At 60.6% G+C, this 115,343-nt stretch carries 94 protein-coding genes, 10 tRNA genes and 3 pseudogenes (1 of these 107 running past the window's edge); 32 read left to right on the forward strand and 75 right to left on the reverse strand.

Features of this window, described 5'->3' with window-relative positions:
• The 4 genes from xrt to VIZ63_RS15395 all read right to left on the reverse strand — a co-directional run.
• Window positions 1-1,322: exosortase (gene xrt / locus VIZ63_RS15380; RefSeq protein ID WP_331610558.1), on the reverse strand; the 1,322-nt coding region annotated here is incomplete at its 3' end.
• Window positions 1,323-1,348: 26 nt separating this feature from the next.
• Complete coding sequence (gene prsR / locus VIZ63_RS15385; RefSeq protein ID WP_331610559.1) at window positions 1,349-2,740, reverse strand: PEP-CTERM-box response regulator transcription factor; 1,392 nt, start codon at window positions 2,738-2,740, stop codon at window positions 1,349-1,351.
• A complete protein-coding gene (gene prsK / locus VIZ63_RS15390; RefSeq protein WP_331610560.1) occupies window positions 2,737-4,839 on the reverse strand; it encodes an XrtA/PEP-CTERM system histidine kinase PrsK in 2,103 nt (700 codons plus the stop codon). The genes prsR and prsK overlap by 4 nt, the downstream gene beginning before the upstream one ends.
• A gap of 63 nt (window positions 4,840-4,902) precedes the next feature.
• The gene (locus tag VIZ63_RS15395; RefSeq protein ID WP_331610561.1) at window positions 4,903-6,303 is read right to left on the reverse strand and encodes a TIGR03013 family XrtA/PEP-CTERM system glycosyltransferase; all 1,401 of its coding nucleotides are present in this window, start codon (window positions 6,301-6,303) and stop codon (window positions 4,903-4,905) included.
• Between the two features lie 294 nt (window positions 6,304-6,597).
• Between VIZ63_RS15395 and VIZ63_RS25660 the strand changes: the two genes are divergently transcribed.
• Entirely contained in the window at window positions 6,598-6,780 is a 183-nt protein-coding gene (locus VIZ63_RS25660) for a (2Fe-2S)-binding protein (RefSeq protein ID WP_414703802.1), read from the forward strand.
• 135 nt (window positions 6,781-6,915) lie between these two features.
• Window positions 6,916-7,389 (forward strand): bacterioferritin, encoded by a 474-nt coding sequence (bfr, locus tag VIZ63_RS15400; protein ID WP_331610562.1) that lies wholly within the window; start codon window positions 6,916-6,918, stop codon window positions 7,387-7,389.
• Between the two features lie 24 nt (window positions 7,390-7,413).
• Here bfr and VIZ63_RS15405 read toward each other — a convergent pair whose 3' ends face one another.
• The 10 genes from VIZ63_RS15405 to VIZ63_RS15450 form a co-directional block, all read right to left on the reverse strand.
• Window positions 7,414-8,055 (reverse strand): putative Ig domain-containing protein, encoded by a 642-nt coding sequence (locus VIZ63_RS15405; RefSeq protein ID WP_331610563.1) that lies wholly within the window; start codon window positions 8,053-8,055, stop codon window positions 7,414-7,416.
• Between the two features lie 296 nt (window positions 8,056-8,351).
• Window positions 8,352-8,427: transfer RNA gene (locus tag VIZ63_RS15410), tRNA-Glu, on the reverse strand.
• A 20-nt stretch (window positions 8,428-8,447) separates the two neighbouring features.
• Window positions 8,448-8,523 (reverse strand) — tRNA-Ala (locus VIZ63_RS15415).
• A gap of 98 nt (window positions 8,524-8,621) precedes the next feature.
• Entirely contained in the window at window positions 8,622-10,022 is a 1,401-nt protein-coding gene (gene gltX, locus VIZ63_RS15420; protein WP_331610564.1) for a glutamate--tRNA ligase, read from the reverse strand.
• Window positions 10,023-10,139: 117 nt separating this feature from the next.
• A tRNA-Val gene (locus VIZ63_RS15425) sits at window positions 10,140-10,214 on the reverse strand.
• Between the two features lie 81 nt (window positions 10,215-10,295).
• Window positions 10,296-10,751, reverse strand: coding sequence for a response regulator (locus VIZ63_RS15430; RefSeq protein ID WP_331610565.1), 456 nt, complete (start codon window positions 10,749-10,751; stop codon window positions 10,296-10,298).
• 317 nt (window positions 10,752-11,068) lie between these two features.
• A complete protein-coding gene (locus VIZ63_RS15435) occupies window positions 11,069-12,430 on the reverse strand; it encodes a phosphomannomutase CpsG (RefSeq protein WP_331610566.1) in 1,362 nt (453 codons plus the stop codon).
• Window positions 12,431-12,822: 392 nt separating this feature from the next.
• The gene (locus tag VIZ63_RS15440; protein ID WP_331610567.1) at window positions 12,823-14,256 is read right to left on the reverse strand and encodes a mannose-1-phosphate guanylyltransferase/mannose-6-phosphate isomerase; all 1,434 of its coding nucleotides are present in this window, start codon (window positions 14,254-14,256) and stop codon (window positions 12,823-12,825) included.
• A complete protein-coding gene (locus VIZ63_RS15445) occupies window positions 14,250-15,584 on the reverse strand; it encodes a UDP-glucose/GDP-mannose dehydrogenase family protein (RefSeq protein ID WP_331610568.1) in 1,335 nt (444 codons plus the stop codon). Before VIZ63_RS15445 ends, VIZ63_RS15440 begins: the two co-directional genes overlap by 7 nt.
• 860 nt (window positions 15,585-16,444) lie before the next feature.
• Window positions 16,445-17,608: an MraY family glycosyltransferase gene (locus tag VIZ63_RS15450; protein WP_331610569.1), complete on the reverse strand. Its 1,164-nt coding sequence runs from the start codon at window positions 17,606-17,608 to the stop codon at window positions 16,445-16,447.
• Window positions 17,609-18,215: 607 nt separating this feature from the next.
• Here VIZ63_RS15450 and VIZ63_RS15455 point away from each other — a divergent pair.
• The 14 genes and pseudogenes from VIZ63_RS15455 (at window position 18,216) to VIZ63_RS15520 (ending at window position 32,281) form a co-directional block, all read left to right on the forward strand.
• The gene (locus VIZ63_RS15455; RefSeq protein WP_331610570.1) at window positions 18,216-18,437 is read left to right on the forward strand and encodes a winged helix-turn-helix transcriptional regulator; all 222 of its coding nucleotides are present in this window, start codon (window positions 18,216-18,218) and stop codon (window positions 18,435-18,437) included.
• Between the two features lie 656 nt (window positions 18,438-19,093).
• Window positions 19,094-20,038 carry a GDP-mannose 4,6-dehydratase gene (locus VIZ63_RS15460; protein WP_414703803.1) on the forward strand — a complete coding sequence of 315 codons (945 nt, stop codon included), beginning with the start codon at window positions 19,094-19,096 and terminating at the stop codon, window positions 20,036-20,038.
• Window positions 20,039-20,097: 59 nt separating this feature from the next.
• Window positions 20,098-21,402 (forward strand): flippase, encoded by a 1,305-nt coding sequence (locus VIZ63_RS15465; protein ID WP_331610572.1) that lies wholly within the window; start codon window positions 20,098-20,100, stop codon window positions 21,400-21,402.
• A gap of 83 nt (window positions 21,403-21,485) precedes the next feature.
• On the forward strand, window positions 21,486-22,424 hold the full coding sequence (locus tag VIZ63_RS15470; RefSeq protein WP_331610573.1) for a UDP-glucuronic acid decarboxylase family protein: 939 nt from the start codon (window positions 21,486-21,488) through the stop codon (window positions 22,422-22,424).
• Entirely contained in the window at window positions 22,421-23,365 is a 945-nt protein-coding gene (locus VIZ63_RS15475) for a hypothetical protein (RefSeq protein WP_331610574.1), read from the forward strand. Before VIZ63_RS15470 ends, VIZ63_RS15475 begins: the two co-directional genes overlap by 4 nt.
• Before the next feature lie 43 nt (window positions 23,366-23,408).
• On the forward strand, window positions 23,409-24,116 hold the full coding sequence (locus tag VIZ63_RS15480) for an SDR family oxidoreductase (RefSeq protein ID WP_331610575.1): 708 nt from the start codon (window positions 23,409-23,411) through the stop codon (window positions 24,114-24,116).
• A gap of 57 nt (window positions 24,117-24,173) precedes the next feature.
• On the forward strand, window positions 24,174-25,286 hold the full coding sequence (locus VIZ63_RS15485) for an FAD-dependent oxidoreductase (protein WP_331610576.1): 1,113 nt from the start codon (window positions 24,174-24,176) through the stop codon (window positions 25,284-25,286).
• Between the two features lie 137 nt (window positions 25,287-25,423).
• Window positions 25,424-25,600: pseudogene (locus VIZ63_RS25430) on the forward strand (GDP-mannose 4,6-dehydratase); the annotation flags it as partial.
• Between the two features lie 209 nt (window positions 25,601-25,809).
• The gene (locus VIZ63_RS15495) at window positions 25,810-26,613 is read left to right on the forward strand and encodes a class I SAM-dependent methyltransferase (RefSeq protein ID WP_331610579.1); all 804 of its coding nucleotides are present in this window, start codon (window positions 25,810-25,812) and stop codon (window positions 26,611-26,613) included.
• On the forward strand, window positions 26,610-27,722 hold the full coding sequence (locus tag VIZ63_RS15500; protein WP_331610580.1) for a glycosyltransferase family 1 protein: 1,113 nt from the start codon (window positions 26,610-26,612) through the stop codon (window positions 27,720-27,722). The genes VIZ63_RS15495 and VIZ63_RS15500 overlap by 4 nt, the downstream gene beginning before the upstream one ends.
• 116 nt (window positions 27,723-27,838) lie before the next feature.
• Window positions 27,839-29,152 carry a hypothetical protein gene (locus VIZ63_RS15505; protein WP_331610581.1) on the forward strand — a complete coding sequence of 438 codons (1,314 nt, stop codon included), beginning with the start codon at window positions 27,839-27,841 and terminating at the stop codon, window positions 29,150-29,152.
• Between the two features lie 672 nt (window positions 29,153-29,824).
• Complete coding sequence (locus VIZ63_RS15510) at window positions 29,825-30,961, forward strand: glycoside hydrolase family 99-like domain-containing protein (protein WP_331610582.1); 1,137 nt, start codon at window positions 29,825-29,827, stop codon at window positions 30,959-30,961.
• Complete coding sequence (locus VIZ63_RS15515; RefSeq protein WP_331610583.1) at window positions 30,958-31,524, forward strand: class I SAM-dependent methyltransferase; 567 nt, start codon at window positions 30,958-30,960, stop codon at window positions 31,522-31,524. The genes VIZ63_RS15510 and VIZ63_RS15515 overlap by 4 nt, the downstream gene beginning before the upstream one ends.
• Before the next feature lies 1 nt (window position 31,525).
• Complete coding sequence (locus VIZ63_RS15520; RefSeq protein WP_331610584.1) at window positions 31,526-32,281, forward strand: glycosyltransferase family 2 protein; 756 nt, start codon at window positions 31,526-31,528, stop codon at window positions 32,279-32,281.
• A gap of 112 nt (window positions 32,282-32,393) precedes the next feature.
• Here VIZ63_RS15520 and VIZ63_RS25670 read toward each other — a convergent pair whose 3' ends face one another.
• From VIZ63_RS25670 to VIZ63_RS25435, 6 genes are all read right to left on the reverse strand, one after another.
• Entirely contained in the window at window positions 32,394-32,501 is a 108-nt protein-coding gene (locus VIZ63_RS25670; RefSeq protein WP_414703804.1) for a hypothetical protein, read from the reverse strand.
• A gap of 255 nt (window positions 32,502-32,756) precedes the next feature.
• Entirely contained in the window at window positions 32,757-33,668 is a 912-nt protein-coding gene (locus VIZ63_RS15525; protein ID WP_331610585.1) for a Wzz/FepE/Etk N-terminal domain-containing protein, read from the reverse strand.
• Between the two features lie 58 nt (window positions 33,669-33,726).
• Window positions 33,727-34,188, reverse strand: a complete 462-nt coding sequence (locus tag VIZ63_RS15530; RefSeq protein ID WP_331610586.1) for a hypothetical protein — start codon at window positions 34,186-34,188, stop codon at window positions 33,727-33,729.
• A gap of 559 nt (window positions 34,189-34,747) precedes the next feature.
• The gene (gene fcl / locus VIZ63_RS15535) at window positions 34,748-35,692 is read right to left on the reverse strand and encodes a GDP-L-fucose synthase (RefSeq protein ID WP_331610587.1); all 945 of its coding nucleotides are present in this window, start codon (window positions 35,690-35,692) and stop codon (window positions 34,748-34,750) included.
• A complete protein-coding gene (gmd, locus tag VIZ63_RS15540; protein ID WP_331610588.1) occupies window positions 35,685-36,794 on the reverse strand; it encodes a GDP-mannose 4,6-dehydratase in 1,110 nt (369 codons plus the stop codon). The genes fcl and gmd overlap by 8 nt, the downstream gene beginning before the upstream one ends.
• Before the next feature lie 96 nt (window positions 36,795-36,890).
• Window positions 36,891-37,130 carry a hypothetical protein gene (locus VIZ63_RS25435; RefSeq protein ID WP_349261205.1) on the reverse strand — a complete coding sequence of 80 codons (240 nt, stop codon included), beginning with the start codon at window positions 37,128-37,130 and terminating at the stop codon, window positions 36,891-36,893.
• Window positions 37,131-37,372: 242 nt separating this feature from the next.
• On the opposite strand from VIZ63_RS25435, the pseudogene VIZ63_RS15545 reads away from it, so the two are divergent.
• Window positions 37,373-38,586, forward strand: a pseudogene (locus tag VIZ63_RS15545) (IS110 family transposase).
• A gap of 423 nt (window positions 38,587-39,009) precedes the next feature.
• On the opposite strand, the gene rfbB reads toward VIZ63_RS15545, so the two are convergent.
• From rfbB to VIZ63_RS15590, 9 genes and pseudogenes are all read right to left on the reverse strand, one after another.
• Window positions 39,010-40,113, reverse strand: a complete 1,104-nt coding sequence (gene rfbB / locus VIZ63_RS15550) for a dTDP-glucose 4,6-dehydratase (RefSeq protein WP_349261203.1) — start codon at window positions 40,111-40,113, stop codon at window positions 39,010-39,012.
• Window positions 40,106-40,978: a dTDP-4-dehydrorhamnose reductase gene (rfbD, locus tag VIZ63_RS15555; protein ID WP_331610589.1), complete on the reverse strand. Its 873-nt coding sequence runs from the start codon at window positions 40,976-40,978 to the stop codon at window positions 40,106-40,108. The genes rfbB and rfbD overlap by 8 nt, the downstream gene beginning before the upstream one ends.
• A complete protein-coding gene (gene rfbC, locus VIZ63_RS15560) occupies window positions 40,975-41,523 on the reverse strand; it encodes a dTDP-4-dehydrorhamnose 3,5-epimerase (protein ID WP_331610590.1) in 549 nt (182 codons plus the stop codon). Before rfbC ends, rfbD begins: the two co-directional genes overlap by 4 nt.
• A gap of 20 nt (window positions 41,524-41,543) precedes the next feature.
• Window positions 41,544-42,434 (reverse strand): glucose-1-phosphate thymidylyltransferase RfbA, encoded by an 891-nt coding sequence (gene rfbA, locus VIZ63_RS15565; protein ID WP_331610591.1) that lies wholly within the window; start codon window positions 42,432-42,434, stop codon window positions 41,544-41,546.
• A 32-nt stretch (window positions 42,435-42,466) separates the two neighbouring features.
• The gene (locus VIZ63_RS15570) at window positions 42,467-45,376 is read right to left on the reverse strand and encodes an SLBB domain-containing protein (RefSeq protein ID WP_331610592.1); all 2,910 of its coding nucleotides are present in this window, start codon (window positions 45,374-45,376) and stop codon (window positions 42,467-42,469) included.
• 231 nt (window positions 45,377-45,607) lie between these two features.
• Window positions 45,608-47,245, reverse strand: coding sequence for a glucose-6-phosphate isomerase (pgi, locus tag VIZ63_RS15575; protein ID WP_331610593.1), 1,638 nt, complete (start codon window positions 47,243-47,245; stop codon window positions 45,608-45,610).
• A 148-nt stretch (window positions 47,246-47,393) separates the two neighbouring features.
• Entirely contained in the window at window positions 47,394-50,573 is a 3,180-nt protein-coding gene (locus VIZ63_RS15580) for a CotH kinase family protein (RefSeq protein ID WP_331610594.1), read from the reverse strand.
• A gap of 248 nt (window positions 50,574-50,821) precedes the next feature.
• Window positions 50,822-51,154: pseudogene (locus tag VIZ63_RS25440) on the reverse strand (DapH/DapD/GlmU-related protein); the annotation flags it as partial.
• A gap of 136 nt (window positions 51,155-51,290) precedes the next feature.
• The gene (locus tag VIZ63_RS15590; protein WP_331610596.1) at window positions 51,291-52,301 is read right to left on the reverse strand and encodes an NAD-dependent epimerase; all 1,011 of its coding nucleotides are present in this window, start codon (window positions 52,299-52,301) and stop codon (window positions 51,291-51,293) included.
• A gap of 127 nt (window positions 52,302-52,428) precedes the next feature.
• Between VIZ63_RS15590 and VIZ63_RS15595 the strand changes: the two genes are divergently transcribed.
• Window positions 52,429-52,872 carry a four helix bundle protein gene (locus VIZ63_RS15595; protein WP_331610597.1) on the forward strand — a complete coding sequence of 148 codons (444 nt, stop codon included), beginning with the start codon at window positions 52,429-52,431 and terminating at the stop codon, window positions 52,870-52,872.
• A 7-nt stretch (window positions 52,873-52,879) separates the two neighbouring features.
• Here the strand turns inward: VIZ63_RS15595 and tviB are convergent, their stop codons facing one another.
• The 5 genes from tviB to VIZ63_RS15620 form a co-directional block, all read right to left on the reverse strand.
• Complete coding sequence (gene tviB / locus VIZ63_RS15600; protein WP_331610598.1) at window positions 52,880-54,163, reverse strand: Vi polysaccharide biosynthesis UDP-N-acetylglucosamine C-6 dehydrogenase TviB; 1,284 nt, start codon at window positions 54,161-54,163, stop codon at window positions 52,880-52,882.
• Between the two features lie 212 nt (window positions 54,164-54,375).
• Window positions 54,376-55,887, reverse strand: a complete 1,512-nt coding sequence (gene nhaB / locus VIZ63_RS15605) for a sodium/proton antiporter NhaB (RefSeq protein ID WP_331610599.1) — start codon at window positions 55,885-55,887, stop codon at window positions 54,376-54,378.
• A gap of 19 nt (window positions 55,888-55,906) precedes the next feature.
• Window positions 55,907-56,650: a DNA polymerase III subunit epsilon gene (dnaQ, locus tag VIZ63_RS15610; RefSeq protein WP_331610600.1), complete on the reverse strand. Its 744-nt coding sequence runs from the start codon at window positions 56,648-56,650 to the stop codon at window positions 55,907-55,909.
• Between the two features lie 3 nt (window positions 56,651-56,653).
• Complete coding sequence (locus VIZ63_RS15615) at window positions 56,654-57,778, reverse strand: DegT/DnrJ/EryC1/StrS family aminotransferase (RefSeq protein ID WP_331610601.1); 1,125 nt, start codon at window positions 57,776-57,778, stop codon at window positions 56,654-56,656.
• 157 nt (window positions 57,779-57,935) lie between these two features.
• A complete protein-coding gene (locus VIZ63_RS15620) occupies window positions 57,936-58,712 on the reverse strand; it encodes a class I SAM-dependent methyltransferase (RefSeq protein ID WP_331610602.1) in 777 nt (258 codons plus the stop codon).
• Between the two features lie 148 nt (window positions 58,713-58,860).
• Between VIZ63_RS15620 and gloB the strand changes: the two genes are divergently transcribed.
• From gloB to VIZ63_RS15635, 3 genes are all read left to right on the forward strand, one after another.
• Window positions 58,861-59,637 carry a hydroxyacylglutathione hydrolase gene (gene gloB, locus VIZ63_RS15625; protein WP_331610603.1) on the forward strand — a complete coding sequence of 259 codons (777 nt, stop codon included), beginning with the start codon at window positions 58,861-58,863 and terminating at the stop codon, window positions 59,635-59,637.
• A 115-nt stretch (window positions 59,638-59,752) separates the two neighbouring features.
• The gene (locus VIZ63_RS15630) at window positions 59,753-61,420 is read left to right on the forward strand and encodes a LysM peptidoglycan-binding domain-containing protein (RefSeq protein ID WP_331610604.1); all 1,668 of its coding nucleotides are present in this window, start codon (window positions 59,753-59,755) and stop codon (window positions 61,418-61,420) included.
• A gap of 104 nt (window positions 61,421-61,524) precedes the next feature.
• The gene (locus VIZ63_RS15635) at window positions 61,525-62,313 is read left to right on the forward strand and encodes an enoyl-ACP reductase (protein WP_331610605.1); all 789 of its coding nucleotides are present in this window, start codon (window positions 61,525-61,527) and stop codon (window positions 62,311-62,313) included.
• 49 nt (window positions 62,314-62,362) lie between these two features.
• On the opposite strand, the gene VIZ63_RS15640 is transcribed toward VIZ63_RS15635, so the two are convergent.
• From VIZ63_RS15640 to gltX (VIZ63_RS15710), 15 genes are all read right to left on the reverse strand, one after another.
• On the reverse strand, window positions 62,363-64,255 hold the full coding sequence (locus VIZ63_RS15640; RefSeq protein ID WP_331610606.1) for a SurA N-terminal domain-containing protein: 1,893 nt from the start codon (window positions 64,253-64,255) through the stop codon (window positions 62,363-62,365).
• Between the two features lie 162 nt (window positions 64,256-64,417).
• Window positions 64,418-64,494 (reverse strand) — tRNA-Asp (locus VIZ63_RS15645).
• Between the two features lie 38 nt (window positions 64,495-64,532).
• Window positions 64,533-64,608 (reverse strand) — tRNA-Val (locus tag VIZ63_RS15650).
• A 102-nt stretch (window positions 64,609-64,710) separates the two neighbouring features.
• Entirely contained in the window at window positions 64,711-64,983 is a 273-nt protein-coding gene (locus tag VIZ63_RS15655; protein WP_331610607.1) for an HU family DNA-binding protein, read from the reverse strand.
• Between the two features lie 163 nt (window positions 64,984-65,146).
• Window positions 65,147-67,588 carry an endopeptidase La gene (gene lon / locus VIZ63_RS15660; protein WP_331610608.1) on the reverse strand — a complete coding sequence of 814 codons (2,442 nt, stop codon included), beginning with the start codon at window positions 67,586-67,588 and terminating at the stop codon, window positions 65,147-65,149.
• 247 nt (window positions 67,589-67,835) lie between these two features.
• Window positions 67,836-69,152, reverse strand: coding sequence for an ATP-dependent Clp protease ATP-binding subunit ClpX (clpX, locus tag VIZ63_RS15665; RefSeq protein ID WP_331610609.1), 1,317 nt, complete (start codon window positions 69,150-69,152; stop codon window positions 67,836-67,838).
• Between the two features lie 162 nt (window positions 69,153-69,314).
• On the reverse strand, window positions 69,315-69,923 hold the full coding sequence (gene clpP / locus VIZ63_RS15670; RefSeq protein ID WP_331610610.1) for an ATP-dependent Clp endopeptidase proteolytic subunit ClpP: 609 nt from the start codon (window positions 69,921-69,923) through the stop codon (window positions 69,315-69,317).
• Window positions 69,924-70,029: 106 nt separating this feature from the next.
• On the reverse strand, window positions 70,030-71,325 hold the full coding sequence (gene tig / locus VIZ63_RS15675; RefSeq protein WP_331610611.1) for a trigger factor: 1,296 nt from the start codon (window positions 71,323-71,325) through the stop codon (window positions 70,030-70,032).
• Between the two features lie 46 nt (window positions 71,326-71,371).
• Window positions 71,372-71,456, reverse strand: a tRNA-Leu gene (locus VIZ63_RS15680).
• A 135-nt stretch (window positions 71,457-71,591) separates the two neighbouring features.
• Window positions 71,592-71,667: transfer RNA gene (locus tag VIZ63_RS15685), tRNA-Lys, on the reverse strand.
• Window positions 71,668-71,780: 113 nt separating this feature from the next.
• Window positions 71,781-71,856, reverse strand: a tRNA-His gene (locus tag VIZ63_RS15690).
• Window positions 71,857-72,049: 193 nt separating this feature from the next.
• Window positions 72,050-72,126: transfer RNA gene (locus tag VIZ63_RS15695), tRNA-Arg, on the reverse strand.
• Between the two features lie 50 nt (window positions 72,127-72,176).
• A tRNA-Pro gene (locus VIZ63_RS15700) sits at window positions 72,177-72,253 on the reverse strand.
• A gap of 98 nt (window positions 72,254-72,351) precedes the next feature.
• Window positions 72,352-73,752 carry a cysteine--tRNA ligase gene (gene cysS, locus VIZ63_RS15705; RefSeq protein WP_331610612.1) on the reverse strand — a complete coding sequence of 467 codons (1,401 nt, stop codon included), beginning with the start codon at window positions 73,750-73,752 and terminating at the stop codon, window positions 72,352-72,354.
• Between the two features lie 8 nt (window positions 73,753-73,760).
• A complete protein-coding gene (gene gltX / locus VIZ63_RS15710) occupies window positions 73,761-75,179 on the reverse strand; it encodes a glutamate--tRNA ligase (RefSeq protein ID WP_331610613.1) in 1,419 nt (472 codons plus the stop codon).
• 130 nt (window positions 75,180-75,309) lie between these two features.
• Between gltX (VIZ63_RS15710) and VIZ63_RS15715 the strand changes: the two genes are divergently transcribed.
• Both VIZ63_RS15715 and lpxH read left to right on the forward strand, forming a co-directional pair.
• Complete coding sequence (locus tag VIZ63_RS15715) at window positions 75,310-75,870, forward strand: peptidylprolyl isomerase (RefSeq protein WP_331610614.1); 561 nt, start codon at window positions 75,310-75,312, stop codon at window positions 75,868-75,870.
• Window positions 75,871-75,908: 38 nt separating this feature from the next.
• On the forward strand, window positions 75,909-76,643 hold the full coding sequence (lpxH, locus tag VIZ63_RS15720; RefSeq protein ID WP_331610616.1) for a UDP-2,3-diacylglucosamine diphosphatase: 735 nt from the start codon (window positions 75,909-75,911) through the stop codon (window positions 76,641-76,643).
• A gap of 15 nt (window positions 76,644-76,658) precedes the next feature.
• Here the strand turns inward: lpxH and VIZ63_RS15725 are convergent, their stop codons facing one another.
• The 13 genes from VIZ63_RS15725 to prmB form a co-directional block, all read right to left on the reverse strand.
• Window positions 76,659-77,276 (reverse strand): tRNA-(ms[2]io[6]A)-hydroxylase, encoded by a 618-nt coding sequence (locus VIZ63_RS15725; RefSeq protein ID WP_331610617.1) that lies wholly within the window; start codon window positions 77,274-77,276, stop codon window positions 76,659-76,661.
• Window positions 77,273-78,580 carry a serine/threonine-protein kinase gene (locus VIZ63_RS15730; protein WP_331610618.1) on the reverse strand — a complete coding sequence of 436 codons (1,308 nt, stop codon included), beginning with the start codon at window positions 78,578-78,580 and terminating at the stop codon, window positions 77,273-77,275. The genes VIZ63_RS15725 and VIZ63_RS15730 overlap by 4 nt, the downstream gene beginning before the upstream one ends.
• Window positions 78,581-78,606: 26 nt before the next feature.
• Window positions 78,607-80,118 (reverse strand): amidophosphoribosyltransferase, encoded by a 1,512-nt coding sequence (purF, locus tag VIZ63_RS15735; RefSeq protein WP_331610619.1) that lies wholly within the window; start codon window positions 80,116-80,118, stop codon window positions 78,607-78,609.
• 4 nt (window positions 80,119-80,122) lie between these two features.
• Entirely contained in the window at window positions 80,123-80,659 is a 537-nt protein-coding gene (locus VIZ63_RS15740; protein WP_331610620.1) for a CvpA family protein, read from the reverse strand.
• Between the two features lie 202 nt (window positions 80,660-80,861).
• Window positions 80,862-81,554 (reverse strand): SPOR domain-containing protein, encoded by a 693-nt coding sequence (locus VIZ63_RS15745; RefSeq protein ID WP_331610621.1) that lies wholly within the window; start codon window positions 81,552-81,554, stop codon window positions 80,862-80,864.
• Window positions 81,539-82,885 (reverse strand): bifunctional tetrahydrofolate synthase/dihydrofolate synthase, encoded by a 1,347-nt coding sequence (gene folC, locus VIZ63_RS15750; protein WP_331610622.1) that lies wholly within the window; start codon window positions 82,883-82,885, stop codon window positions 81,539-81,541. The genes VIZ63_RS15745 and folC overlap by 16 nt, the downstream gene beginning before the upstream one ends.
• Window positions 82,886-82,952: 67 nt before the next feature.
• Window positions 82,953-83,819 carry an acetyl-CoA carboxylase, carboxyltransferase subunit beta gene (gene accD / locus VIZ63_RS15755; protein WP_331610623.1) on the reverse strand — a complete coding sequence of 289 codons (867 nt, stop codon included), beginning with the start codon at window positions 83,817-83,819 and terminating at the stop codon, window positions 82,953-82,955.
• 123 nt (window positions 83,820-83,942) lie between these two features.
• Window positions 83,943-84,752, reverse strand: a complete 810-nt coding sequence (gene truA, locus VIZ63_RS15760; RefSeq protein WP_331610624.1) for a tRNA pseudouridine(38-40) synthase TruA — start codon at window positions 84,750-84,752, stop codon at window positions 83,943-83,945.
• A 105-nt stretch (window positions 84,753-84,857) separates the two neighbouring features.
• The gene (locus tag VIZ63_RS15765; RefSeq protein WP_331610625.1) at window positions 84,858-87,800 is read right to left on the reverse strand and encodes a FimV/HubP family polar landmark protein; all 2,943 of its coding nucleotides are present in this window, start codon (window positions 87,798-87,800) and stop codon (window positions 84,858-84,860) included.
• A 124-nt stretch (window positions 87,801-87,924) separates the two neighbouring features.
• Entirely contained in the window at window positions 87,925-88,947 is a 1,023-nt protein-coding gene (locus VIZ63_RS15770) for an aspartate-semialdehyde dehydrogenase (protein WP_331610626.1), read from the reverse strand.
• On the reverse strand, window positions 88,944-90,128 hold the full coding sequence (locus VIZ63_RS15775) for an MFS transporter (RefSeq protein ID WP_331610627.1): 1,185 nt from the start codon (window positions 90,126-90,128) through the stop codon (window positions 88,944-88,946). Before VIZ63_RS15775 ends, VIZ63_RS15770 begins: the two co-directional genes overlap by 4 nt.
• Window positions 90,125-91,222 (reverse strand): chorismate synthase, encoded by a 1,098-nt coding sequence (aroC, locus tag VIZ63_RS15780; protein WP_331610628.1) that lies wholly within the window; start codon window positions 91,220-91,222, stop codon window positions 90,125-90,127. The genes VIZ63_RS15775 and aroC overlap by 4 nt, the downstream gene beginning before the upstream one ends.
• Before the next feature lie 40 nt (window positions 91,223-91,262).
• Entirely contained in the window at window positions 91,263-92,165 is a 903-nt protein-coding gene (gene prmB / locus VIZ63_RS15785; RefSeq protein WP_331610629.1) for a 50S ribosomal protein L3 N(5)-glutamine methyltransferase, read from the reverse strand.
• 90 nt (window positions 92,166-92,255) lie between these two features.
• Here prmB and VIZ63_RS15790 point away from each other — a divergent pair, with 90 nt between their 5' ends.
• Genes VIZ63_RS15790 through VIZ63_RS15805 form a run of 4 tightly spaced genes read left to right on the forward strand, consistent with a single transcriptional unit; the run spans window position 92,256 to window position 95,236 of the window.
• Window positions 92,256-92,888 carry an SCO family protein gene (locus tag VIZ63_RS15790; protein WP_331610630.1) on the forward strand — a complete coding sequence of 211 codons (633 nt, stop codon included), beginning with the start codon at window positions 92,256-92,258 and terminating at the stop codon, window positions 92,886-92,888.
• 4 nt (window positions 92,889-92,892) lie between these two features.
• Window positions 92,893-93,792 carry an archaetidylserine decarboxylase gene (asd, locus tag VIZ63_RS15795; protein ID WP_331610631.1) on the forward strand — a complete coding sequence of 300 codons (900 nt, stop codon included), beginning with the start codon at window positions 92,893-92,895 and terminating at the stop codon, window positions 93,790-93,792.
• Window positions 93,789-94,742, forward strand: coding sequence for an EF-P lysine aminoacylase EpmA (gene epmA, locus VIZ63_RS15800; protein WP_331610632.1), 954 nt, complete (start codon window positions 93,789-93,791; stop codon window positions 94,740-94,742). The genes asd and epmA overlap by 4 nt, the downstream gene beginning before the upstream one ends.
• 2 nt (window positions 94,743-94,744) lie before the next feature.
• Window positions 94,745-95,236, forward strand: a complete 492-nt coding sequence (locus VIZ63_RS15805; protein WP_331610633.1) for a GAF domain-containing protein — start codon at window positions 94,745-94,747, stop codon at window positions 95,234-95,236.
• Window positions 95,237-95,271: 35 nt separating this feature from the next.
• On the opposite strand, the gene efp is transcribed toward VIZ63_RS15805, so the two are convergent.
• Window positions 95,272-95,844, reverse strand: a complete 573-nt coding sequence (gene efp, locus VIZ63_RS15810; RefSeq protein ID WP_331610634.1) for an elongation factor P — start codon at window positions 95,842-95,844, stop codon at window positions 95,272-95,274.
• A 171-nt stretch (window positions 95,845-96,015) separates the two neighbouring features.
• Between efp and epmB the strand changes: the two genes are divergently transcribed.
• Complete coding sequence (gene epmB / locus VIZ63_RS15815; protein WP_331610636.1) at window positions 96,016-97,050, forward strand: EF-P beta-lysylation protein EpmB; 1,035 nt, start codon at window positions 96,016-96,018, stop codon at window positions 97,048-97,050.
• Between the two features lie 77 nt (window positions 97,051-97,127).
• Window positions 97,128-99,179 carry an EAL domain-containing protein gene (locus VIZ63_RS15820; RefSeq protein WP_331610637.1) on the forward strand — a complete coding sequence of 684 codons (2,052 nt, stop codon included), beginning with the start codon at window positions 97,128-97,130 and terminating at the stop codon, window positions 99,177-99,179.
• A gap of 115 nt (window positions 99,180-99,294) precedes the next feature.
• On the opposite strand, the gene parC is transcribed toward VIZ63_RS15820, so the two are convergent.
• The 5 genes from parC to VIZ63_RS15845 form a co-directional block, all read right to left on the reverse strand.
• Window positions 99,295-101,547 (reverse strand): DNA topoisomerase IV subunit A, encoded by a 2,253-nt coding sequence (gene parC / locus VIZ63_RS15825; protein WP_331610638.1) that lies wholly within the window; start codon window positions 101,545-101,547, stop codon window positions 99,295-99,297.
• A gap of 121 nt (window positions 101,548-101,668) precedes the next feature.
• Window positions 101,669-103,555 (reverse strand): DNA topoisomerase IV subunit B, encoded by a 1,887-nt coding sequence (gene parE / locus VIZ63_RS15830; RefSeq protein WP_331610639.1) that lies wholly within the window; start codon window positions 103,553-103,555, stop codon window positions 101,669-101,671.
• 91 nt (window positions 103,556-103,646) lie between these two features.
• Complete coding sequence (locus tag VIZ63_RS15835; protein WP_331610640.1) at window positions 103,647-104,231, reverse strand: DUF3501 family protein; 585 nt, start codon at window positions 104,229-104,231, stop codon at window positions 103,647-103,649.
• Window positions 104,232-104,386: 155 nt separating this feature from the next.
• Window positions 104,387-105,736, reverse strand: a complete 1,350-nt coding sequence (locus VIZ63_RS15840) for a (Fe-S)-binding protein (protein ID WP_331610641.1) — start codon at window positions 105,734-105,736, stop codon at window positions 104,387-104,389.
• Between the two features lie 110 nt (window positions 105,737-105,846).
• Window positions 105,847-106,263 carry a rubrerythrin family protein gene (locus tag VIZ63_RS15845; RefSeq protein ID WP_331610642.1) on the reverse strand — a complete coding sequence of 139 codons (417 nt, stop codon included), beginning with the start codon at window positions 106,261-106,263 and terminating at the stop codon, window positions 105,847-105,849.
• 209 nt (window positions 106,264-106,472) lie between these two features.
• On the opposite strand from VIZ63_RS15845, the gene VIZ63_RS15850 reads away from it, so the two are divergent.
• Genes VIZ63_RS15850 through dxs form a run of 3 tightly spaced genes read left to right on the forward strand, consistent with a single transcriptional unit; the run spans window position 106,473 to window position 109,578 of the window.
• A complete protein-coding gene (locus VIZ63_RS15850; RefSeq protein ID WP_331610643.1) occupies window positions 106,473-106,751 on the forward strand; it encodes an exodeoxyribonuclease VII small subunit in 279 nt (92 codons plus the stop codon).
• Between the two features lie 10 nt (window positions 106,752-106,761).
• Window positions 106,762-107,670: a farnesyl diphosphate synthase gene (locus VIZ63_RS15855; protein WP_331610644.1), complete on the forward strand. Its 909-nt coding sequence runs from the start codon at window positions 106,762-106,764 to the stop codon at window positions 107,668-107,670.
• A 24-nt stretch (window positions 107,671-107,694) separates the two neighbouring features.
• Complete coding sequence (gene dxs / locus VIZ63_RS15860) at window positions 107,695-109,578, forward strand: 1-deoxy-D-xylulose-5-phosphate synthase (RefSeq protein ID WP_331610645.1); 1,884 nt, start codon at window positions 107,695-107,697, stop codon at window positions 109,576-109,578.
• Window positions 109,579-109,664: 86 nt separating this feature from the next.
• Here dxs and VIZ63_RS15865 read toward each other — a convergent pair whose 3' ends face one another.
• The 7 genes from VIZ63_RS15865 to ribD all read right to left on the reverse strand — a co-directional run.
• A complete protein-coding gene (locus tag VIZ63_RS15865; RefSeq protein ID WP_331610646.1) occupies window positions 109,665-110,948 on the reverse strand; it encodes a serine/threonine-protein kinase in 1,284 nt (427 codons plus the stop codon).
• Window positions 110,908-111,465 (reverse strand): phosphatidylglycerophosphatase A, encoded by a 558-nt coding sequence (locus VIZ63_RS15870; protein WP_331610647.1) that lies wholly within the window; start codon window positions 111,463-111,465, stop codon window positions 110,908-110,910. The genes VIZ63_RS15865 and VIZ63_RS15870 overlap by 41 nt, the downstream gene beginning before the upstream one ends.
• A complete protein-coding gene (gene thiL / locus VIZ63_RS15875; RefSeq protein ID WP_331610648.1) occupies window positions 111,462-112,418 on the reverse strand; it encodes a thiamine-phosphate kinase in 957 nt (318 codons plus the stop codon). Before thiL ends, VIZ63_RS15870 begins: the two co-directional genes overlap by 4 nt.
• A 117-nt stretch (window positions 112,419-112,535) precedes the next feature.
• Complete coding sequence (gene nusB, locus VIZ63_RS15880) at window positions 112,536-112,988, reverse strand: transcription antitermination factor NusB (protein WP_331610649.1); 453 nt, start codon at window positions 112,986-112,988, stop codon at window positions 112,536-112,538.
• 65 nt (window positions 112,989-113,053) lie between these two features.
• Complete coding sequence (gene ribE, locus VIZ63_RS15885; protein ID WP_331610650.1) at window positions 113,054-113,527, reverse strand: 6,7-dimethyl-8-ribityllumazine synthase; 474 nt, start codon at window positions 113,525-113,527, stop codon at window positions 113,054-113,056.
• 138 nt (window positions 113,528-113,665) lie between these two features.
• Entirely contained in the window at window positions 113,666-114,778 is a 1,113-nt protein-coding gene (gene ribBA, locus VIZ63_RS15890; RefSeq protein ID WP_331610651.1) for a bifunctional 3,4-dihydroxy-2-butanone-4-phosphate synthase/GTP cyclohydrolase II, read from the reverse strand.
• 9 nt (window positions 114,779-114,787) lie between these two features.
• Window positions 114,788-115,343 carry the final stretch of a bifunctional diaminohydroxyphosphoribosylaminopyrimidine deaminase/5-amino-6-(5-phosphoribosylamino)uracil reductase RibD gene (gene ribD, locus VIZ63_RS15895; RefSeq protein ID WP_331610652.1) on the reverse strand. It continues 566 nt past the right edge of the window, so the window shows 556 of its 1,122 coding nt (coding positions 567-1,122); its start codon lies off the right edge, out of view; it ends in the stop codon at window positions 114,788-114,790.

Raw genomic sequence — 115,343 nt, forward strand, 5'->3', positions numbered from 1 at the left:
CCACTGCTCACTCGCGCCGCGCCAATCCGATAGTAGTAGAGAACGATTGAGTGCCCATCCGCCCCACCGACATCGAATACCGTCACCGGTCCGCGAGCAGTCCCGATCACGCGAGGGTTGTCGATCCAGGCGCCGTCCCCCGCAATAGAGTTATCGAAGCCAATGAGCTCCTTGCCCTGATGCTGCTGGAGATACTGCCCGACGAAAACCGTAACGCTCCGTCCCTCGAATCGATACTCGCCCATGTCCGAACGATCCGCTCCGGGATAGACAGGGCGCCATGCATCCTGAGTAATGAAAGGTCCGTCCCATCGCCCCGCCCCAGCCGGTAGAACGGATGGCGACGCGACAGCATCACGAATCGGCGCCAAGACATCGATGGCCGGTCCGACGCCAGCCGCGATGATCGCGATGAGCACTCCGCTCAGCCATGACAAAGGCTGCATCGCGCCGCCTGCTGCGGGTTCTGACATTTCCGTTGGCCGCGCCGGCATCCGGCCAGCCAACCAGAAGAACACCGACATGGTGATCACAAAGAGGAACCAGCCAAAGTAATAATGATCCACCGTGATCAGGTAGTGCTGCATGTCCGTCAGGTGTCCGGCGACGATGATGACGTACACCCGGATCCAGTTGCTCGCCATTGCCAGCAGCGCAGCGAGTGCGATTTGCTGCATTCGCACTCGCAGGGAATCACGATGGATCTCGCCATAGATGGCGGCAATGGCCAGCGCCACGATGAAGAAATGCAGGCCGCTGCATCCGCCGGCGATCTCGAACGCGCCGGCCGGAATGTGCACGATGTTGCCCGTGACATAGGCCGGAATCGCGGAGATCTGCAGCAGGTTCCTCACAGCGAACACCGTAATGGACTGGAGGATCTCGTTGCCCACGCTCCAGACCGGCACCGCGAAGTACAGATAGGCGAACGCGAAGCTGAGCTTCCGACCATTGGCCAGACCAAATGCAGCGCACGCCGCAACGATGGCCACTGCGGGCAGCAGTGCCTGGTGAGCCACCTCGATGCCGGCGCGATAAAACAGCAACCAGCACAAGCTCAGGAGGACCAACGCCACCGCGATGAGCCAGTCGGGGGTCCCAGGCCCTTCGATTGATAGACCTGCGCGAACGAGCAGCCAGCCGCACATGGCTGCTATCAGGTAGCCGTGCGTGTAGGTCAGATTGTCGGTGTCGCGCCACGCGTCGAGCAGCGTAAGGACGGTGGGCCAGAAAAGCGCAGTGAGCGCCGCACTCAGGATGACTATTGCCGGAAGACTCGAAAGCCAGGCTTGCCTGGTCTCAACTCCGTGAGTCGTGCGCATCCCTGGATGTACCCCAGGCTCCGCCATTACTGGGGTGCCCGAATTCCATATTTTTCCATCAGATCGTACAGCGTCGGACGGCTGACCCCGATCAGTTCGGCCGTCCTGGAAATATTGCCGTCGGTGATCGACAGCGCCTGGCGAATGGCCTGCCGCTCGGCGCGCGTGCGCACTTCCTTGAGATTGAACAGCAGCGTGCCGTCGACCGATTCACGCAATGCGAGATCCATCGCCGTGATCAGCGAGCCTTCTGCCATGATCAATGCGGTCTTGACCTTGTTCTCCAGCTCGCGAACGTTGCCCGGCCATTCATACGCTTCAAGCGCGGCAATCGCGTCCTCGGTGAAGCCGCGCTTGGGCCGGCCGTGAACGCCGCCGAATTTCCGCAGCAGCGAGTGCGCGAGAACCGTGGCGCCGCCCGGACGATCGCGCAGTGGCGGCACGTTGACCGTAACCTCGCCGATGCGAAAGTACAGATCCTGGCGGAACTGCTGGATGCTGATCAGACCATGCAGATCCTTGTTGGTGGCGCAGACGACGCGAACATTGACGGGGATCTCCTGGCGTCCGCCGACACGCTCGATGACACGGCCCTGCAGAAAGCGCAGCAGCTTGGACTGCAGCGACAGAGGCATATCGCCGATTTCATCCAGGAACAGTGTACCGCCGTCGGCCATCTCGACCTTGCCGATCGTCTGTTTCACGGCACCAGTGAATGCGCCCTTCTCGTGTCCGAAAAGCTCGCTCTCGAGCAGTTGCTCCGGAATGGCAGCGCAGTTGATAGCCACAAACCTGCCATCGCGACGCGTGCTCTGGGCGTGCACGGCTCGTGCGAGCAATTCCTTGCCGGTGCCGCTTTCACCGAGGATCAACACCGACACGTCGGCCGGCGCAATTTTCTCCACCATGCGGCAAACCTTGAGCATCGCCTCATCGGTCGCAATCAGCCCTTCGAACGGAGAGTTGTACTGCGCCTCGCGCAACTGCCTGTTCTGCAATTCGAGTGCATGCATGTTGAAGGCCCGGCTGACGATCAGCCGCAGCACATCCGTGTCGACCGGCTTCTGGTAGAAATCGTAGGCACCGAGCGAGACCGCATGTACGGCATTGTCCCGGTCATGGTTGCCTGTCACGACGATGATCTTCGTCTGCGGCGCCACGCTGAGGATTTCCTTCAGTGTCGTCATGCCCTCGCTGACGCCTTCCGGATCCGGAGGCAACCCCAGGTCCTGCAGCACGACGGGCGGTTCGAACCGACGCAGCAACGCCATCGCTTCGTTGCGGGTGCCCGCCATGAGGACTTCATAGTCGTCAAAGCACCACTTGAGCTGACGCTGCAGTCCGGCGTCGTCTTCGACGATGAGTAACTTGGGCTTGGTATCGTTCACTAAAGACTGCTCCGATTCAGCATGGCTCATTGCATGAGGCCGATGCTCTGTGAGGTATCCATGGGGGTCGCTGCAGAGCTGCCCGGCGCATTGGCCTCAATGGGCAGCGTAATGGAAAAGCGCGTTCCCAACCCGGGACTGCTTTGCACTTCCACCCTGCCTCCCAGCATCTGCACGTATTCTCGCGTCTGATAGGCGCCTATACCCATCCCCTTCGACCCCTTGGTACTGTCGAAGGGCCGGAACAAACGCTCGCGGATGAATTCCGGGTCCATGCCCTTGCCCGTATCGGAAACCACGAGAGTGGTTTCCTCGTGCCCGGAATCGATTTTCACGGAGACCGTCCCGGCGGGCGCCGCATCCTGGGCGTTACGAATCACATGCTCCAGCACCGCCGACAGTCTCTGCGGGTCCGCCTTCACGAAAACAGCGAGATCACTGACCTGCAGATCCGGCACCGGGGTCCTCAGACTGCAGCGATCGACGGCATTGCGGACCATATCGTCGAACCGGACTGACTGCAGCGGTGCGCTGGTCGCCGACTGACGCAATTGCTCGATCAGCCGCGTCATCCGCTCGACGGTGTTGTCGATCGTTTCGATCGCGTCGTCTACGAACTCGGGATTGTGCTTGTGCCTCTGCGCGTTCGCCACGATCAACTGCAGCTGGGCCACCGAGTTCTTCAGATCATGCATCATGAATGCAGTGAGCCGATTGTAGGCTTCGAACTGGCGGCTCTCCGCCAGGCGCCGGTCGGCATCGTTTTGCGCCAGCTGCGTCGCCACGTGCCTCCCCACGGTCTTGAGCAGATCGCGATCCTCGTACGTCAGTTCGAACGGCGGCGGGGGCTCATACAGAACGAAGATTCCGCACAGCCGATCGAGTTCCAGCAACGGCGAAACGATGCGCAGATTTGCATTGGTGGTCAACCACGATGGCAGTTCGATGTTCTCGTAGACATCGGGCATCCGCTGATATTCGCGCAGATCGATGATCCACTGCCGCTTGCGCACGAACCGGACGAGATCCGAGTCTTCGCGCAACGACGTCAGTCCGCTCACATCTTCGAGCTTCATTGGCCATGCGCTCACCGGCACGAATTGACGTTCGCGCTCGTCGAGCAAGAACAGCACCCCGGCTGGACTATCGAAAATCTGGGCCACCGCGCGAATGGCAGTGCGACGGACGTCCTCCTCGCTAGTCGTCGACAGTGTGCGGATGAAGCGCAGCCATTCAAGTCGATAGTCGTACTTGTTGCTGTAGAAATGCTTGTTGATGAAGACGATGGCCTGTCGGCGCAGCGTCCCGGAGGCGAGCAGGAATGTGAGCACCACAGCCGCACCCGCAAAGAACAGTATCTGACCGACGCTTCCCCAGGTCCCTCCAAGATCGCGAATGACGTAGCCGGCCAATGCCATGGCGATCAGGTAGATGCCGACGGCCACGAACGTGGACGAGTAGAACACGACCTGTCGGGAGATGAAGATTTCGAGCGACCACTGCGGATTTCTACGCACGGCCAGAGCGAGCAACGGCACTGCAAGCGCCGTCACCACTCCACGGACGGTCCACGCGTCGACCGAGAGCCCGCGCAGCAGTTCGGCCTGCGAAAACAGAAAGAGATCGTAGGCAAACATGCTACCGATACCCAGCACGGCGTAGCGCAGCGCATTGCGACCGGCATGAGACGCATTGCGATAGATCTGCTCGAGCAGCATCAGTGCGCACAATGTCAGCGCGAGGCCCGCGCGCGACAGCAACATCGACGCATCCGCCACCGCCGCAAACTGCGGCAGCCATGGCGCGGCGATACCCAGCAGCAGCAAACCGACCCATAGAACGTTCGCGCCGGTCAACAACAGCCGCGGGGCGGTGGCGCGCGCCAACTCGGTCAGCACCATTATCCAGCCGGCAGTGCGCAGAACTTCGGCGACGTAAATGACCAACGTCGGAATGGTGCCGAGCCGGGATTCTGCTGCCAGCAGGAAAGCCCAGACGGAGGTCATCGCAGTGGCGACGATAAGCCTCGCACCGACCTTGCGCCCGCGCCAGCTGATCGCCAGCAATAGCGTGAGGAACAGGAAACTCAGCCCTGCGATACCGTAGCTCGCTACTGCCAGATTGCTCATCGAATAAGACCCGAAGTCCAGATCAGTGGCCGGAGGCTGCCGGCGCCATCCGTTCAGCTCACGCTAACGGGCGCCCTTGCCCCACACGATGACTTCCACTGTCTGCAGGATGATCGCCAGGTAGAACAGCAACGAGTGATTCTTGACGTAGAACAGGTCGTACTGCAGTTTTTCCAGGGCGTCCTGCTCGGAGGATCCGTACGGATAACAGAGCTGGGCCCACCCCGTGATTCCCGGCTTGATGGTATGCCGCTCCCGATAGTACGGAATGCGCTCGTTCAACTGTGCCACGAACTCCGGGCGTTCGGGGCGCGGTCCGACGAAGCTCATGTGACCTCGCAGAACATTGAGGATCTGCGGCAGCTCATCGATTCGGGTGAGACGGATGAAAGAGCCCACCTTCGTGACACGATTGTCGTTCTTCTGCGCCCATTGAGCGCCATGGCGTTCCGCGTCTTCGCGCATGCTGCGGAATTTGAGCAGCTTGAACGGCTTGCCGTACTGACCCACGCGCACCTGCCGATAGAAGACGCTGGCATGGGGGCCCTCCGTGACCTTGATGGCGATCATGGTGAGCACCATGATCGGCAGCGTCACGATCAGCAGGAGCAGGCTGGCTATCAGATCGAATGCGCGCTCCAGCGATCCGTGGACGCGACCCTGCTTGAATCCCTCGGAGAAGATCATCCAGCTGGGATTCAACACGTCCAGGCGCACCTTGCCGGTTTCCCGCTCAAGGAAGGTGATCAGTTCGATGATCTCGAGACCATCCAGGCGGCATTCCAGCAACTCCTCCATGGGAAACTGTCGTCGGCGATCGTCCATCGCAACCACGATTTCATCCACCGCCAGGCGATTGCAGATCGCGAGCAGGGAATCCGGGGATTTGATTCGCTCGGCCTCGGGCACGCCGTCCGGGTCGTCCCCGTCAGCGGCCACGTACCCCACTGGCACGAACCCACGGCGATCGGAGCGGCGGCGCAAACGGGAAATGCTCTGAGCACGCTTACCGGATCCGTAGATCAACACACGCCGCTTGAAGACATCCTCGTCCGCCACCCGATCAAAGATGATCCGCGCAATCGCCGCACCAACGAATCCAAAGGCTGCTGAGAACATCACCGCGGCGCGTCCCACCTCCAGACTCGGAATCAGGTAGAACACGACAGCGATCAGCAGAACCCCTCCCAGCACGCTCGCCCCCACCCTCGCCAGCAAGCCAATCAAACGTGACCGCTGGCGGGCGTTGTACAGCCCCATCGCCGTCATCGACAGAAACATGACCCCCGCGAAGAGCACTCCCTGCGGCAAGACGTCGGTGGTCAACAGAGCGTCCGAGCGCAGTGCAGGATCCAGCCCCAGAAAAACGGCCAGGCACAATCCCAGGAGGAACAGAGATGCCTCGACCACGGCAAGAAGCGCTAGCGGAAGCTGCCAATAGTGCTGAAATATTCTTATCGCCACTTCTTCCGATGCCTTTGATCAACTGGATGCCGGGTTTCCGGGAGGGATGTGGACGGCGAGGAGCCGATCCGCAGATTCAGATATTTCACTGAAACGAGGCTGGGTATCGACCCCCTAGGCCGACCCTCTGCAAGCGAGCGAAGTCTAATCACTTAACCATCACAGTCGCGTGAAAGGATTCACACCCACTACTGTCAAATCGCTGCATCCGGCGGGCGGCAAACCCTCAATTGACAATCATTCGCATTTCCATTTAGATTTGTGCATCGTAAATTTTCCGATGCGGACCGAACCATGTACGTCTGTCTCTGCAATGGGATCAGTGACCGCCAGATCCGCGAAGTTGTCGACCGCGGCGCCGGATCGCTGCCGGAAGTGCAGTGCTACCTCCCGGTCGCTAACTGTTGCGGCCGCTGTGAGGACACGGCTCAGGAAATTATTACCGGCCAGGTCGCGACGACCAATCGATCAGCCTGAGTGATTTGTATTAGCTCTTCGGTTCCTATCCTCAGGTAAATCCTCGACTTTTTTCCCTATCTTGCATTGCCTACCGGCACGCTCTCCGACAAGATCCGGCTGTTCAGTTCTCTCGTCGTACATCGGAGCGTCGTAATGCAGGGTAATCCCGCCATCGTCAGGCATCTCAATGTGGTCCTCAAGAATGAGCTGACCGCAATCAACCAGTACTTCCTGCATTCCCGCATGTTCGACAACTGGGGGCTGAAGCGACTGGGCCAGCACTCGCATGCGGAATCCATCGACGAGATGAAGCACGCCGACAAACTGATCGAGCGCATCCTGTTCTTGGATGGCCTGCCGAATCTGCAGGATCTGGGAAAGCTGCTCATCGGCGAAAACGTACAAGAAGCCCTGGAATGCGATCTGAAGCTGGAAATGCAGGCGCATCCTGACCTGAAGGCTGCGATCGCGGATTGCGAGAAAACAGGCGACTACGTTTCCCGCGAGATCTTCGAGCGGATTCTGGAATCAGAAGAAGAACACATCGACTGGCTTGAAACCCAGCTCAGCCTCATCAAGCGACTTGGACTGGAGAACTATTCCCAGCTGCAGGTCGAGAAGTCCTGATACTCCACCCGCACGATCGCCTTCTCAGGCGATCGTCTTTGTCGCAATGCTGGACAGCATGCTTTCCAGGCCCGCGCTGTTCACAGCGACCACCGCAAAAAACCAGGCCCCTGAGCCGAGGTTCTCCAGGACATAACTACTCAGCGACGGGTTGGTGATCGACACAGCTTGGGTCAGGTCGTCTGCCGATCGCCCATAAAGGATTTTGAAACCCGCCAGATCGATCAAACTCGATCCGTCGGTGTTCAGGGTCGGGGTGACCCAAGACAGTGTTGCGCTGCCCGTAGCCACTGCAGACACGTTGATCGCGAAAGACGCTAGCGACGCCGTGGCCTGGCCATCCGACACGGATATCGTGATTCCCTGATAGGCCCCAACGTCCCCCGCTGTGGGCGACCCGGTAATCCGCCCGGTGCTGGGACTCAGCGATAGCCAACCAGGCAGGTTTGCCGCGCTGAATGTCAGCGTATCGCCATTGGCATCATTTGCGATCGCCTGGAACGTATAAGCCTCACCCACCGTCACCGCAGTGCCTGGCCGCCCCTGAATCGTCGGGGATGCATTCGCGCCCGTAACCGGCGGAGGATTCGCCTGAGGGGAAGTACCGCCGTCACCGCCGCCGCCCCCGCAGCCTGCAATCGAGAGCGCAGTCAGAAGGGTCAGCATCACGCCGCGCCGTATTCGCATAGTGCTCCAAGCTCGGTATCGGGGATCAGCCACGAATATGCAGCTGCCTGATAGTTCGCTATCAAGAGTTATGCCAAGGGACCGGGCAAAGAGTTTTTACTGGAATATCAAATGGATGCGCAGACGCATACAGCGCCCGCCAGGGTACGTTCGTCGCAAACGAGCGACACTGCATGCGCCGCAAACACGGCAAGTCAGCGCAACGGCTTGAATAAGTAAGACTTACGTCCTGTCGGACAGCAGCGACACCGGGGTTGTCGCTCGCTGGAAGGAAGTGGCGTCCCCAAAGGGATTCGAACCCTTGTTACCGCCGTGAAAGGGCGATGTCCTAGGCCTCTAGACGATGGGGACGCACGCAAACCGATGGGACTTGGTGGAGCTAGCCGGGATCGAACCGGCGACCTCTTGCATGCCATGCAAGCGCTCTCCCAGCTGAGCTATAGCCCCACGCGGGAGGCGCGCAATGTATTGAAGGGTCCTGAGCCTGTCAAGAAAACTTCAATGCAATTTCGATACATCAGTCGATAACCGCTAACGCAAACGCGTCACGCCGCGAGCGCGAACTTTCTGGCCGCATCGATGCGCTCCAACGTGACCTGTCGACCAAGCACCTCCAGTGTCACGTCGATCGGCGGCGACACCGTTGTGCCAGATACAGCGACACGAATCGGCTGAGCGACTTTCCCCAGCCCGACGTTCAAAGTCGTCGCAACGTCGTTGACCGCCTCATGGATGGCAGATGCCTGCCAATCCGGAAGGGCAGCGAGACGCGCATGGACGGCGTCGAGCACCGGCACACTTTCCGGAGTCAGATTCTTCTTCGCCGCCTTTTCATCGTAGCCGTCGATGTTTGCGAAAAAGAACCGGCTGTTCTGCGCCATTTCTTTCAATGTCTTCGCCCGCTCCTGCTGCGCCTTCGCAACTGCAGCGACCTTGGCATCGTCGTCCACGGCGATACCGAGCATCGCGAGCTGGAACCTGAGGTGCGGCACGAGCGCTTCCGGCGTCGCACGCATGATGTGCTGCTGATTGAGCCACATCAGCTTGTCAGGATTGAATGCCGAAGCGGATTTGTTCACGTCGCCAATGTCGAACAAGGACTGCATTTCGGCCAGCGTGAAGACCTCCTGGTCACCATGTGACCAGCCGAGTCTCACCAGGTAGTTGAGCAAGGCCTCCGGCAGGAACCCTTCCTCCCGGTACTGCAGCACGCTCACGGCACCATGACGCTTCGAGAGCTTCGCGCCGTCCGCGCCGAGAATCATGGGCACATGCGCGTAAACGGGCAACGTCGCGCCCAGCGCCTTGAGCATGTTGATCTGCCGGGGCGTGTTGTTGAGGTGATCGTCACCGCGAATCACGTGCGTCACCTGCATATCCATGTCATCCACGACGACGCAGAAGTTGTAGGTCGGCGTGCCGTCAGAACGCGCGATGATCAGGTCATCCAGTTCGGTGTTCTGGAATTCCACATTGCCGTGGATGACGTCCTCCACCACGACGGATCCGTCGAGTGGATTCGCGAAACGAATGACCGGGTCGACGCCGGCACGAGGCTCGGTGCGGTTGCGACAGGTACCGTCGTAGCGCGGCTTCTGCTTCGCAGCTTCCTGCTTGCTGCGCATCTCCGACAGTTCTTCCTTGGTGCAGTAGCACCGATACGCGTGCCCGCTCTGGATGAACTTCGCCAGTACTTCGCCGTACCGGCCCATGCGACGGGTCTGATAGAACGGCCCCTCATCGGCCGAAAGACCCAACCATTCCATGCCGTCGAGAATGACCTGCGTGGCCTCCTCGGTGGAACGCTCGCGATCCGTATCCTCGATGCGCAACACGAAGGTTCCGGCATGCCGCCGGGCATACAACCAGGAAAACAGCGCCGTGCGCACGCCGCCGATGTGGAGCATGCCGGTGGGACTGGGAGCGAAGCGGGTACGAACGGACATAGGGTCCTTGGGCTGCGGATGCAGAGCGGGGCGTCTTAAGAGTTGTTGTCGCTGGTGCGACCATCTATTCAACCTTCCTCACCGCGAATTGCACGCGCAACTCGTGGCGGGAAAGATTGGTGGGCGGTACAGGGATTGAACCTGTGACCCCTGCCGTGTGAAAGCAGTGCTCTACCGCTGAGCTAACCGCCCGAACCGTTGGACCGGCCCCGAAAACGGGTGCGTAGTGTAGGGACCGCCACCGGGACGGTCAACGCACACGTTGACGAACTTTTACCCCGACGAAACCGTCCGCAATGGCGGCGGCCGATTGAGCATCAGCCAGTACAGCCCCAGATTGCTGACGGCTTCCACGAAAGCACCGAACTCAACCGGTTTGCGGACATAGCTGTTCGCGCCCAGGTTGTAGCTGGCGAGGACGTCCGCATCCTGGCTGGACGAGGTGAGGACCACGATGGGAAGCATCTTCGTGCGCTCGTCGGCACGCAGGCGCCGCAACACACCCAAGCCATCGAGCTTCGGCAGCTTCAGATCCAGAAGGATGACGGTGGGAAGCCGGGAAATATCGCGCCCCGCGTACTGCCCCTGCCCCGCCAGAAATTCGATCGCCTCGACTCCATCGCGAACAACGATGATCTCGTGCGCAAGATTGTTCTTTCTCAGACTGAGAAGCGTCAGCTCCTCGTCGTCCGGATTGTCTTCGACCAGCAAGATGTACCGATCCGTCATCGCTGCTCCTCAGCAACGCCAATTGCCCCACCTTCCCCTTATTGTTCAGCGCCTGCCTTGGGGAAGCCTTTTCGAGAACCGCCCCGACAATGCTCAGGACGATCAACACACGCGATGTCATCAGATCCTACGCGATGTGAAGCAGAAAAAATGCAGCCTTACTGCTCATAATAAAGCGCGCCCGCCAGGCAGCGTGGAGCAGTTGCATGGACAACCTGGCCCCATGCGAGGGGCTTCACCTGTAGCTGAAATAGGGATTCGCAGATTTCGAGGGCATGACGCATGCCTTCCCGCGGGAAAACCCCTAATACTTACGCTTAGTGTGCGTCTTCACCCCCAATCAATTCGAGGAGCTCCGCTGTCTTCTCGCGCATGAGCGCAGCATCTCCGCGACTCTCCACGTTGAGACGAATCAACGGTTCGGTATTCGAAGAGCGCAGATTGAAACGCCAGCGATCGAACTCGATCGACAACCCGTCAGTAAAATCGATCGACAGGCTTCCCGGCTGATACCGCTCTTGTGCACGAGCGATGGTTGCTTTGGCATCGGCCACCTTGCGATTGATTTCGCCACTCGCGGGAAATTGAGCAATACGCTCCCCAACCAGCGCCGACATCGGCTTGCCGGTCTCACACAAGAGCTGGGCGACCAGCAGCCATGGGATCTGGCCACTGTCGCAATAACCAAACGCCCGAAAGTAATGGTGAGCACTCATTTCGCCGCCATACGCGGCGTCAGCCTCCCGCATCACGTCCTTCATGAAGGCATGCCCGGACTTCGACATGACCGACTTGCCCCCAAGCGACTCGACCATGTCCAACGTCGCCCAGGTGAGACGCGGGTCATGAACGATGCGGGCACCTGGCTCGCGGCGCAGGAACACCGACGCGAGCAGGCCGACGATGTAGTACCCCTCGATGAACGCTCCTGATTCATCGAACAGGAAGCAGCGATCGTAGTCGCCATCCCACGCAACGCCGAGGTCGGCCTTATGCTGGCGAATCGCGCGGGTCGTCGACGCGCGGTTGTCCTCGAGCATCGGATTCGGCACACCATTGGGGAAGGTGCCATCTGGCTCGTGATGAATCTTGATGAATTCGAACGGCAGATGGGGTTCGAGCAAATCCACGATGGCACCGGCGCCGCCGTTGCCCGCGTTGACGACGATCTTCAACTTTCTGAGCCTGGACCGATCGAGGTACGAGAGCAGATGATCGATATACTTCTGTCGCGTATCGATTTCGAAGCGCTGCCCCTGGCGCGACGGAGCGGAATATGAATCCGCTTCAGCAATCCGCTGAATCTCCTTGAGACCCGTGTCGCCACTGATGGGGCGCGACTGCTCGCGTACGAATTTCATGCCGTTGTAATCGGGAGGGTTGTGACTGGCGGTCACCATCACCCCACCGTCCATGCTCTCGGCGAAGGTCGCGAAGTACACGCCCTCGGTCCCGCACAATCCGATGTCGTACACGTCAACACCGGAATCCAGCAAGCCGCGCGTGAGCGCCTCGCACAACTCATTGCTCGACAATCGGATGTCGCGCCCGACGACTATGCGCTTTGGCTTCAGAAACTCCGCGTAGGCGCGCCCGATGCGGTAGGCAACGTCAGCGTTGAACTCGTTAGGAATACGTGCGCGGTAGTCGTAGGCTTTGAAACCGGTGATCGGCTGCATGGCGAAATATCGATTCGTGTTGGAGAAAAACGCGGAAGCTGCTCATTTCCATCGCTGGCGTTCTCAGTCTTCCGGACTTGCGAGACTGTGAGGCCAGCAGCAGGTCGATCATGCGACGGCCACTTCCGCGAAGATCGGATGATCAAGCGACAGCTTACCGTAACCAAAATCAGCTGCCAGCATGAGATCCGGATGCAGCCTGGCAACAGACCCCCGTGCAACTCGCAGGATAACGAATGAGTTCCGACGGCGTGCCTCGCCCGCCGCCTTGGGCGATATTCGCCGACGCGAAGATCGCTGCAGTCTCGATCTGATCGGCAAGAAATCCGCTACCGTCTTCAGGAAAGCGGGCGGCAATGCTGTGAGCCGCCCTCGCAAGAAAACGGCTATACCTACTGCCCCTCGCGTCCGTACTTATCCTCGAACCTCACGATGTCATCTTCGCCCAGGTAGGTTCCTGATTGCACCTCGATGATGTGCAGCGGGATCTTGCCGGGATTGGCGATACGGTGCTTTGCGCCCAATGGGATGTAGGTCGACTGATTCTCTTCCAGCAGGAACGTCTCATCATCGCGCGTGATACGCGCGGTGCCGGCAACGACGATCCAATGCTCGGCACGGTGATGATGCATTTGCAATGACATCTCCGCACCCGGCTTGACGATCAGACGCTTCACCTGAAAGCGCTCGCCGGCATCGATGCTGTCGTAGCTGCCCCAGGGACGAAACACTTCACGATGCATCAGCGTCTCGTAGCGCCCTTGCTTCTTGAGCTGAGCCACGAGTTGCTTCACGTCCTGAACGCGATCCTTGTGCGCGACCAGCACCGCATCCTTGGTTTCCACGACCACGTGATCCTTCAATCCAACGGCAGCCACGAGGCGACTGGTGGATTGCAGGTAGCAACCCGTGGTGTCCTCGACCAAGACATCGCCCAGGCATACGTTCCGATTCGCATCGGCGGGAACCGCCTCATGCAACGCTGACCACGATCCAACGTCGCTCCATCCTGCGTCGAGCGGCACGACGACTCCATGCTGCGTCTTTTCCATCACCGCGTAGTCGATCGAGTCGCTACGACAGGCACCGAACTCTTTGGCGGGAAGTCGCGTGAAATCCAGATCACGCTTCGCTGCAGTGAATGCCTGCGCGCAAGCCTGATAGATATCCGGCGCGAGCGCACGAAGCTCATCGAGGATGACCGTCGCCCGAAACAGGAACATACCGCTATTCCAGTAATACTCTTTCGACTCCACATAGCGCGTGGCCGTCGCGATATCCGGCTTCTCCACGAACTCGGCAATGGGATAGGTCGGCCCCTCACCTGCCGCACGCTTGATGTAGCCATAGCCTGTTTCCGGTTTGTCAGGCACGACGCCAAAGGTCACGAGCTTGCCCTGCTCGGCCGCCTGGCGACCGATCTCGATAGCGGCACGAAATGCCGCGACATCTTTGATGACATGATCGGCCGGCAGCACCAGCAATAACGCCTCGTCATTCGCGCGTGTGTTGCCCGAATCACCCGTCACTGCGGCCATCGCTGCGATGGCCAGGGCCGGCGCGGTATTGCGACCGACGGGCTCGAGAAGAATCGATTGAGGATTCGCACCGATCTCACGCAGCTGCTCAGCCACCAGAAACCGATGACTCTCGTTACACACGACGATGGGTTCGCCAACGCTTTCCGCCGCGCTGACACGCGCCAGCGTTTCCTGGAGCATCGTTCCCTTGGCCACCAGGGGCAGCAGCTGCTTGGGATAGAGCTCTCGCGACAACGGCCACAATCGCGTGCCGGACCCACCAGAAAGGATGACTGGAATCAGCACAGGCTGTCACCGCGCCCGATTGCGTAATAGCTGAGCCCGAAGCGCTTCACGAACGCGGGATCGTAAAGATTGCGCCCGTCGAAGATCACCGGCTGCGTCAGCGCAGATTTGATCGCCTCGAAATCAGGACTGCGGAACTCCTGCCACTCGGTGATGATCGCCAAGGCGTCTGCGCCCTGCAGCGCCTCCGGCGCACTGTTCACGATCGCGAAATCCGGACGTTCGCCGTAGATGCGCTGCGTTTCATGAGCTGCGACTGGATCGTAGGCACGCACTTTCGCGCCCGCCTCCCACAGACGCTCCATGAGCACCCGGCTGGGAGCCTCGCGCATATCGTCCGTGTTGGGCTTGAATGCCAGACCCCACAACGCAATGGTGCGGCCTTTGAGCTTGCCGTCGAAATAACGCTGAATCTTCTCGAACAGCACTTCCTTCTGCCGCTTGTTTACTCCTTCCACCGCATTCAGAAGCTCTGCATTGAACGAATGATCGCGCGCGCTGCGCGACAACGCCTGGACGTCCTTCGGGAAACAGGAACCGCCGTAGCCGGCGCCCGGATAGATGAAGTGATAGCCAATGCGCGGGTCCGAGCCGATGCCGAGACGGACCTTCTCGATGTCCGCACCCATACGCTCGGCGAGGCTCGCCAGCTCGTTCATGAAGCTGATCTTGGTGGCCAGCATCGCGTTGGCCGCGTACTTGGTCAACTCAGACGAACGTACGTCCATGACGATCATGCGATCGCGGCTACGGGTGAACGGATCGTAGAGCGCCTTCAGCAGCTCGCCCGTCCGGGGGTTGTCCGTCCCAACGACGACTCGATCCGGCTTCATGAAGTCGTTGATCGCTGCACCTTCCTTGAGGAATTCCGGATTCGAGACGACATCGAATTCGAAACTGACGCCGCGCGCCTTCAGGGTGGCATCGATCTTCGCCTTGACCTTGTCGGCCGTTCCCACCGGGACCGTCGACTTCGTCACCACCACCCGGTACTCGTTGATGTGTGTCCCGATCGACTCGGCGACCGCCAGGACATATTTGAGGTCCGCGGAGCCGTCCTCGTCCGGGGGCGTGCCCACCGCAATGAACTGAAAAAGACCGTGCTTGACGCCTTCTGCGGCGTCCGTGGTGAAGGTGATGCGACCCGCCGCGATGTTCTTTTTCAGAAGCTCGGTGAGGCCAGGCTCGAAGATCGGGGATTCCCCGCGCTTCAACATCTCCACCTTGCGTTCATCCACGTCCACGCAAAGGACATTGTTGCCAGCTTCGGCAAAGCAGGCGCCCGTCACCAAACCGACATAACCCGAGCCAAAGATTGTTAAACGCATCAATAACTCACGGAAGTATATGGAAAAATTATGGCGCAGCAGCTTAGCCGAAGGCCCCTGGAACTACCAACGGATTTCCGCCGCACTGCATCGCAACCCGACCCGAGCCCCTCCAACGCGTCATGGACCTAAGAGATCCAAGAAACAGGCCACATCAAGCGACTCACGACCGCAGGAATAATTTCACCCAAATGTGATTTCCTGCGAGGGAATTCCCCGACGGATGTCGCTTTATTTATTGGGAACCACTGAACGACCTACGGAAGGGTCCGACAGCTCCCCCAGGGAGGTTCGGCAGGCCGTGCACGGATGCACACAGTTGGGCGGGCATTCAACAGGGAACGAATGTCGGCCCAATCAAGCTCAGGACTAATAAAGAGCTGGCCTGCCGACCTACATCGCGATGAGGCGAAACAGCGGATTGGAATCCGCCAGCGTTCCGCGTTGATTCGCCTGGGGGAGTAAAGAATTCCGATTAATTCGGTGTTCGACCTTTGGGCCCGGCTTCAGCCGGACGTCCCCAGCTACCGTCGCAGCCGCCCCAGCGGCCAACTTCGCGGGAATCTGTTGCCCTTGCTCTGAGCGTCTCTGCCGACCCGACCCATGCCGTCCGCTCATGAAAGATGGCCGGAGAAGGCAATCCTCCCACGCCTCCTCCGGCCGAATCCCGAGCGACTCTCATCTCCCGGAATCAGTCCCTGAAACACCAGTCCCGGGACACCACAGGCCATCCCTGCCCTGTGTGTCGATACTCTGACTTTCCTGCAGCTCGTGGAGACGCTGAATATTTGTGCGATTTGCACAGAATTGCGTGGCGCGCCAATGCGCGTTACCCGTATGTTGAAACTGAGCGCGTCGACCTAACGCTGCTTCCAGATCGTCCTGTACTTACCGGAGACAGCCGCCTGATCCTCTCGAGGCTCCTGTCGGCGTCGAATCACAAGGCCACTGCCAAATACGACGTGATATGTAATTCCAAGCGTCATCCAGCCCAGGAAAAGCCATCCGTCGGCGATGGCATTCAAATGTCCCGCCACGCCAATTGCCGCGAAAAGCGTGGCGGTCAGCAATACGATCTGAGCTACTCGCCGCGACGAATAGCCGAAACGACGCAGAATATGATGCAAGTGCTCGGAGTCGGCGTGAAATGGCGATTTTCCTTGAGAAACGCGCCGAACCATGCTGCTGAAAAGGTCATAGATCGGCAACGCAAAGATCCAGAGGATCACGACAGGACTGATTGCTCGAACCGGCTCCTGAGACACTTCGATACTCACCCACGCTAGCGAGAAGCCGAGCATGGTGCTGCCTGCATCACCCATGAACGCTCGAACGTTTTTCGTCCGCTTCGAAGGCCAGTTGAAAACGAGGAAGCCGAGAATGCAGCCCACAAGAGCCGCGATGATCGGGAGGTACTGCCCCGCGCCGCTCATCACGCAGGCAAAGCCAAGAAATATCGAAGCGATGAACGCCTGAATTCCGGCGACGCCATCGCTGCCATCAAACATGTTGAACGCATTGATCGCTGTCAGCACGATCAGAACCGTGAAGATGACCGAGCCCCACCCAAGTTCAAGCGCCTCACCGAAGAACGGAGCGCCTAGGTCTCTCGCCGATACCCCAGCACCTCCAACCATCAAGAGGCAAGCACATACTTGTGCAAGAAATCGCACGGATGGCGGCAAATCATAGCGGTCATCCAATGCGCCGATTAAGACCAGCACCAGAACGGACGTGACAAAAAAAGGAAAACCCTGAACAGACTGATAGCCGTACAGGGTTCCGACGACAAGTCCGACAGTCATGGCGAGACCGCCGATAACAGGTATCTCCCCAATATGGGTTTTCCGGCCACCAGGCTTGTCGATAAGACCCAACCCGCGGGCAACTGGACGTAGCGCGAACATGAAAAGAATAGTGACGAGAAGTGGTAGACCTATCTGGATTGTTATCCCTGACATGATTCCTTCCAGGTTATACAGTCTTAAAAAGTGGCCAGATTTCTCAGTATTGAGACGGCGCACTGGAACGGGCCATAACCGATAACTATTGGCTAGTGGCAATCATAGCCGCCTTCTGCCGTCCGAACTTTGCTTCTTTTGTAACGCCATGTCGCGGAGAGTAGACACAGCGCCCGGCGCAGGCCAGCGCTCCACGGTCAAGTCGCTCGGCTCCCGATATTTGCCGCTGTGCGCGGCTCTCTCCCACGATTCATTGCCCAGATACCAGTCGACCGTAGGGTGAACCTACCGATGTCAGCGATCCGTAGACTTCTTCCCTAACTCTCCCGTTGCGGACCAACGGCTCGAACAATGCGCCAGTCGTGACTACCTTGGGGGCGGATGGCTCCCTCGCCGCGGAGCTTGCTTGAGCCACTGTCGCGGCGGCTTCAGCGTTTACAGGATAAGCGCGGTCCCACTCCGCTCGATTGACCGCTGTGTACTCAGTCGCGTCGATCAGCACCGAATAGGCGGAACTCCTGAACCGATCCAACCGATAGGGAACGAATCCCAGTCATCCGGGCTGCCACGCAGATGGCTTCGGGCGAACAAGGAAGACCAGCGGGGCACATCAGCGTCGTCCTAATCGCGAACAACGTCTACCCATGTTAAAGTCGTATCCGTTCAACCGATGAACAGACGCAGTGCCGGACAGCCGCCCAGACATGAGATCGACTATCGGCTTCTGAGTCAGATTGCTGACCAGAACAGCAACCAGCGTGACCTCGCTCAGCGCATGGGTGTCAGCGTCGGCAAGATCAATTACTGCTTGCGCGCCGTCATCGATCGAGGCTGGGTCAAGGTGGATAATTTTCGGCGAGCAACAACGAATGGGCTTATGCCTATTTGCTGACGCCAAGTGGGGTGAGCGTCCAGGTTTGCCTCGCCCGCGCCTTCCTGGAGCGGAAGGAACTAGAGTTTGAACAGTTGCAGCGTGAAATTCGGACGCTGCGCCAGGCAATTGGTCCGAGCGATAGCAAGAAATGAATAGCAACACCCAGATACAGCGATCGCGGCATGGTCGGCGGTGCCTTGGTGCGGAAGCTGCGAATCATTGATTCCAACAAAGTCCTTACACGCTGTCGCGATGAACGGGACCCGCTGGACCAGCGCGCCGCCGGCGATTCCCGCCTGTGAGCGGCACCCAAGTCAACAACCTCTACCGAGTCGACCTCCTCGTATGAGAACCTCGTCATCGAGGCTAACGGGCCGCTTGTTGGCGACGTCAATTCGATCAACTACCAGCCCTCAGCGCTGGACACATTCCGGGACACCTATGCGCTCGTCATCATCACCAAGTGGTAAGGAGCTTCACCAGCCTGACCTCGCCCAGATCAGGTCTCCACTGCGCAGCTCTCTCACCTTCGACGCGCGCCTGGAGCCGATGACCGGGCGTGCCGCCGATTCCGAATACACAGGCATTGGCCGCGCGTGAATGCTTGTACATTCGTCCCGTCATCCCGGCGCCGCGCGCTTATCTGCGGCGTGAGCGGGCAGGACGGCGCCTACTTGGCGCGGCTGCTGCATAACATGGGATACGAGGTCTTCGGCAGTTCGCGCGACGCCTTCGCTGCCCGCCGCGACGGGTTGGCAGCCGTCGGTGTCACCGCGCATGTTCAGCTTCTCTCGATGGCCCCGAACGACTTCCGCAGCGTGCTGCAGACCGTTAACAGGGTCGAGCCCGACGAGATCTACAACTTAGCCGGCCAGAGTTCAGTTGGACTCTCATTCGACCAGCCGGTCGAGACCATTGAAAGCATCTCTCTCGGCACGTTGAACCTTTTGGAGGCGATCCGATTTGTCGAACGGCCTATTCGCTTCTACAACGCTGGTTCCAGTGAGTGTTTCGGCGACACGGGAGCGACGCCCGCATCAGAAATCACACCCTTTCGTCCGCGCAGTCCGTACGCAGTTGCGAAGGCCTGCGCGCACAATCTGGTGGCCAACTACCGCGACGCCTACGCCATGCACGCCAGCACGGGCATCCTTTTCAATCACGAGTCGCCGCTGCGGCCCGAGCGCTTCGTGACGCAGAAGATCGTACGTGCTGCAGCGCGCATCGCCGCCGGTTCCGACGAAGTCCTCAAGCTAGGCAATCTGGACATTCATCGCGACTGGGGCTGGGCGCCGGAGTATGTCGAGGCGATGTGGCTGATGCTGCAACAGGACCAGCCGCGCGACTTCGTCATCGCCACTGGCCGCACGATCGCGTTGAAGGATTTCGTGGCCACAGCGTTCAGCCACTATGGCTTGAACTGGCAGACGCACGTACAGCACGACCCCTCGCTGGTTCGCCCGACTGACATCCGCTCCGGTGCCGCCGATCCAGGTGCGGCGCTGCGGCACCTGGGATGGCAGGCCTATGTGTCGGCAGAGGAGGTCGTCGCGAGAATGTGTGATGCCGTCAGTGACATTGTCTCTGCCGGCGGCGCCTCCGAGCACCAGTCGCAGTGACGCCCGTCGATCCCCCTGCGTCGCCCACGAACGCTATTTAAACTGTGGAACGCGGATCTTTGAAGGGTGCTCAGGCAACCCTGCGCGAATGGTTCGCTGGAAGCGAAAGCCGCAGACGCGTACTGGTCAATTCGGGCTGGCTGATCTTCGACCGCGGGATCCGGGCGGTCGCCGGGCTGTTGGTCGGCGCCTGGATGGCGCGGTACTTGGGCCCGTCGCAGTTCGGTCTGCTGAGCTATGCGCTGGCCTTCACTGCGCTGTTCCAGGCTATCGCGAACCTAGGTGCCGATGCCATCGTCGTGCGGGACATTGCACGTGACCACGACGCTGCAGCGGAGATTCTTGGCACCGTGCTGGCTTTGCGCCTGACAGCAGGCGGGATCTGCTGGATGCTCTGCGTCAGTGCGGTGGCTGTACTCACCGGCGACAGGCAAACCGTCGTGTTGACAGCTATCATCGCGGCATCGCTTGTCTTCCAGTCTGCCGATACGGTCGACCTCTGGTTCCAGAGCCAGATGCTGAGCCGCCTCACGGTGGTCGCCAAGCTCGGCGCCCTATGCCTGTCCACAGCACTCAAGGTGGTGCTGATCCTGGTCGAAGCCCCCTTGGCTGCATTCGCGGCTGTCGTCGCACTGGATGTAGCGGCTTGCGCCTTGGCAATGTCCTATGTGTATCGCCTCCACCCGACGGCCGGACCGTGGAAGCGGGTGCGGCAACGCGCGCTACCGCTCCTCAAGGAATCCTGGCCGCTGCTGGTGAGCGGCTTGTCGATCATGATCTACATGCGTATCGATCAGATTGTGATCAAGCAGATCCTGGGCGATACGGCACTTGGCATCTACGCGGCAGCGCTGCCGCTGTCACAGATTTGGCAGGTGTTGCCTATGACGCTGATAACGAGCTTGGCGCCATTTATCACGCGCCGGAAGGCCGCAGATGAAGCGTCTTACCAGAGACTGCTTGTATTGGTTTTCAGAGGCTTCTTCTACTTGGGAGTGGGGGTCACACTTCTGACGTGGCTGATCTCCGAGCCGCTGGTCCGGCTGCTGTTCGGCACGGCATTCTCGGAGGCAGTCCAAGTGGCGAACATTCACGTCGCGTCCAATATCTTCTGCTTTCTGGGCCTCGCGCGCAGCCTGTGGCTGATCAATGAGCGACGGTTTGCGGTGTTGCTCTGTGGCACCTTGCTGGCCGGCGCAACGGGCATCCTCTTGAACTGGCTTCTCCTGCCGCGCATCGGCGTCGTGGGCGCGGCCTGGACCGCAATCGCAGTGCAGTTCGTCGCTTGCTTTCTCATTAATTTGGTTCTCGAACCCAAGAGCTTTCGGATGCAGCTGGAAGCCATCTTCTTCTGGAAGTCCTAAGCATGCGCGCAAGTACAACACCGGATATCCTGCGAATTGGTCGCGGGCGCTTTTAGCTAAACTACGCGAAACGGACATACCTGATGAACCGAATCCTCGTTACCGGCGGTGCCGGCTTCCTCGGTTCGCACCTGTGCGAACGCCTACTTGCGCGCGGCGACGACGTGCTGTGTGTGGACAACTTCTTCACCGGCGACAAGCGCAACGTCACGCATTTGCTACAGCACCCGCACTTCGAGTTAATGCGCCATGACGTGACCTTCCCCCTCTACGTGGAGGTCGAGCGCATCTTCAACCTTGCCTGTCCCGCCTCACCCATCCACTACCAGCATGACCCGGTGCAGACCACCAAGACCAGCGTGCACGGCGCCATCAACATGCTGGGCCTGGCCAAGCGTGTGAAGGCCCGCATCCTGCAAGCGTCCACCAGCGAGGTCTACGGCGACCCCGAGGTGCACCCCCAGCCCGAGAGCTACTGGGGCCGCGTCAATCCGATCGGCATGCGCAGCTGCTACGACGAAGGCAAGCGCTGCGCCGAAACGCTGTTCTTCGACTACCACCGCCAGCATCGGCTGGAAATCAAGGTGGTGCGTATATTCAACACCTACGGTCCGCGCATGCACCCGAACGACGGGCGCGTAGTCAGCAACTTCATCGTGCAGGCACTGCGTGGCCACGACATAACCATCTACGGCGACGGCAGCCAAACACGCAGCTTCTGCTACGTCGACGATCTGATTGAAGCAATGCTCCGCATGATGGACACGCCTGCGGACTTCCCTGGCCCGATAAACATCGGCAACCCGGGCGAATTCACAATGCTGGAATTGGCCGAGAAGGTGCTCCATTTGACGAACAGTCGTTCGAAACTCGTTTTTCAGCCGCTTCCTGCCGACGATCCGAAGCAACGCCAACCGGACATCAGTCTGGCGAAGGAGCGTATCGACTGGGAACCGAAGGTCGCATTGGGCGACGGGTTGACGGAAACGATTACCTACTTCCGCAAACTCCTCGCGGAATGAGCACGCGCAGCCCCGTTCTGTTCATCGTATTCAACAGACCGGACACAACTCGGCGAGTGTTCGAGGCCATCCGCGCAGCACGACCTCCCCGGCTATACGTGGCTGCCGACGGGCCACGCCCGCACAAGGCAGGAGAGGTTGAACGCTGCGAAGAGGTGCGCCGTATCGCCACGGCAGTGGACTGGCCGTGCGAGTTGAAGACGCTGATGAGCGATGAGAATCTCGGCTGTAAAGTTGGCGAATCGTCCGGCATGAACTGGTTTTTCGAGAACGAGCTCGAAGGTATCGTTCTCGAAGACGACTGCCTCCCGGATCCCTCTTTCTTCACTTACTGCGACGATTTGCTGGAGCGCTACCGAGATGACCCACTGGTGATGCACATCAGCGGCGACAACTTCATCTCGGACACGTGGAAGCCAGAAGAAAGTTACTATTTCTCGCAGTACGTCCACGGCTGGGGTTGGGCAAGCTGGCGCAGGGCTTGGCAGCACTACGACGTTGACATGCGCAGTTGGCGCTCAGGCAACAAGCGTGAGTTTTTGGAACGCGCCCTGCCGGGCCAGCCCGATGCCCGCCTATTTTGGGGCGACATCTTCGACCGCACAGTCAACGGGCAGATCGACACTTGGGACTATCAGTGGGTCTATGCGTGCTGGAAACAGGGCGGCCTGTCTTGCATGCCAAAGATCAACCTGATCTCCAACATCGGGTTTGGCGAAGGCGCAACGCATACTTCAAACCCTGACGGTAAACATGCACGCCTTGGGGTAGGTTCGCTCGACACGCCGCTGAAGCATCCCACCGTCATCGAGGCCTCGGTGTACGCAGACCGCTGGTCTAGCGAGAATGTTTTCGACATCCCGAACGAGATCTGCATTGTCAAACGCTGGAACAGAAGACTTAGAGGCAGGCTGGGGAAACTGCTGCGAGGCACGGGGTGAGGTGCCTGGACGATGGCGCTTGCTACGGAAAGGAGGATGGACAGTGAACAGCCCTAAGCAGATTCTTGTCATTGGAGCCACAACCTCAATCGGGCAGGCCGTCGTTCAACGCTTCGCGGACAGCGGCGCGCGACTACTGGTCACCGGACGCAGCAGTAAGGTGCCCACGCCGCCGGGAGCCGACATCACCGCCCAGACATTGGACCTGCTCGACGCAGCATCGCTGGACACTTTCGAAGCGCAGGTTCTGCCGCGATTCGGCAAGCTTGACGTGGCGGTGTTTTTGGCCGGCATCCTGCCCGGCAAGGCGTTGGTCGACTACGACGACCCCTTAATGAATGAGGTGATGTCGGTCAACTTCCTCGGCCAAGCTGCGCTGCTGCGCAGGTTGCTGCCGCACTTCAACTCCGGCGCGCACGTCATCTTTGTGTCCTCCATTTCGGGCGAACGGGGCAGTTTCGATCCCATCTATGCCGCATCCAAGGCTGCGCAGATCGCATTCGTCAAGTCGCTGGCGACCTGGCTGGCGCCGGCGCTGCGCGTCAATGCGATCGCGCCAGCGTTGATCGCGGACAGCAGCATGTTCAATGCGATGGCGCCCGAGCGCCGTCAGCATCACCTCAATCAGACACCCACCAAGCGCCTGACGACCAAGGAAGAGATCTCCGGCGTGATCCTCAGTTTGTGCGAGCCGGCCTGGGCGAACGTCAACGGTCAGGTGATCCGCATCAACGGTGGCACCTATGTCTGAAGGTAGGCAACCAAACGCCATATATCTTCGCCGGGGCGCCGGCACCCAGTGAGCTCCATGCCCAAAACACCTTCCATCGCCGTTGTCGGTTGCGGCATCTTCGGGGCCATGACTGCCATGCGGCTGTCCGAGCGGTGCGCAACCACAACCGTGTTCGAACGACAGGACGCCCCGCTGCGCGGCGCATCGTTCAACAACCAGAACCGACTGCATCTGGGCTTTCACTATCCGCGCGACGACGAGACAGCTCGCCAGTGCATCCGCGGCTTCCAGCGCTTTCGAGACGCGTTTCCCGAATGCGTGCTTGACGGTTTCACCAACGCGTACTTCATTGCCCGCGAGGGTTCATTCGTCACGCCGGAACAGTACCTCGCCTTCTGCCGCCGCATGGGCTTGCGCCACGAGCAAGTGGACCCGTCGAACTTCTCGCCGCCAGTGCGGCAGGTGGCGCTCGGTGTCACATGCGACGAAGTCGTCTACGACTGCGGCATCCTTCGCGGCCTGGTGCTCGACCGACTGACCGGTGCTTCCATTCGCCCGCACTTCGGGCAAGCGGTGACGCGCATAATTAGGGATGGTGCGCGCTTCCTGCTTGAGGCCGGTGGTCGGATGGAGGGCCCGTTCGATGCCGTGGTGAACTGCACATATGCAGACGTGAACCGCTTGACCGAGCAACTGGGCCACGTGGCACCAAAGCTGCAGTACGAATACACGATGGTCCCGATCTTGGAATGGGATCGACCGCCCGTAGGCATCACGGTGATGGATGGCCCGTTCATGACCGTCCTGCCCTTCGGCCGCACCGGCAGGTTCCTGCTCTACCACGTCGCCCACACCGTGGTAGAGCGGCATGTGGGCGACCAGATGCCTGAGACCTGGCTGGATCCTTCCAACGCACCGCCAACCCGTGTTGATGCGCAAGCGTTATTCGAGCGCATGCGCGAGACCTGCAGCACCTTCGTGCCGGAACTGGCGCAAGCACGGCTGACGGGCTTCCTGCACGGACCGAGGGTCGTGCTGGCCAACCGCGACAGCACCGATGCCCGTCCGTCGATCATCCAGCGTCACGAAGATCGCTACATCTCGGTGTTCACCGGCAAGATCGACCACTGCATGTGGGTCGCAGACGATGTCTCCGATTTGCTTCTCAGCACGAGACTCGGCACTTAGCGTGTGCACAGAGGTTGCCAACAGCCTGACCATGCCAGACGCAGGACCTCAAGTTACACTGGCGGTGCTCCGGAGAGGTTCCCAGCAATTATGGCTTGGCAGTATTCCACCCCAACCCCGTCCGTCGCCCATCCCGCATGACCACCCATACTCTCGTTACCGGCGGTGCCGGCTTTCTCGGTTCGCACCTGTGCGAACGCCTACTTGTTCGCGGCGACAACCTGCAGTGTGTGGACAACCTCTTCACCGGCGACAAACGCAACGTCACGCACCTACTGCAGCACCCGCACTTCGAGTTGATGCGCCATGACGTGAAGCACACCTTCAGCCGAGAGAACGAGGTGACTGCCTCGTCGGCCAACACACTCCCGCATCCTCTGCGGCATCCGACGGTTATTCACGGCCATAGGTTTGCCGATAGATGGACCAGCCTCCGCGTATTCGGAATCGACCAACTGCGCATAAGTCTCGCCCGGACCAAGCGCGGCCTGCGACGCGTCTGGGCCGTTGTGGTGAAGACTCCATGAGCGCTCCCAATCAAGCGCCGTGCCGAGTCTGCGGCGGCGATAGCAGCTTCACCTTCCGCCTTCGGGTTCTCGACCACGATGTGGCCTACTTCGACTGCCCCCGTTGCGGCTATTTCCAGACCGAAGCGCCCCATTGGCTGAAACAAGCCTACGCTTCAGCGATCAACGATGTAGACACCGGGATCATGTGGCGCAATCAACTGAACGTACAGCGGGTGCTCATGACCCTCAGCGCACTGGGAAAGCTGCGAGGCAGGATGATCGACCACGCTGGTGGATACGGCATTCTCGTGCGCCTTCTGCGCGACGCGGGCGTCGACGCGAGGTGGCGCGACAAATATTGCAAGAACCTGTTGGCACGGGGTTTCGAGGCCACCGACACCGATACCGCCACCGACCTACTGACCGCGTTCGAGGTCTTTGAGCATATCGAACACCCCTTGGATGAACTTAAGGTGCTAATGGCACAGGCGCCAGCAGTGCTCGTCTCCACGGATCTCGTGCCTTCCATCGGACCGCGGCCCGACTGGTGGTATCTCGGCCCGGAGCATGGCCAGCACATTGGCTTCTTCCGCGTCGAGACCTTGGCCTGGATGGCACGCGCGCTCAATTGTCACTACGCAACTGACGGACATTCGTTGCACTTGTTCTCCCGAGCACCCGTGCCACGTCTATGGCTACCGTTGCAGCGTATGAGGCGACTGGCCAAGCTTTTCACGCGAGGTCACTTGCAGCCTCGAATACAGACCGACTTCGAGGCCCTGCGACGAAATCGTCAACCGCGACTTCCTCAAGCATGAACCGAATCGTCTACGATTATCAGATCTTCGCATCGCAGCAGTTCGGTGGCATCTCACGCTACATCTGCGAACTGGCCATGCGAGTGCGGCAGGCAAGCGACTTCGAATCGATGGTGATCGCACCATTGCATTTCAACAACTATCTGGCCGCCTGCAACACTCCGCGAATCGGATGGCACCTTCCACTACTTCCACACACCCAACGCATCTACCGGGCGACCAATCGAGCGCTGTCGCCTGCGATAACGCGTGTACTGTCGCCCTCGCTTGTCCACCGCACGTACTTCACACCGCTTCCGCGGCCGCGAAAGACACCTGTGGTGATTACCGTCTATGACATGATTCACGAGATCTTCGCTGGCACCTATCCGAAGGGCGATCGGACCAGCCAGGACAAGCGGCGTAGTCTCGACGAAGCCGATCACATCCTCAGCATATCGGAGTCGACGGCTTCGGACCTGGTCCACCTGTTCGGAATTCCTCGCAGCAAGATCTCGGTCACGCACCTCGGCTACTCGGAAATATTCTCGGCACCTGCTCCATTGGGCGAGGTATCGCCACACGCTAGACCATACATCCTGTATGTAGGCAACCGATGGGGGTACAAGAACTTCGACCTTGCCCTCAATGCATATGCGTCCTCACTCGCGCTACGGGCATCATTCGACTTGGTCATGTTTGGCGGGCCGCCGCTGGGAACAACCGAACAGCAGCGTATCACCGGCTTAGGGTTGTCCCTTACTAATGTCGTACGTTTGTCGGGGTCCGACGTCGAGTTGGCCCGCGCGTACCGGCACGCCCGCGCGTTCGTCTACCCGTCGCGGTACGAGGGCTTCGGCATTCCCCCTCTAGAGGCGATGGCAGCAGGGTGTCCGGTCGTCGCGTCCGACGTGAGTTCGATTCCGGAAGTGGTTGGGCCCGCGGCGTTGATGTTCCCTCCCGATGATGTCGATGCAGCTCGCAGCGCCTTAGAATCGGCCTGCTTTGACAACCTAGCTCGCGATCGGCTCGTGGCCGCCGGACGCCGACGCGCGACAACCTTTTCGTGGGACCGGTGCGCACTCGAAACGTTGGCTCTCTATCGTCGCATCCTGAGTCAGCCGGCATGACGCGCAAATCTCCATTGCAGGCCACGCCCTGTCGCTGTTGACATCACGCCGAGTCCTGCGTATCGACTCCGGCTTGAAACGTGGGCCCGTTGTGGCAACCGGACGCAGCTCACGCGATGCCACCTTCCGAAAAAGACCAGGTCAACGTGATCTACGAATTCATCCTCAGCCACAAGCTGCTGACTGCAATCGCGGCAGTATGCCTAACAGTCCTCGCCTGTGCCCTCACCAGTCATGCGCGCCTATGGTGGCGCGCAATAGCGAATCAATATGCACCGGCAATGGCCACCGCATTCTTTGTGGTGGCACCCTTCAGCGATCAAAGGGTTGCTGGTGCAGATATGGTGTCCGGATTCGTATTCGAGTTCTGGATTCTGCTTCTCTATTGCTCTCTCTTCGTCCGCATGTACCAAAACACCGCGCTTATCGAGAGCGTCGATACGACTCGGCTGCTCCGGATCTCGATCGTGCTGCAATTGTTGGCCTCGTGGCCCATCGTGACTTCGCAGGGGTTTGGGCTTTTCTCAGAGGGATCGCGCATCGAGTACCTCTCTGATAGCTCCAGCGCGAAGTACTTCACTTACTTCGTAGTCCTCGTTTCAACGCTGCAGGCTCCGCTAATTGCCAACCGATTGACTAAATCCGGCAGACTTGGCATGTCTGGCGCTGTGGCGATAGGGTTAACCTTCACCCTGTCCCTCTTAGCGGGTTCGAAGGGAGGCGTCTTCCTCTGGTTTTTGTCCATTGCATCGTTGGTGGACTACCGACGTGCACCGATTTCTCGGTTCTCGGTCGTCTTCGTTGCAATCGCCGGCTGCGCATTGGTCGTAGGCTCGTCTATCGTTATTGCTGACTTTCTTGGAGTAAGGCTGGAAGAGTTTTTCGACATCGTGCTCAGCCGTTTCTTCTTGAACAACGATGCCCGGGCGCTGGCGTTTGATCAGCGGCCCGTAGCCCCGTTGACAACCTCGCTAATCGTCGAAAGTTTTCGTTCACTCGCAACCATTTTTGGTGCGCAGCCGCACGACAGTCCTCTCGGCATACTGCTGTATGATGAGCTTTTTGGTTTCGAAACCGGCAACGGCGCCAATGCGTCCTTGATGGCGCTAATCGTCTACTACTCACCGCCTGGTTACGCCGCCCTACCAGCGATTGTCGCATCATGCGGTGCGGGGGTTCTATTTACATTCTTCCGGATCGTCCTTCGAACACTGCGAAGGAGCGCCACGAAGGCGATCTTGCTCGCCTTCGCCATCATTGCGTTGCAACAGTACTCCCAGGACTTTCTTGCGTTTCAAGTAGTGATGCCCCTGGTCGTCGTCGCCATCGCCGCGATTTGGCTGTATGACCAACAATATTTCCGACGTGCGCGCCCTTCCCGTGACTATCAACACGCCTCCGCTTCTGACCGTCGTCATTCCCGCGCTTGAAGCCGACACCGAGCTGCGGCGCTGTGTCGATTCAATTCGGTTGGCTTGCCCTGACCCTCGATCGTGCGAGATCATCGTGGTTCTCCCTCCAGGTCGGATTGTGGCCGCCAGACAATGGCTACCCGATGAGACCTTGATTCCGGAGCGGCACGCGAGCATTTATGGCGCGATGAATGACGGTGCGAGAGCTAGTCGAAGCCGGTATCTCTATTTCCTAGGCAAGGATGACATCGTCTTGCCAGTGTTCAGAGATGTGCTGGAAGTCTTGGAGTCATCGCGCCCCAACGCTTTGTTTTTTGACGTCTACTGGGGGGCCAATGGCGTCTACAGTGGTCAGCCCTCTCGCTGGCGACTGCTTATACGCAATTTGTGTCACCAGGGAATCATCTACTCTCGCGAAGCCTATGACAAACATGGTCCCTACTTACGTCGAATGAAGGTGCAGGCCGATCATCTCCTCAACATCAGGTTGCTTTGGGACGGAAGCAGGACGACCAGTATCCTCTACATTCCTCGACCGCTAACCTGGTACTCAGGGGCAGGCTTTTCGACTCAACAGGCACGCGACCCGCTGTTCTGGCGCCTGTATCCCACAACTATGCGCAAACACGTTGGAGCCTGGGCCTCATGGTTGCTGCTCGCTTGGCGCACCGTCAGAGGCCGCTCTTCAAGATGAATCCGTTCGTAATCTATTTTCCTCAGTTCTATCCCACGCCTACAAACGACCGCGCATGGGGCCATGGATTCACTGACTGGTCTCTCGTGGCGAATGCCAACCGTCACGACATATGGCAACGTCGCGCTCCTCGTCGGGGCTTTTACAACGGAGCAGATCCTGCGATCCACGAGGCACAAATTGCGGAGATGATCGCAGCACGCTTGGGTGGCATGGCGCTCTATCACTACTGGTTTTACAGTCACCAAGAGTTACCTGCGTTCGAGCAGACGCTGCTTCGCAGTGACTATCAACCGCGCCTGCCCTGGTTTCTGATTTGGGCCAGCGAAGGCTGGTCGCGCCGCTGGATGGGCGATTCATCGTCGATCGTCTCATTGACCAATGATCCATCGGACGAACAGATTGCCGCCCATTGCCGCTATCTACTGGAATGTTTTGCCCAACCGTCCTATTTCCGATGGAAGGGTAAACCGTTATTCGTCTGGTACAACTTGGCGCATTTCGATCAGCCTGACCGCCTGATCGAACGCTACCGTGACTGCCTAGCGCGTCATGGTAGCGAAATTGCCGTTGGTCAATTCATCAAGAACCCCTTCGACGCTACGCTGGCTTCTCTTACGGACATCAACTACCTCTTCGAACCGCGTCTTTTTTTTGGCTTCCGACGAACCAGTCGCGGTACGCGTACGAAACAGATTTTTGACCTTGTTAGGAAGGTCGTTGGTGAAGTGTCTGCTCAAAAAATACTGACACTTGCTGATAGCCTTCAACAGAACGGGAGAACTTTTAGCGTCGAAGACTATCTTGGTTATCGGCACGGTGAGGAGCGCAATCGTTTCGTAGCGCGTTTACCTGGGGTCAAGCAAGAAGTCATATCGCCCGGATGGAACAATGCTCCGCGATATCAAGCCCGATTCACGGCATTGGGAAATTTGGATCCACAAGCCGTGATCGAACAGGTTAGATCGGCCGTAACGCAGAACAGCACGGTCCCACCGCTTATTAATGCGTGGAACGAATGGTCGGAAGGCGCCGCGATCGAGCCGTGCGCCTACCTCGGCACTCGATACATCGATGCGCTGATGACCTTGGATCATGCGTCCAACCAAGCGGCCATCCTGGAGTCCACATGACGCAACACGACGAGTACTTTCAGTACTTGCGACAACGCTCTCGCATCGGCCATGTGTATCGACGGCGAGTACTGTATCCAAGACTGATAGCTCGCCTACATGGCCGTCTACTGGACGTGGGATGCGGCGTTGGCGATATGTTGGCTTACCGGCCGAACAGTGTGGGCGTTGACATCAACGAACACGCAGTGGCGTATTGCCGTTTACTTGGGCTGGACGCGCAAATTATGGCTCCGGATCATTTGCCTTTCGACAATGGGAGCTTTCAAGCAGTCTTACTGGACAACGTTCTGGAGCATATTATCGAACCGTCACCACTGCTCGATGAAGTGCATCGCATCCTGCCCCCTAGCGGCCGTCTGCTGGTGGGTGTGCCAGGTATACGTGGATGGCATTCGGATCCGGATCACAAAGTTTTCTACGATGAAATATCGTTGGTTGATCGCGTCGGCAGTAACGGCTTCCAGTTGGTAGATGTCTTTTACACACCCTTGGGCCAATCGAACTGGCTCAGCCGCCACGTTCGCCAGTACTGCATCTATGGCGCTTTCGACCGTGTCTAGAATGCCCGACCATGAGCTTCGGTTGGCGTCGCCAGCAAAACCCCGGCTCACCATATCCATCGTTAGCCACGGACAAATTGCGCTGGTGAAGTTGCTGCTGTCGGACTTGGCAAAACTGGAAACAAGGCAATTCGAAGTTCTAGTGACAATCAACATCCCCGAAGACGAATCCGCATACCGAGAGCAGCCATTTCCCATACATATCATTCGCAATCCGACTCGCAAGGGCTTTGGCGCTAATCACAACGCCGCTTTTGAGCAAAGCAACGGTGACTACTTCGCTGTACTGAATCCCGACATCCGCATTTCGTCGCTTGATCTTGAGACACTGCTGGAACCGTTCTGCAAATCTCGGGTCGGCGCTGTCGCTCCGGTCATCCTGTCGCCCGACGGCCGGATTGAAGACAGCGCCAGACGATTTCCAACCGCTTGGGGACTCGCACGACGGTTCCTGCTTGCCCAACGCAAGCCAGACTACAGTTGGAACGACGCACCTATTGAAGTCGATTGGGCCGCTGGCATGTTTGTGTTGTTCCGACGGGAAGCCTTCCAAGCGCTCAATGGCTTCGATGACAAACGCTTCTTTATGTACTTCGAGGATGTAGACATCTGTGCCCGCCTTAGGCAGCGAGGCTTGTCCGTTGTGCTGCAGCCACGGCTGTCCGTCGTCCATGACGCCCAACGGGCAAGCCATCGGAGCATGAAGCACTTGCGCTGGCATATGGTGAGCGCCGCAAGATACCTGTGGAACTTCTGAGTCCAATGGCTCCAAGAAGCACACCGGCTGGGCCGCTGGGAATCGTCCTGAAGTAGCGGATCATCTCGGGGTGCGTCACCAGTACGTGACCGAGACGCACACAACCATGAACTTAGTGCCAGAGCGGCGTCAGCGCCGAGACCATCACCATCTCAGTCGCGCACCCAGTCGCACCCGTCACGTTGGCCAAGTTTACGGCCTTATCAGCGCTAGTCAGCACGAAGCGTTTGAATCTTCGCCTCGGCCTCCGGCCGCCAAGGTCGCAAGTAGATGCCCAGCGTATTGTCGCGCAACGCCGCCCAGGCGTTGTGCTCTTCCATCAGTGCACATGCTTGTAGGGTGAGCGTGGAGCACCACCCTGCTGGCGTCGGCGCGGGAAGTCGCACGCAGGTGCTTCAGATCCTTCGCCCCCCAATCATGTGCACCAACGGGAACAGCTGCCCCGATCGCAGATCTGGCCCAAAAACCTCGCCGATCACTCTCTCGGTGCAGGATACTGGTTCCAGTAACGCCAGGCCCTTCCTAAGATCACGAACGCAATTGACCCCATCAAACCGACGAAGGCGCCAAGGACGCCCCAGACGATCCGCTTCGGAAAGGAAGCTCTTTCTGGAGGGAGAGCAGGATCTATCACGCGAAACGCATACTGATCCGTGCCTTGCGCAAGCATAATCTTCTTGATCTGATTCTCGAGCAAGGTACTGATCGAGTTCTGGACCGCAACCACCGAAGTCTTCGTCAACTGGCGATTCAAATAGGCCACGTTGAGCTCGGCCTCTGCGATTGTTCTAGCTCGCACATGCTCATTCGCCATTTCGACCAATCCATTGGCCCAACGCGCTCCAACGTTTGCATCTGACCAGGAAATCGAAAGCGTTGATATTCCAGTCTTGTTAACGGTGTTCAGTCGCATGACCTCTGATTTGAAACGCTGCATAGCCTTCCAAGTCGTTGGCTGACGCTTAGGGTCCGCCTCCTTCCAGGCACTCCTCGCTTCGTCCCAAGAATCGACGTAGAGGACTGGCATCAGATTGTTTTGCGTAATGAACCGCTCAATGAGAGCCTGAGATTGGAGGATGGCTAAGTACTCTGCCTTGCGCTCGTTCCCTGACAGCGAGAGTCCACCAAGTGACGCCAGCCCGCCAATTTGGGAAGCTAGTGCGGCCAACCCCCCGGCTTGCCCCCCCATCGCATCGTCGGTTAGCGTCACAAATACCACTGCACTTTCGTACTTGCGCTTGAACAGGTAGCTGGACCCGAAGGCCAATAGACCGCAAACGATGGTCACGGCCGCGACTACGTACTTCCGCTTCCACAGTGCCGCCACGAGTTCTCGCATGTCGATCTCGTCGCCATCCAGAGTACGCTCTTCGTGGATCTGACTCATAAGACTTACCGCAACTCACCATCATGCGCAGGTGGACGACATGCATCCGCCGCGCCCATCAGAACGAATTTACAGATGCCGCCGAAATAGCCAAGCTGCGAACGATCGAGGTCACTGCCGACCAGAACGGAGGCGGCCTCATGCGCTCCGTATCGAACGGCGCAACGATCGTGTCGCCCGGCTTGATCTCTACTCGGCCGCCGCTGAACCATGCCTTCTCGCCGCTGATCGCAACGCTGGCTGACGGGCCAGCAGCTAGACCCGACAGTGCAATAGACCCGAGCTCAGGCACATTCAGGATCCCCCACTTTTCGAGCTTGTACGGGTTGCTACGCAGTAAACGAACGCGAAAATCCTCGAATCTCTCGACCTCGTCTTCCGCACGCTCGATTTCCTTGCGCTGATCCGTCTCTTCCGGATTCTCCTGAGACTGCGCAGCGCTTTGGACCTGCCCCGGAATACTGGGCTGGCGCCCAATACCGAGGCCCCCCGTTGGCGTTACTGCGAAGCTCTCGATCAAGACGCTCCCGCTCCGTCGAACGCTGAAACTTGCGGATTTTCAGGGACAACAGCACAGTGTCGTCGCTCTTAAGGCGAAGTTCGCCCTCAACCCGTTGATCCGCGTCTTCCCGCATCTCATCCGTGCGAGTGGGCTGCACAGTCCGCGGAAAATCCAGCTGACGATCGGCACGAGGTCGGCTGCCCGCAGATGACCGCCCGCCGCCCATGGACTCCATGATTGCCTCGGGGGAGAGGTTCTGGAAAACCTCGATCTGCTCAGCCGATGGCGTCTGAGCCTGGACAACAGCGGCGGAATCCAGGCCCGTAGAGGCGCACAGCACAAGAAATACAGCCCGCCACATGCATAGGCCGGAACGAGTAGATCTGACCATCAGGAGTCGCTTTTTTTGCTCTAGTCCCTGCGACGAGGGGCGGCAGTTTACACAGCTCAACTGTGGAGCGCGATGGAAAATCAGGCCGGAAAGTGTGTGCGTAAGCCAGACAGGCACGGGCGGAACGCTAGGCCGACGGGGGTCGTTCAGGGTTCACATGCCGGAGGTTCCCTGCAGTCCCGTCCATTAGCCCACCCGGAGCTCCCGATTGTGGCTTCTGAACCACTCGTACGTCGATCCAATTCCCTCAGACAACTCGATTCGCGGTGTCCAGCCCGCTGCGGTCAGTCTGGTGACGTCGAGCAATTTGCGAGGGGTCCCGTCTGGTTTGCTCGCATCGAATTCCAGCTGCCCGTTGAATCCTGTTATCCGAGCCATAAGCTCGGCAAGTTCCCGTATGGAAATGTCCTTGCCCCAGCCGACATTGATAAGTTCCTCAGCGTCGTACCCCCGCATCAGAAAGACGCAGGCATCCGCAAGGTCGTCGACATGCAGGAACTCGCGACGCGGCGTACCCGTCCCCCACACAGCAACAACCTTATCCCCACGCTGCTTTGCCTCGTGAAACTTTCGCAACAACGCGGGCAGTACATGGGAATTCTGTAGATCAAAATTGTCCCCTAGCCCGTAAAGGTTCGTCGGCATGACGGAGATGGCATTGAAGCCGTGCTGCCGGCGGTAGGCTTGACACATTTTCAGCCCCGCGATTTTGGCGATCGCGTACCACTCATTAGTTGGCTCGAGCGGACCTGTGAGCAGACAGCTCTCCGGCATCGGCTGCGGCGCAAGTTTCGGATAAATGCAGCTGGATCCGAGAAACAGCAGCTTGCGGGCGCCGTTGCGGTAGGCGGAGTCAATGACGTTCGCCTGAATCAGCAGATTGTCGCGAATAAAATCGGCCGGACACGTATCGTTGGCATGGATTCCGCCAACCTTGGCTGCCGCCAGGAAAACGTACTCAGGGCGCTCGATACAAAAGAAATCCTCGACGGCGGTCTGATTTCGCAGATCGAGATCCGAACTGCTTCGCGTGATGAGCCGAGTGAATCCTTCGGCATTGAGCCTGCGAACCAAAGCACCGCCGACCAGCCCACGATGCCCGGCAACAAAAATGCTCGCGTCTTTATTCATGATATCGATACGTCTTGAAGCCTTCTCGCGCTATCAACGAGTCACGCTTGGCGGATTCCAGATCCGCATCAATCATCTCGTCAACAAGCTGCTGGAAACTGACTTCCGCTACCCAGCCAAGTTTCTGCTTTGCCTTGGCAGGGTCTCCCAGCAGGGTATCTACTTCCGTCGGCCGGAAGTAGCGCGGGTCCACTTTGACAATCGTTCGACTGGTTGTCGCGTCCACGCCCTGCTCTTCAACGCCGTTACCGCGCCATTCAATGTCCATTCCTAATCGTGCACCGGCAATAGTGACGAACTCCCGTACGGAGTGCTGTTCACCAGTTGCGATGACGAAGTCCTCGGCCTGTGCTAGTTGCAGCATCAACCATTGCGCCTTGACGTAGTCGCGCGCGTGACCCCAATCGCGCAAGGAATCCAGATTCCCAAGGTACAAACAATCCTGCAGACCTTCTTTGATTCGCGCCAGTCCGCGCGTGATCTTGCGGGTGACGAACGTTTCGCCTCGCAGCGGAGACTCGTGATTGAAGAGGATTCCGTTGCACGCGTATAGCCCATACGCCTCACGGTAGTTCACCGTGATCCAGTAGGCGTACACTTTGGCGGCGCCGTAAGGTGACCGCGGATAGAACGGCGTCGTCTCCTTCTGGGGAATTTCCTGCACCTTGCCGAACATCTCGGAAGTGGATGCTTGGTAGAAGCGCGTCTTCTTTTCTAGCCCGAGGATACGGATCGCCTCCAGGATACGCAGTGTGCCGAGAGCGTCCGAGTTCGCCGTGTACTCAGGTGTCTCGAACGACACCCCCACATGGCTTTGCGCGGCGAGGTTATAAATCTCATCCGGCTGCACCATCTGAATGATACGGATCAGATTGGTCGCATCCGTGAGATCGCCGTAATGCAATCTCAGCCGCACATTGCGGTCATGCGGATCCTGATACAGATGGTCTATGCGGTCGGTGTTGAAAAGCGAAGCGCGTCGTTTGATACCGTGTACTTCGTAACCCTTCTCAAGCAACAACTCAGCCAGATAAGCACCGTCCTGACCAGTAATCCCTGTCACTAACGCCTTTTTGACCACTTCTGCCTCAGCTTGATACATATCAGTGGGCCGCGATGCTACCAGCTCCCGCACACTGATTCCTCTCTCGACTTCAACCTCAGCTGCGCCACCTGATCACTTGTTCAAGCAAGGCCCTCAGGGGCGCATCAGGTGCAGCCTGGCCCGGATCTTCCCCCGCCAGCGCCAGCGAATCCGCCAACTTCTCCCCAAGGCGTTGATTCCCCAAATGACGCTCTGCGCAAACATATTGTGCTCGTACAGCACGATCAGGCGGCCGAGAGTCTTAGGCACCCTCAGCGCGAGAAGAATGAGAATGAGAATGAGAGTGGCAGGGCGATTCCCCTTATCCAGGTTGTGCGGAATCAGGCGACCGATCTCGGACTCGCCCCGTTACCTTCTTCGCATCCCCAGTTATCCTGGATCGGCCAGCCAGGCCCGGCATGATTCAAGCCCCCAGTCGCCCATGATCCGGGGGGGGGTTGTCACCGAGTCTGGTCGGCGGCTGATGATCGCTAATAGGGGCTGGGTCCGGAGTCATTCCGAGGTCGCTCGTAACGTGGATGCCGAGATCAGTCGCCATGTGTCGCTGGCCGACCGTGTCAATCTCAGGAGTACACATGACTGACCTCGATCAGCATGAAGCCATCCAAGTCTTCGTCGGCGTCGACGTTGGCAAGGGAGCGCATCATGCCGTCGCATTGAACCGCGCTGGCAAGCGACTGCTCGACAGTGCTCTGCCGAACGATGAAGCCAAACTGCGAGCACTGATCGCCAAGCTCAAAGAGCATGGCCCCGTCCTGCTCGTGGCCGATCAACCCGCCACCGTGGGCGCGCTGCCCGTCGCTGTCGCACGCGATGAAGGTGCGCTGGTCGCATACCTGCCGGGGCTCGCCATGCGGCGTATCGCTGACCTGCACGCGGGTGAAGCCAAGACCGACGCGCGCGATGCCTACATCATCGCCGAGGCTGCTCGCAGTCTGCCGCACACGCTGCGCTCGCTGAAGCTTGCCGACCATGACGCCGCCGAGCTGACGATGCTGTGCGGCTTCGATGATGATCTGGCCGGCCAGATCACCCAGACCAGCAATCGCATCCGAGGCCTGCTGACCCTGATCCATCCGGCGTTGGAGCGCATCGTCGGTCCGCATTTGGATCATCCGGCGATGCTCGATCTGATCGAGCGCTATCCCTCGCCTGCGCAGCTCGCCGCAATGAGCGAGAAGCAGCTCGCCAACCGCCTCACCAAACTTGCTCCGCGCGTCGGCAAGACCTGGGCTGCCCAGATCATCCAGGCGCTCTCGGAACAAACCGTCGTGGTGCTCGGTACGCAAGCCGCCACCATCGTCCTGCCGCGCCTCGCACAGCAACTGGCGGCGCTGCGTCGTCAGCGCGAGGACGTTGCCCTAGAAGTCGAGCAACGGGTACTTGCACACCCTCTTCATCCGGTCCTGACCAGCATGCCAGGAGTCGGCATCAGGACCGCCGCCCGACTCCTGATCGATGTAGCCACTCGAGCGTTCGCCTCGGCCGCTCACCGGGCGGCCTACGCAGGTCTTGCGCCCGTCACGCGACGCTCCGGTTTCCATACGTGGTGAGCATCCGTCCAGGCGGGGGAACAAACGGCTGAAGCGCGCTGTTCCTGTCGGCCTTCGCAGCGCTGCGAGATCTCATCTCGAGGGCGGACTACGCTAGTAAGATCAGCCAAGGCAAACGCCACAATCAGGCCCTCATCGCGCTCGCTCGCCGGCGCTGTGATGTCTTGTTCGCCAGGCTTCGGGACGGGGCGCTATACCGCCCGCCGCAAGGAGAAAACCCGTTGACAACAACATAGAGGCACCCCCCTTGCAAGGCCAGTGCGGATCTGCGCCGCGTCCTGCCCGAAGGCAAAGGCCTGGATCTGGGCGAAGCGTTTTGGCAAGCGCGAGAGCAGCGCCGCGCGATTCTACGTCGTATTGATCTTCTCACCTGCGAACATCGCATCGATGCGGCGCGCAGTCCGCGGGCATGCGCCAGATTCTTCAGCAGGTCCAGCGTCTCACCGGTGACACGCTGACGCGAAAAGTCGAGCAGCAGATTTACTTCTGTACGGGAGAACCGCGGGAAGCGGTCAGTATCCTTACACAAATCCCTGAGATGCAGATTGCGTATCGTTTCGGCGTGCAACGCCAACGCGTGCCACTCGCGGATTCAGCTACCCGATTTATCGATCTACATACTCTCCCGCCACACCGAAGATCAACTCCAACGAACGCGGCTATTGTCGAGCCGAATAATTTGCGGCGATCCATTCGCGGTAGCTGCCATCCATGATGGCGCGCCACCAGACTTCATTGTCAATGTACCACTCAAACGTCTGGCGCAAACCCTCTTCGATCGAGTAGGCCGGCCGGAACCCCAGGTCGCGTTCGATCTTGCCGCAGTCTATCGCGTAGCGGCGGTCGTGGCCGGGGCGATCGGCGACAAAGGTGATGAGCGTATCGGCCGCGCGCTCCTTGGCAGGTGGCGAATCGGGAAAGCGTCCAATCAGATCCTGCCTGTTCCTGAACGTCTCATCGGCGATGCGGCAGAGCATTCTGACCAGATCGATATTCTCGCGCTCGGCGCGACCACCAATGTTGTAGACCTCACCAGGAATACCGCTCAACAGTACCTGTTCGATGCCTCTGCAGTGATCGCTGACATGCAACCAATCACGTACGTTCCTGCCGTCACCGTAAATCGGCAGTGATCTGCCTGCGAGGATGTTCACTATCATCAACGGGATCAGCTTCTCCGGAAAGTGCAGCGGCCCGTAGTTGTTCGAGCAATTGCTCGTCGTTACTTGCAGTCCATAGGTGTGGTGGTAAGCGCGGACGAGATGATCCGAGGCGGCCTTGCTCGCAGCGTAGGGGGAATTTGGCGCGCTTGGCGTCGATTCAGTGAATGCTGGATCCGTCGCCCCCAACGATCCATACACCTCGTCAGTGGAAACATGATGGAAGCGATGCGAGCATTTCTTTTCGTCCAACCAGACCTTTCGCGCTGCCTTGAGCAGTGAATGCGTACCAACCACATTGGTTTCGATAAAAACATCCGGACCCACGATCGACCGGTCCACGTGCGACTCGGCCGCAAAATGCACCAGCGTATCGACATCATTTTCGCGCAGGAGCTTCTCGACGAACTGTGTATCGCGGATATCACCGCGCACGAATGTGGCGCGACCGCCCTGAAGCACGGACTGCAGGCTGGCGAGATTGCCGGCGTAGGTCAGCGCGTCGAGAACTATGACCTGATCCGACGGATGCTGTCCGATCCAGTAATTTACGAAGTTCGCGCCGATGAACCCGGCTCCACCAGTCACCAATAACCTACCCAAACGCAATCTCCTTCATTACCCGGCGCAGTTGTTGACGCCAGTGTGCCGGAACGATATCCAGCGCCTCCACCGTCGCGCGCCTGTCGAGCACGCTGAAGGCCGGACGCCTTGCTGCCGTGGGATAGTCAGGAGTCGCGATAGGCGCAACATCGACATGGCTCCTTACTAGGCCTAGCAGCTCTGCTTCCTCTCCTATGGCCACTGCAAAGTCATACCAGCTGGCGACTCCCGCGTCGGTCCAGTGCCAAACGCCGGAAAGATCAGTGCGGCGTACGAGCTGCCACAAGACCGTCGCAATCGAATCCGCGGCCGTTGGTGTGCCGACCTGGTCAGCCACGACTCGCAACGGCCGTCCTTCTCGCATCAATCGCAGCATAGTGTTTACGAAGTTGCGGCCGGAGGCGTCATAGACCCAACTGGTGCGGAGCACCAGGCCGCGCGATCCGAGCACGTCCGACACAGCCTGCTCGCCGTTGAGCTTCGTTTGCCCGTACACACTAAGCGGCGCGGTCGTCGCGCCCGGAGCGTAGGGAGTTGATGTCTTGCCATCGAACACGAAGTCCGTGGAGATGTGGAGCATTCTGGAGGCAGGTTGCGCGGCTATCTCCTCGGCAAGCCAGCGAACGGAATCTGTATTGATCAGGCGAGCTGCTTCTGCGTCTGATTCGGCCTTATCGACTGCCGTGTATGCGGCCGCATTGATCAAGAGATCCGGCCGCAACGCCACAACCTTGGACCTGACGGTTCGTTCATCAGCCAAGTCCAATTCTGTCCGCGTACAGGGCAAAACCGTCACGTCCGGGGGTGCCAATCGAGACAACGCACGACCGACCTGCCCTCCTGCCCCGGTGATCAGCACCCTCACTCGAAATACTCCGCATCCCTGAACCTTGGAGCAGCCGCATCCTTACCAGACAAGCGCGGCTGCGCCGAGATGGGCAATGGCCAGTCGATGCCTAGGTCTTCATCGTTCCACAGAAGCGATCGCTCGTGCTCTGGCGCCCAGAAATCAGTGCACTTGTAGACGAAGTCTGCGACATCGCTCAGCACCAGGAAGCCATGTGCGAAACCTGCAGGCGCCCACAGCATGTGGCGGTTCTCTGCAGACAATTCGGCGCCGACCCAGTGACCGAAGGTCGGCGATGATCTCCTCATGTCGACTGCCACATCGAAAACCGCCCCGACGACAACTCTCACGAGCTTTCCTTGGGGTTGCCGGATCTGATAGTGCAGACCGCGCAGGATATGCCTGGCAGAGCGACTATGATTGTCCTGCACGAATGTTGACGGGATACCCGCCTCGGAAAATTTCCGCTGGTGCCAGGTTTCCATGAAGAACCCACGTGCGTCACCGTGAACTGCGGGCTTGATCAGAACGACATCTGGTATTTGCGTGCGAACGAATTCCACGAAGCAATCCTTGGCGGCAATCAACGTACAGAGGTGGCTTCGCGCAACAGACCTTGGAGGTAGGCGCCGTAAGCTGTTTTCGCCAGTGGCTTGGCAAGCCGCTCCAGTTGCTCCGCGTCGATGTAACCCTCGCGGAACGCGATCTCTTCGGGACAGCTCACCTTCAGTCCCTGGCGCGATTCAATGGCTTCGATGAACATCGACGCCTGCAGCAAGGATTCGTGAGTACCGGTATCGAGCCACGCCACGCCCCGCCCCAGTCGCTCGACGCTAAGTGTACCCCGGCGAAGATACTCAGCGTTCACGTCGGTGATTTCGTACTCACCACGTCCTGAGGGCTTGAGCGTCGCAGCGATGTCAAGTACTTCGTTGTCGAAGAAATACAGACCGGTAACTGCGAAATTCGATTTTGGATGTACGGGCTTTTCCTCGATCGACAGGGCTTTGCCGAATTCGTCGAAGTCGACCACACCATATCGCTCGGGATCCTTGACGTGGTAAGCGAACACCGTGGCGCCGTGACGTCGGCTGGCTGCCGCACGTAGTTGGTCCGGCAGTCCATGTCCGTAAAAGATGTTATCGCCGAGCACCAACGCGGCAGGCCCCGTGCCGACGAAACTGCGACCGATGGTGAAGGCTTGCGCGAGGCCGTCGGGACTTGGCTGCTCGCGATACTCGATGGAGATGCCCCACTTACGGCCATCATTCAGCAGACGACGGTAGTGCGGCAGATCTGTGGGCGTCGAAATCACGAGGATCTCGCGGATGCCGGCCATCATCAGTGTCGACAGGGGATAGTAGATCATCGGCTTGTCGTAGACGGGCAGCAGCTGCTTACTAACCCCGAGCGTGACCGGGTGCAGGCGCGTACCGGATCCTCCCGCCAAAATGATTCCCTTCAACGTACTCATTCGAATCGTCACCGCCTAACTCTGGCGAACGGCTAGAAGGAATTCACCGCCGCAGCCGAGATCGCCAAGTTGTAAATGATGGTCGTCACTGCAGTCCAGAATGGCAATGGCCGCATACGTTCCGTATCGAGCGGCGCAACGATCGTATCACCGGGACGAATATCCACCTGCCCGCTACTAAACCAGGACTTCCCCGCGCCGGTAACTACGCTGCCATCAGCCCGAACTACGTAGATGCGATCATCATCCGCCCGAGAGGTTAAACCACCGCTCTGCTGTATATAACTGTCGCGGCTCAGAGAAGGATCGTAGAGGTGCGAAGTTGCACTCTGCACCTCGCCTATAACGGTGACTTCCTGAGTAATTCGAGGAACCTGAAGCCTATCACCGTCTTTCAGAATGATGTCGTACTGCGATCCCCGCTCCGCCGTCATCGAGTCGTTGAGATTGATGACAAGACGACCCACTGGCTTGGCATCTCGCAAATCGGCTAACAAGGATTGACCGATGGCCAGCGCCTGCCCTGCGTCCTTGCCAGTCTCTTGCGCAGTCTGAAGGGAGAACTGCGCCACATCAGATTGCATTCGATTCGCCAACGTCTCGATCTGCTTGCGTTCCCGCTCTTTGAGTTCAACGCGCGTAAAGACGCTGCCCGGAACAAAGGCCAAGTCGGTCACTCCACCAGCGCGTTCCATTACGGATCGCAGAGTTTCACCACGGTGAATTGGGTATCGGCCAGGGAACTTAACCTCACCCCGAATCTCAACCTCCTCCTGCGTCGCCCAAAGCGGCACTTCCTTGATGACCAGGTAGTCGAAAGGCTGCAACGCGAGGTTCGCCGATGCGTCCCCTTCGATCACACGTCGCAGGTCGATATCGATGAGTTCAGCCTTACGAGCCTGTCCACCTTCCACCACGTAACGCGTCAGCTCCGCCTGACCACCGTAAGCAGACTCGTCCAGAGTTCCGCCCGCACGCAGGAGGTCCGACACACGCATTCCCGGCTCGTACGGATACTTTCCCGGAATCTTGATCTTGCCCGCCACACTCACTTCTCGCGTCGGTTCATCGATACCGGACTGCAAGCGAAGCTCGCGCATCAACGGATCTATGACTCGATCGCGGCCTGACTCCATGTCGAAGACGAAAACCCTATCGCGCGGCGCGAGCTCGAAATTTGCTGCCGAACCCGGCGCATCGATCGCTTTGGCAAGATCAGCGGAGAACACCGTGATCCGCCGGTCCGGCGGCAGTTCTCTACGAATAAGGATGTAGTGCTGATCGGCGTTAGGGCGCAGGTCGTCCACGCTTGGCAGCAGGTCAGTAAGTCGCATGCCTGGCCGATATTGGAAATCACCCGGGCGGTAAACATATCCAGACATGGAAACCGAGTCCTCAAGGACTGGCCGAATCGCCGGCACCCTGAGCACGTCGCCGCTGCGTAACGGAAGCGCGGACCGCGACAGGTCCGCGTCAAGCGTGACTCGCTGACGCTGATCGTTCACTCGTTCGAGCGTAGCAAGTTTCGAATCGGCCTCCGGTGTCAGGCCTCCACCGAGCGCGATGAGCTGCTGCGCCGTCGTCTCGTCTTTGATCTCGTATATCGCGGGACGACGCACCTCGCCGGAAAGCCCAACCGTTGCCCCAACCGACGGAATGAAAATAACGTCGCCGGGCAACAGGCGAGCGTCGGCTCTCGTGTCACCCTTCAGGAGAAGATCATATAGATCAAGCTTGGTGACGGTACTGCCGTTGCGCTTGAGCTCGATGTTGCGCAGCGAACCGATCTTCTTCACCCCGCCGCTGACGAAGAGCGCATTCGTAATGGTCGACAACCCACTGACCGTATATGACCCCGGGGTTTCAGCGTCGCCAAGCACGAATACACGAATCGATCGCAGTTCGCCGATACCGATACTCGCCTGGGTCCCGATCATCTGCTCGTTGACGCGCTCCTCCAGCATCGATCGAACTTCGGTAAAGTGGCGCCCGCTGACAGCAATCGGACCCAACTCGGGAAAGTTGATCCGTCCGTCGCGCCCCACGACCAGGCTATGGCGCCCTTTGGTATTACCCGTCAATTGGACTTCGAGGGTGTCGCCTGGGCCGACGATGTACTCGGCTGGCACAGGAATGTCGGTAGCGGGGGCGAACGTGGACGCGATGCCGGCGAACAAGTCGTAACCGAATGGCTTCAGAGACTCAGTCCCGATCGGCCTCAGCGGTAATCGCAGCACATCAACGTGAAAATCGCTGAGCATCGGCTCCGCAGACAAACGTTGACGAGCCTCTTCGACGGTCAGTCCCGATAAAGGAATCGGCCCCAATTCGGGTACGGTCAGAATGCCCCACTTATCCAGTTTGTACGGATTGCGGCGCAGGACACGCGTGCGGAAGTCCTCGAGCCGTTCGATCTCGTCTTCCGTTCGCTGAATTTCTTTGGACGCATCCTGCGACTTCTGCGACTCAGCTGCGGTTGGAATGTTCTGAGCCTGACCAGGTATCGTCGGTTGGCGACCAGACCCCGTCACGCCAGCAGCCCTGTTTCGAAGTTCCCGATCCAGGCGCTCCTGTTCGGTCGAGCGTTGAAACTTTCGCAATTCGAGTGACAGGAGAATCGTGTCGTCACCTTTTAGCCGTGGTTCGCGCTCAACGCGTTGCTCGTCTCCCTCTTCTTTGTCACCGGTACGGCGCGGCTGTACGGTCTGAGGAAAATCCAACGGACTATCAGCGCGTGGCCGACTGCCGGTTGATGAACGCCCTGAACCACCCATCGAGTCCATAATGGATCGCTGCTGCTCTGGCGACAGATTTTGAAAGACTTCGATTTGCCCGGCAGATGGCGTCTGGGCCTGAACGACAGGCAGAAAGCCCGTGCACGCGCAAAGCACAAAGAATGTGACCAACCCTGAGCAAAGGCTGGAACGATTGAATCTGAGCATCAGGAGTCGCTTTTTAATCTCTAGTCCCTGCGACGAGGGCCGGAAGTTTACACAGACAGATTCCGTAACGCGATGAAAAATCGGGAAGGTTTGGCAGCAAGTATTCACTGAGGATTCAGGAAAGCTCGGAACCCTCCTCAGAGGCGCATCCCTAATGTGTCGCTCCTCCCCAACAAATCGTGCCTCACCTAAGCGCGCTGGGACATGCCTTAACGGCTCACCCTCAGTGATTCAAGCTCGCCACTTCGCTACATGCTCCAAGAGGCCGCCGAGACCAGCATCCACCGGGGGGTTCGTAGGATTCTCTACCGCCGGCGCCAACGAATCCGCCAGCTTCTTCCCCAACTCAACACCCCACTGGTCAAACGCGTTGATTCCCCAAATGACGCTTTGGGTAAACACACTGTGCTCGTAGAGCGCAATCAACCGTCCCAAGGTTTTCGGACCCAGTCGCGGGAAAAGGATAAGGCTGCTGGGACGATTTCCCGGATGCAGCTTGTGCGGAGTCAGGCGCGCGATTTCAGGCTCCGCAACACCCTTTGCCTCGAGATCGGCTCGGATCTGCGCCGCGTCCTGCCCGAAGGCAAATGCCTGCATCTGAGCGAAGCAATTGGCGAGCGCCAGGTTCTGCTGCTCCTGAAATCGGCTGGAGGCGTTCACGGGTGCGATGAAATCCATCGCGACGCGCGCAGTGCCCTGATGCAGCAGTTCGAAAAAAGAGTGCTGGGCGTTTGAACCGAGTTCGCCCCAGATCACCGCGCCGGTATCGTAATCGACAGGATCACCTTCAAGGGTGACTGACTTGCCATTCGACTCCATCTGCAACTGCTGCAGATAGGCTGGGAATCGGTGCAGTCGCTGGTCGTAGGGGAGGACCGCAAGCGAATCCATGGCAAGAAAATTCCTATTCCATACGGCCAGCAGTCCCATCAGGACAGGCAGGTTCCTGTCGAATGGTGCCGTGCGGAAATGCTCATCCATTTCAAATGCGCCTTCTAGCATCAATTCAAACTGATCCATCCCGAGGGCCAGCGCAATCGATAAACCTACCGCGGACCACAGTGAGTAGCGACCTCCGACCCAATCCCACATCGTGAAGCGGTTCTGCGGCGGGATCAGGAACGAGTCCATGGCCTTCGCATTGGTGGACACCGCAGCGAAGTGACGCGCGGGGGCACCCTCGCCCAGATGATCGACGATCCACTGTCGTGCGAGCTTGGCGTTGGTCAGCGTCTCAAGCGTCGTGAATGTCTTTGAACACACGACGAATAGCGTGCGCGCGGGATCGACTTTCTCGAGCGTGTCGGCGAGCTGCACGCCATCGACGTTGGAGACGCAGTGAAGACGCAAGTTGCGGTTGCGGAACTGCGCGAGCGCTTCCGTGGCCATGACGATGCCGAGATCGGAACCGCCGATGCCGATGTTGACGATGTCAGTGAAGGGCTTGCCGGTTGCTCCGTGGATCCGGCCGCCATGCACGCCATCGACGAAGTTGCGCATCTTGTCCAGGCTGGCTCGAATCTGCGGCATGACATCGGCGCCATCGACGAAGATGGGGCGGTCCGAACGATTGCGCAATGCCACGTGAAGGACGGCCCGATTCTCGGTGGTATTGATCCTCTCGCCTGAGAACATGGCATCGATACGACTGCGTAATGACATAGCTTCTGCCAAATCGAGGAGCAGCACTATCGTTTCCTCGATGACGCGCTGCCTCGAAAAATCGAAGAGCATGTTGAGCCCGCAGCGAGAAAATTTATCGAAACGATCGGGCGAGGCGGCAAAGAGTTCGCGCAGGTGTTTCTTTGCCATTACTTTCGAGTGGCTTGCCAACGCCAGCCACTCTTTCGTCGTCGTAACCTTCACCATCGTCCGTCACTCCGGAAAGGCCCCATAGTACGGAGAAGTCCGTGTCAGAGGCGACGAGGCGGATTCTACGCAAAGATGCGAATGATGCCGAACCGGCTATTCCAGATTGATGGCCGATGGATTTGCTCCTAAGAAGCCGCCAATCGCGTCATGGAGATTCGAGCAACTGCCCGTCCATCCATTTAACGCGCGTCTCCAGCCATGACCTCAGGTACTCCACCTCGCCTGCATAGGAACCGGTGGCCACGGCATTCGGCCAAACAAGAGTCTCCAAGATTGGCCATCGTTGAAAATTGTTCACTTGGGCCTGCTGAAGCATAGCTGCCTGAGTTTTGATGGAATCGAATAGTGCAGGAATTTCGTCGCCCCTCATGTCGACCCACTTCTCACGTACCCGCTGAACAAACGCCGCGTCGTCCAGCAAGCGGGCAAACCAAACACCATTACGAACCCACCAACCAGTTGGAATATCGTTTCCGTTGTAGTTGATGTTCCCTGCAGAGATGTCGAAGTCCCATAGCGGCCCCATTGCGAGCTTTTCGCCCCTGGGTTTGTACAACCAGCAACTACTGAACAACACGGCATCGTTGTTCTTGAAGAGCTCGTTCACCAAATACCAGCGGATAAAAGCATCAACATCAATATGCCCGGCATAGCCGATCGACGGATCAGCGAAGCTCGTGCTCGACAAGGCGGCCTCAAACTGGTTTATGTAATTTTCGGCATATGCGAACTGTTCGACGTTGGGTTCCTCGGGCCCTTGGAACACGATCGGCACACCCATCGACGAAGTGAAATATGCTGCCCCGTCCAACCGGGCGTCTACTTCCATCAGGTATCCCCCGGTGAGTTCCTCACCAGCCGCTACGCTCTCATCGATCTCGTCGATATTCACGCGATCCTTCGCCACCTTGATGTTCTGTGACAGTTGATAAGCACCAATGTATTCGTCGTTGAGAAAGACTTCTACAAAAGTCGAGTGCGGTGTCCAAACCATTCCCACGCGTTCGCCCAGCTCGAAGGCAGCCCGCGTGCGCAGAAGCGACTTGTCGGAATAGTTGGCCAGCAATACCCAATCCTTGCTGGAAGGCATCCCGAACAGGGCGCTTTTCGCATCAAGCTTCAGACGATAGGGCTTCTTGGGCATACCCCAGGTCGTATTCCCCCGCCCCTTGATCTGCAGTTGCCCATCGAAAGCCGCGACATCATGTCCATTCGGTTCGAGCGTCATCCGGGCCCTCAGATAGTTGTCCTTGCTGACCACCGGCTGTCTATCTTCCGTCTCGAGGCGGAGGATCGGCAAATCCATAACTTGCGGATGAAACGTCGAAGGGTCGACAGGCGCGACGAACGAGTACGCGGCCGTAGTGTGCTGACCCTCATCACCGATGATAACGACACGCAGAACGACGCGATTGACGGTGCGTCCATCACAGGAATCAGGGAACGTCACAGCACCGTTGCTGGCAGTAGCGGCCAGCGGCACGGGCCGAACACTGCATTGCTCTACATTTTCTCCACTGCCGGAGAAGACTTCCCCCTCGATACGGATCGAAGCGACTCCGAAAGTCGTCGGCAGCGTCCAGCCGACATGTAACGACCTTCCAAGGCGCGCTTCTGCTGGCGTCGTGCCAGCCATGTTCGTAATCGAAACCGTCTCGGTAGTAATTGAACTCGTGATCAGCCTATGAGTCGATGTCATGCCATCCCGCGTTTGCACCTCGAAATCGTAGGCGATCTCTTCTGACGGCGATTCGAGGCCACGAACCACATCCGCGCGGAACAGATCGCGAGTGAGCACCGCGTACTTTTCGGGTTCGGGCTCCAGTGTCGTGAACCTAGAACCCGACTTCTGCATTGTGTAAACGTCACCTGCTCCATCCGCGATGCTGACGCCATCAACAGTTGATTCGGTCGCTGCAGCACTCGCCCGGACGCGGTAGACAACGGCGCCCGACTCGGCCCCTTGCGGATACACGACTTCGGCCGAAATGGCCAATCGCGCGGGACGATCGTTGCCCGACAGAACCCAGCCATGTGCTGACCGCGTAAACGTGTACTGCAGTGTTTCCGCGACAGTGCCTTCATCTCTGATAACTTGGCAGATCACGAGCGTCTCCAAACGCCCGTCCACCCAATCGATGCTTCCGATACCTGTTACCCGGCAACCCAGATCCGCGCCCCGATAGGTGGTCGCTTTCAGCGCGGCGAACTGTTCCCGATTCAAGCCATCGTGCAGGAACGTTTCTGGCAGGACCGATGCGACGTCATCCGCCGCAAGATCGCCCCTCTTCTCACGAACAACTTGCGTCAATTGGTTGACCACGGCGAAGACACTCTCAATGGCCTGCTGGGCCTCCGCGATCACAGGGACGAACGTCCTGTAGCTACTTCTGGTAGCTCCTCCCGCTCCGGAAATTTTGCTGTGAATCACAAGCGTAGAATCGATCGCCGACGTTTCCAGACTCACTTCCTGCACTAAGCCCTCGCTTGCCAAGGTCAAGTCCGCGCCCGGGCTATGCTGAATAAGGGCCAGCAGACGACCGGTTTCTTCCAACGACGCATCAATGAGACTGAACTCAACTTTAGTCAGCCCCTGCCGCTTGAGCCAGAACTGAGTCGCCTGGCCGAATGCGTTGCTGATGACCTTGAGACCAGAGGCTGAGTGACACCGGTCGCGCGGTGACGACATGGCAACTTCGGGTGTCGTGCCGCATGCACCCAACAACGACCGCACGATGACATCGGTAAACGGCGTGACGTCGATGGTTCCACCTACCGTCGGGTCCGTACTGATACCGTACAGAATTCGTGATGTATCTGGCCATTGAACACTGACCAGATAGGGTGGGCTCAGCGTGGAGGTACGCAGAGAGTAATATCCCATTGAGTCGCTGTTACCAGTGACCTGTCGACCTTTCGAATCACTGAGCGTCACTGTCGCATTCGGGAGCGGAACATTGGTGGCGATGACACCAGTGATGAAATCCGGTGCCACTACCGCCAGCTGAACTGAAGGGCTCACTACATTCCCCACGCTCGCCGAGATCTCGGTTGCTCCAATCGCGATCCCTCTAGCCACCCCATACTGACCGATCGATCCGATTTCGGGATGACTGGAGCGCCATTTAATCCTGACCCCAGGTAACACAGCACCGTCGGCGTCGACCGCCTTCGCAGTGAAACTGACAGGAGATCCCAGCTCAATGACGTCGGTGTCGGCGGATAGCGTGATCGACGCCACTCGTGCAGTGGAATCTGATGTCGAGGAACACCCGGACAAAATAAATACCAAGACGAACAATGCGCTGGTAGTAGATTTCTTCATGGTGAGATGACCTGAGAAATTTCCCGAATTCGCCATTGATTGACCAGACGGTGGTGCCTTCAGCGGCCAGTCCTATCCACGTCTCCGCCTGAGAATTCTTGTGGTTTCAATTCCCAATTCCTGCTGTCGATTGCCCTTGTCTTGCCGCAAAAGACGCTGCCGCTCAACTGGCAATGGAAGAGCCGCTAAAGCAGTCGTTCACTTCCGAGCCGCGCATGTTCGATCGAGTTCGGTTGTCCCAGTCATCGAAGCGTCGCGCCGCGCTTGATCAGCGTATCGCGATACTCATCCTTTCTCGTGACCGCGAAGCCTGAGTGGTGCACATTGGTGACACCATACTTGGACCGAGCAGCACGTCGTCTTCCAGCTTCACATTGTCAAAGACCCGAGACATTGTTCTGGATCTTGACGTTGTCGCCGATGTTGAGGCGGATCCCCACGTACAGGCTCTGACCGAACGAGCAGCCTTTGCCAATCCGCACCTTAGCGCTGACATGCACCCATTGCCAGATGCGAGTGCCGTCACCAAGACTGGCGCCCGCGTTCACGATCGCGGTCGACTGCACCTGCGCAGCCTTGATCAGAGACGAGCCTCGCCGCGCAGTACCTTAATGACATTGTCGTAGTACAGCGGATGCCTGAATCCGTAAACCGACGTGGTCTCCCGCATCCCACAACGGCGATGCGGATGCGCGATTGGTAACAAGTCGCCCCATGCTAGGCGACCTTGTAGTAATCGAGATACCAACGCACAAATTTTTCGACCCCGGCCTCGACCGATGTGGCGGGCCGATAGCCGACGTCGCGCACCAGATCATCGATGTCGGCGAACGTATCGGGCACATCCCCTGGCTGTAGCGGCAGCAGATTCTTCTGCGCCTTCTTGCCGAGGCATTGCTCGATCAACTCGATGTAACGCATCAGCTCGACCGGCTCGTTGTTGCCGATGTTGTAGAGGCGGTACGGGCCCTTGCTGGTGCCCGGGTCCGGCTCATCGCTATTCCAGTCCGGATTGCCGGTCGCCACTCGATCCATCGACCGCACGACGCCTTGAGCGATGTCGTCGATGAAGGTGAAGTCGCGACGGTGATTGCCGTAGTTGAAAACGTCGATCGGGCGGCCTTCCAGGATGTTCTTGGTGAACATGAACAGCGCCATATCGGGACGGCCCCACGGACCATAGACCGTAAAGAAACGCAGCCCGGTTACCGGCAGCGCGTACAGATGCGCATAGGTATGGGCCATCAACTCGTTGGCCTTTTTCGTTGCAGCGTAGAACGACAACGGATGATCCACGTTCTGATGCACGGAGAACGGCATGGCGGTATTCGCACCGTAGACCGAGCTGGTGGACGCGTACACCAGGTGCTCGACCCCGTTGTGCCGGCAGCCCTCCAGCACGTTGGCGAAGCCGACGACGTTGCTGTCGATATAGGCGAGCGGATTCTGGATGGAATAACGCACGCCCGCCTGCGCGGCCAGGTTGATGACCCGCTGAAACTTCTCGCGCTCGAACAGCGTGGCCATACCGGGCCGATCGGCCAGGTCGAGTTTGACGAAACGGAATTGCGGATAGCGTTTCAGGATCTCAAGGCGCGCATGCTTGAGCGAAACATCGTAGTAGTCATTGAGATTGTCGAGACCGACCACCTCATCGCCGCGATCCAGGAGGATCTGCGCTGCGTGGAAGCCGATGAACCCGGCAGCGCCGGTAACTAGAATTTTCATGAAGTATCAGCGATTGGCAAAAAACAAAAAGAACGCAGCAATTTCTGGCCGTCGAACCGAGTTTTGAACAATCCGTCCGAACTCTTTCGCGTCAGACTGCTGCCCGATCTGACCGCGGTACGACTGAATGAAACCCATAGACGATCACAGGGACCTCGCTGCGTGGCGTAAAGCCATCTCCGTCGGCGGTAAAGTGTACATGGCAACCCGCCAGCTGCCGCTCGAAGAACGCGGCGACCTCGGCCCGCTCTTGCGCGGCTCCGCGGTCTCGATCGCCCGCCACATCGCCGAAGGCGCCGTCCGCGGCAACCGCGCCGAGTTTCTGCAGTTCCTGCACCTCGCCCTTCGGTCATTGTCCCAACTCGAGGCCCAGATGACGATCGTCGTCGACCAAGGCCTGCTGCCTACCGACGCCTCCGCACTGAACGACCTCACCGAGCTTGGCCAGCTCCTGACCGAGTTGATCCAAAGCCTGACCCTGTCGGGGCGCCAGGCCCATGCAAGAGCCTGCTCGCCTCCCCTGCTTCCACGCAAGATGCCCCGGACACCCGCCCCGCTCGCGAGCGGTTGAGCGCGGCTTATAGCCTGCCGTCCACCATGTTGGTCGGGAAGACATACTTGATGTCGTACAGTACATGCGGCTTCTTGGCGAAGGCGCGGATGGCCGCGACACCCATTTCCTTGAACTCTTTGTGCGCCACGGCGAGCACGACGGCGTCGTAGACGCCTTTCCCGGGCTTGCGCACCGGCTTGATTCCGTACTCGTGCATCGCTTCCTTCGGGTCGATCCACGGATCGTACACATCGATCCTGGCGCCGTAATTCTTCAGCTCCTTGATGACATCCACGACCTTCGAGTTGCGCAAATCCGGGCAGTTCTCCTTGAACGTGAGCCCCATGACCAGAATGCGCGAACCCTTCACGTGAATGCGCTTGCGGATCATCAGCTGCGCGACGCGCTCGGCGACGTAGGTCGCCATGTTGTCATTGAGCCGACGGCCGGCCAGGATCATCTCCGGGTGATAGCCGACTTCCTGCGCCTTATGGGTCAGGTAGTACGGATCCACGCCGATGCAATGACCACCGACGAGACCGGGGCGGAAAGGCAGGAAGTTCCACTTCGTCCCGGCAGCCTGCAACACTTCTTCGGTATCGATGCCCAGGCGATTGAAGATCAGAGCAAGTTCATTGATCAGGGCGATATTGACGTCGCGCTGCGTGTTCTCGATGACCTTCGCTGCCTCTGCCACCCGGATGCTGGATGCCTTGTGGGTTCCAGCCGTGATGATGCTGGCATAGAGGCTGTCGACGAAGTCTGCCACTTCGGGCGTCGAACCCGCAGTGATCTTCTTGATCGTCGTCAGACGATGCTGTTTGTCGCCGGGATTGATGCGCTCCGGGCTGTAGCCTGCAAAGAAATCGACGTTGAATTTCAGCCCCGACTCGCGCTCCAGAATCGGCACCGCAATTTCTTCCGTACACCCCGGATACACCGTGGACTCGAAAACGACGATGTCGCCCTTCTTCAGAACCTGGGCGATCAGGTGGCTGGCGCCTTCGATCGGTCGCAGGTCCGGGCGCTTGTAGTCATCGATCGGTGTCGGCACCGTCACGATGAATACCTTGCAGGCGCGCAGATCCTTGACGCTGGTGGAATAACGCAGGTGCTTCGCGGTCCGCAGTTCGGTCGGCTCAACTTCCAGCGTGCTGTCCTTGCCTTTCTTCAGCTCCGCAACGCGCGCGGCCTTGATGTCGAATCCTACCGTCTTGAACTGCTTGCCGAACTCAACGGCGAGCGGCAATCCGACGTAACCCAGACCGATGACGGCCAGCTTGCATTCTCGAAGACTGAACTGGGACATGCACTTGGATGGCGATGACAGATGCCGTTTGCGAGTGGCGACTGGGACATCCCTGTGCCATCCGCTACTCAGCCGTGACCGCTGCGCTCCTCGGTAAAAGGTTGTTATTGAGCTGGCGGCTCAGGCCGCTCGCTGCTGGGGCCGGAAGAATGCCACAGACGGATTGCGAAAATAGCGACGTGAATCACTAGAAAACCCGTCCTGAAGGGCAATCAGAGCAGAAATATGACCGCCAGCAGCCCTGTCACACTCATCGACACTGTGTAAGGCAGGGCCATCCAGCACATGCGTCCATAGGACAGTCGGATCAGAGGCGCCAGGGCCGAGGTCAACAGGAACAGGAACGCTGCCTGGCCATTGGGTGTCGCGACACTGGGGATATTGGTACCCGCATTGATCGCCACCGCCAGGTCGTTGAACTGATCGGGCGTGATCACACCCTGCAGCAACGCCGCCTTCACTTCCGTGATGTAGATGGTCGCCACGAACACGTTGTCGCTGATGGCGGAAAGCAGTCCATTCGCCACATAGAACAGCGCCACCTGCGTCTTGCCCTCTTGCTTTAAGGCATAGGCAATCAGCGGCTCGAACAGGTGCTGATCGTGCAGCACGGCCACGACCGCAAAAAAGACGACTAGCAGTGCCGTGAACGGCAGGGCTGCCTCGAACGCCTTGCCCAGGCGATGCTCGTCCGTGACGCCATTGAATGCGGTAGCCAGGATGATGACCAACAGGCCGATCAGCCCAACCTCGGCGATATGGAACGCCAGCGCGCACACCAGCAGGATCGCTGCAGCACCCTGCACGATCAGCACTGCCCGATCCCGCGCGGTGCGCTTCGCGGCAGCAGCGCGGTCGTTCTCCTCCAGTACGTACCGCACGCTCAAGGGCAGAGCCGTACCGTAGCCGAACCAATGAAACTTCTCGACGCAGGCACAGGTCAGCAGACCGACGGCCAGCACCGGCATCGACACGGGGGCCACGAAAAGAAAGAACTCTGCGAACCCCCAGCCGGCCTGCTTGGCGATCAGAAGATTCTGCGGCTCGCCCACCATCGTCGCGACACCGCCAAGAGCGGTACCGACACTGGCATGCATCATCAGCCCGCGCAGGAACGCCCGGAATGCCTCGAGATCGCCGATATGCAGCTTACGAACGTCTGCGTCGTGCGCGGGATCATGATCCACCGCCGCCTCTTTTTCCGACGCAAAGCGGTGGAACACGGCATAAAAGCCCGCGCCTACCGTGATGACCACGGCGACGACCGTCAGCGCATCCAGGAATGCCGACAGCAGCGCGGTGGTCATACACGCGACCAGCGACAGCCACACCGGTGAACGAATGCTGAGGAGGATCTTCGTAAACGAATACAGCAGCAGTTCACGCAGGAAATAAATTCCGGCGACCATGAAGACCAGCAGCAGGATGACCGGGAAGGCGCGCACCGTCTCCTGGTAGACGGAATCCGGCGTGGTCATGCCGATAGCGATCGCCTCGATGACGAGCAGCCCGCCCGGCTGCAGCGGATAGCATTTCAGCGCCATGACCAGCGTGAAAATGAACTCGATCAGCAGCAGCCAGCCTGCAATCGTCGGTCCGAAAGGTCCGCCGAAAAAGAACAGCAGCGGATTCAGAATGAGGAAGCCGACGATGGTCCGCTTGTACCAGCCGGGCGCACTGCCAAGAAAGTTCTGCGCGAAGGCGGTGGTCAGCGAAGACGACATCAGAGTGGCAGTCTCATCATCAGTTCATGTTGGCTGCAAGCGCGGTGGGCATTGCGCTGTCGAGCGCGCGCCATAGAGTCTTCTTGCCACTGGCTTTGTCGACGGCCGCCAGCACGCGGTCGTGAGCCGCCAGTTCCTCGTCCGACGCCGCAACGATCAGCAGTTCACCCAGCGGCCTTACGATCACCTCGCGCTCGACCACCACCGATTCCTGCTCCTGGCGGGCCTCATCGAGGATCAGCGCCGTCTGGCCGCCGGTCATCGCGAGGTAGACATCGAGCAGGATCTGCGCATCCAGCAGCGCGCCGTGCAATTCGCGATGCGAATTGTCCACGCCGTAGCGTTTACACAAGGCATCCAGGCTGTTGCGCTGGCCCGGATGCATCTGACGCGCCATCGGCAGCGTATCGAGAACGCTGCAAAGGTCCGCCACTTTGCGACGCACCGGCAGACGATGCAGTTCGGCGTTGAGGAAGGCGACGTCGAACGTGGCGTTGTGGATGATCAGTTCGGCGCCGCTGATGAATTCCAGGAACTCCTCAGCGATTTCCGCAAACCGCGGCTGCTGCAGCAGGAACTCGTTGGTGATGCCGTGCACCTGCATGGCGCCGCGATCGACTTCGCGATCGGGGCGGATGTAGCGATGAAACGTCCGGCCGGTCTTGCGTCGCTTGATGACTTCGACGCAGCCGATTTCGATGATCCGATGTCCCTGCTCAGGCTCCAGGCCAGTGGTTTCAGTGTCGAGAACGATCTGGCGCATGGGTCAGGAAGCCAGGACCGATTCCTTGAGCGCCTTCACCACCGTCGCTTGCTGTGCTTCGGTCAGGTACGGGTGCATCGGCAGGCTCATTACGCGACGCGACGCAGCTTCGGATTTCGGAAAGGCGCCTTCACCCTGTCCGAGATCGGCAAACACCGGCTGCAGATGCAGCGGCACCGGGTAATGCACGGCGGTCGGCACTCCGCGCGCCTTCATCCCCTCCTCCACCTTCGCTCGATTGGGCACTTCGACCGTGTACTGCGCATAGACACTGGTGCATTCGGGCGCCAGCGTCGGCGCCGTCACCTGCAGCGATGCGTCTACGCCACCGAATGCCGCATCGATCATCTCCGCATACCGGGCGCCGATGCGCGCACGCGCCTCGACCTCGTCGGCAAAGATATCGAGCTTGCTGAGCAGAATCGCGGCCTGCAGCGTATCGAGGCGGCCGTTGATACCGAGTCGCGGATGGTGATAGCGACGGTCCTGGCCGTGCACCCGGATTTCCTTCATCAGCTTCGCCAACGCGTCGTCATCCGTGAACAGCGCGCCACCGTCGCCGTAGCAGCCGAGCGGCTTCGATGGAAAGAACGAAGTGGAGCCGATCTGTGACACGGCACACGAAGCTCGTCCCTTGTAGTAGGCGCCGAAACTCTGCGCCGCGTCCTCGATCACCGCAAGGTTGTGCTTCTCAGCAATCGCGTTGATCGGATCGAAGTCGGCGCATTGACCGTACAGCGACACCGGCATGATGGCCTTGGTGCGCGGCGTGATCGCGCGCTCGATCAGCGCTGGATCGATGTTGTAGGTCTGGCGATCGATATCGACGAACACCGGCTTGGCGCCCGCGAGCGCGATCATTTCGCCGGTCGCGATGAACGTGAATGGCGAAGTAATGACTTCATCGCCGGCGCCGATGTCGAGCGCCATCAGGGCGATCAATAGCGTATCGCTACCGCTCGACGCCGCGATGCAGTGCTTCGCGCCGACGAATTGCGCGAGCCGTTGTTCCAGTTCCAGCGTTTCCGGCCCGAGAACGTACTGACCATGCTCCAGTACGTTCTGAATACGCGCGTTCACCGGTTCGCGGATACGCTCGTACTGTGCTTTGAGGTCGATGAAATTCATGGTTGCAATTGTCGAATCCGGCGCCGGCCGCGATCATAACGCAGGCGGACGCAAACGAGATCAACGCGCGGCGATTTCCATCTGCACCAGATCGTCGATTGGCGTCGTTGGCCAGCCGTGCATCGTCGGTGCAAATGATGACGGGCGTGAGGCCTGCCTATTTCTTGCCCGAATCCCTGACATCGAGACCCGACCCTGCATTCATGCGCGTCGTCGGCTCGATCAGGCCGCCCACCACCTGCGGGCGCAGGCGCCAGCGCGGGCGAATGGGCGTCAACGCATAGACCCGTTTGCGCGCCTTCAGCATGTAGCCGCCCGCCAGCATCGGCCATATGCGTTCGCCGGTGCGCTCGAAAAAGCCTTCGGGCGATGCTGCCGAGCCCCACGGCAAGGCGAACAGGTAGCGGCGCGAATCGACGATTTCGAGTCCCAGGAGCTTCAGCCAGTCGCGCAAGCGGCGTTCGCCGATCAGGCGTTCGGTCCCGGCGGGAAATCCATGGCGGGCGAACAGATGTCGCATGCCCCAGCTGGAGAACGGGCGGAAGCCGAGCACGATGAGATGGCCCTCGGCGGAGAGAATGCGACCGACCTCGCGCAGGATCTCGTGCGGATCGGGTTCGTACTCGAGTGTATGCGGCAGCAGGACGGCATCGACGGAATCGGACGCGACCGCGAGTGCATCCGTGCGCGAACGAATCATGGCCGGACGATCCGCGGATGCAACCGTGATGGGCCCGTGCCAACCGAGCACCGACTTGCGCTGCGTGCGCGCCTCCGCGATGAGTCCGTCGTCGTCGCCCCATATGCCGATCTGCAGCAACTGCCAGCCGAAGACCTGCGCGAGCGCCTCGCCCGCCAGCTTGCGCTCGAGCGCGTAGAGCCGCTCTCCCAGGGGAGAACGCAGCCATGCGTGCGGACTGGCGGCGTTATGCATAAACAGCAGAATAACGGATCGCCGCCAGCGGCGCGCGCTCATGCTGCGCAACGAGCGATCAGCCCATTTCAGTGCTTGCCGCTGCAGACTTACGCAGGTTTAATACGGCCTGCGCAGATTGCCGGACAGACAGAGCCAGATGCGACCGATGCTGCAGGTCACCCCGGTGCGGGCATTCACAGATAACTACATCTGGCTGATTCACTCGCCTCGCGACCAACGACAGGTCGTGGCGGTTGACCCAGGCGATGCTTCCCCTGTGCATCAGGCATTGGCCGATCACAAGCTCGAGCTGTCGGGCATTCTTCTTACCCACCATCACCACGATCATGTCGGTGGTGTCGTCGATCTGCTACGTCAGTCATCTGTGCCGGTCTTCGGTCCGGCGAACGAAACAGTGCCTGGGGATGCGGTGCGAGTGCGAAGCGGCCAGCGCGCAACGTTCGAGACCCTTGGGCTCGAGTTCAATGTACTGGACGTTCCCGGCCATACTGCGGGACACGTGGCCTATTGGGGCCACGGCGCGCTCTTTTGCGGCGACACCATGTTCAGTGCGGGATGTGGACGACTATTTGAGGGGACAGCGGAACAAATGCTGGCCTCGCTGGCCCAATTTGCCGCGCTGCCGGAAGAAACTCAGGTTTACTGCGGTCACGAGTACACGCAGAGCAATCTTCGATTCGCCCTGGCGGTCGAACCGGACAACGAGGAATCGGCACGTTATCTCGAGGAATGCAGCCACAAACGCGCACGTCATGAGACAACCCTGCCCTCAGACATAAGGCGTGAGAGGAATGTGAACCCGTTCCTGCGCTGCCATCGACAGACTGTGAAACACGCCGCGGAAGCGCGAGCCGGCCGCGAGTTGAATCCCGTGGAAGTTTTCGCCGTAATCCGTGAATGGAAAGACGGCTTCAGAAGCTGAACGATCGTCGAGCAATACGCCCGTGATGCGATGCGGGCGAGGTGAAGTTAAAGGCATTGACGGGCCAACTCGGCCCACCAGACCCCAGCGGTTTGCCCGCTGACGTGGAGGATAGATGGTTACGGTTCGTAGCAACCAGGCGGCGCTGCTCGCAGCTCTTCTTGCGACATTTGCCCTGTTCACCGCCGGTTGCAGCCACGTGGCCACAACCTCGTCCGATGACGAAGATCCGGAGCTGGTTACAGCCGACGACGGCTCCCCTACCAAGGTCGACGAAGCCGACATCGGCATCGCCGGTCCCTCCCAGATCGAAGACGCCATTGAAGCACTGGACGCCCAGGCTGGCGGGCAATCTCTCGTCACCGTCGGCGCAGGCAATCAGGCGGCCACCGATCTGCTGGCCCGCATCCGCAATGGCTTTACGCTCGCCGATATCGACCGTGCTGAAATCGACCGCGAACTGGCCTGGTACGCGAGCCATCCCGCCTACCTCGATCGGACCTTCAAGCGGGGCGAGCGCTACCTCTACCACATCGTGACCGAACTCGAAGCACGCCAGATGCCGCTGGAGCTGGCACTGCTCCCGGTCGTTGAAAGCGCCTTCAATCCGGTCGCCTATTCGCGGGCCCGCGCCTCCGGTCTGTGGCAATTCATTCCCGCAACCGGCCGTCGTTTCGGACTCAAACAGAACTGGTACTACGACGGACGTCGTGACGTAACGGCAGCCACCCGTGCGGCGATGGACTATTTGCAGTTCCTCGCCGATGAGTTCGATGGTGATTGGCTGCTGGCGGTCGCCGCTTACAACTGCGGTGAGAATGCCGTGGCCCGAGCCATAGCGCGTAATGCCGCGGCGGGTAAGCCGACCGATTTCTTCAGCCTCACGCTGCCGAAGGAAACCCGGGCGTATGTGCCAAAGCTGATGGCGATGCGGCGCCTCGTGGCCGACCCGGCGAGCCAGGGCCTGGCGTTCGCTCCGATTCCGAACGAGCCCTATTTCGCCAAAGTGGAGGTTGGCGGACAGATGGACCTGCAGGTCGCCGCGGATCTGGTCGATCTGCCCAAGGAAGAACTGCTGGCACTGAACCCCGCATTCAATCACTGGGTCACGGATCCGGATGGCCCGCATCATCTGCTGGTTCCCGTCGCGCACGAAACGCGGCTCATCGAAGCCATCGCGGCGTTGCCGCCGGAAAAACGGGTCCGCGTCGTCTACCACCGCGTACGCCCGGGCGACACGCTGGGCGCAATCGCCAACAAATACGGCGTCTCGATCGCAGCATTGAAGTCATCCAACAAGCTGAACGGCACCACTATTCACCCAGGGCAGGACCTGTTGGTCACGGCAGCATCGCGCGGCATGGAGACTCGCGTCGCCTATCGCGACGACGAACCCGCTCCGACAAGCACGCGGCGCAGCAAGGCTTCGGGCAAGCACGTCGTACGACGCGGCGACACGCTCTGGAGCATCGCCCGTACGCACAACATCGCCATGGGCACGCTCGCCCGCACCAACGGACTGCAGCAGGACAGCACGCTCGCTATCGGACAGGTACTGGCGATTCCAGGCACGGCAACGCTCGCTTCGACCAATGCAGGCGCAATTGCTGCGGCTGCGACCACCTACGTGGTCCGCAGCGGCGACACACTCTCGCGTATCGCGAACAAATTCCGCGTCAGCATCTCCGATCTGCTCGGCTGGAACAGCCTGAGCACCTCCTCGGTGATCAAACCAGGCCAGCGCCTGGTGATGTACCGCAGCAGCACTCGCGCCGGAATCTGAGCAGGAATCCCGGCGGGACCGACACGCCCCGCCTCGCCCCCCCAGCCTGAACGGCCCGGGCCGTTCAGGCACAATACCGCTCCGATTCAGACCGGAGACAACGTATGGGATTTCTTGCGGGCAAGCGTGCCCTGATCGTCGGCCTCGCCACTGAGCGTTCCATTGCCCACGGCATTGCCACCGCTATGCGGCGCGAAGGCGCAGAGCTGGCCTTCAGCTATCAGGAGCGCTTCAAGGATCGCGTGGAAGGCATGGCTGGCGAGTTCGGCTCGCGCAGCGTGTTCGAAATGGACGTCGGCAGCGACGAGAGCATCGACTCCGGCATCGCCAAACTCCGCAATGACTGGGACGGTCTGGATATCGTCGTGCACGCGGTTGCGTTCGCTCCGTCCGACGCCATCCGCGGGGGGTTCACCGAATCCACCAACCGCGAGAACTTCCGCATTGCCCATGACATTTCCAGCTACAGCCTCACGGCACTGGCGAAGGCAACGCTGCCGATGATGCAGGGCCGCAATGGCGCTCTGCTCACCCTGAGCTATCTCGGCGCGGTGCGCTCGTTGCCCAGCTACAACGTCATGGGATTGGCGAAAGCCAGCCTGGAAGCCAACGTGCGTTTCCTGGCATCAGACCTCGGGCCCAGGGGCATCCGGGTGAACGGCATTTCGGCAGGGCCGATCAAGACACTCGCGGCGGCTGGCATCGGCGGTTTCCGGAACATGCTGAAGCATGTGGCGTCGATCGCGCCGATCCGTCGCAATGTGACGCCGGAAGACGTCGGCAACACCGCCGCGTTCCTGTGCTCGGATCTGGCAGCCGGCATCACCGGCGAAATCGTTTACGTGGATGGGGGATTCAGCACGGTCGCCATGTCGTTTGGCGACGGCGCATAACGCCTGAAGATTCACGGGCGCTGGTCGATCGACCGGCGCCCGACGCTGATTACTCGAATACCTTGTCGTTGCGCACGATCTTCGCCCGGCGCTCTGCCTCGCCGACATAGGCGGCGAATTCCTCATTGCCGGTCTGCTGTTCGCCGCGACGCAGTCGGGCGTTACGATCGCTGGCCGACTCACTCGCCGGATTGCCCGGTCGAATACCGCTCAACGAAAAGACAGCGACATTGCCATCATCGGTCGTCGTCGTGCCGAAATAAGGTTTCTCTTCCGACACGTTCGTCGACGCAGTCTGGAATGCCGCTCTTACCACGGCGGCTGGCGCGATCGTGTCCTGTCGCGTCACGTAGCGCTTGCCTACCGGAGTGAGCTCGCCGGAGACGCTCGTCCACGAACCACTCTCCTGCAACTTCGCAAGCACACCCGCTGCTTTCGCATTGGCCGCATCCCGCGCTGCCTGAACCCGCAACTGAGCATCAATCTGCGCGCGGACATCCGCCAGCGGACGCGGCTCGGCGGGCTTGTGATTGGCCACTCGCAGCACGAGCGCACGATCTTCACCCAGGGCTACCAGCGGACTGTTCCGCCCCTGCTGCAGCACTTCGTCACTGAACGCCGCTTCGATCACACCCGGATCGTCACCCAGCTCACCGCCGCCACCGCGCGAAAATCCAGGAATGGTCTTCACAGGCAGATCGAGCTGCTTCGCAACAGAGTCGAGTTCCGTGAGACTGGAGAAGGCGAGGTCTGCGAGCTTCTGCGACTCATCGTAGAAAATGCTCTGTGAGCGATCCTTGCGGTATTCGGCCTCGAGTTCCGGACGAACCTCGTCGAACGGTCGCAGGTGACCTGACTCGATCCCTTCCAGGCGAATGATGTGATAGCCGAACTGGGTCTTGATGGGACCGCGAATCTCTCCCTGCTGCATGCCGAAGAGCGCGTCTTCGAACGGACCGACGAACATGCCGCGCTGGGCCCAGCCGAGATCGCCGCCCTGCACCGCTGATCCCGGATCCTTCGAGTTCTTTTTCGCCAGTTCCGCGAAATCACCACCGGCCTTCGCCTGCGCGGCCAGCTCCGCGGCTTTCTTGCTGGCAGCCGCGTCATCGAGACCGTCGGTCGCGGTAATGAGGATGTGCCGGGCATGCCGGCGCTCGGGCGACTCGTATTTTTCTTTGACCTGTTCGTAGTAATCCTTCAGTTCCGCTTCGCCGACCGTGACGGCGGATTCCGCCTTTGCACGCGTCAGCTGGACGTACTGCAGATCGACGGTTTCAGGCAGCAGATAATCGTCCTTGTGCGAGTCGTACCAGGACTGGATCTGCTCGTCGGTGATATTCGCCTGGCCGGAAAAATCGCTGGTCGGGATCAGCGCGTAATCCAGTTCGCGCTCCTGCTTCTCGAGGGCGAAGCGGCGATCGGCCTCGTACGGCGCCACGAAGGCGGACTGCATGACACCGCTCTGCAACTGGACGATTGCCAGGCTGCTGCGCAGCTCGGCTTCGAACTGCGGTTCGGTGCGTCCCTGCTGCCGCAGCAACATCGCGTAGCGATCGCGTGAGAACTTGCCGTCGACCTGCAGCTCGGGGAATTCAAAAATGCGCTTGGCGAGTTCCTCATCGCTGACCCGATATCCGAGTTCTTCGGCGCGCTGGGTGAGCAGCGTCGTGCGGATCTGCTCATCGAGAATCGCTTGCTGCTGCGACTTCACCATCTCTGGCGGCAGATCAGCACGCATCATCTGCTGCAGCTGCGATTGACGCTGCTGCCAGGCGCGGCGCACGGTCTCTGCGGGGATTTTCGTGCCGTCCACCTTGGCCGCTACGCTGGTGGCGCCCGATTGAAAATCGACGCCCCAGAACACGAAGACCACGGCGATCGCGCCGAGGAAGATGGTGGCTACCCAGCCGCTGGCCTTGTCGCGAATTGTTTGCAGCATGTCGAGAACGCGAAGAGTTGACGACTAGCGGATGAAACGTCCGGAGGGACGCATCACCAGGCTTCTGGCAAGTGAGGAAACGACGAATATGTGGAATGCAGGCAAGACTGTTTTCACTTTATTGTCTTGCCCGTCACTCGATCACTCGTCACCTAGAGAAAATGGCGGAGCGGACGGGACTCGAACCCGCGACCCTCGGCGTGACAGGCCGATATTCTAACCAGCTGAACTACCGCTCCGCGCTAAAACCTGAAGACTCCGGACTTGCTGCAAGGCGTGGTGGGTGCTGAGGGGATCGAACCCCCGACATTCGCCTTGTAAGGGCGACGCTCTACCAGCTGAGCTAAGCACCCTCTTTCCGCCCGACACCCGATCGGGTCATCCGACGGATTATTTCCAGGAGATCTTTGAAGACACCTCAGGACGTATGTCCGAAAGGGCCGTTCGAAGGCGCGCTAATTTACAGCATCCTTGAGGCCCTTGCCAGCCTTGAATCCAGGGACTTTGCTTGCCGCGATTTCAATCGTCTCTCCGGTGCGTGGATTACGACCCGCACGAGCAGCACGCGCCTTGACGACGAACGTACCAAATCCCAGCAGAGAAACGGTGTCACCCGACTTCAGCGCCGAAGAGATCGAGTCGAATACAGCATCGACCGCGCGCGCGGCGTCGGCCTTCTGCAAGCCGGTCTGTCCAATCACCGCATCGATCAGTTCGGCCTTGTTCATTTCGCTTTCCTTCGTTCTGTATGGGCTCCGCCTGCTGTGTCAGGCGGGGGCGCGTTATAGCAGCGGGAGGAATAAGTAATCAACCTGAACCCGCGATGGATGTGTGATGAGAGGCGGACAGTGAAGCAAAACCCCACTGTCCGCCAGCATCATTGTCAGTCGATCAGTGTGCTCTGACCAGCTTCGACGTGCGCTTTGCAGCGCGACGCGCGCGCGTCTTGTCGTTCCCGCGCGACGGCTCAGACGCCGATCCCAGCGGTGCCGGCATGGACGTGAGTGCGACCTGCAACACTTCGTCGATCCACTTCACCGGTTTGATCTCGAGACTGTCCTTGATGTTCTGCGGAATCTCGGCAAGGTCTTTGGTGTTCTCATCCGGGATGAGTACGGTGCGAATTCCGCCCCGGTGCGCAGCGAGCAACTTCTCCTTCAGGCCACCGATCGGCAGCACCTGTCCGCGCAACGTGATCTCACCCGTCATGGCGACGTCGGAGCGCACAGGCATCTTGGTCAACGCGGACACCAGCGCGGTGCACATGCCGATGCCGGCGCTCGGGCCGTCTTTCGGCGTCGCACCCTCGGGCACGTGAATGTGCACGTCGGCCTTCTGATAGAAATCAGGATCGAGGCCAAGGATGTCGGCGCGGCTGCGTACGACGGTCATGGCAGCCTGGATCGACTCCTGCATGACTGCGCCAAGCTGACCGGTATGCGTGAGCTTGCCCTTGCCGGCAACGACCGCAGCTTCGATGGTGAGCAATTCACCGCCCACTTCGGTCCAGGCAAGACCCGTGACCTGGCCCACCTGGTTCTGCTCTTCGGCGAGGCCGTAGCGGAACCGGCGCACACCCAGGTACTTGCTCAGGTTCTTCGGTGTCACGTTGACGCATTTGGCGTCCTTCTCCGTGAGCAGCTGCTTGACCGACTTACGGCAGATCTTCGAGACCTCGCGCTCCAGGTTACGAACGCCTGCCTCGCGCGTGTAGTAGCGGATGATGTCCATCACTGCGGTATCGGCCAGCTTCAACTCGGAATTCTTGAGGCCGTTCTGTTTCATCTGCTTCGGCACCAGGTAGCGACGCGCGATCGCGCTCTTTTCGTCTTCGGTGTAGCCCGGCAGACGAATTACCTCCATGCGATCCAGCAGCGGTGCGGGGATATTGAGACTGTTCGCGGTGCACACGAACATCACCTGCGACAGGTCGAAATCGACTTCGAGGTAGTGATCGTTGAACGTGGCGTTCTGCTCCGGGTCGAGCACTTCGAGCAGTGCCGACGACGGATCGCCGCGGAAGTCCATCGCCATCTTGTCGATTTCATCGAGCAGGAACAGCGGATTGTGGACACCTGTCTTGACCATGTTCTGGATGATCTTGCCAGGCATCGAGCCGATGTAAGTGCGGCGGTGACCACGGATTTCCGCTTCGTCACGCACTCCACCGAGCGACATGCGCACGAACTTGCGATTGGTCGAGCGCGCGATCGACTGACCGAGCGAAGTCTTGCCGACACCGGGCGGGCCGACCAGGCACAGGATCGGGCCCTTCAGCGTTTTCACACGCTGCTGAACGGCCAGGTACTCGACGATGCGTTCCTTGACCTTATCCAGGCCATAGTGATCCTCGTCCAGCACCTTCTCTGCGTTCGCAATGTCGTTGTGCACCTTGGTCTTCTTCTTCCAGGGACACTTCACCAGCCAGTCGACGTAATTACGCACGACGGTGGCTTCGGCTGACATCGGCGACATGAGCTTCAGCTTGTTGAGCTCGGACATCGCTTTGTCACGCGCTTCCTTCGGCATGCCTGCCTTCTGGATGCGCTGCTCCAGTTCCGCCAGTTCGTTCGGCGCGTCTTCGATTTCGCCCAGCTCCTTCTGGATCGCCTTCATCTGCTCGTTGAGGTAGTACTCGCGCTGGCTCTTCTCCATCTGCTGCTTGACGCGACCGCGGATGCGCTTCTCGATCTGCAGCACGTCCATTTCGCCTTCGATCAGCGCCAGGATGTGTTCGAGTCGTTTGCGGACGTCGTGGATCTCGAGAACCTTCTGCTTCGCATCGAGTTTCAGCGACATGTGCGCCGCGACCGTGTCCGCGAGGCGACCGGGCTGCTCGATGCCTGCCAGCGACGTCAGGATCTCCGGCGGCACTTTGCGATTGAGTTTGACGTACTGCTCGAACTGCGAAATCACCGATCGCGACAGCACGTCGATTTCGCGTTCGTCGAACTGCTCAACATCCTTGAGCGAGCTGATGTCGGCGGAGAAATACTGATTCGAATAAAGCTTCTCGAGCTTGGCGCGCTCGATGCCTTCCACCAGCACCTTGACGGTGCCGTCCGGCAGCTTTAGCAGCTGCAGGATGGTCGCCACGGTACCGAGACGATAAAGATCCTGGGGCGCCGGATCATCCACATCGGCCTGCTTCTGCGCCACGAGCAGGATCTGCTTGCCGGCACGCATCGCCTGGTCGAGCGCGAGGATGGATTTCTCGCGACCTACAAACAGTGGGATGACCATGTGCGGGTACACGACGACATCGCGCAACGGCAGCACGGGAATGGCCGACGGCGTAGTGGTCTGCTCAACTTCGGGGGTCTCTGTACTCACGCTCGTTTCCTGGCGGATGAAGCGCTCGAGGCGCTGACTGAACGATCATCGGGGATCGAAAGAGAATCTCAAGTGAAAATACCGGAAGCGGCTGGCTGCTGCCAGCGGCAACCGCACGCAATTCATGGCTGTATGTACTTGCGCCGTAGCGCAATGCAGGAGATGCCTCACACCACCCGCGCGATCCATGGCGCAAACGAAAAGGGCGCCATCAGGCGCCCTTTCAGCCAATCCCTGAATGCAGGATTCAGTGATGGTCGCTGCCGGTCGGACGCCGCTCTTCACCATTGGTGCGCGCCTCGTCGGCGTTGCCGTAAACGATGTAGGGCTTACTCTCGCCACCGATGACGGACTCGTCGACGACGACCTTCTGGACGTTACGCAACGATGGCAGCTCGTACATGGTCTCGAGCAGCACGTTTTCCAGAATGGTACGCAGGCCTCGGGCGCCCGTCTTGCGCTGCATTGCCTTGTTGGCAACCGCCTTGAGCGCATCGACACGGAACTCGAGCTCCACGCCCTCCATATCGAACAGCTTGCGGTACTGCTTGCTGAGAGCGTTCTTTGGCTCCATCAGGATCGACACCAGGGCGGCTTCGTCCAGTTCATCGAGCGTTGCAACCACGGGCAACCGGCCGACGAACTCCGGGATGAGTCCGAAGCGGATCAGGTCTTCCGGCTCGACGTCATGGAACACGTCGCTGCCGTGCGGACGATCCGACTGCTGACGCACGTCGGCGGTAAAACCAATACCTGTCTTCTGGGTGCGGTTGAGAATGATCTTCTCGAGTCCGGCGAAAGCACCACCACAGATGAACAGGATGTTCGTCGTATCGACCTGCAGGAATTCCTGCTGCGGGTGCTTGCGGCCACCCTGCGGCGGGACAGACGCGATCGTGCCTTCGATGAGCTTGAGCAGTGCCTGCTGCACACCTTCGCCCGATACATCACGGGTAATGGAAGGATTGTCGGACTTGCGCGAAATCTTGTCGATTTCGTCGATGTATACGATGCCCGTCTGGGCCTTCTCGACATCGTAGTCGCACTTCTGCAGCAACTTCTGAATGATGTTCTCGACGTCTTCACCGACATAACCCGCTTCGGTCAGGGTCGTCGCATCGGCGATCGTGAACGGCACATTCAGCAGTCGCGCCAGCGTCTCGGCCAACAGCGTCTTGCCGCAACCGGTCGGGCCGATCAGCAGTATGTTGCTCTTGGCGAGTTCGACCTCGTCCTTCGAGCGCTGCTCGGATGTCTTGGTCTGCAGGCGCTTGTAATGGTTGTAGACGGCCACCGACAGCACCTTCTTGGCGCGCGGCTGACCGATGACGTATTCGTCGAGAACCTTTTTGATCTCGTGCGGCCGCGGCAGCTTGTCGCGGGTGCGCTCAGCGCGTTCCTCGAGCTCTTCACGAATGATGTCGTTGCACAGCTCTACGCATTCGTCGCAGACAAAAACCGACGGTCCGGCAATGAGCTTGCGCACTTCATGCTGGCTCTTGCCGCAGAAGGAGCAATACAGAAGCTTGCCGTCGTCGTGCTTGCCGCGTGAGTCATCGGACATGAGTCACCCATCAATGGCCATTACAGGGCCGTAAATTGCTGCGTTTTCGCGCATTTCAACGCGGTCCGGGGTTATATAGCACGCGTCGCCATCAGGGCGCAAAGAAGCCCCTCCCGGCCGTGAAAATAAGTACCGGAAGGTAGGAATTGGCTTCCGGCTCAATCATTTAGCGCCAGTCGCCGGAACCAGCTCACGCTGCTCCAGCACCCGGTCGATCAGGCCATAGGCCGCGGCAGCCTCGCCGCTCATGAAATTGTCGCGATCGGTGTCTTTCGCGATCTTCTCGATGCTCTGGCCCGTGTGCTTGGCCAGGATGCGGTTGAGGCGGTCACGGGTGTCCAGCACTTCGCGGGCGTGGATGTCGATATCCGACGCCTGGCCCTGGAAGCCGGCCAATGGCTGGTGAATCATGATTCGCGAGTGCGGCAACGAGTAGCGCTTGCCCTTGGTTCCACCCGACAGCAGTACGGCTCCCATGCTGGCCGCCTGACCGATGCACATCGTGCTGACGTCGCACTTGATGAACTGCATCGTGTCGTAGATCGACAGTCCCGCGCTGACTGAGCCGCCCGGCGAGTTGATGTACAGCGCAATGTCCTTTTCGGGGTTTTCCGACTCGAGGAACAGCAGCTGCGCCACGACCAGATTGGCCATGTGGTCTTCGACCTGCCCCACGATGAAAATCACGCGCTCCTTGAGCAGGCGTGAGTAAATATCGTAGGCGCGTTCGCCGCGAGCAGTCTGCTCGACAACCATCGGGACCAGATTCATAACGGGGTTCGTTCTCACGCTCATCGGATTAACCGTATGTCAGGACTCGGGCACTAGTTTGCAACAAAGTGCCTGAGTCCGCTCACGCCGAAACGCTTGATTTTCGCTACGCGCCGAAATTCATCAGTTCTTTGAAAGACGACGGCTGATCCGTCACTTTGGCGCGCTCGACGATCCATTCGATGGCCTGGTCCTCCAGAACTCCGGACTCCATCTGCCGGCGAATCTGGGGATTGCCGCGATAGGTCTGCAGGGCCTTGTCCGCGTCGGGGAATTGCTGAGCGAGCTCTTCGAAGCGCTCCATGACCTTGGCCTGGTCCACCTTGATGCTGCCCTGCTTGATCACTTCGTTGATCAGCAGACTGAGCGCGACGCGCCGGCGAGCCGTCTCGGTGAAGCCCTCGGCGGGCGGCAGCTGCGACATATCCTTGGCGCCCATGCGACGACCGGCGTCGAGCTGCAGCTCGCGCACCTGGGCATCGACAAGCGACTTCGGCAGCTCGAGTGGATTGGCGGCGAGCAGTGCGTCCAGCACCTGCTTTTTCAGGCGTCCGCGGATAGCCTCCGCCAGTTCGCGGCGCATGTTGTCTTCGACTTCCTGGCGCAGGCGCTCGATACCACCCTCTTCCACGCCATAAGCCTTGCAGAACTCATCATTGAGTTCCGGCAGCTGCTGCTCTTCGACCGTGTGAACCTTGATGGCGAACTGCACTGCCTTGCCAGCAAGATCGGCGCCGCCGTAGTTTTCCGGGAACGTCATGTCGATGGTCTTCTCTTCGCCCGCGCGGACACCTTTCAGGCCGGCTTCGAAGTCGGCAAGCATGCGGCCGGCACCAAGCACGACGGGTACGTTCTCACCCGCGCCGCCGTCGAACGGCTGACCGTCCAGCGTGCCCGTGAAATCGATGGTGACGCGATCAGTGTCCTTCGCTTCACGCTCGACGGGGGTGTAGGTCGGTCGCTGCTGACGCAGGTTTTCGATCATGGCGTCGACGTCGGCCGTATTCACTTCGGCAGCCGGACGCGCAATTTCCATGCTCTCGAGCCCTTTGATCTCTACATCCGGAAAGATCTCGAACACGGCGCGATACTTCAGATCGGTGCCCTTTTCCATGCTGATCGGCTCGATGCGGGGACCGGTCGCCGGGTTGAGATTCTGCTGACTGACAGCTTCGGCAAATGTCGACTGCACGACATCGCCCAGCACTTCCTGACGGACTTGCTGGCCGAACTGCTGGCGCACGACGTTGACGGGCACCTTGCCCGGACGAAAGCCTTTCAGTCGCACGGTGCGGCTCATGGACTTCAGACGCTCGTCGATCGCTTTCTCGACGCGCTCTGCCGGAACCTGCACTTCCATGCGGCGCTCCAGGGCGCCGGTTGTCTCTACCGAAACCTGCATTGATCAACGACCTCTGTGATGACTAGTCACGGCCCTGTGCCGCCGGTGGTGCGAAAGGAGGGACTCGAACCCTCACGGGGTTACCCACTGGAACCTAAATCCAGCGCGTCTACCAGTTCCGCCACTTTCGCGAAAACTGAAGTTCCCAGCCCCTCAGCATCAAACCCAACCCCAGCGGGCCAGCCCGTGGGGGCGCGGAGTATACCGGAACGAGCGCGGAAACAGCCCGCCGACGATGTCGGCGGGAAAATTCTGTTCCGGGGAAGTGGTGGGCCGTATAGGACTCGAACCTATAACCAACTGATTAAGAGTCAGCTGCTCTACCAATTGAGCTAACAGCCCACTGAACCTGCGATGACGGGTACACCCTAAGTACCCTCGAAAAACCGGCTTAAGGCCGGATTTTTCGCTGCGTCGGTCCTGACACAGGGTCGGACCAGCCGCATCTCATAATTTGGGGTGGACGATGGGACTCGAACCCACGACGGCCGGAATCACAATCCGGGGCTCTACCAACTGAGCTACGTCCACCATCGTCCAAACCAACCCTGTCCACGTGCGCCTGTTGGCGCGCCTGGCAGGATTACACCTCGGCCCTCCTGGCCCGTGACTCTTCGGGTCCAGCCTCGCGGCTGTTCGAAGTTGCTCCCTGCGACTTTGTCGCACCTGCACTACCGACTTCGTCGGTACTTCGCAGCTTCTCATCCTGCCTTGCTGCGCCTGTTGGCGCGCCCGGCAGGACTCGAACCTGCGACCCTCGGCTTAGAAGGCCGATGCTCTATCCAGCTGAGCTACGGGCGCAGGGTCACTAACAGACTCAATTTCCATTCCACGCGTACGAGGCGGCGAGCTGGTCGGGGCAGAGGGATTCGAACCCCCGACCCTCTGGTCCCAAACCAGATGCGCTACCAGACTGCGCTATGCCCCGTTCAGAAGCCGCCCCCACACGGGCCGCGAATCATACGCACGGGGTCCCGGAGCGTCAATTTGCGAATCGATCTAATTCATCAATTTATTTATTTAAATTCAGCTGCGTCGCCAACTCGTCAAACCAGCGGGCTTGTCTTCGAGGAGCACGCCTGCTGCCGCGAGCTCATCCCTGATCCGATCCGACTCGGCGAAATCACGCGCCTTGCGTGCCGCCTGACGCGCGGCAATTGCCCGTTCGATCGCAGCATCGCTCCATTGCAATTCACTACCTGCCGTTGCCGACTTCTGCAGGAAAGCATCCGGCGCTGACTGCAGGAGCCCCAATACTGAACCGAGGTACCGCAATTCCGCGGCAAGCGTTGCAGCTGTCTGTGGCGACACGGCTCGCGCACGATTGATTTCACCCGCCAGCATCTGCATTACGGCCAGCGCCTCGGGCGTATTGAAGTCATCGTCCATCGCAGCGGTGAACCGATGCGTGGCCTCACCCGCTTCGTACGCTAGCGGCTGAACGTCACGCAATGCCATGTACAGGCGACTCAGCGCCGCATCGGCCTGCTCGATCTGTGTCAGCGAATAGTTGATCGGACCGCGGTAATGACTGGACAGCAGGAACAATCGCAGCACCTCCGGATCGCGGACGTGCCCCGAACCGAGCACGTCGCGAATCAGGAAGAAGTTGCCGACCGACTTCGCCATCTTTTCGTTGTCGACGTTGACGAAGCCGTTGTGCATCCAGTAGGTCGCGAAGCAATCGCCGGTCGCCGCGCAGGACTGCGCGATCTCATTCTCGTGATGCGGGAACTTCAGGTCCAGACCGCCGCCGTGAATATCGAAACGGCTGCCGAGCAGATCCAGCGTCATGGCCGAGCACTCGATGTGCCAGCCCGGTCGGCCTCCACCCCAGGGCGACGCCCACGACGGCTCGCCGGGTTTCGCCTGCTTCCACAACACGAAATCCAGCGGATCGCGCTTGGCCTCATCGATCGCCACACGCGCTCCTGCGCGCAGATCGCCCAGTTGCCGACCGGACAGCTTGCCGTAGTCGGCAAATGCGGAGACCGAGTACATGACATCGCCATTCGTGGCGACATAGGCAAAGCTCTTCTCGATGAGCGCCTGCGTCATCGCAATGATGCTCGGCACATGCTCCGTCGCTTTGGGCTCGAAATCCGGGCGCAGGATGCAGAGCCGGTCGTAGTCCTCATGCATCGCGGCGATGAAACGCTGCGTCAGTGCCTGCACGCTTTCCTTGTTCTCGGCGGCGCGCTTGATGATCTTGTCATCGATGTCCGTGATGTTGCGGACGAACGTGACCTTGTAGCCCTTGAACGCCAGGTAACGGCGCACCACGTCGAACGCGATCTTGCTGCGCGCATGACCGATATGACAGTAGTCGTACACGGTATCGCCGCAGACATACATGCGGACGATGCCGGGCTCGAGCGGCTGAAAGTCTTCCTTGCGGCCGGAAAGCGTATTGAAAAGCTGCAGCATCACGTTCCTCAGCCGGCGACGCGCGCGGCCGTTTCCAGTCGCGCAACAATTTCCTGCGGATTGATCAGCGCCAGGAGCGGCCCGAGCTCCGGCCCGTGCAGGACGCCTGTCAGTGCTGCCCGCAGCGGCATATACAGAGCCGGACCTTTGCGACCCGTCCGCTCCCCCAACTCGCGCGCCAGCTGGCGAAATTCCTTGCCGCCCGCCGCGAACAGTTGCGCCGCGGTCGCGAAGAACTCCGACCCTGCCTCACGAATCCTCGCCATCGCGTCGGCGTCCGCATCAGCGGGCACACCGAACACCACATCGACCCAGAGTTTCGCGTCGGTGGGAAATTCCACGTTGTAGCGAATCGCCTGGGCAAACTGACCCAGCCGTGCCGTTTCCACGCCAGTGGGCAGCTGATTCGAGATCCACACCAGGAAATCGTCGAGGCTCAGGCGCGCGACACCTTCCTTCTGCCAATGCCGCAGCTGGGCCTCATCGAATTTCGCAGCGGCGCGGCCGAGCCGGTTCAGGTCGAACTCAGCGCTCATCGCTGCCTCGTCCAGCCAGCCGTCAGAGACGCAGGTATGCCCAAGGCGTACCAGATGATTGCGCACCGCGCTCGGCAGATACCCACGCTTGCGCAGATCGCGCAGACTCAGATCGCCGTGCCGCTTCGACAGCTTCGCGCCATCCATTCCCTGCAACAGCGCGACGTGCGCGTACCGCGGGATGGGCAGGTTCAGCGCCTGCAGGATCAGTATCTGCCGCGGCGTGTTCGTCAGATGATCGTCGCCGCGCAGCACCAGCGTCACGCCCATCAGCGCATCGTCGATGGCATTGGAGAAAAAGAACGCCGTGCTGCCATCCGCACGACGAATGATGAAATCGCCGATGTCATCGCTGTTGAAGCGCTGCTCTCCGTGCACGACGTCGTCGAAGCGGATGATCTGCGACGGCGGCACACGGAATCGCAGGGCTGCGGCCTTGCCGCTGACCAGCCGCTCCGCGCGCTGCTCTTCCGTCAAGTTCCGGCAGGTGCCCGCATATCGCGGCGGTTTACCGGCAGCGAGCAGCTGCTTGCGCGCAATGTTCAGCTCCCCTGGCGTGCAGAAGCAGGGATACGTGAGCCCGGCTGCATCGAGCCTGGCGAGCCATTCCTCGTAGATCTGCCGGCGCTGCTGCTGGCGATACACCACATGCGGTCCGCCGATATCGGGACCTTCGTCCCACTCGAGCCCCAGCCAGTGCAGGTCCTGGAAGAGCTCGCGCATGAATTCCTCGGAGCTGCGCGCCTCGTCCGTGTCCTCGACACGCAGGATGAACTGTCCGCCGGCATGTCGGGCAGCCAGAAAGTTGAGCAAGGCGGTACGCGCGTTGCCCAGGTGCAGATGGCCCGTCGGGCTCGGCGCAAATCTCGTGACTAGCGGGGTGGAGGACATTCTCTGAAAATCATCGGGAGGCGGCCACCCTGGCCGCGCACGGCGGCATTCTATACACCCGCGCCGCGATCGTCCTCCTGCTGGGCTAAGATTCGGGAGTCAATACGACGGGTTGCCTGCGATCACGAACATGCGTCGACTTCTACTGGCATTGATCCTCGTCAGCTGCGCGATCGCCCCGGCAAACGCCGCCGGTCCGCAACTCGTTCGTGTCTACACCAGCGCCGGCAGTTTTCTGATCGAACTCGACAGCGCGCGATCGCCCCTGACCGTGGCGAACTTTCTGGAGTACGCCAGGGCGGGCCACTACAACGGCACGATCTTCCATCGCATCATCAGCGGCTTCGTCATCCAGGGCGGCGGTTACGACGACAAGTTCCTGGAACGTCCGGTTCGCGCCCCCATTCCCAACGAGTCTGGCAATGGCTTGTCGAATCGACGCGGCACCGTCGGCATCGCGCGCACGGGCGACGCCCACAGCGCGACCGCCCAGTTCTACATCAACCTCGCCGACAACGCGGCGCTGGATCCACAGCCGAGCCGCTGGGGCTATGCGGTCTTCGGCAAAGTCATCGAGGGCATGAGCGTGATCGATGAAATCGGCGTTGCCGCCACCGGTGCGGCCGGTCCGTTCGAACAGGACGCGCCGCTGAAGGCGATCGTGATCGAGCGGGTCGAAGAGCTGAAATGAGTCACACCGGCGCACTCATCCCGTAAAGCCGTTTCCCCGTGACCACGCTCTTCATTTCCGACCTGCACCTCGATGGTTCGCGACCCGACATCACGGACCAGTTTCTGCGCTTTCTGGATGGCGAGGCAGCGATGGCGCGGGCTCTGTACATCCTGGGTGATCTGTTCGAAGCGTGGATCGGCGATGATGATCCGGATCCCGACAAGCGCCGCATCATCGCCGCGCTGAAAAAACTCACCGCTGGCGGGGTGCCCTGCCATGTCATGCACGGCAATCGCGACTTCCTTCTGGGTAAGCGATTCTGTGCCGACAGCGGCGCGCAGCTGATCGACGACGGCGTCGTGATCGATCTCTACGGACGCCGTGTGCTGCTGCTGCACGGCGACACCCTGTGCACCGATGATCCGGCGTACCAACGCCTGCGCCGCATCGTGCGCAATCCGCTGGTGCAGTTCATCCTGTGCAGACTGTCTCTGCGTCAGCGCCAACGGCTCGCCGAAAAAATGCGTGCCGGCAGCAAGGCGCATATCGATGCCATGGACAAGGCGGCGCCGGCCATCATGGATGTCAACACTGATGCGGTGGCGGCAACGTTCCGTCGCTTCCAGGTGGACTGCATGATTCACGGACATACGCATCGTCCGGCAATTCACCGTCTCACCGTCGACGGCAACGAGGCGACGCGGATCGTTCTCGGCGACTGGTACGAGCAAGGCAGCGTGCTGCGCTGGAACGCCGATGGCTTTGCGCTGGCCGGACTGTCGAGAGCCTGACTGGCCAGATCCTGATCAGAGCGCCGGTTCGCCGGAATGAAAGCGGAACTGCGGGTCCTTCGAGGTGGCGAGATCGGCTTCCACCTCTGCCATCACGCGTAGCCGAGCGCGCCAATCCTCGTCACCGGCGCGGGTTTCTGCGAGACGCAGATAGAGGCCGCGATGGCGCGCCTCGGACTGCGCGAGGCCCGCATAGAGACCGGCCATCGGTTGCTGCAACACTGACACCAACCCTTCGAAACGCTCACACGAACGCGCCTCGATCAACGCACCACAGAGCAACAGATCGAGCAACCTCTGCGGTTCGCGGGTACGCAACGTACGGCGCAGCCCTTCCGCATAACGTGACGGCGAGAGGCGCCGGAAGGGCACCTGCAGTTCGCGCATGAGTTTCTGCACCTGCTCGAAATGGCGCAGTTCCTCCCGCGCCAGGCGCGAGATCCGATCGGTCAGTGCGAAATCCTCCGGGTACGTGAAGATCAGACTGAGCGCAGTGGACGCCGCCTTCTTTTCGCAGTTGGCGTGATCGATGAGCAGTTCGCCCCAGCGTTCGCCAGCGACTTCGAACCACCGCTGCGGGGTCGGTGCGAGCAATACGTTCATGCCCGTCGCGATGTCAGAAACCGCATTCACTGACGACTATCCTCTGCCTGCAATTGGCGTACGTGTTCCAGCAGTTGCCCCGCCGATGCAAAGCGATCCGCCCTGTCTTTCGCCAGCAGCCGATCCAGAATCGGTTGATAGCGCGATAACGCGGCCTCGAGCTTCGGGATCGGTGCGTTGCCGTGCATGTACAGCACAGCCATGGGATTCGCCGCCAGAAACGGCTTCCGGCGCAGCAGCATCTCGAAAAAAATCACGCCGAGGCTGTAAAGATCACTGCGCGCATCGAGCTCGTGACCATGCCCCTGCTCCGGGCTCATGTAATACGGCGTGCCGAAGATCTCGCCGGTGCCCGTCATATCGCCATCCAGGGACACCTGCTTCGCGAGACCGAAATCGATCAGCGCGATCGAACCGTCGGCGCGCATCATGATGTTGCCGGGCTTGAGGTCACGATGCAGCACCCCGACTTCGTGAACGACCTGCAACGCGCCCGCCATTTGCCCGAGGTAAGCCAGCGCCTCGGTGGGACGCAGCACGCTGGCGATATGGCCGCGCAGATCGCCCAGCGGGAAGTGCTCCATCGCGATGTAGGCATGATCGTCGGCAATGCCCAGATCGTAGATGCGCACCACGTTCGGATGCCGGATGCTCGAAATGAGTTCGTATTCCTGCAGGAACCGGGCGAACTGCGCCTGTGGATCGCGCGATTCGGGCGCCTCCCGCAACACTTTCAGTACGACCATCTCGCCCGCACGTTCGCTTTCCGCCAGGTACACCATCGACGTGCCGCCAACAGCGATTTCACGGACGAAGCGATGTCCGCGAATCGATATGGGGCCAAAGGTCGATCGGGCGCGTGTCTGGGCACTGGTTCGTTGCAACGCGAGCTGCTGACGCCTGCGGTGCACCGCTTCGCGCAGCGCGGAGGCAAACCGTCGATGTTCGATCCGCTCGCGCATGAGCACGTCGATCACGCTGCGTGCCGCCACTCGCTTCGCAAGCGCAGGATCATCGCCTGGCGCGAGATACACGATCGGGGGGAAATCCTCCCGTCGTAAGAGATTCTCCAGCCACTCCTCGCCGCGTCCGCGTTCGATGCGGTCATCCAGGATTACGACGTCATAGCCCAGCGCCGTGAACGCCGAATGAAATCGACCGGAGACCAGCGGGGCGTGCACGCGGCACTCGATCTCTGGCCACACCACTGAGGCATGATGCTCGAGAGAACGACCGAGCTCCGTGTGATCGGTGATGATGAGCAGCCGCGGTGTGGACTGGGATTGCGTGGTCGACGGGGCACGACCAGCGACTGACGACACTACCGATGACATGGAGGCCCCTCCTCCCCGACCAGTCGTCAGACCGCGCGGATTGCCTTGAGCGAATGCCGACTGACCTGGCGACGCTGCTCCTTGGCCTGGTCCGAACGCTCTGCCTGCAGGCGCTCGAGATAGGCCGGCGTGATGTCGCCCGTGACGTACTGACCCGAGAAGCAGGACGTATCGAACTGGTGTACGTCAGAATCGTGGTGCTGGCAGGCGCTCACCAGATCGCTGAGATCCTGGTAGATCAGCCGGTCGGCGCCAATCTCGGCGGCCACTTCGTCTTCAGTGCGTCCCGCTGCCACCAGCTCCGACGCCGCCGGCATGTCGATGCCGTAAACGTTCGGGTAGCGGACCGGCGGCGCGGCTGAGGCGAAATAGACGCGACGTGCGCCCGCCTCGCGTGCGAGATCGATGATCTGCGCCGAAGTCGTGCCGCGTACGATCGAATCGTCGATCAGCAGCACGTTCTTGCCGCGAAATTCGAGATCGATCACGTTGAGCTTGGAGCGAACCGATTTCGCGCGCTGTTCCTGGCCCGGCATGATGAAGGTGCGGCCGATGTAGCGGTTCTTGACGAAGCCTTCGCGATACTTGATGCCGAGCAGCTGCGCGACCTGCACAGCTGCGGTACGACTCGTATCAGGAATCGGAATGACCACATCGATATCGTGATCCGGCCAGACGCGACGGATCTTCTCCGCCAGCAGGTCGCCCATGCGCAGGCGTGCCTTGTGCACGGAGATATTGTCGATGATCGAATCCGGACGCGCGAAATAGACGTACTCGAAAATGCACGGCGTGCTGGCGGCGGCCGGCGCGCACTGCTGCGAATACAGGCGGCCCTGTTCGTCGATGAACACGGCCTCGCCCGGTGCGATGTCGCGAACGTGAATGAATCCCAGCATGTCGAGCGCCACGCTCTCGGAAGCGAGCATGTATTCCGGCCCCTGCGCCGAATCGCGCTTGCCCAGGATCAGCGGACGGATGCCGTGCGGATCGCGGAAACCGACCAGGCCGTGCCCGACGATCATGGCGACGACGGCGAAACCGCCACGGCAGCGCCGATAGACGGCAGTCAGCGCGGCGAAGATGTCAGCTGCCGACGCCCGCGGCGCACCGGCCTGCGACAGTTCGCTGGCGAGCACGTTGAGCAGGACTTCGGAATCGGAGCTGGTATTGAGGTGACGACGATCTTCGCGGACGAGGACTTCCGCGAGCTCGGAGGCATTGGTCAGGTTGCCGTTGTGCCCCAGGGCGATGCCGTAGGGTGAATTGACGAAGAATGGCTGGGCTTCCGAAGCGCTGTCACAACCGGCCGTCGGATAACGCACATGGCCGATGCCGATGTTGCCCTTCAGCGCGAGCATATGGCGGTGCTGGAAGACATCGCGGACCAGGCCGTTCTGCTTGCGCAGAAACAACTCGCCCTCGTGGAAGGTCATGATGCCCGCGGCATCCTGCCCCCGGTGCTGCAGCACTGTCAGCGCGTCATAGATCTGCTGATTGACCGCCGAGTGGCCAACGATACCGACGATTCCGCACATGCATTCAGGCCCTCGATGACGACGTCGCGGACGGAAGATGGGGCAGCCGCGCCCGCTCTTCAAGCATCCGCATGCCCGTTTCGGCGAATGCCTCAATCCAGGCGGAGAATTCAGTGGCGTAAGGCATCAGCACCGAGCGCTTCCACCATTTCACCTGATCCATGTGGGCGAACTGCGCCAGCAGTACCAGCGCGGCAATCACGACCGCCCCACGCAACAACCCGAACAGCATGCCGAGCAGACGGTCGACCACGATACTGAGGCCCGAATGCCGCAGCAGGTATCCGAGCATACCGGCAACCAGCCACCCCAGGAGCACAACCCCCGCAACGATGATGACGCGTGCAGCCCAGGTGCTCACCGGGGGTTCGGCGAACGCGCCCCCCAGGAAAGGTTCGACGAGCGATGCATACCGCCACGCCAGCCATAGACCGCCGAGCCAGGCCAGCAACGCAATCGACTCGCGCACGAAGCCTCGATACATGCCGAGCAGCATGGAGACACCGAGCACGCCGAGGATGAGGTAGTCCGCGCCGTTCATGGACGGTGCATCACCTGTGAAACGCCATTGACGGCTGGGGGGAGTCGGGAAACAGAACGCTGTGACATTCGCCGCGGCTCAGACATCGATTTGTAAGTCGCAACGAAAATGCTGAATGTGTTGCAGTGCGTGAATTCTACCAGTGCCTTTCCGCGACATGCCAATGCATGCGCTGCGCATTGGCTTCTTGCAATGCATCGCGTTATGGATGCTTGACAACGGTCGCTGCGGGAACCGTGGCTTTGACCTTCCCCAATACACTGCTGGCCGCCTCGCGATCTGCCATGGGTCCAATACGCACTCTATACAGCGTGCTCGCACTCGATCTGACCGGCATCACAAAAGCGTCGTAACCCTCGCCCCGCAGCTTGTTGGCCATGTTGTCGGCCGTGGCGCGACTCGAAAAACTGCCGAGCTGAACGGCCCATGCGCCACTGGAAGATGATTTGACGGGTGCGGCAGGTGACGCACTGGCAGATACCGTTGGAGCTGACGATGCCGGACCGTTGGCGACCGCCGCTGCAGGTTGCGGAGCAACGGTCGGCACAGTTGCGGGTGCTGCGGGGGTAGAACCCGGCCGCTCCGATTCAGGGATTGCCTGACTCGCCGGACTGGATTCAACTGGAGCCGGTTGCGTGTCCGCGGGAGGCGTCGCTTCCGGAGGCGAAGCGGTCGTCGTCAACGTTTGCAGGTCAAGCGCAGCAGGTTGCGACGGCAACTTGGTCAGATCGATGGTGTAGGTCTTCAACGGAACATCGCCCGCGGACCGCGTCGCCACTGCGCTGTCGTCTGTCACATCGCCGCCACGACCGGAAAGCATTTCCGGAATGAGGATGACTGCTGCTGCGACGAGCACCGCGGCGCCGATGAGGCGTTCTTTTACGTGACGTTCCACGGTCGCAAAGTATAGACGTCCGCAACGAACGTTGCGCCGCTGTCTCCAGGAACGCCGGAACGAGCGGTATCGACTGCGAGCCATGCCGACGCGGCGCCGACGGTCAGGAACGAGCCGAACACTACGACGCGGTCATTCGGACCGGCAGCAGCGTCCGCTTCGACGCAGGCCGAGACGACATCATCGTGTGCTGCGATGACATTCGCTCCACAGTTGCGCAATCGCCCGGCCAGTTTTGCGGGGCCGATCGAGCGATCGCCACTCAAGCCAGCGACGATCCACGCGTCGATGCTCGAATGCAGCGCGCCGCAGATTCCTTCGATGTCCTTGTCGCCGAGAATGCCGCACACGCCAATCGTGCGCCCGGATGCCGGGAGCGCTTGCAGTTGAGTGGCGAGGACCCGCGCCGCCGCCGGGTTGTGGGCGACATCCAGTATCCATTCGTTACGACGGCGGATCCTCTGGAAGCGTCCGGCGATCTGCACGGTTTGCAGACCGCGCTCGATCGCCTGCTTCGAAACGCTCAGACGGTCGGCGAGCGCTTCCAGCACTGTCAGCACTGCCGCCGCATTGTCGAATTGGATATCGCCGAACAAGGCTGGCGGGGGCAGGTCCCGCAGCTCACCCCGAACACCGCGCCAGGACCAGCGATCTGCCGTGCGCTCGTAACCGAAATCCCGGCCGTGCCGCAGCAGCTTCGCGCCGATCTCGTCTGCCACCGCCTGGATCGACTCGGGCATCGTCCCCGAACCGAAAATCGCCGGCCGGCCGGCACGAAAGATCCCCGCCTTTTCGCGCCCGATCGATTCGATGTCACGCCCGAGCCAATCACAGTGATCGAGATCGATGGACGTGATCAGCGCCACGTCGGCATCGACGCTGTTGACGGCATCCAACCGCCCGCCCAGACCCACTTCGAGCACGATGGCGTCCAGGCCGGCCGTTTCGAACACGAGCAGCGCCGCCAGCGCATTGAACTCGAAGAACGTCAGTGTCTCCTCGCCCCGAGCGGCGTCGATCCGCTCGAAGGCTGCGACCAGCGAGGCATCCGACACCTCGCGATCGGCGATCACGATGCGCTCGTTGTAACGCAGCAGGTGAGGCGACGTGAACGTGCCGACCCGACAACCCGCCTCGCCGAGAATCCGGTTGAGCAGCGCGACGCTGGATCCTTTGCCATTGGTCCCGGCCACGGTGATCACCGGACAGTCCGGTCGTTGCCAGCCCAGACGTGCCAGCGTGCGGTTGAGACGGGCGAGACCGAGATCAATCGCGCTCGGGTGCAGCGTCTGCTGCCACGTGAGCCACTCAGTCAGCGATGTGAAGCGCATGGCGGGAACGTCACAGAACCGAAAACCCGAAGACGATGACGCCGGTCGCGCGACCCGGCAACCGGTCTCAAGCGGGAGGCGGCAGCGCCTTGTTGGTGAACATGGCGAGCAGGCCGCCGATGCGGTCGCGCATGTCACGCCGGTCGACGATCATGTCGAGCGCGCCGTGTTCCAGCAGGAATTCGCTGCGCTGAAAGCCCTCGGGCAATGTTTCACGCACCGTCTGCTGAATCACGCGGGCGCCGGCGAAGCCGATCAGCGCCTTCGGCTCGCCGATATTCACGTCGCCGAGCATCGCCAGGCTGGCGGAGACACCACCCGTCGTCGGGTCCGTCATGACGGAAATGTACGGGATGCGCTCACGCGCCATGCGCGCCAGGACGGCGCTGGTCTTGGCCATCTGCAACAGCGACAGGAGAGCTTCCTGCATGCGCGCACCGCCGCTGGCGGTAAAGCAGATCAGCGGCACACGGTGTTCGATGCAGTACTCGGCGGCGCGTGCAAAACGTTCGCCGACCACCGAGCCCATCGAACCACCCATGAACTGGAATTCGAATGCGCACGCCACCACCGGCATGCCAAGCAGCGTGCCAGCCATGACGATCAGGGCGTCCGTCTCCTCGGTGCTCTTCTGCGCCTGCAACAGACGGTCGCGATACTTCTTGCTGTCGCGAAACTTGAGCGGATCTTCCGGCTCGACATTATTGGCAAATTCGGTATACGAATCCGGATCGAGAAAACGTTCGAGGCGTTCCCGCGCACCGATGCGCATGTGATGCGAACACTTCGGGCAAACATGCAGATTGCGCTCGAGTTCCGCCCGATACAGCACGGCGTCGCAGGCCGCACACTTCATCCACAAACCTTCCGGAACCGAACGCGTACGGCGTTCGGTCTTGATCCGCGAAGGCATGATCTTTTCGAACCAGGTCATGGCAGACGTATTCCCATTGTTGTCCGGAATCAAAGCATTGAACGTCCTGTTCGATGCTTTGAGCAGCGAGTGCGGCACGTATCCGTACTCACTGGGCGGGCACGGGCCCGCAAGAGGCGGCATCTATACTTGGTCTCGACGGACCGGGCAAGGGAAGCCCAGGAGTTCGCCGGCGGTGCTCGACAGGTTCAGCGTTCCCTCGTACTGGATCCCCGCCAGGTAGAGGCCGTCCGGCGGCGCCGTAATCCCCCCGACTTTGCGATCGCGTGCTTCCAGCACCTTCCCCACCCACTCGATCGGCTGATCTCCGCGGCCGACCGCAATCAGCGTACCGGCGATGTTGCGCACCATGTGATGCAGGAATGCGTTCGCCGTGACATCGATGCATAGGAGTTCACCCTGTCGCCGGACCTGGATGTCCTGCAGGCGGCGTATCGCCGAGCGCGACTGACACTCGGCGGCGCGGAATGACGAAAAATCATGCTGGCCGATCAACTGCTGCGCGGCGACGTGCATGCGCTCGTGATCGAGCGGTTCGCGAATCCAGGTGACATTGCCGGCGCGCAGCGCCGGGCGCACTTGCCGGTTGAGGATGAAATACCGATAGCTGCGTGACATCGCGCCGAACCGCGCATGGAACGAGTCAGGCACTTCCGCGGCCCATAGCGCGCTGACGTAACGCGGCAGATTGGCATTGGTGCCCAGCACCCAGCTGCGTTGGGAACGCACGGACGGGGAATCGAAATGCACGACCTGAATCGCCGCATGCACACCCGCGTCGGTGCGCCCCGCCGCAACGACGCCTACCGGATGATCGGCAACGAGCGCAATGGCTTTTTCGACGACGGACTGCACGCCGCGCGCATGCGGCTGCGATTGCCAACCGGCAAACGCACTTCCGTCATATTCGAGTCCGAGAGCAATGCGGGGCATAAGCTAGGCCGTAGGCTCTAGGCTCGAGGCAGGAAGCAAAACAGGGCGGAGCTTGCTCTGAATTCTTCCCTGGAGCCTACAGCCAAGGGCCTGCAGCCTTCCCTCTCAGCGGATCGAGTCCAGCAGCCGCTGGGCTTCCTGCTTCTGGTTGGACGTACCTTCCTGCAGCACTTCTTCGAGAATGCTGCGGGCGCCGTCCGGATCGCCCATATCCATATAGGCGCGGGCCAGATCGAGCTTCGTACCCACTTCACTCATCGTGACGGGTTCGAGCTCCGACAATTCCATTTCGGTCGTGAAGACCTGCTTGTTGGTCGGTGCATGATCGTCCGCGCCGAGCGCCTCGCCTACGTCCAGATCGATCTTCTGGAATTCGCTGGTGTGATCGGCAAACACATCGTCGGAGAACCGATCGGAATCGGCGCGCGGCTGACGCAGCGTATCGCCACCGAAGGGCTGATCAATGTTGTCCAGATCCACGTCCAGATCTGCGGCCGACACCCGCATCTCCGCGGTGCTGTCGACATCCATTCGCGGCTGTTCGACGGTATCGCCGCCACCAAGATCGACGTGATCGATGTACACCGTGCCGGTGCTTTCGATGTCGAACTCCTCGACCCGCGGCGCTTCCATCGTGCGATCGAGGCTGCCCAGCGAAGGCGCGAGCTGTGTCAGCTCATCGTCGCGCAGCGCATGGGCATCGATTTCATCGTCGGCCGGAATGTCCTTTTCGAGCGATGCCGTCTGCTCGAGTGCGCCTGTCGTTTCCAGCGAGTCGACGTCGAGGCCGAGGTCATCGAGCGACAATTCGGCCGTCTGTTCGGTGGACGCCCTGGTGAACAGCTGTGAGTCGACCTTTTCGCGAACCGTCTGCGACCCACGATCCCACTGGGATTCCCTGCGGTCGCCGAGCATCGGCGATTCGATCGTCGGCGTCTCCTGGGTGCGCGCGAGCGGATCCATTTCGCGGGTCGGCTCTTCGTCGCTCTCGAACTTCGGCTCATCCAGCAGGAAGTCGAGATCCGAGTTTGCGGAGGACGACGACGCACCCTTGCGCTCGCCGCTGCCGAATTCCATGTCGAGAGCCCCCGCTCCATCAGCGTCGGGCTCGGCAAAAAGATCGAGGTCGACGCGGTTCTCACCGCCTTCGAGATTGACGTCGACCAGGTCGACGCGAGCCGCGCTGCCGTCGGCCTTGAACATCGAATCTTCCGGGGCGATCTGCCGCCCCATGATCGCGACCTTGTCCCACTCACCCGCCGTTTCCTGAGCGCGGGTCATGTGCAATTCGCGCGCGGTGTCGAGGAACAGATCGCGGTTGCCCCAGACGAAGTAGATCTCGAGCAACTTGAGCTTGAGATCGCGACGCTGCGGTTCGCGCTCGATGGCGATCTTCACCAGGTCGGCCGCCTGGTCGTAGAGACCGTAGGCCATGTGGAAGTCGGCTTCCGCCAGCGCGTCCTGCTGATCGAAACGGACCGATGTTTCGCTGCTCAGCGTGTCATCAACGGGCTTGGGCTCGGTGATCGAGATGGCCGGCGCCGCTGGCCGCGTCGACGTGGCTTCTCTGCGAACGGACGTGATGGGCTCCGGCTCGTCATCGAAGTTGCCGAGCGGCTCCTCCGCGGTGTCGCCGTCCATGCTGAACACATCGGCGCGTCCACGGGCGGCCGTCGCAGTTGCTGGAATCGCTTTGTCGAAACGAGGCTCGAACGCGGACGGCGTGAACGAGTCCAGATCCGACGAATCGCTCGATTCACGGCGACGCTTCAGGAAGGCGAAGATCAGACCAATCACCAGGAGCAGGCCCGCAACCACCGGGACCCACCAGAAGTCGCCGATGCGATCGACGAAGGACGGGGCTGGCTCCTGGACCGCTTGCGGCTTCGGACGGACTGGCTTGGATGTCTCGGTCGGTTCGGAGGCAGGAGCCGTCGGCGCTGCATCCGTCGCAGCCGGCACCTCGGCTGGTTGTTCGGCGGACGCTTCGGGCTGGGTTACCGGAGGCGTTTCGCTGACACCCTGCTGAACATTCGACAGATCGGGACTCGCGACCTGAAGGCGCTTGTCCTCTGCAGCCGGCGTCGTACCGGTGCCAGCGCTGGCAGACGGCTGTTGCGTCGGCTGGGCCGGCGCAGGTGTGACCGAGGGTGCAGCAGCAGCCTCTTCAGGGGTAACCAGTCGCAGGCGGGTGGATTGATCTTCGGAGGCGGTCCGGAACGAACTGCTCCACGCTTCCTGCTGCTGGGCCACTTCCGCTGACGCTTCCGCGCGCGACACGGCTTCGATCTCGGCGAGATCCGGCACGCGCAGGACGCTGCCGGCCTTGAGGCGATTGATGTTGCCGGCGAAGGCTTCCGGATTGGCGCGGAAAAGGGCAATCATCGTCTGGTTCTGCGCACCTGGCGACGCGCCTGGATTCATCTCACGTGCGATTCGGGACAGCGTGTCATTGCGCTGAACTTCGTAGGAGCCGCCAACGACCGCCGGTGCAGCGGTGCGCGCCGGGGTTTCGTCCTGTGTGACCGTTTCGGGCGCAGGCACGGGACGGGTCGGCTCCGCAGGCGTCGCCGGACGCTCGATGCGGCCTTCGGTGCGAGCACCAGACTGAGGCGCAGTCACCGGACGATTCGCGTCGGACTGCGATGGTACGAAGACCGGCGGATCGAGCAGCACGGTGTATTCGCGCAACAGGCGCCCGCGGCCCCAATTTGCTTCCACCAGAATCGTCACGAAGGGTTCGGTGATCGAACGGTTCGACGTGACCTTGATCGTCACCTGACCATCGCGCGAGCGGCTGATGGCAAAATCGAAGTTGGAAAGATAAGCAGGCCGATCGATCCCATAGCGCGCGAACAGCTCATTGCTCGCGAGCGTGACCTTGAGTTCGGCGATCTCTTCGCGCGTCGGCGCAATGACTTCGATGTCTGCATCGAAGGGCTGATTGAGCGCAGAGTTGAGTCGGATCTCACCCAGGCCAAGCGCGTACAGCGTTGCGGGGGACAGCATGACGCCCGTCACCAGCAGGCGCGGCAAATATCTTCTCATCAGCTCTCCCGACCGTGTCCTGAGCATCCCTAATTCTTGCCGGTTAGTTATGTAATGGATCGGCGCGACACTTTATTGAGCCAAAAGCTCAAGTGCTTCATGACCTTGCGCGCGCAAATATAGCTTACAGGTAATCTTTTACCAAAATCTCGGCGATCTGGACGCTATTTAAAGCAGCTCCCTTGCGAACGTTATCGGACACAATCCACAAATTCAGACCCCGATCGTGGCTGATGTCCTCCCGGATTCTGCCAACGTAGACTGGGTCCGTTCCGGCACCTTCGGTCACGGGCGTCGGGTACCCGCCCGGCTGGCGTTCGTCCAGCACCACGACTCCAGGCGCACGTTGCAGGATTTCCCTGGCATCGGCTGCAGAGAGCTTGCGGCGGGTTTCGATGTGTACGGCTTCGGAATGACCGAGGTAGACACCGACCCGCACGGCCGTGGCGTTCACGCGAATGGATTTGTCTTCGAGGATCTTCTGGGTCTCCCAGAACATCTTCATCTCTTCCTTGGTGTAGCCGTTGTCCAGGAATACATCGATCTGCGGCACACAGTTGAGGGCGATCTGTTTGGCGATCACCTGTGCCGTGACGGGTTCGCCCCCGACGATGGCCTTGATCTGCGCCGTGAGCTCATCCATCGCCTTCTGACCGCCGCCGGAGACGGACTGATAGGTGGCCACGTTGATGCGCTCGATCTGCGCAGCATCGTGCAGCGGCTTCAACGCCACCAGCATCTGCATGGTCGAACAGTTGGGATTGGCGATGATGTTGTGCTTGCGATAGCCCGCAATGGCGTGCGGATTCACTTCCGACACGACCAGGGGAATGTCGTCCTGGTAACGGAACTGCGAGGTGTTGTCGACGACCACGCAGCCAGCAGCGCCGGCGCGGACGGCATGAACCCTGGAAACGCTCGCCCCTGCGGAGAACAGCCCGACCTGCGCCTTCGAGAAATCGAAGGTATCGACGTCCAGCACGGGGATATCCACGCCGCGGAATCGAATCGTCTTGCCGACCGAACGTGCGCTGGCCAGCGGATAGAGATTCCCGACCGGAAAGTTGCGCTGCTCCAGGATCGCCAGAATGGTCTGGCCCACCAGACCGGTGGCTCCCAGGACCGCGACATTCCAACTTCTGCTCATGGCGACTCGGTGCTTCTGAACGATTGAGAGGGTGTTCGATCGAGCGTCGTGCCTCGCAAACCGAGCACGGCGCAAACGGTGGCCAACACTACAATAAAGGCTGCAGTGACATAAGATGCTCGCGCTGAAAACGTTGCCCAGATCACACCCGCGAGCAGACTGCCGGCCAAACCCCCGCCTCCGTACGCCACACTGCTGAACAACGACTGCCCGGTACTCTGCAATGACGCAGGAAACTCCCGATGCGCCGTCAGCACGATGGCGAAATGCAGGACGGCGAAACTCAGGCAATGGAGCAGCTGTGACGCCGCCAGCAGCATCGGATAGGACACCAGCCAGGCCACCATCATCCATCGCAACGCCGTACCGGCGGCCGCGGCGATGAACAGGGTGCGAATGGAGAATCGCTCCAGCAGGGATTGTCCCATGGCGAATACGCCGACTTCCGCCAGGACGCCGAGAGCCCACAGCAACCCGATCGTCGACTTGCTGTAGTGGTTCATCTCCAGCCAGATTGAGAAGAAAGCGTAGTAGGCGCCGCTGCTCATGATCACCAGCGTGGCCACGGCCAGCGCCGCAACGACGGCACGTGAACGCACCACCAGGCCGAATTCCCGCATCGACACGGGCTTGGTCGCTACGGCCATCTGCGAGAGCGTCAACGTCATGAGGAAGGCGCCAATCATCGGCGGCAATGCCAGCCATGGCACCCATCCGTAGCCCTCGCGTTCGAGGATGAATCCGCCGAGCGCAGTGATGACGATAAAACCGATGGAGCCCCACAGTCGCAGACGACCGTAGCGATGCGATTCCGCGCCGAGATGATTCAGCGCATGCGCATCGTAGAGCGGGACGATCGTGTTCCAGAAGGCGCCGAACAGCAGGCTGAGCAGGCAGAACGACAGCAGCCCGGACTGCAGCGGAAACAGCGCAAAACAACCCACCGCCATCGCCCCGGAGATCTGCAGTACGCGGGTCGGTCGCCGCGTGACATCGGCGATCCAGCCCAGCGCCAGAGGCACGACGACACGAGCCCCGGACACCAGCGCGATCAGCAACCCGATCTCGACGGGGCCGAATCCGCGCAGTGCCAGGTAAGGACTCCAGAACGGCGCAAATATCCCGACCGCACCGAAGTACATGAAGTACCCGGCGGCGAGACGCTGCGAACTGGAACTCACTCGTGTGCGGGGATGATCGGCGTACCCGGCACGACGTCGGCGTTCTGTGCGCGATGCCTCAGGTAGTGATCCATGAGCACCAGCGCCAGCATGGACTCGGCAATCGGCGTTGCGCGCAGCCCGACGCAGGGATCATGGCGACCCGTCGTGACCACGTCGGTCACCTTGCCCTGCAGGTCGATCGTCTCACCGGGAATGATGATGCTCGACGTCGGCTTGAGCGCGATGCTGACGACGATGTCCTGGCCGGACGAGATGCCGCCGAGCACACCACCTGAGTTATTGGAACGGAATCCCTGCGGCGTGAGTTCGTCGCGATGTTGCGATCCGCGTTGTGCGACCGATGCAAAGCCCGCGCCGATCTCTACTCCCTTGACTGCGTTGATGCTCATCATCGCGTGGGCGATGTCGGCATCGAGCCGATCGAAGACCGGTTCGCCCAGGCCCACCGGCACACCGGTTGCAATCACATTGACGCGCGCGCCGACCGAATCGCCGTCGCGGCGCAGATTGATCATGTAGTTCTCCAACTCCTCGTTGCGCGACGGATCGGGAGAGAAGAAGGGATTGTCGTACGCCGCCTCGATGTTCTTCGGTTCGAGCGTGAGCGGCCCGAGTTGGGCGAGATAGCCGCGGATCGTCAGCGACAGCCGTTCCTTGAGGTATTTGCGCGCAATGGCACCGGCCGCGACACGCATGACCGTCTCACGCGCGGACGAGCGTCCACCGCCACGGTAGTCACGGAAACCGTATTTCTGCTGGTAGGTGTAGTCGGCGTGTCCCGGACGGAAACGATCCTTGATCTTCTCGTAGTCCCGCGAGCGCTGGTCTTCGTTGTGAACCAGCAGGCCGATCGGCGTGCCCGTGGTGCGGCCCTCGAAAACACCCGAGAGGATCTGTACCTGATCCGGCTCCTGACGCTGACTGGTGTGGCGCGACGTTCCCGTCCGGCGCAACTCGAGCCACGGCTGAATGTCGGACTCCGCGAGTGCCAGTCCCGGCGGACAGCCATCGACGATGCAGCCCAGCGCCGGGCCGTGGCTTTCGCCGAACGTCGTGACAGTGAACAGTTTGCCTAGTGTGTTGCCGGACATGATGGGATCGATCTCAATTCGCCGACGTGCATTCTAACGACTAACCGCCACCGGCCAGCGATTTCAGTTGCGCCGCCGTGAGCAGGAAGACACCGCCGCCCCCATGCTCGAACTCCAGCCATGTGAAGGGCACGCGCGGAAATGCATCGACGAGCGCGTCCTCGGAATTGCCGACCTCGGTGATCAGGATGCCGTGCGGCTCGAGGTGATCGCAGGCCTGCGCAAGAATGCGCCGCACGATGTCCAGACCATCATCGCCCCCATACAGCCCAAGACGCGGCTCGCGCTGATATTCCTCCGGCAACCCGGCCAGTTCGTCGCTGCCGACGTAAGGCGGATTCGCCACGATCACGTCGTAACGGCGGTCGCCAATACCATCGAAGACATCCGAGCGCACCGCCCGCACCCGATCGGCCACCTGATGCTTGTTGATGTTGATCCGGGTGACGGCGAGTGCGTCGTCGGAAATATCTGCGGCATCGACACTCGCCTGCGGCAAGGCCAGCGCCGCTGCGATGGCGATGCATCCTGATCCGGTGCCTATATCCAGAACCGAGCGGATGTTGTCGGTGTCGATCCACGGCTCGAACCCAGCCTCGATGAGTTCCGCGATGGGTGAGCGCGGCACGAGCACACGTTCATCGACGTAAAACTCATGACCGGCGAACCACATCCGATGCGTGAGGTACGCAACGGGGACGCGTTCGCGGATGCGGCGCTCGAACAATTGCAGAACCTCCTCGCGCTGACGCGGGCCGAGTTCGCGCGTATACACCTGCGGCGCATCCTCATGTCGCAGACCGGCGCCGAAGAACACCAGTTCGGCAGCTTCATCGACGGCATTGTCGGTGCCATGACCGAACCACACCTTCGCCGCGGAAAACAGGCTGGCGCCGTGACGGATCAGGTCTTCGACGGTACGTAGTGGCGGCAGGCTGGACATGGGGTGGCAGATTCCGGGCAGAGATCAGGTCGTTACCGTGCAATAATTCGCGGCCTTGAAACTCGACGAAATCGTCTCGTCTTTCCAGCCATGTCCCGTAAACAGTCCATCGCCGTCGCCGCGGTCGTCGCCATTGTAGCCATTGCAAGCGGCATGCTGCTGGCGCGCTCGATTCTCAACCCTCGTGGCCCGGTCCAGCTTGGGCTGGCCCAGGCGACCCTGCTCGAACCGGCGCGTCCGCTGCCGGCTTTCAGTCTCGTCGATCAGGACAACGCGACTTTCGATGACGCCCGGCTGAAGAATCGCTGGAGCCTGCTGTTCTTCGGCTTTACGCACTGCCCCGACGTGTGCCCGACGACCCTGGGTGTACTGGCCCAGAGCGAAAAATCACTGGCCGATCTGCCGGAAGCCGAGCGCCCCCAGATCGTCCTGGTCTCGGTCGATCCCAAGCGCGACACGCCGGCCCAACTTGCGTCCTACGTGAAATTCTTCAGTCCCTCGTTTACCGGCGTGACCGGTTCGCAGGAAGACATCGATGCGTTTACGCGCGCACTGGGCGTACCAGTGGCCATCAGCCCGCTGCCGAACGGCGACTACACCGTCGATCATTCCGCAGCGATTTTCCTGGTGAACCCGCAAGGACAATTGCGGGCATTGATCTCCGGCCCGCACACGGCCACCGTCCTCGCGGACGATTACCGCCGCATCGTCGAGGCCGGCTGAGTCCATGACCGAACGCATTCCCGATTCCGACAACGTGACGCTCGGCGACCGGCTCTTTGCCGGATTGCAGTACGTCTTGCCGAAGCACCTGCTGTCACGACTCATCTACAGTGTGATGCGCACCGAATCGCCGGCGCTGCGCCGGCTCATCATCGCCAACTTTCTGCGCGGCTATGACGTCAACATGACGGAAGCCGTCCAGTCGGATCCATTCGCCTATCGCAGTTTCAATGATTTCTTCACGCGTGCCCTGCGCCCCGATGCACGGCCGATCGCTGCCGGCGACGATGTCGTGGTGAGTCCGGTGGATGGCACCCTGAGTCAATGCGGAGCGATCCGTGATGGTCAGCTGCTGCAGGCCAAGGGCCACGATTACTCGCTGCTGGAATTGCTAGCCAATGACACCGCAGCAGCCGCGACCTATCGCAACGGCAGCTTCGCGTGCATCTATCTCGCACCGTACAACTATCACCGCATCCACATGCCGGTGGCGGGCACCGCGCGCAGTACGGTGTATGTGCCGGGCGATCTGTTCAGCGTAAACACAGCGACAGCGCGTACCGTGCCGCGCCTCTTTGCCCGCAACGAACGTGTCATCTGTGATTTCGACACGGCGTTCGGCCGTGCCGCCATGATCCTGGTGGGAGCGCTGTTCGTCGGCAGCATGGCAACAGTGCATTGCGGCGAGATCAATCCACCGCCGCGTCGGCGCAAAGCGCCGGTCACGATCGACAAGGGCATCGGACACCCGTTTGCCAAGGGCGAAGAACTCGGCCGCTTCAACATGGGCTCGACGGTGGTGATGCTCTTCCAGCAGGATCGGATTCGCTGGGAGCCAGCACTCGCGCCCCAACGCAAAGTCGTTCTCGGCGCGACCATCGCTCAAGCCATCGCCCGGTCATGACCGCCTGGAAGCCGACTGCGCCGATCGCAACACTCGAGATGCGGGCCAGCATGCTGCGCGCCGCACGCGAGTACTTCACCGCAACCCGCGCCCTGGAAGTCGAAACACCGACGCTGAGCGCCGCGGCCGTGACGGACGTGCATCTCGCCAGCGTTGCGGCCACGGCCATCGGTCAGCAGCGATTCCTGCACACCTCGCCCGAATACGCGATGAAGCGTCTGCTGGCCGCCGGATGCGGCGACATCTGGCAGATCGGTCGCGTGTATCGCGATGGCGAAGCGGGCCGCTGGCACAACCCTGAGTTCACGTTGATCGAGTGGTATCGACTCGGCATCGATCATCACGCGCTGATGTCGGACGTCGAACGGCTGATCGGCGCCGTCATGCCTGCGTCGCGTCATGTCGATCGCTCCGAACGGCTGACCTATCGCGAGGCAGTGCAGCTGCACAGTGGCGTCGATGCCTTCAACGATCCCGTTGCGGTCTTGGTGGCAAGACTCGAGAGCGCGGGCATCGAGGTGCCGGCGTCCATTCGCGCCGATCGCGATGGCTGCCTGGATCTGATCATCAGCACGCTCGTCGGTCCGCAACTCGGCCATGACCGACTCACGTTCATCTATGACTACCCGGCGTCGCAGGCGGCACTGGCGCAGACGCGCGGGCCCGTGGCGTCGCGCTTCGAGGCCTATCTCGATGGTGTCGAGCTCGCCAACGGTTTTCACGAACTGGGCAATGCCGCGGAGCAGCGCGCACGCTTCGAGCAGGACCTCGCAGGTCGCAGGCAGCGAGGCCTGCCGGCAATGCCGATCGACGAGAACTTCCTGGCCGCACTGGAGTACGGGCTGCCGGACTGTTCAGGTGTCGCGCTGGGCTTCGACCGGCTGGTCATGTGCGCGGTGGGTGCCAAGCACATCGATGAAGTGATCGCATTCCCTTTCGAGAGGGCCTGACCATGCACGAGTCGAGCATCGCGGCCGACCTGCCCAAGCCGAAGCTTTATGCCGAACTGGCGCGCGAACTGCAGTCATTGATTGCCGGCGAGCCCGACGACATCGCGAATTTCGCGAATGCCTCTGCCCTGCTCTTCAACTCGCTGCCTGATCTGAACTGGGCGGGTTTCTACCTGCTCAAGCGCGGCGAACTCGTGGTCGGACCGTTCCAGGGCAAACCCGCCTGTGTGCGCATTGCGATGGGCAAGGGTGTGTGCGGAACGTCTGCCGCGCGACGCGCGACGATACTCGTGACCAACGTGCACGACTTTCCCGGCCACATTGCCTGCGATTCAGCGTCGAACTCGGAAATCGTGGTGCCGATGATTGCCGGCGATGAGCTGCTCGGCGTACTGGACCTGGACAGTCCGACGCTGGCGCGCTTCGATGAGGAGGATCAGGCGGGCCTCGAAGAATTCGTGGCCACGCTGCTGCGGCAGATTCGTCCTGCCTGAACACTCCCCCGCTCGCGGGGGAGGTCCGAAGAAAATTATGAGCTTTTCGCGCGGGCGATGTACTCGCCGGTACGCGTATCGACACGGATCGTCTCGCCTTCGCTGATGAACAGCGGCACGCGCACGATCGCACCGGTCTCGAGTTCCGCAGGCTTGCCGCCGCCAGTGGCGGTATCGCCGCGCACGCCGGGATCGGACTTCACGATCTTGAGCTCCACGTGAGCAGGCGCGGTGACGTTGAGCGGCACGCCGTTCCACAGCATCACGACGCATTCCATGCCGTCCTTCAGCCACTTCATCGTGTCGCCGACGGCGTCCTTACCCGCCGTGTACTGCTCGAACGTGTCCGGCACCATGAAATGCCAGAACTCACCATCGGCGTACAGGTACTGCATGTCCGTCTCGACGACGTCAGCCGCTTCCACGGTGTCGCCCGACTTGAACGTGCGTTCGATGACGCGACCGGTCTTCAGGTTGCGCACACGTACGCGGTTGAACGCCTGACCCTTGCCGGGTTTGACCATCTCGTTCTCGACGATCGAATACGGATCGTTCTCGAGGATGATCTTGACGCCTGACTTGAACTCGTTGGTGGAAACACTGCCCATGGAGATACGCCGCCTAGGTCGTTTGCTGAATTCATTAAGCGCTGCCCGGGAGGCCGGACATCCGCAGTGTGACTGCGAAAATCCGATCTGCGAGAATCCGGCCCGCTTTACGGGGCTCTGTCGTCCCCGAACTAGGGGGCCTGCATTCAAGGGCCCGGGAAAAGGGCGCCGATGATAGCCGCAAGCACAAGTACAGGCCAGCACGACCGCGATTTGCCGCGTCAGCGCTGGCAACAGGCTATGGCCGATGCCGTCGCCTCCCCTGCCGAGCTGTGCGCGCTTCTTGGCCTCGACCCCTCCATCGCGGCGCCCGGCAGCGCCAACTTCCCGCTGCGAGTGCCACGCGGCTTCGTGGCCCGCATGCGTCATGGCGATCCGCGCGATCCGCTGCTCCTGCAGGTCCTGCCGACGCATGCCGAATCCATCCAGGCCCCCGGCTTTCTCTCCGATCCGGTCGGTGACCAGGCCAGCCGCGCTGGCGCCGGCGTCCTGCACAAGTACGCAGGCCGGGCGTTGCTGATCGCAACCGGCGCCTGTGCGATTCACTGTCGCTACTGCTTTCGTCGCCACTTCCCCTACGCGGAGGATTCGGCGCTGGCCGATGGCTGGCGCGGCGCCATCGACTATCTGCAATCGGACCCCACGATCAGCGAGGTGATCCTGAGCGGCGGCGACCCGCTCAGCCTGAGCGATCGGCGACTGGCGCAGCTGACCGATGCACTGCTGCGCGTGCCGCACATTCGCCGCCTGCGCATCCACACGCGTCAGCCGATCGTGTTGCCCGAGCGCGTCGATGCGGGTTTGCTGAAATGGCTATCAGATCTGCCCCTACAGAAGGTCATGGTCGTGCATGCCAATCATGCCAACGAGATCGATCAGGAGGTCGCGAGCGCGTGTCGGGAACTCGCTGCCCGCAACGTCACTTTGCTCAATCAATCCGTCCTGCTTGCCGGCGTCAACGACTCGGTGACAGCACTGGCGCAGTTGAGCGAAGCACTGATGGCGATCAACGTTCTGCCCTATTACCTGCATGTCCTGGATCGCGTGCAGGGTGCAGCGCATTTCGAGGTGGATGAAGCGACCGCGTTACAACTGCATGCGGGACTGCTGGAACGCCTTCCCGGCTACCTGGTGCCCCGCCTGGTACGGGAAGTGCCGGGCGCGCCATCCAAGACGCCCGTCACGCTCGGCAGCGGAGGTTGCTGACAGAATCTGACTCCGGTGTGATTAGGTCATTCGCCCGGGCTGGCATTGACCGACCGCAATTCGTGAAGGAGTTCCGCTTGGCCGAGCAAGCCCCCATTCCTCTGATCGTCCTGACGCGACACCAGGACAATGTGGAGGCTATCAACAGCACGTTGCGCAATGCCGGACTGGCGGCTCGCTGCAACTGGATCCGCGAACTCAACGACCTGGGCGATGCGCTCGCCCAGATCAATCCGCACATGCTCATCGCCTTCGTCGGCCCGGATGCGTCCGACACCTCGAAAGTGATGGCCGTCGCCGCGCAGTTCGGCAATGGCACCCCCGTCGTGATCGCCCGCGATCAGGCCGATGAAGACATCATCGCAGCTGCCATGCAGCAAGGCGCTCGCGATGTCGTCACACTGCGTAACGCCGTGCGCTTGCAGTCCGTAGTTTCGCGCGAACTCACAGCCCACCAGCAGACGCGCTCGCTGAACAACACCCTGCACTCCGCCCGCGAGTATCGCGCGCAGCTCAAAACGTTCATGGCGGGCTCGGCCGACGCGATCGCCTACGTGCAGGAAGGCATTCTGGTCGACGCCAATCCGGCGTGGATCGAACTCTACGGATACCCCGACGCCGAGGCGCTCCTCGGCACACCGCTCATGGACGTGTTCGATCCTTCCGCCCATGCGGCGCTGAAAGGCGCGCTCGTCGCCTGCATGCAGGGCAAGTGGTCCGATCATTCGCTGCGGGCGGCCGCGCTGCTCAGCGACGGCAGCTCCGTGCCGCTCGACATCGAACTCAGCGTCGCCGAGTTCGACGGCGACCCGGCAGTGCGCCTGTGCGTACCCTCGCAGAAGAAAGACGCCGGCAATCTCGACGAACGGCTCACGGATGCACTCGAACGCGACGCAGCCACGGATACCCTGCAGCGCAAGTTCTTCGTGAAGTGGCTGCAGGAGTCGCTGAGCCAGCCGATCCGGGCCGGCGTGCGCCACGTGGTTTCCATCCAGCCTGACCGGCTCGGCATTCTGGCGGACGATATCGGCCCTCTCGGCTTCGAGGATTTCATCGGTCAGGTCGCCGGGGTCATCAACGAGGTCCGTCAGCCCAACGACCTGATTGGCCGCTTCGGCGACGGCAACTTCATGCTGCTGATGGAACGCGGCACGACACGGGACATCGAGACCTGGGGCCGGCAGCTGACCCAGAAGATCGGCTCGCAGGTTCTGCGGGTCGGCGCCAAGCAGATCTCCTGCACCTGCACCATCGGGATCGGGATGGTCGATCCGCGCACTCCGGACGCTGCGGCGTCGATCAACGACGCCATCGGGGCGCGTCTCAACGGCCACGAAGCCGGCGGCAATCGTGTTCACCTGGTCGATCACCTCGAAGAAGACACCCGCCAGCAGGCGTCGGATGAGATCTGGGTGAAGCGAATCAAGACCGCGTTGATGGAAAACCGCTTCCGGCTCATGCAGCAACCGGTCGCCAGCCTGCTCGGCGGCGAACGCGGCATGTACGACGTGCTGGTCCGCATGGTCGACGAGCAGGGAGAGGAAGTGTTGCCAGGCGAATTCATGGCGGCCGCCGAACGCAACGATCTGATGAAGAACATCGACCGCTGGATCATCGGCGCCGCCATGTCGGTCTGCTCGAGCCGCAAGATCGACAAACTCTTCGTGCGTCTGTCGAAGGATTCGATGCGCGACAAGTCGCTGCTGCAGTGGCTGGCAAATCAGCTGAAGGCGACGCGCATCGATGCGGCGCATATCGTCTTCCAGATCAGCGAGCAGAACGCGACCGAATACCTCGCCGACACCGCCGAACTGGCGGCCGGCCTGCGCAAAGCCGGATTCCAGTTCGCCATCGAACATTTCGGTACCGGCCGTGATCCGCAGCGCCTGATTGCCAACCTGCCGCTGAACTACGTCAAGATCGACGGCACGCTGATGCAGGGCCTCTCCGTCGACCAGGGCCTGCAGCAGAAAGTGCGCGAGTTCGTCGACCAGGCCCGCGCCCGCAACATCAGGACCATCGCCGAGCGCGTCGAAGACGCCAATACCATGGCCGTGCTATGGCAGCTCGGCATCGAATTCATCCAGGGCTACTTCGTGAATGAACCCGAGCAGGTGGTGATGGGATAGGCCAGCTGGCCAATGGCTAACTGGCCGACCGGCTAACCGGCTCACTGGCCAGACGACGAGCCCCTCCTCCACTCTGGCCTGTTAGCCAGTTAGCCGATTGGCCAGGTAGCCAACTTCAGCCTTCGACCTCGAGCCGCTCCACCTTGCGCCAGCCCCGCGGCAGTACCGCGCCGCGCTGCGCACGTTCGCCGCGGTATTCCTTCAGCTCCGAATACTTGAGCGTCATCTTGCGATCGCCGGAGCGCACGATGAGGCTCTGGCTCGGCGCGACGACTGCTATGCCGGCGAGGAATTCTTCGCGGCTTTCGACCTTCTTCGATGACAGACCGAAGATCTTGTTGCCCTTGCCGCGCGGCAATTCAGGCAACTCTCCCACCGGGAAGGCGAGCAGCTTGCCTTCGTTGCTCACGGCGCAGATCAGTGCGCCATCGACCGCAGGCACGGCGGACGGCATCAGCACATTGGAACCGTCAGGCACCTTGAGCACGGCCTTGCCGGCCTTGTTGCGGGAATACAGTTCCTCGAGCTTCACCACGAAACCGTAACCGGCGTCGGACGCGAGCACCCAGCGATCCGCTGGCTCGCCCATCATCACGCCCGCGAAGCTCGCGCCTTCCGGCGGATCGATGCGACCTGTCAGCGGTTCACCCTGTCCGCGCGCCGACGGCAGTGTGTGAGCCAGCAGGCTGTAGGCACGTCCGGTGCTGTCGAGGAATATTGCTTGTTGCGTACTGCGCCCGCGGGCGGCGGACTGGAACGAATCGCCCGTCTTGTACGAGAGCGTCGCCGGATCGAGTTCGTGGCCTTTCGCCGCGCGTACCCAGCCACGCTCGGACAGTACGACCGTTACGGGCTCCACTGTCACCAGTTCGGTTTGATCGATGGCCTGCGCCGCAGCGCGCTCGACGATGCGGCTGCGACGGTTGTCACCGAAGGTTTCGGCGTCGGCGACCAGCTCATCACGCACCAGCTTGTTGAGGCGCGCCTTGCTCTTCAGGTTTTTCTCCAGCTCGTCGCGCTCGTCGGCCAGCTCCTTCTGCTCGCCGCGAATCTTCATCTCTTCGAGCTTGGCCAGATGACGCAGCTTCGTTTCCAGAATTGCCTCGGCCTGGATCTCCGTCAGCGTGAAGCGCTTCATCAGCACCGGCTTGGGCTCTTCCTCGCGGCGGATGATGCGGATCACCTCATCGAGGTTCAGATAGGCAATGAGCAAACCATCGAGGATATGCAGTCGCGCCAGCACCTTGTCGAGCCGCCACTGCAGGCGCTTCGTCACGGTGTCGAGGCGGAACGTCAGCCATTCCTGCAACAGCGACCGGAGGTCCATCACCCGCGGCCGACCGTCGAGGCCGATGATGTTCAGGTTGACGCGATACGTACGCTCGAGGTCCGTCGTAGCAAAAAGATGCGCCATCAACTGCTCGACATCGATGCGATTGGAACGCGGCACGATGACGATGCGGGTCGGATGCTCGTGATCGGATTCGTCACGCACGTCCTCGACCATCGGCAGCTTCTTCGCCTGCATCTGTGCGGCGATCTGTTCCTGGATGCGGCTGCCGGAGACCTGGTACGGCAGCTGCGTCAGGACGATCTCAGCGTCTTCCATTTCATAGACGGCGCGCGCGCGAATCGAGCCGGAGCCCGTCTTGTAGATCTGGCGGATCTCATCCTTCGACGAAATGATCTCGGCGCCAGTGGGGTAATCCGGTCCCTTGATGCTCTTGCAGAGCTCACCGAGCGTGGTCTCCGGATCGTCGATCAGCTTGAGACAGGCTGCGACGACCTCGCGCAGATTGTGCGGCGGGACGTCGGTCGCCATGCCGACCGCGATACCGGTCGCGCCATTCAACAGCACGTTGGGAACCCGCGCCGGCAACAGGATGGGCTCTTCCATCGTGCCGTCGAAATTCAGCTGCCAGTCGACCGTGCCCTGCCCCAGCTCCGACAGCAGCAATGCCGCGTATTTAGTCAGTCGCGATTCGGTGTAACGCATCGCAGCGAACGACTTCGGATCGTCCGGCGAGCCGAAGTTGCCCTGCCCGTCCACCAGCGGATAGCGGTACGAGAACGATTGCGCCATCAGCACCATCGCTTCGTACGCGGCCGAATCGCCGTGCGGGTGGAACTTGCCGATGACGTCGCCGATCGTGCGCGCCGACTTCTTGTGCTTCGACGCCGCGGACAAACCGAGTTCGCTCATCGCATAGACGATGCGGCGCTGCACCGGTTTCAGCCCGTCGCCGATATGGGGCAACGCGCGATCCAGGATGACATACATCGAATAGTCGAGATACGCCTTCTCGGTGAACACACGCAGCGGCTGGCGTTCGACGCCTTCGAAGTTGAGTGGCGGTTGGCTAGGCATGAAAAGCTTTGGTGACGAAAGTGACAGAAGTGACGAAAGTGACGAAGGTCAGAGCCAGAGAAAACCGTGACGCCTGACCTTCGTGACTTGCGCCACTCTCGTCACTGACGTCACTTTTCCCTCAGATCTGAGCCAGGTTGCCCTTGGTCTCCAGCCATTCGCGCCGGTCACCGGCGCGCTTCTTGGCCAGGAGCATGTCGAGCATCTGGTCGGCTTCGTCCTTGGCTTCGACGGTGAGCTGCACGAGGCGGCGCGACTCCGGCGCCATCGTCGTCTCACGCAACTGCAGCGCATTCATCTCGCCCAGACCCTTGAAGCGCGTGACGACCGGCTTGGCGCGAGGATGCTCGGCCGCGATGCGATCCAGCAGTCCCACCCTTTCGGCGTCATCGAGGGCGTAATACACCTGTTTGCCCACGTCGACGCGGTACAGCGGTGGCATGGCGACATAGACGTGGCCCGCAAGTACCAGCGGACGGAAGTGCCGCAGGAACAGCGCACACAGCAGCGTGGCGATGTGAGCGCCGTCCGAGTCGGCGTCCGCCAGGATGCACACCTTGTGATAACGCAGGCCGCCGAGCTTGTCGGAACCGGGATCGACGCCGATCGCGATGGCGATGTGATGCACTTCCTGCGATTGCAGCACCTGGGATGCGTCGACTTCCCAGGTATTGAGGATCTTGCCGCGCAGCGGCATGACTGCCTGGAATTCGCGATCGCGCGCCTGCTTCGCTGAGCCGCCGGCGGAATCACCTTCCACCAGAAACAGTTCCGAGCGCGACGGCTCCTGCGACGAGCAATCCGCGAGCTTACCCGGCAGCGCCGGACCGCTGGCAATGCGCTTGCGCGTGACCGTCTTTGCCGCCTTGAGGCGAGCCTGTGCGCCGGCAATCGCCAGCTGCGCAATTCTTTCGCCCGACTCCGGATGCTGGTTTAACCACAGGCCAAACTGATCCTTTACGACGCCAGAGACGAACGCCGCCGATTCGCGCGATGACAGCTTTTCTTTGGTCTGGCCGGCGAACTGCGCTTCCTTCATCTTGGTCGAGAGCACGTAACTCACGCCGTCCCAGATGTCTTCGGGCGCGAGCTTCAATCCCTTGGGCAGCAGATTGCGGAATTCGCAGAATTCCCGGATCGCCTCGGTGAGCCCGAGTCGCAGACCGTTGACGTGCGTCCCGCCTTGCACGGTCGGGATCAGGTTGACGTAGCTCTCCTCGACGCGCGTACCGTCGTCGATGCGCCATGCGACGGCCCACTCGGCCGCCTCCTGCGCACCCTTGACGCTGCCGCAGAACATCTCCGGAGGCAGCCATTCGCCCGGGCCCAGTGCTTCGAGCAGGTATTCGTTGACGCCGCCGGTATAGAGCCATTCATCGGTCTCGCCGGTCTGCTCATTGGTCAGCGTGACCTTGAGACCCGGGCAGAGCACGGCCTTGGCCTTCAACGTGTGCTTGAGCTTCGGGATCGAGAACGTCGGTGTCTCGAAGAATTGCGGATCGGGCCAGAAACGGACCGTCGTGCCGGTGTTGTTCTTGCCGACATCGCCCACGACCTGCAGCTTCGAGCTCACATGGCCGCTTTTGAAGCCGATGTTGTATTCCTTGCCGCCGCGCTTGACCCAGCACTCCAGGTTCTTCGACAGCGCATTGACGACGGAGACGCCGACGCCATGCAGACCACCGGCGAACTCGTAGTTCTTGTCCGAGAATTTTCCGCCCGCATGCAGGCGCGTCAGGATCAGTTCGACGCCGCTCAGTTTTTCCTTCGGGTGGATATCCACGGGCATGCCGCGTCCATCGTCCGAGACCTGCAGCGAGCCGTCCTTGAACACCGTGACGTCGATGCGCCTGGCGTGACCGGATTGCGCTTCGTCGACCGAGTTGTCGACGACTTCATGGGCAAGGTGATTGGGCCGACTGGTATCCGTGTACATGCCGGGGCGCCGGCGTACCGGGTCGAGTCCGGTAAGTACTTCGATGTCGGAAGCGGTATAGGACTGAGCCATCTAGTTCGCTGAATATCCGTGCGGGTGAAAAGCGCGCGAATCTTAGCATCGCCCCCGCGCCTGTGTGCCAGCGACGCCAGCCGCCGACGGATCAGACCAGATCGCCCCGCAGGGAATCCCGGATGGGCTTTGGCAGCGGACGCACTTCGTGCTGATAGTTTTCGTGGTTGACACCGACGCTGATATCGGCGCCCGCCTTGACGGCGGTGATCATGGCGGGCGTCAACTGGAAGCGCAGGAAATGCACCGCGGAAGTTTTTTCGTCGTTCTCGCGCTCCAGATCCTCATCGGCGATGGCATGCACCGGATCGAATCCCGCGACCTGCACCCAGCAGCGATCCTCGACGCCTTTCAGCCGCGTCAGCCGGATGCGCCGTTCTTCGACATCGGGAAATTCGAGCAGGAACGTCACCTTCCAGTTGGTGCCGTCGGGAATCAGCGGATTGTAGGAATCGAGTTCCTCCTGGATGCCAGCGGCCTCGAAGATCCGCTCCACCCGCAGCATTTCCTGGATCTGGTACTGGATGGTCAGCCGATCCTCGAAGCACCAGCTCGTATTCGGCCCCACGGTCAGGACGCGCTGGCGCTTGTGCTCCAGCACCCTGGCGCGGAATTGCTTGCGGGCCGTCGAGTACTGCTCGAGGCTCATGAGGTCGGCGCGGGAAAGTTTGCTCATGGCATCAGCGAAGAAGAATCGAAAGATTTCCACGGGGCAACACGGGACAGGAATACATTTCTGGAGCTCTGTCACCGCGTGTCACCCCGTGGAGATTCCTTATCTCCCAGATGGGCTTCCGCCTGCGCGGGAGTGACGGATTGATCAGAGGTTCCTCAGATTCCATAGGCCATGCGCAGCAGCTTGAGAGGATGCTCGGGCGGTCCGCCCTGCTCGAGTCCTGATTCGATCTGATGCCCGGCCATGGGACAGTCGCTGCTGTAGTGGTCCGCCTTCGCATCCGCGACTTTACGCATCACGGGCCGTCCAATCTTCATCGAGACGTCACGGTACTCCCGCTTCACCGCGTAAGTGCCGTTGTGTCCGGAACACCGCTCGATGGCATCGACCTGGGTATCCGGCACGAGCATCAGCACATCGCGGGTGCGCAGGCCCAGATTCTGTACACGCAGGTGGCAGGCAACGTGGTAGCTCACCTTGCCAAGGCGGCCCGCAAAATCGGTGCGCAGCAGACCCGCTTTGTACCGGGCCCAGAGATACTCGAATGGATCGAACATCGCATCGCGCACCCTGGCGACGGCGGCATCGTCCGGAAACATCAACGGCAGTTCCTGCTTGAACATCAACGTGCAGGAAGGAATCGGCGTCACGATGTCCCAGCCTGCGTCGACCTTCGCCGCCAGCGCGGGGATGTTGTCTTCCTTGAGCTTTTCGATCGCCCGCAGATCTCCCAGCTCCAGCTTGGGCATGCCACAGCACCGCTCCTGCTGCAGCAGCGTCACCTCGATGCCGTTGTGCTCGAAGATGGCGACCAGATCCTCGTTCAGACCCGGCTCGTTGCGATTGCCGTAGCACGTCATGAACAGCACGACGCGCCCACGGGTATCCCCGGCAGGTTGCGCTGCGAACGTCGGATGCGAACCGGCGGCGTGCCGCTTGCGATAGGTGCGACTGTGATAGTCGGGAATCGGCGCCCGCGGATGTACCCCGAGCGTCTTGTCCAGCAGCTTGCGACCGACCCCGGTTTTGGCAACCGCATTGACGACCTCAGCCACGACCGGGATTCCAGCCAGCGATCCCACCAGATCGGTCGAGCTCAGTATCTTGTCGCGGGTGCGAACCGGCTGGTTCTCGAACTTGTAAGCCTTGGCCCGCAACATCAGGTGCGGAAAATCGACATTCCAGGGATGCGGCGGCACGTACGGACACTTGCTCATGTAGCACATGTCGCAGAGATAGCAGTGATCGACGACATCCCAATACACCTTGCGGTCGACGCCATCGAGTTCGCCGGTGCTCGATTCATCGATGGCATCGAAAAGGGTCGGGAATGCATTGCAGAGGCTGAAGCAGCGCCGGCAGCCGTGACAGATATCGAAGATCCGTTCCAACTCCTTGAACAGTGACGTCTCGTTCAGAAATTCGGGATCTTTCCAGGCAATGGGATGGCGCGTCGGCGCTTCGAGGCTGCCCTCGCGGGCGGGGGGCGATGATTCTTGTGACACGGATCAGGGCCGACTGGCTAACTGGCCAACCGGCAAAGGGGCCAGAATCAGAGGCAACATCCACCTCTGCTGGCCAGTGGGCCAGTCAGCCCGTCGGCCGGTATGCCAGGTCACAACGTATCGAGCGCTTTCTGGAAGCGATTCGCGTGCGAGCGCTCCGCCTTCGCCAGCGTTTCGAACCAGTCGGCGATTTCCTCGAAGCCTTCGTCGCGGGCCGACCGGGCCATACCGGGGTACATGTCGGTGTACTCGTGCGTTTCGCCCGCAATGGCGGCCTTCAGGTTCAGCGACGTACCGCCGATCGGCAGGCCGGTCGCCGGATCACCCACCACTTCCAGGTATTCCAGGTGGCCGTGCGCGTGGCCGGTCTCGCCTTCCGCCGTCGAGCGAAAGACCGCTGCGACATCGTTGAAGCCTTCGATGTCTGCCTTGGCTGCGAAATACAGATAACGACGATTCGCCTGCGACTCGCCCGCGAATGCGTCCTTGAGGTTCTGCTCGGTCTTGCTGCCTTTGAGATTACTCATTGCATCGGATCCTCGCTGGTGGGATTAGACAGAGTCTAATGACGGCAAAATCTAGTCCCGCGGTCCAGGCAAGTCAACGTTCGTGCCTGACGGAAAGTCCTCACCTGCCCGCCGCGGATTGCGCTGCAATTGACCCTCGGAAACCGCACGGGCAAGCTTGCCGCCGCCCGCCGCCTGCCCCTCCCTCGAACTATTCGTCGAATTTCCACGTGAGCAAGAAACCAACTACCTCCGAACCTGCGCCCGCGCCCGACTTCGAAGCCTCACTCGCCGAACTCGAAGCCATCGTCGAAAAACTGGAACAGGGCGAGCTGTCGCTGGAGGAGTCGCTGAAGCAGTTCGAGCGCGGCGTGCAGCTCACGCGCCTCTGCCAGGGTGCGCTGACGCAGGCGGAACAGAAGGTCGAAGTCCTGTTGCGCAAGACAGGCAATGCCGCCGGCGACGAATTCGAAGCCGCGCCGTTCGATACGGACATCGACGACAACTGATCCCGCCGTCGTGACCATTCCCAAAGACCCCGGCTTCACCCAGCGGCTCGAAGGCTGGCAGGTCCGAATCGAAGCTGAACTCGCCGCGCGACTGCCGGCAGCCGATACGCATCCGACCCGTCTGCACGAGGCGCTGCGCTACAGCGTGCTGAACGGCGGCAAACGCATCCGTCCCGCGCTCGTCTACGCCACCGCGCAGGCGCTGGGGCTGACGGAATCGCACGTGGACGGCGCGGCCTGTGCGATCGAGTTCATCCACGCCTATTCGCTGGTGCACGACGATCTGCCGGCGATGGATAACGATGACCTGCGGCGCGGACGGCCCACCTGCCACAAGGCTTTCGACGAAGCCACCGCCATCCTGGTCGGTGACTCGCTGCAAGTGCTCGCCTTCCAGGTGCTGGCGAGCGGACATGGCCTGCCCGGGGATCCGGCGATCCGGCTCAAGCTCGTCGACGTCCTCGCCGAATGCAGCGGCACCGCCGGCATGGCGGGCGGACAGGCCATCGATCTGGCTGCGCAAGGTCAGTCCCTCACGGCCGCCGCAGTGGAAGAAATGCATGCCCGTAAGACCGGAGCATTGATCCGCGCAAGCGTGCTCATGCCGGCGTACTGCGTCCCCAATCTGTCGAGTGACATCGAGCAGGCGCTGGATCGGTACTCACGCGACATCGGTCTTGCCTTCCAGATCCAGGACGATCTGCTCGACGTGGAAGGCGACAGCAAATTGCTGGGCAAGGCGACCGGCGCCGATCAGGCGAATCACAAGCCCACGTATCCCTCGGCCATCGGTGTCGAACCCGCGCGACAGCGCATGCATGAACTCCATGCCACTGCCCTCGAGGCCCTGGACGTCCTGGGACCCGCGGCGGCATCCCTGGCGTCACTGTCGGACTGGCTGGTCCTGAGACGGCACTGAAGGCGATTGCGGTAAACTGACTTCATGACCAAACCCGAGTACCCGCTGCTGTCGAAGATCGACTCGCCGGCCGATTTGCGGGCGTTGCCTGCGACACAGCTGGCCGACGTCGCAACGGAATTGCGCCAGTATCTGATCGACACAGTCAGCCAGATGGGCGGCCATTTCGCTGCGGGCCTCGGCACCGTCGAACTGACCGTCGCACTCCACTATGTCTTCAGCACGCCGGACGACCGGCTGGTCTGGGACGTCGGTCATCAGGCCTATCCGCACAAGGTGCTGACGGGTCGTCGTGACCAACTGCAGACGATCAAGCTGAAGGGCGGTCTCGCACCCTTCCCGACCCGTTCTGAAAGCGAATACGACACGTTCGGTGTCGGGCACTCGAGCACGTCCATCAGTGCCGCCCTGGGCATGGCCATCGGCGCCGCGCACGCCGGGCAGAAGCGACGCATCGTCTCCATCATCGGCGACGGCGCACTGAGCGCCGGCATGGCGTTCGAGGCGCTCAATCACGCGGGCAGCCTCGATGTCGACATGCTGGTGATCCTCAACGACAACGACATGTCGATCTCCGAAAACGTCGGCGCATTCTCCAATTACTTCGCGCGCGTGCTGTCCGGCAAGCTCTACGCGACCCTGCGCGAAGGCAGCAAGAAAGTGCTGCGGCGCATGCCCACCGTGTGGGAACTGGCGCGTCGCTCCGAAGAACACATGAAGGGCATGGTATTGCCCGGCACGATCTTCGAAGAGATGGGCTTCAACTACATCGGCCCCATCGACGGTCACGACCTGAATGCGCTGGTTGCCACGCTGAAGAACATCAGCGAAATGCGCGGTCCGCAGTTCCTGCACGTGATCACGCGCAAGGGCAAAGGCTACGCGCCGGCGGAAGCCGATCCGATCAAGTGGCACGGCCCAGGCCCCTTCGATGCCAAGAGCGGCGTGATCTTCAAGGAGAAGGCCAGCGGGCCCACCTATTCGCAGGTCTTCGGCCAGTGGCTGTGTGACATGGCCACGCTCGATTCCCGCGTCGTCGGCATCACCCCGGCCATGCGCGAAGGTTCCGGCATGGTGGAGTACTCGAAGCGCTTTCCGGATCGTTATTTCGACGTGGCGATCGCCGAACAGCATGCCGTGACGCTCGCCGCGGGCATGGCCTGCGAAGGACTGCGCCCGGTCGTCGCCATCTATTCCACGTTCCTGCAGCGCGCTTACGACCAGGTCATTCATGACGTGGCGCTGCAGAACCTGCCGGTAACATTCGCCATCGATCGCGCCGGTTTCGTCGGCGGCGACGGCGCCACGCATCAGGGCAGTTATGACCTCTCCTACCTGCGCTGCATTCCGAACCTGATCGTGATGGCGCCGGCAGACGAGGACGAATGCCGCCAGATGCTCTTCACCGCGGTGACGAGCGAACAACCCGCCGCCGTGCGCTATCCACGCGGCCAGGGACCCGGCGTGGCGCTGCAGCCAGAAATGCGTGCTCTGCCGATCGGCAAGGCACAGTCGCGCCGCGAAGGCCGCAGCGGTCTGGCCATCATCGCCGTGGGCTCGATGGTGCCGTTCTGCGAACGCATTGCCGAACAGCTCGACGCAACGCTGATCAACCTGCGCTTCGTGAAGCCACTGGACGAAGAACTGCTGCTGCGGATTGCCGGTTCGCATCGCGCACTGGTGACCGTGGAAGAAAACGTCGTGGCGGGTGGTGCAGGCAGCGCAATCGCGGAATGCCTGGCCGCTCATGGCTTCACATTGCCCACGCTGCACCTGGGGATTCCCGACAGCTTCATCGAACACGGCTCGCGCAACGATTGCCTGACGGCTGCGGGACTCGATATCGCTTCAATCGAAACGGCAATCAAACGCTGGTGGCAGGTGCCGGCGCGGGCGGCGGCCAGATAGTCCATCGCGTCATTCCCGCGCAGGCGGGAATCCATTCGGATCATGATGGATCCCCGCCTACGCGGGGATGGCCTCGCGTCGCGAGGTCAGTTCGGGCTCTGCAACCGGCTGATCAGGCTGCGCAGGAAAACTTTGTTGAAGCGTAGCTGGCACGCTGCCGACGACTGTTCCAGCAGCGTCGAACTCACCTTCATCAGCGTGACATTGCTCATCGCCTTGATGGTCGCCAGCCGTTTCGCGCCGCGAACGTAGCTGGTCTCACCGAAACAATCGCCCGCTTCCAGTTCGCCCACGCCATTGCCGTTGCGCATGACAGCCGCGCTGCCGGAAACGATCACGTAGAAGCGATCGTCCATTTCGCCTTCCTTGACGATTTCCTCTTCCGCATCGTAGTCCTGCCAGCTGCTTGCGCGCAGGACTTCGAGAATCTCGGCCTGCGAGAAGTCATGGAAGAACTTCAGCGTACGCAGGATCGAGAACTGCTCATGCCGGTCGATCTTCGCCGACCCTTCGCGCAGCGTCTGATGGACGCGCGTGAGGTCGGCCGCGAGTTCCAGACCATTGCGATAGCGCTTGGCAGGATCCTTCTGCAATGACTTCGCCACCGCCTCTTCCAGCAGTTCCGGCATCTCGGGGCGCAGTGCGTGGATCGGCTGCGCCGTGGCGTAAACGATCTGATGCAATAGCTTCGACAGATTGCCGCCGCGGAACGGACGGAAGCCCGTCAGTAGCTCGTACATCACCGCGCCGAGCGAATACAGATCGGAGCGGTTCGTGATATCCAGCGATTGCACCTGCTCCGGCGACATATACGAGGGGCTGCCGGCGATGCCTTCGATGCGGGAGATTTCCGAGTCCGCGACCAGCGCGATGCCGAAGTCGATGATGCGAACGTCGTTCGCCTGCGTCAGCATGATGTTGGACGGCTTGATGTCACGATGAATCACGCCGCGGCTGTGCGCGTAGTGCAGTGCCTTGGCGCACTTGTACATCATCTCGACGACGTCATCGATCGGCAGCAGGTTGTCCGGCTTGCAGTACGCCGACAGCGTGCGTGCGCCATGCACGTGCTCGGTGACGATGTAGTAGTGACCCTCTTCCTCACCCGCGTCGTAGATCGGCAGGATGTTCGGATGCTGCAGCATGCCGACCATGTGCGCTTCCGAGAGAAACATTTTGCGCGTGACGCGCGCACGATCTTCGTCGTGCGATTCGAGGTTGTAGACCTTGATGGCGACGTCGCGACGATAGTACGGATCGTGCGACAGATAGACGACGCCGGTGCTGCCCCGCCCCACTTCCTTGACGATGACGTACTTCCCGACCTTGTCAGGAGTGCGCTGCTCGCGTGTGGCTGGGCGCTGTGCCATCTGAGTGCTCGAAGAAGGCTTCACCGGGGTTCTGGATTCTGACGACAGTCGTGAGTGCGAACAGCAGTGCCGCGGCGAATAGTCCCGCGATTACGTCATCGAGCATAATTCCCAGTCCGCCGCGGAGTCTGTGATCGGCCTCGCGGATCGGCCAGGGCTTCACGATGTCGAAGAAACGGAATAGTGCGAAGCCCGCCAGCCACCAGTACCAGTCCATGGACGGCGCAGCCAGCATGGTGATGGCAAATCCCGCGATCTCGTCCCAGACGATGCCACCGTGATCGTGCACACCGAGCCGTCGGGCACTTTCACCGCAAATCCAGACACCGGTCACAGATGCGACGATTGCAAACGCCACGTGGACCTGCCAACCGAACTGCATCACGAATGCGACGATGGGAATGGCTATCAACGTTCCGAACGTACCCGGCGCCACGGGCATGAGGCCCGCGCCGAATCCGAAAGCGAGCAGGTGCACCGGCTGACGCATGAGCCGCGGTTCTGCGGACCACTTCATGGCGCGGCTTCCTTTGCTGAAAAGTGATCGTAGCCACGACGCGCGACCGTCACAGGCTGACCGTCACGCAGACATGACACGGTCGTCCCCTCCGTGATGACACCGATGCACGACGCTGACGCTGGAACAGCAGCGGCTCGATCCGGACTGACGGTGAACAGCAGTTCGTAATCATCGCCGCCTGCCAGTGCGAAATCGGCGCAGGTTGCGGCATCGAACAGCTCCTGCATCGCCGCAGATGTCGGCACCTTGTCTATGTCGACGCGGGCACCGCAGTGGCTGGCCGCGCACAGCTTGTCGAGGTCCGTAAGCAATCCGTCGGACACGTCCATCGCGGCGCTGGCAAGCGTGCGCAATTCACGGCCGAGCGACACTCGCGGCTCGGGTCGCAGGAATCGTCGTTGCAGGTGACGGGATGCCGCACTCTGTGGCACTCCTTGCTGGATCGATGCGAGGCCAGCCGCAGCCTCGCCGGGCGTACCCGAGATGAACAGCAGATCGCCCGCCCGTGCCCCGGCCCGCGTCAGCCAACGATCGGTCTCCACCAGACCGGCAACCTGCACGGTGATGACCATCGGGCCCTTCACGGTATCGCCGCCAATCAGGCTCACGCCGTGATGTCGCGCGAGATCCAGCAGTCCAGCGGAGAAGCGTTCGAGCCAGGAGATAGCGGAGTGTGGCAGTGACAGCGACAGCGTCATCCAGGACGGCTGCGCCCCCATCGCCGCAATATCACTCAGATTCACCGCCAGCGCGCGATACCCGATGTCCGCCGCATCCGTGCCGGCCGGGAAATGCACGCCTTCGACAATGGTATCCATCGCGACGACCAGGCGACGGTCAGGAGGTATCGCGACGACGGCGGCATCGTCACCGATGCCCAGCAGCACATCGCTACGCGCGTCTGCCTGCGTGAAATAGCGGGCGATGATGTCGAATTCGCCGAGACTCATGGGGAAGGAAGATTAACCGCAAAGAACGCATAGAACACAAAAATGAGAACCAGCAACAGAGCAGTCGCCACACTGGCGTCGACCCGCGCGTCTATGCGTTCTATGCGTTCTATGCGGTTACTTCGTCTCCGCGGTCCGGATCTCGCGCGCTGCGCGATCGAGCACCGCATTGACGTACTTGTGTGCGTCCGTAGCGCCGAAGCGTTTGCAGAGATCGACGCCTTCGTTGATGACGACGCGGTACGGGATCTCGGTTCGCTTGAGCAGTTCGTAGGCGCCGATCATGAGGATGGCGAGTTCGACGGGATCGAGTTGTTCGACGGGCCGGTCGACGACCGGCTTCAGCACGGCCTTGATCTGCTCACTGCTTGCAACGCAGCCCGTGAGCAGCTCCGTGAAATATTCCTGGTCGGCGCCGTCGGATTCTTCATCCGCGAGGAATTGCAGATTGATATCCGCCGCAGACTGGCCGGTCATCTGCCATTGATACAACGCCTGCATGACGAGCTTGCGCGCGACGGAGCGGGCGCGAGTGCCACGATTGCGTTTCTTGCCAGGGTCTTGAGTCATGATTCGCTGTTGATCGAAAAAAATTGCACGGCCCCGGAAGTCCCGAGGAAAGATCCAGCCCGTGCCTACTGTTCGATCTTGCGCAGCAGGTTGGCGAGTTCGATCGCGGTTACCGCTGCATCGGCGCCCTTGTTACCTGCCTTCGTGCCGGCGCGTTCGATGGCCTGTTCGATGGTGTCCGTCGTCAGCACACCGAATGCGACAGGGATGCCGGTATCGTTCGCCACCCGTCCGAGTCCGCCTGCGCACTCGCCCGCCACGTAGTCGAAATGCGCGGTCGCACCCTTGATCACTGCGCCCAACGCGATGATGGCGTCGTAACGCTTGCTGAGCGCCAGCTTGCGCGCCACCACTGGCAGGTCGAACGCGCCAGGCGCCCGCACGATTTCGATCTGCTTATCGCTTGCACCATGCCGCTTGAGCATGTCGACCGCGCCGCGTACGAGTTGTTCAACGATGAAATCGTTGAAGCGCGACGCGAGGATCGCAAAGCGCAGTTCACGGACCTGCAGGTCGCCTTCGAGGGTTTTGATGTCCATAGCTTGGCTGACTGGCTAACCGGCTAACTCGCAAGTTGGCCAGGGCATGATGAAGATGGGTTTGCGGGTGCAAAGTATAGCGAGTTGCCGGCGCCGGGTTCGACTCTTGTCCGGCTCCGGGACCTGCCGGTCGGCCGATCAGCCGCTGCCATCCACGTACTCGACCACTTCCAGGCCAAAGCCTGACAAACCATGCATCTGTTTCGGCGCGGACAGTACGCGCATCCGGGAAATCCCGAGATCCCGGAGAATCTGTGCACCTATACCGTAGGTGCGCAATACACCCGCGCCCGGGAGCTGCGCCGGCGCAGCTGCACCGGTCTGCGTGAGCGACTGCACGGCGTCCATGAGATCGCGCGGCGTTTCTTCCGGCCGCAGGATCACGACAACGCCCTGCCCGTCATTCGCGACCCGCTGCATCGCCGAGCGCAGCGGCCAGCCGAGCAATTCGTTCTGGATGCCGACCGCGTCGCGCAGCGTGTCCTTCAGATGGACGCGCACGAGCGGCACCTTGCCGTTGTCGAGCTTGCCACGCACCAGCGCCAGATGAACCGTGCGATTGACGTGGTCCTCGTAACACATCATCTGGAATGCGCCGAATTCGGTCTGTATCTCCTGCTCCGAAATCCGCTCCACCGAGCGCTCGGTTTCCAGCCGGTAGCGAATCAGATCCGCGACGGTGCCGATCTTCAGCTGGTGCAGCTCCGCGAATTTTTCCAGGTCCGGGCGGCGCGCCATCGTGCCGTCGTCGTTGAGGATCTCGACGATCGCCGCCGCAGGCTCCATGCCGGCAATGCGCGCGAGATCGCAGCCTGCTTCCGTGTGTCCCGCACGCGTCAGCACACCACCGGCCTGCGCCATGAGCGGAAAGATGTGACCCGGCTGACGCAGGTCTTCGGGTCGCGCGTCGCGTTTCACGGCGGCGCGGATCGTCTGCGCACGATCGTGCGCAGAGATGCCGGTCGTCACACCCTCCGCGGCTTCGATCGACACCGTGAAATTGGTGGCGTGATTCATATGGGTGGAACTGACCATGAGCGGCAGACGCAGCTGTCGGCAACGATCACCCGTCAGCGTCAGACAGATCAGGCCGCGCGCATATCGCGCCATGAAGTTGACGTCGTCGGCGCGCACGCACTCCGCCGCCATCACCAGGTCGCCTTCGTTCTCGCGATCCTCATCGTCCATGATGATGACCATCTTGCCGGCGCGGATATCGGCCAGGATTTCGTCGATCGAATTCAGTTTCATGGGAGCAGATCAGCCTACCAACGTCGTACCAGCGGGACGCAGCACGAGCTTTACATCAGGACCCATCGCCTCGGTGCGATGCAGTGAGAATTGTACGCGATCGGCCAGGCGTTCCAGGCGCGGCAATCGCAGCATCGGGCGCGCATCGGGTCCGAGCAGCACCGGCGCCATATACACAATGAGTTCGTCGGCCAGGCCTGCTTCGATGAAGCTGCCTGCGAGCGTGGGACCTGCCTCCACCAACACGTCGTTGCATTGCAGCTTGCCCAGGTGCGCCAGGACCTGTGACAGATCGAGACCACCAGTGGCGGCACGCGGCACGGCGATGATCCGTGCGCGCTCGTCGAGATCCTGTCGCACGGCAGCATCGTCGGCCGTGAAGATCACGACATCACCGACCTCGGCGAACAAGCGCGCCGCTGCGGGGGTGCGCAACGTCGAATCAAGGACCACTCGCAACGGCTGGCGTCCCTGCAGATCGATCGTGTCGTCGCGAACGGTCAGTCGCGGATCATCCGCCAGCAATGTCGCGATGCCGGTGAGAACCGCGCCGGACTCGGCACGC

This window comes from Povalibacter sp. (assembly GCF_036520495.1).
In the GTDB taxonomy this organism is placed as follows: domain Bacteria; phylum Pseudomonadota; class Gammaproteobacteria; order Steroidobacterales; family Steroidobacteraceae; genus Steroidobacter.

Excerpts from the sequence above, each read along its gene's own strand:
- VIZ63_RS15730 (WP_331610618.1), bottom strand. The coding sequence starts at position 78,580 with ATGTCATCGGTAGTGTCGTCAGTCGCTGGTCGTGCCCCGTCGACCACG.
- nhaB (WP_331610599.1), bottom strand. The coding sequence starts at position 55,887 with ATGTCGTCTTCGCTGACCACCGCCTTCGCGCAGAACTTTCTTGGCAGT.
- prmB (WP_331610629.1), bottom strand. The coding sequence starts at position 92,165 with ATGTCCAGCCTGCCGCCACTACGTACCGTCGAAGACCTGATCCGTCAC.
- fcl (WP_331610587.1), bottom strand. The coding sequence starts at position 35,692 with ATGAATAAAGACGCGAGCATTTTTGTTGCCGGGCATCGTGGGCTGGTC.
- clpP (WP_331610610.1), bottom strand. The coding sequence starts at position 69,923 with ATGAATCTGGTCCCGATGGTTGTCGAGCAGACTGCTCGCGGCGAACGC.
- VIZ63_RS15445 (WP_331610568.1), bottom strand. The coding sequence starts at position 15,584 with ATGCGTTTAACAATCTTTGGCTCGGGTTATGTCGGTTTGGTGACGGGC.
- VIZ63_RS15615 (WP_331610601.1), bottom strand. The coding sequence starts at position 57,778 with ATGAATTTCATCGACCTCAAAGCACAGTACGAGCGTATCCGCGAACCG.
- VIZ63_RS15525 (WP_331610585.1), bottom strand. The coding sequence starts at position 33,668 with ATGAGTCAGATCCACGAAGAGCGTACTCTGGATGGCGACGAGATCGAC.
- parE (WP_331610639.1), bottom strand. The coding sequence starts at position 103,555 with ATGGCTCAGTCCTATACCGCTTCCGACATCGAAGTACTTACCGGACTC.
- VIZ63_RS15580 (WP_331610594.1), bottom strand. The coding sequence starts at position 50,573 with ATGAAGAAATCTACTACCAGCGCATTGTTCGTCTTGGTATTTATTTTG.
- VIZ63_RS15430 (WP_331610565.1), bottom strand. The coding sequence starts at position 10,751 with ATGACGGATCGGTACATCTTGCTGGTCGAAGACAATCCGGACGACGAG.
- VIZ63_RS15435 (WP_331610566.1), bottom strand. The coding sequence starts at position 12,430 with ATGCAGCCGATCACCGGTTTCAAAGCCTACGACTACCGCGCACGTATT.
- tviB (WP_331610598.1), bottom strand. The coding sequence starts at position 54,163 with ATGTCCCAGTTCAGTCTTCGAGAATGCAAGCTGGCCGTCATCGGTCTG.
- VIZ63_RS15595 (WP_331610597.1), top strand. The coding sequence starts at position 52,429 with ATGAAACCCATAGACGATCACAGGGACCTCGCTGCGTGGCGTAAAGCC.
- prsR (WP_331610559.1), bottom strand. The coding sequence starts at position 2,740 with ATGAGCCATGCTGAATCGGAGCAGTCTTTAGTGAACGATACCAAGCCC.
- VIZ63_RS25660 (WP_414703802.1), top strand. The coding sequence starts at position 6,598 with ATGTACGTCTGTCTCTGCAATGGGATCAGTGACCGCCAGATCCGCGAA.
- epmA (WP_331610632.1), top strand. The coding sequence starts at position 93,789 with ATGACCGCCTGGAAGCCGACTGCGCCGATCGCAACACTCGAGATGCGG.
- prsK (WP_331610560.1), bottom strand. The coding sequence starts at position 4,839 with ATGAGCAATCTGGCAGTAGCGAGCTACGGTATCGCAGGGCTGAGTTTC.
- VIZ63_RS15765 (WP_331610625.1), bottom strand. The coding sequence starts at position 87,800 with ATGAGAAGATATTTGCCGCGCCTGCTGGTGACGGGCGTCATGCTGTCC.
- tig (WP_331610611.1), bottom strand. The coding sequence starts at position 71,325 with ATGCAGGTTTCGGTAGAGACAACCGGCGCCCTGGAGCGCCGCATGGAA.
- VIZ63_RS15630 (WP_331610604.1), top strand. The coding sequence starts at position 59,753 with ATGGTTACGGTTCGTAGCAACCAGGCGGCGCTGCTCGCAGCTCTTCTT.
- purF (WP_331610619.1), bottom strand. The coding sequence starts at position 80,118 with ATGTGCGGAATCGTCGGTATCGTTGGCCACTCGGCGGTCAATCAGCAG.
- gloB (WP_331610603.1), top strand. The coding sequence starts at position 58,861 with ATGCTGCAGGTCACCCCGGTGCGGGCATTCACAGATAACTACATCTGG.
- pgi (WP_331610593.1), bottom strand. The coding sequence starts at position 47,245 with ATGGTGAAGGTTACGACGACGAAAGAGTGGCTGGCGTTGGCAAGCCAC.
- accD (WP_331610623.1), bottom strand. The coding sequence starts at position 83,819 with ATGACCTGGTTCGAAAAGATCATGCCTTCGCGGATCAAGACCGAACGC.
- VIZ63_RS15485 (WP_331610576.1), top strand. The coding sequence starts at position 24,174 with ATGCCCAAAACACCTTCCATCGCCGTTGTCGGTTGCGGCATCTTCGGG.
- VIZ63_RS15715 (WP_331610614.1), top strand. The coding sequence starts at position 75,310 with ATGCGTCGACTTCTACTGGCATTGATCCTCGTCAGCTGCGCGATCGCC.
- VIZ63_RS15740 (WP_331610620.1), bottom strand. The coding sequence starts at position 80,659 with ATGAACGGCGCGGACTACCTCATCCTCGGCGTGCTCGGTGTCTCCATG.
- VIZ63_RS15635 (WP_331610605.1), top strand. The coding sequence starts at position 61,525 with ATGGGATTTCTTGCGGGCAAGCGTGCCCTGATCGTCGGCCTCGCCACT.
- VIZ63_RS15640 (WP_331610606.1), bottom strand. The coding sequence starts at position 64,255 with ATGCTGCAAACAATTCGCGACAAGGCCAGCGGCTGGGTAGCCACCATC.
- VIZ63_RS15865 (WP_331610646.1), bottom strand. The coding sequence starts at position 110,948 with ATGGCACAGCGCCCAGCCACACGCGAGCAGCGCACTCCTGACAAGGTC.
- VIZ63_RS15510 (WP_331610582.1), top strand. The coding sequence starts at position 29,825 with ATGAATCCGTTCGTAATCTATTTTCCTCAGTTCTATCCCACGCCTACA.
- VIZ63_RS15620 (WP_331610602.1), bottom strand. The coding sequence starts at position 58,712 with ATGCATAACGCCGCCAGTCCGCACGCATGGCTGCGTTCTCCCCTGGGA.
- VIZ63_RS15500 (WP_331610580.1), top strand. The coding sequence starts at position 26,610 with ATGAACCGAATCGTCTACGATTATCAGATCTTCGCATCGCAGCAGTTC.
- gltX (WP_331610613.1), bottom strand. The coding sequence starts at position 75,179 with ATGTCCTCCACCCCGCTAGTCACGAGATTTGCGCCGAGCCCGACGGGC.
- VIZ63_RS15790 (WP_331610630.1), top strand. The coding sequence starts at position 92,256 with ATGTCCCGTAAACAGTCCATCGCCGTCGCCGCGGTCGTCGCCATTGTA.
- gmd (WP_331610588.1), bottom strand. The coding sequence starts at position 36,794 with ATGTATCAAGCTGAGGCAGAAGTGGTCAAAAAGGCGTTAGTGACAGGG.
- VIZ63_RS15520 (WP_331610584.1), top strand. The coding sequence starts at position 31,526 with ATGCCCGACCATGAGCTTCGGTTGGCGTCGCCAGCAAAACCCCGGCTC.
- cysS (WP_331610612.1), bottom strand. The coding sequence starts at position 73,752 with ATGCTGCAGCTTTTCAATACGCTTTCCGGCCGCAAGGAAGACTTTCAG.
- VIZ63_RS15470 (WP_331610573.1), top strand. The coding sequence starts at position 21,486 with ATGAACCGAATCCTCGTTACCGGCGGTGCCGGCTTCCTCGGTTCGCAC.
- epmB (WP_331610636.1), top strand. The coding sequence starts at position 96,016 with ATGATAGCCGCAAGCACAAGTACAGGCCAGCACGACCGCGATTTGCCG.
- VIZ63_RS15805 (WP_331610633.1), top strand. The coding sequence starts at position 94,745 with ATGCACGAGTCGAGCATCGCGGCCGACCTGCCCAAGCCGAAGCTTTAT.
- asd (WP_331610631.1), top strand. The coding sequence starts at position 92,893 with ATGACCGAACGCATTCCCGATTCCGACAACGTGACGCTCGGCGACCGG.
- VIZ63_RS15405 (WP_331610563.1), bottom strand. The coding sequence starts at position 8,055 with ATGCTGACCCTTCTGACTGCGCTCTCGATTGCAGGCTGCGGGGGCGGC.
- parC (WP_331610638.1), bottom strand. The coding sequence starts at position 101,547 with ATGCCTAGCCAACCGCCACTCAACTTCGAAGGCGTCGAACGCCAGCCG.
- gltX (WP_331610564.1), bottom strand. The coding sequence starts at position 10,022 with ATGTCCGTTCGTACCCGCTTCGCTCCCAGTCCCACCGGCATGCTCCAC.
- rfbA (WP_331610591.1), bottom strand. The coding sequence starts at position 42,434 with ATGAGTACGTTGAAGGGAATCATTTTGGCGGGAGGATCCGGTACGCGC.
- VIZ63_RS15870 (WP_331610647.1), bottom strand. The coding sequence starts at position 111,465 with ATGAAGTGGTCCGCAGAACCGCGGCTCATGCGTCAGCCGGTGCACCTG.
- VIZ63_RS15590 (WP_331610596.1), bottom strand. The coding sequence starts at position 52,301 with ATGAAAATTCTAGTTACCGGCGCTGCCGGGTTCATCGGCTTCCACGCA.
- VIZ63_RS15655 (WP_331610607.1), bottom strand. The coding sequence starts at position 64,983 with ATGAACAAGGCCGAACTGATCGATGCGGTGATTGGACAGACCGGCTTG.
- dxs (WP_331610645.1), top strand. The coding sequence starts at position 107,695 with ATGACCAAACCCGAGTACCCGCTGCTGTCGAAGATCGACTCGCCGGCC.
- VIZ63_RS15570 (WP_331610592.1), bottom strand. The coding sequence starts at position 45,376 with ATGCTCAGATTCAATCGTTCCAGCCTTTGCTCAGGGTTGGTCACATTC.
- aroC (WP_331610628.1), bottom strand. The coding sequence starts at position 91,222 with ATGTCCGGCAACACACTAGGCAAACTGTTCACTGTCACGACGTTCGGC.
- VIZ63_RS15845 (WP_331610642.1), bottom strand. The coding sequence starts at position 106,263 with ATGAGTAATCTCAAAGGCAGCAAGACCGAGCAGAACCTCAAGGACGCA.
- nusB (WP_331610649.1), bottom strand. The coding sequence starts at position 112,988 with ATGACTCAAGACCCTGGCAAGAAACGCAATCGTGGCACTCGCGCCCGC.
- ribBA (WP_331610651.1), bottom strand. The coding sequence starts at position 114,778 with ATGAAACTGAATTCGATCGACGAAATCCTGGCCGATATCCGCGCCGGC.
- VIZ63_RS15455 (WP_331610570.1), top strand. The coding sequence starts at position 18,216 with ATGAACAGACGCAGTGCCGGACAGCCGCCCAGACATGAGATCGACTAT.
- dnaQ (WP_331610600.1), bottom strand. The coding sequence starts at position 56,650 with ATGCGCCAGATCGTTCTCGACACTGAAACCACTGGCCTGGAGCCTGAG.
- VIZ63_RS15495 (WP_331610579.1), top strand. The coding sequence starts at position 25,810 with ATGAGCGCTCCCAATCAAGCGCCGTGCCGAGTCTGCGGCGGCGATAGC.
- ribE (WP_331610650.1), bottom strand. The coding sequence starts at position 113,527 with ATGGACATCAAAACCCTCGAAGGCGACCTGCAGGTCCGTGAACTGCGC.
- clpX (WP_331610609.1), bottom strand. The coding sequence starts at position 69,152 with ATGTCCGATGACTCACGCGGCAAGCACGACGACGGCAAGCTTCTGTAT.
- truA (WP_331610624.1), bottom strand. The coding sequence starts at position 84,752 with ATGCCCCGCATTGCTCTCGGACTCGAATATGACGGAAGTGCGTTTGCC.
- folC (WP_331610622.1), bottom strand. The coding sequence starts at position 82,885 with ATGCGCTTCACATCGCTGACTGAGTGGCTCACGTGGCAGCAGACGCTG.
- thiL (WP_331610648.1), bottom strand. The coding sequence starts at position 112,418 with ATGAGTCTCGGCGAATTCGACATCATCGCCCGCTATTTCACGCAGGCA.
- VIZ63_RS15515 (WP_331610583.1), top strand. The coding sequence starts at position 30,958 with ATGACGCAACACGACGAGTACTTTCAGTACTTGCGACAACGCTCTCGC.
- efp (WP_331610634.1), bottom strand. The coding sequence starts at position 95,844 with ATGGGCAGTGTTTCCACCAACGAGTTCAAGTCAGGCGTCAAGATCATC.
- VIZ63_RS15505 (WP_331610581.1), top strand. The coding sequence starts at position 27,839 with ATGCCACCTTCCGAAAAAGACCAGGTCAACGTGATCTACGAATTCATC.
- VIZ63_RS15770 (WP_331610626.1), bottom strand. The coding sequence starts at position 88,947 with ATGAGCAGAAGTTGGAATGTCGCGGTCCTGGGAGCCACCGGTCTGGTG.
- VIZ63_RS15835 (WP_331610640.1), bottom strand. The coding sequence starts at position 104,231 with ATGAGCAAACTTTCCCGCGCCGACCTCATGAGCCTCGAGCAGTACTCG.
- bfr (WP_331610562.1), top strand. The coding sequence starts at position 6,916 with ATGCAGGGTAATCCCGCCATCGTCAGGCATCTCAATGTGGTCCTCAAG.
- VIZ63_RS15475 (WP_331610574.1), top strand. The coding sequence starts at position 22,421 with ATGAGCACGCGCAGCCCCGTTCTGTTCATCGTATTCAACAGACCGGAC.